This window comes from Flavobacterium sp. AC267 (assembly GCF_979258715.1).
This window is the reverse complement of the sequence record NZ_OZ409875.1, coordinates 173,014-288,356: the sequence shown is the minus strand read 5'-3', so window position 1 is coordinate 288,356 and position 115,343 is coordinate 173,014. Positions and strand designations below refer to the sequence as shown.

90 protein-coding genes, 3 tRNA genes and 28 pseudogenes (2 of these 121 only partly in view) are annotated in these 115,343 nt (G+C 32.8%); 70 read left to right on the top strand and 51 right to left on the bottom strand.

The window, feature by feature from the left end:
- From ACZZ95_RS01530 to ACZZ95_RS01455, 16 genes and pseudogenes are all read left to right on the top strand, one after another.
- Positions 1 to 116: the end of a hypothetical protein gene (locus ACZZ95_RS01530; protein ID WP_463467758.1), read on the top strand. Its footprint begins 175 nt before the window's first position; only the last 116 of its 291 coding nucleotides appear in the window; its start codon lies beyond the left edge, outside the window; it ends in the stop codon at positions 114 to 116.
- A 35-nt stretch (positions 117 to 151) separates the two neighbouring features.
- The gene (locus tag ACZZ95_RS01525; RefSeq protein ID WP_463467757.1) at positions 152 to 754 is read left to right on the top strand and encodes an alpha-1,2-fucosyltransferase; all 603 of its coding nucleotides are present in this window, start codon (positions 152 to 154) and stop codon (positions 752 to 754) included.
- Entirely contained in the window at positions 717 to 1,445 is a 729-nt protein-coding gene (locus tag ACZZ95_RS01520) for an alpha-1,2-fucosyltransferase (protein ID WP_463467756.1), read from the top strand. The genes ACZZ95_RS01525 and ACZZ95_RS01520 overlap by 38 nt, the downstream gene beginning before the upstream one ends.
- Positions 1,446 to 1,471: 26 nt before the next feature.
- A complete protein-coding gene (locus ACZZ95_RS01515) occupies positions 1,472 to 2,647 on the top strand; it encodes a glycosyltransferase family 4 protein (protein WP_463467755.1) in 1,176 nt (391 codons plus the stop codon).
- 204 nt (positions 2,648 to 2,851) lie between these two features.
- Positions 2,852 to 4,183 carry a glycosyltransferase family 2 protein gene (locus ACZZ95_RS01510; RefSeq protein WP_463467754.1) on the top strand — a complete coding sequence of 444 codons (1,332 nt, stop codon included), beginning with the start codon at positions 2,852 to 2,854 and terminating at the stop codon, positions 4,181 to 4,183.
- A gap of 41 nt (positions 4,184 to 4,224) precedes the next feature.
- The gene (locus tag ACZZ95_RS01505) at positions 4,225 to 4,947 is read left to right on the top strand and encodes a glycosyltransferase family A protein (RefSeq protein ID WP_463467753.1); all 723 of its coding nucleotides are present in this window, start codon (positions 4,225 to 4,227) and stop codon (positions 4,945 to 4,947) included.
- 16 nt (positions 4,948 to 4,963) lie between these two features.
- Positions 4,964 to 5,173: a hypothetical protein gene (locus ACZZ95_RS01500; protein ID WP_463467752.1), complete on the top strand. Its 210-nt coding sequence runs from the start codon at positions 4,964 to 4,966 to the stop codon at positions 5,171 to 5,173.
- 1 nt (position 5,174) lies between these two features.
- Positions 5,175 to 5,381: a hypothetical protein gene (locus ACZZ95_RS01495; protein WP_463467751.1), complete on the top strand. Its 207-nt coding sequence runs from the start codon at positions 5,175 to 5,177 to the stop codon at positions 5,379 to 5,381.
- A complete protein-coding gene (locus ACZZ95_RS01490; protein WP_463467750.1) occupies positions 5,360 to 5,794 on the top strand; it encodes a class I SAM-dependent methyltransferase in 435 nt (144 codons plus the stop codon). Before ACZZ95_RS01495 ends, ACZZ95_RS01490 begins: the two co-directional genes overlap by 22 nt.
- Entirely contained in the window at positions 5,733 to 5,990 is a 258-nt protein-coding gene (locus ACZZ95_RS01485) for a hypothetical protein (RefSeq protein WP_463467749.1), read from the top strand. The genes ACZZ95_RS01490 and ACZZ95_RS01485 overlap by 62 nt, the downstream gene beginning before the upstream one ends.
- 5 nt (positions 5,991 to 5,995) lie before the next feature.
- Positions 5,996 to 7,114, top strand: a complete 1,119-nt coding sequence (locus tag ACZZ95_RS01480) for a glycosyltransferase (RefSeq protein WP_463467748.1) — start codon at positions 5,996 to 5,998, stop codon at positions 7,112 to 7,114.
- A 2-nt stretch (positions 7,115 to 7,116) separates the two neighbouring features.
- A complete protein-coding gene (locus ACZZ95_RS01475) occupies positions 7,117 to 7,305 on the top strand; it encodes a hypothetical protein (RefSeq protein ID WP_463471795.1) in 189 nt (62 codons plus the stop codon).
- The gene (locus ACZZ95_RS01470) at positions 7,214 to 8,131 is read left to right on the top strand and encodes a glucosamine inositolphosphorylceramide transferase family protein (RefSeq protein ID WP_463467747.1); all 918 of its coding nucleotides are present in this window, start codon (positions 7,214 to 7,216) and stop codon (positions 8,129 to 8,131) included. Before ACZZ95_RS01475 ends, ACZZ95_RS01470 begins: the two co-directional genes overlap by 92 nt.
- Positions 8,113 to 9,198, top strand: a complete 1,086-nt coding sequence (locus ACZZ95_RS01465; RefSeq protein WP_463467746.1) for a glycosyltransferase — start codon at positions 8,113 to 8,115, stop codon at positions 9,196 to 9,198. The genes ACZZ95_RS01470 and ACZZ95_RS01465 overlap by 19 nt, the downstream gene beginning before the upstream one ends.
- A gap of 1 nt (position 9,199) precedes the next feature.
- On the top strand, positions 9,200 to 10,585 hold the full coding sequence (locus ACZZ95_RS01460) for an O-antigen ligase family protein (RefSeq protein WP_463467745.1): 1,386 nt from the start codon (positions 9,200 to 9,202) through the stop codon (positions 10,583 to 10,585).
- Positions 10,586 to 10,605: 20 nt separating this feature from the next.
- A pseudogene (locus tag ACZZ95_RS01455) lies at positions 10,606 to 12,001 on the top strand (sugar transferase).
- Here ACZZ95_RS01455 and ACZZ95_RS01450 read toward each other — a convergent pair.
- From ACZZ95_RS01450 to ACZZ95_RS01440, 3 genes are read right to left on the bottom strand one after another with little or no spacing between them, the layout of a single operon-like run.
- A complete protein-coding gene (locus ACZZ95_RS01450) occupies positions 12,002 to 12,313 on the bottom strand; it encodes a hypothetical protein (protein ID WP_463467744.1) in 312 nt (103 codons plus the stop codon).
- Positions 12,314 to 12,335: 22 nt separating this feature from the next.
- Positions 12,336 to 13,139: a lipoprotein N-acyltransferase Lnb domain-containing protein gene (locus ACZZ95_RS01445; protein ID WP_463467743.1), complete on the bottom strand. Its 804-nt coding sequence runs from the start codon at positions 13,137 to 13,139 to the stop codon at positions 12,336 to 12,338.
- 35 nt (positions 13,140 to 13,174) lie between these two features.
- A complete protein-coding gene (locus tag ACZZ95_RS01440) occupies positions 13,175 to 14,245 on the bottom strand; it encodes a putative type IX sorting system protein PorV2 (protein WP_463467742.1) in 1,071 nt (356 codons plus the stop codon).
- A 190-nt stretch (positions 14,246 to 14,435) separates the two neighbouring features.
- On the opposite strand from ACZZ95_RS01440, the pseudogene ACZZ95_RS01435 reads away from it, so the two are divergent.
- A pseudogene (locus tag ACZZ95_RS01435) lies at positions 14,436 to 15,159 on the top strand (CDP-alcohol phosphatidyltransferase family protein).
- A gap of 10 nt (positions 15,160 to 15,169) precedes the next feature.
- The gene (locus ACZZ95_RS01430; RefSeq protein WP_463467741.1) at positions 15,170 to 16,024 is read left to right on the top strand and encodes a glycoside hydrolase family 25 protein; all 855 of its coding nucleotides are present in this window, start codon (positions 15,170 to 15,172) and stop codon (positions 16,022 to 16,024) included.
- 65 nt (positions 16,025 to 16,089) lie between these two features.
- On the opposite strand, the gene lptB is transcribed toward ACZZ95_RS01430, so the two are convergent.
- From lptB to ACZZ95_RS01410, 4 genes are all read right to left on the bottom strand, one after another.
- Positions 16,090 to 16,830: an LPS export ABC transporter ATP-binding protein gene (gene lptB, locus ACZZ95_RS01425; RefSeq protein ID WP_463467740.1), complete on the bottom strand. Its 741-nt coding sequence runs from the start codon at positions 16,828 to 16,830 to the stop codon at positions 16,090 to 16,092.
- Between the two features lie 86 nt (positions 16,831 to 16,916).
- Entirely contained in the window at positions 16,917 to 17,270 is a 354-nt protein-coding gene (locus ACZZ95_RS01420) for a carboxymuconolactone decarboxylase family protein (protein WP_095952285.1), read from the bottom strand.
- Positions 17,263 to 18,078: a twin-arginine translocase subunit TatC gene (tatC, locus tag ACZZ95_RS01415; RefSeq protein ID WP_463467739.1), complete on the bottom strand. Its 816-nt coding sequence runs from the start codon at positions 18,076 to 18,078 to the stop codon at positions 17,263 to 17,265. Before tatC ends, ACZZ95_RS01420 begins: the two co-directional genes overlap by 8 nt.
- Positions 18,078 to 19,043: a KpsF/GutQ family sugar-phosphate isomerase gene (locus ACZZ95_RS01410; protein WP_463467738.1), complete on the bottom strand. Its 966-nt coding sequence runs from the start codon at positions 19,041 to 19,043 to the stop codon at positions 18,078 to 18,080. The genes tatC and ACZZ95_RS01410 overlap by 1 nt, the downstream gene beginning before the upstream one ends.
- Before the next feature lie 86 nt (positions 19,044 to 19,129).
- Here ACZZ95_RS01410 and recQ point away from each other — a divergent pair, with 86 nt between their 5' ends.
- Positions 19,130 to 21,325 (top strand): DNA helicase RecQ, encoded by a 2,196-nt coding sequence (gene recQ, locus ACZZ95_RS01405; protein ID WP_463467737.1) that lies wholly within the window; start codon positions 19,130 to 19,132, stop codon positions 21,323 to 21,325.
- A gap of 114 nt (positions 21,326 to 21,439) precedes the next feature.
- Here recQ and ACZZ95_RS01400 read toward each other — a convergent pair.
- Positions 21,440 to 21,677 (bottom strand): annotated as a pseudogene (locus tag ACZZ95_RS01400) (hypothetical protein).
- A 299-nt stretch (positions 21,678 to 21,976) separates the two neighbouring features.
- Here ACZZ95_RS01400 and ACZZ95_RS01395 point away from each other — a divergent pair.
- From ACZZ95_RS01395 to ACZZ95_RS01375, 5 genes and pseudogenes are all read left to right on the top strand, one after another.
- Positions 21,977 to 23,537: pseudogene (locus tag ACZZ95_RS01395) on the top strand (NAD(P)/FAD-dependent oxidoreductase).
- A gap of 72 nt (positions 23,538 to 23,609) precedes the next feature.
- Entirely contained in the window at positions 23,610 to 24,350 is a 741-nt protein-coding gene (locus ACZZ95_RS01390) for an SMI1/KNR4 family protein (RefSeq protein ID WP_463467736.1), read from the top strand.
- Between the two features lie 63 nt (positions 24,351 to 24,413).
- Positions 24,414 to 24,701 carry a hypothetical protein gene (locus ACZZ95_RS01385; RefSeq protein ID WP_463467735.1) on the top strand — a complete coding sequence of 96 codons (288 nt, stop codon included), beginning with the start codon at positions 24,414 to 24,416 and terminating at the stop codon, positions 24,699 to 24,701.
- On the top strand, positions 24,682 to 25,113 hold the full coding sequence (locus tag ACZZ95_RS01380) for a hypothetical protein (RefSeq protein ID WP_463467734.1): 432 nt from the start codon (positions 24,682 to 24,684) through the stop codon (positions 25,111 to 25,113). Before ACZZ95_RS01385 ends, ACZZ95_RS01380 begins: the two co-directional genes overlap by 20 nt.
- Positions 25,114 to 25,141: 28 nt before the next feature.
- Positions 25,142 to 26,230, top strand: coding sequence for a DUF6630 family protein (locus ACZZ95_RS01375; RefSeq protein ID WP_463467733.1), 1,089 nt, complete (start codon positions 25,142 to 25,144; stop codon positions 26,228 to 26,230).
- Between the two features lie 168 nt (positions 26,231 to 26,398).
- Here ACZZ95_RS01375 and ACZZ95_RS01370 read toward each other — a convergent pair whose 3' ends face one another.
- Together ACZZ95_RS01370 and ACZZ95_RS01365 are read right to left on the bottom strand one after the other, a co-directional pair.
- Complete coding sequence (locus ACZZ95_RS01370) at positions 26,399 to 27,358, bottom strand: quinone oxidoreductase family protein (RefSeq protein WP_463467732.1); 960 nt, start codon at positions 27,356 to 27,358, stop codon at positions 26,399 to 26,401.
- Positions 27,359 to 27,576: 218 nt separating this feature from the next.
- The gene (locus tag ACZZ95_RS01365; RefSeq protein WP_463467731.1) at positions 27,577 to 28,977 is read right to left on the bottom strand and encodes an aminopeptidase P N-terminal domain-containing protein; all 1,401 of its coding nucleotides are present in this window, start codon (positions 28,975 to 28,977) and stop codon (positions 27,577 to 27,579) included.
- A 262-nt stretch (positions 28,978 to 29,239) separates the two neighbouring features.
- On the opposite strand from ACZZ95_RS01365, the gene ACZZ95_RS01360 reads away from it, so the two are divergent.
- On the top strand, positions 29,240 to 29,677 hold the full coding sequence (locus ACZZ95_RS01360; protein WP_463467730.1) for an META domain-containing protein: 438 nt from the start codon (positions 29,240 to 29,242) through the stop codon (positions 29,675 to 29,677).
- 54 nt (positions 29,678 to 29,731) lie between these two features.
- Here ACZZ95_RS01360 and msrA read toward each other — a convergent pair whose 3' ends face one another.
- Both msrA and msrB read right to left on the bottom strand, forming a co-directional pair.
- Positions 29,732 to 30,340, bottom strand: coding sequence for a peptide-methionine (S)-S-oxide reductase MsrA (msrA, locus tag ACZZ95_RS01355; protein ID WP_463467729.1), 609 nt, complete (start codon positions 30,338 to 30,340; stop codon positions 29,732 to 29,734).
- A 7-nt stretch (positions 30,341 to 30,347) separates the two neighbouring features.
- A pseudogene (gene msrB / locus ACZZ95_RS01350) lies at positions 30,348 to 30,902 on the bottom strand (peptide-methionine (R)-S-oxide reductase MsrB).
- 331 nt (positions 30,903 to 31,233) lie between these two features.
- Between msrB and ACZZ95_RS01345 the strand changes: the two are divergent.
- The 8 genes from ACZZ95_RS01345 to ACZZ95_RS01310 all read left to right on the top strand — a co-directional run bounded on the left by ACZZ95_RS01345 (position 31,234) and on the right by ACZZ95_RS01310 (position 35,179).
- Positions 31,234 to 31,764: an isopentenyl-diphosphate Delta-isomerase gene (locus ACZZ95_RS01345; RefSeq protein WP_463467728.1), complete on the top strand. Its 531-nt coding sequence runs from the start codon at positions 31,234 to 31,236 to the stop codon at positions 31,762 to 31,764.
- Between the two features lie 21 nt (positions 31,765 to 31,785).
- Positions 31,786 to 32,196, top strand: a complete 411-nt coding sequence (locus ACZZ95_RS01340) for a 6-carboxytetrahydropterin synthase (RefSeq protein ID WP_095952273.1) — start codon at positions 31,786 to 31,788, stop codon at positions 32,194 to 32,196.
- Between the two features lie 3 nt (positions 32,197 to 32,199).
- Positions 32,200 to 32,658, top strand: a complete 459-nt coding sequence (locus tag ACZZ95_RS01335; RefSeq protein WP_463467727.1) for a peroxiredoxin — start codon at positions 32,200 to 32,202, stop codon at positions 32,656 to 32,658.
- A 57-nt stretch (positions 32,659 to 32,715) separates the two neighbouring features.
- Positions 32,716 to 33,684, top strand: coding sequence for a type I phosphomannose isomerase catalytic subunit (locus ACZZ95_RS01330; RefSeq protein ID WP_463467726.1), 969 nt, complete (start codon positions 32,716 to 32,718; stop codon positions 33,682 to 33,684).
- A gap of 57 nt (positions 33,685 to 33,741) precedes the next feature.
- Positions 33,742 to 34,008, top strand: coding sequence for a hypothetical protein (locus ACZZ95_RS01325; protein WP_463467725.1), 267 nt, complete (start codon positions 33,742 to 33,744; stop codon positions 34,006 to 34,008).
- Between the two features lie 76 nt (positions 34,009 to 34,084).
- Positions 34,085 to 34,158 (top strand) — tRNA-Thr (locus ACZZ95_RS01320).
- 108 nt (positions 34,159 to 34,266) lie between these two features.
- Positions 34,267 to 34,340, top strand: a tRNA-Thr gene (locus tag ACZZ95_RS01315).
- A gap of 380 nt (positions 34,341 to 34,720) precedes the next feature.
- On the top strand, positions 34,721 to 35,179 hold the full coding sequence (locus tag ACZZ95_RS01310) for a hypothetical protein (RefSeq protein ID WP_463467724.1): 459 nt from the start codon (positions 34,721 to 34,723) through the stop codon (positions 35,177 to 35,179).
- A 79-nt stretch (positions 35,180 to 35,258) separates the two neighbouring features.
- On the opposite strand, the gene ACZZ95_RS01305 is transcribed toward ACZZ95_RS01310, so the two are convergent.
- The 5 genes and pseudogenes from ACZZ95_RS01305 to htpG form a co-directional block, all read right to left on the bottom strand.
- Positions 35,259 to 35,987 (bottom strand): DUF4369 domain-containing protein, encoded by a 729-nt coding sequence (locus ACZZ95_RS01305; RefSeq protein WP_463467723.1) that lies wholly within the window; start codon positions 35,985 to 35,987, stop codon positions 35,259 to 35,261.
- 135 nt (positions 35,988 to 36,122) lie between these two features.
- Positions 36,123 to 36,947 carry a hypothetical protein gene (locus ACZZ95_RS01300; protein ID WP_463467722.1) on the bottom strand — a complete coding sequence of 275 codons (825 nt, stop codon included), beginning with the start codon at positions 36,945 to 36,947 and terminating at the stop codon, positions 36,123 to 36,125.
- A gap of 323 nt (positions 36,948 to 37,270) precedes the next feature.
- Positions 37,271 to 38,002, bottom strand: coding sequence for a patatin-like phospholipase family protein (locus tag ACZZ95_RS01295; protein ID WP_463467721.1), 732 nt, complete (start codon positions 38,000 to 38,002; stop codon positions 37,271 to 37,273).
- Positions 38,003 to 38,087: 85 nt separating this feature from the next.
- On the bottom strand, positions 38,088 to 38,375 hold the full coding sequence (locus tag ACZZ95_RS01290) for a patatin-like phospholipase family protein (RefSeq protein WP_463467720.1): 288 nt from the start codon (positions 38,373 to 38,375) through the stop codon (positions 38,088 to 38,090).
- Between the two features lie 170 nt (positions 38,376 to 38,545).
- Positions 38,546 to 40,428, bottom strand: a pseudogene (gene htpG, locus ACZZ95_RS01285) (molecular chaperone HtpG).
- A gap of 201 nt (positions 40,429 to 40,629) precedes the next feature.
- Here htpG and ACZZ95_RS01280 point away from each other — a divergent pair.
- The 3 genes and pseudogenes from ACZZ95_RS01280 to ACZZ95_RS01270 all read left to right on the top strand — a co-directional run bounded on the left by ACZZ95_RS01280 (position 40,630) and on the right by ACZZ95_RS01270 (position 42,898).
- Complete coding sequence (locus tag ACZZ95_RS01280; RefSeq protein ID WP_095952440.1) at positions 40,630 to 41,127, top strand: lipocalin family protein; 498 nt, start codon at positions 40,630 to 40,632, stop codon at positions 41,125 to 41,127.
- An 18-nt stretch (positions 41,128 to 41,145) separates the two neighbouring features.
- A pseudogene (locus tag ACZZ95_RS01275) lies at positions 41,146 to 41,843 on the top strand (OmpA family protein).
- A gap of 105 nt (positions 41,844 to 41,948) precedes the next feature.
- Positions 41,949 to 42,898: pseudogene (locus tag ACZZ95_RS01270) on the top strand (ABC transporter ATP-binding protein).
- Between the two features lie 108 nt (positions 42,899 to 43,006).
- Here the strand turns inward: ACZZ95_RS01270 and ACZZ95_RS01265 are convergent.
- A pseudogene (locus ACZZ95_RS01265) lies at positions 43,007 to 45,419 on the bottom strand (alpha/beta hydrolase family protein).
- A 263-nt stretch (positions 45,420 to 45,682) separates the two neighbouring features.
- Between ACZZ95_RS01265 and ACZZ95_RS01260 the strand changes: the two are divergent.
- Positions 45,683 to 46,691, top strand: a pseudogene (locus tag ACZZ95_RS01260) (3-oxoacyl-ACP synthase III family protein).
- 187 nt (positions 46,692 to 46,878) lie between these two features.
- Positions 46,879 to 47,550 (top strand): copper homeostasis protein CutC, encoded by a 672-nt coding sequence (locus tag ACZZ95_RS01255; protein ID WP_095952439.1) that lies wholly within the window; start codon positions 46,879 to 46,881, stop codon positions 47,548 to 47,550.
- A gap of 91 nt (positions 47,551 to 47,641) precedes the next feature.
- On the opposite strand, the gene ACZZ95_RS01250 is transcribed toward ACZZ95_RS01255, so the two are convergent.
- Positions 47,642 to 50,056, bottom strand: coding sequence for a TonB-dependent receptor (locus ACZZ95_RS01250; protein ID WP_463467719.1), 2,415 nt, complete (start codon positions 50,054 to 50,056; stop codon positions 47,642 to 47,644).
- A gap of 338 nt (positions 50,057 to 50,394) precedes the next feature.
- Between ACZZ95_RS01250 and argS the strand changes: the two genes are divergently transcribed.
- From argS to ACZZ95_RS01225, 5 genes are all read left to right on the top strand, one after another.
- Positions 50,395 to 52,173 carry an arginine--tRNA ligase gene (gene argS, locus ACZZ95_RS01245; protein ID WP_463467718.1) on the top strand — a complete coding sequence of 593 codons (1,779 nt, stop codon included), beginning with the start codon at positions 50,395 to 50,397 and terminating at the stop codon, positions 52,171 to 52,173.
- Between the two features lie 343 nt (positions 52,174 to 52,516).
- Positions 52,517 to 53,224: a hypothetical protein gene (locus ACZZ95_RS01240; RefSeq protein ID WP_463467717.1), complete on the top strand. Its 708-nt coding sequence runs from the start codon at positions 52,517 to 52,519 to the stop codon at positions 53,222 to 53,224.
- A 446-nt stretch (positions 53,225 to 53,670) separates the two neighbouring features.
- Entirely contained in the window at positions 53,671 to 54,447 is a 777-nt protein-coding gene (locus tag ACZZ95_RS01235; protein ID WP_463467716.1) for a TonB-dependent receptor plug domain-containing protein, read from the top strand.
- 155 nt (positions 54,448 to 54,602) lie between these two features.
- Entirely contained in the window at positions 54,603 to 56,735 is a 2,133-nt protein-coding gene (locus ACZZ95_RS01230; protein WP_463467715.1) for a TonB-dependent receptor domain-containing protein, read from the top strand.
- Between the two features lie 18 nt (positions 56,736 to 56,753).
- The gene (locus tag ACZZ95_RS01225) at positions 56,754 to 58,130 is read left to right on the top strand and encodes a SusD/RagB family nutrient-binding outer membrane lipoprotein (RefSeq protein WP_463467714.1); all 1,377 of its coding nucleotides are present in this window, start codon (positions 56,754 to 56,756) and stop codon (positions 58,128 to 58,130) included.
- Between the two features lie 86 nt (positions 58,131 to 58,216).
- On the opposite strand, the pseudogene ACZZ95_RS01220 reads toward ACZZ95_RS01225, so the two are convergent.
- Positions 58,217 to 59,087 (bottom strand): annotated as a pseudogene (locus ACZZ95_RS01220) (DUF6607 family protein).
- A 136-nt stretch (positions 59,088 to 59,223) separates the two neighbouring features.
- Between ACZZ95_RS01220 and ACZZ95_RS01215 the strand changes: the two are divergent.
- The 13 genes and pseudogenes from ACZZ95_RS01215 (at position 59,224) to ACZZ95_RS01155 (ending at position 74,442) form a co-directional block, all read left to right on the top strand.
- A complete protein-coding gene (locus ACZZ95_RS01215; RefSeq protein ID WP_463467713.1) occupies positions 59,224 to 60,993 on the top strand; it encodes a TonB-dependent receptor plug domain-containing protein in 1,770 nt (589 codons plus the stop codon).
- Complete coding sequence (locus ACZZ95_RS01210; RefSeq protein WP_463467712.1) at positions 60,977 to 61,384, top strand: hypothetical protein; 408 nt, start codon at positions 60,977 to 60,979, stop codon at positions 61,382 to 61,384. The genes ACZZ95_RS01215 and ACZZ95_RS01210 overlap by 17 nt, the downstream gene beginning before the upstream one ends.
- 13 nt (positions 61,385 to 61,397) lie before the next feature.
- A complete protein-coding gene (locus ACZZ95_RS01205) occupies positions 61,398 to 62,828 on the top strand; it encodes an HmuY family protein (RefSeq protein WP_463467711.1) in 1,431 nt (476 codons plus the stop codon).
- A 458-nt stretch (positions 62,829 to 63,286) separates the two neighbouring features.
- Entirely contained in the window at positions 63,287 to 64,585 is a 1,299-nt protein-coding gene (locus ACZZ95_RS01200; RefSeq protein WP_463467710.1) for an SGNH/GDSL hydrolase family protein, read from the top strand.
- Positions 64,582 to 64,944 (top strand): hypothetical protein, encoded by a 363-nt coding sequence (locus ACZZ95_RS01195; protein WP_463467709.1) that lies wholly within the window; start codon positions 64,582 to 64,584, stop codon positions 64,942 to 64,944. Before ACZZ95_RS01200 ends, ACZZ95_RS01195 begins: the two co-directional genes overlap by 4 nt.
- On the top strand, positions 64,868 to 66,004 hold the full coding sequence (locus ACZZ95_RS01190) for a GDSL-type esterase/lipase family protein (RefSeq protein ID WP_463467708.1): 1,137 nt from the start codon (positions 64,868 to 64,870) through the stop codon (positions 66,002 to 66,004). The genes ACZZ95_RS01195 and ACZZ95_RS01190 overlap by 77 nt, the downstream gene beginning before the upstream one ends.
- Before the next feature lies 1 nt (position 66,005).
- Positions 66,006 to 67,688, top strand: a complete 1,683-nt coding sequence (locus ACZZ95_RS01185) for an MBOAT family O-acyltransferase (protein ID WP_463467707.1) — start codon at positions 66,006 to 66,008, stop codon at positions 67,686 to 67,688.
- A gap of 372 nt (positions 67,689 to 68,060) precedes the next feature.
- A complete protein-coding gene (gene ffh / locus ACZZ95_RS01180; protein ID WP_463467706.1) occupies positions 68,061 to 69,413 on the top strand; it encodes a signal recognition particle protein in 1,353 nt (450 codons plus the stop codon).
- Positions 69,414 to 69,553: 140 nt separating this feature from the next.
- Positions 69,554 to 70,442, top strand: a pseudogene (locus ACZZ95_RS01175) (bifunctional 5,10-methylenetetrahydrofolate dehydrogenase/5,10-methenyltetrahydrofolate cyclohydrolase).
- 349 nt (positions 70,443 to 70,791) lie between these two features.
- Entirely contained in the window at positions 70,792 to 71,760 is a 969-nt protein-coding gene (locus ACZZ95_RS01170; RefSeq protein WP_463467705.1) for a magnesium transporter CorA family protein, read from the top strand.
- 293 nt (positions 71,761 to 72,053) lie between these two features.
- Positions 72,054 to 72,668 carry a hypothetical protein gene (locus ACZZ95_RS01165; RefSeq protein WP_463467704.1) on the top strand — a complete coding sequence of 205 codons (615 nt, stop codon included), beginning with the start codon at positions 72,054 to 72,056 and terminating at the stop codon, positions 72,666 to 72,668.
- 9 nt (positions 72,669 to 72,677) lie between these two features.
- Positions 72,678 to 72,969 (top strand): annotated as a pseudogene (locus ACZZ95_RS01160) (winged helix-turn-helix domain-containing protein).
- An 81-nt stretch (positions 72,970 to 73,050) separates the two neighbouring features.
- Entirely contained in the window at positions 73,051 to 74,442 is a 1,392-nt protein-coding gene (locus ACZZ95_RS01155; RefSeq protein ID WP_463467703.1) for a DUF4153 domain-containing protein, read from the top strand.
- 37 nt (positions 74,443 to 74,479) lie between these two features.
- Here ACZZ95_RS01155 and rluF read toward each other — a convergent pair.
- The 5 genes and pseudogenes from rluF to ACZZ95_RS01130 all read right to left on the bottom strand — a co-directional run bounded on the left by rluF (position 74,480) and on the right by ACZZ95_RS01130 (position 78,898).
- Positions 74,480 to 75,365, bottom strand: a pseudogene (gene rluF, locus ACZZ95_RS01150) (23S rRNA pseudouridine(2604) synthase RluF).
- Positions 75,366 to 75,559: 194 nt separating this feature from the next.
- On the bottom strand, positions 75,560 to 75,904 hold the full coding sequence (locus ACZZ95_RS01145) for an antibiotic biosynthesis monooxygenase family protein (protein WP_463467702.1): 345 nt from the start codon (positions 75,902 to 75,904) through the stop codon (positions 75,560 to 75,562).
- A 66-nt stretch (positions 75,905 to 75,970) separates the two neighbouring features.
- A pseudogene (locus ACZZ95_RS01140) lies at positions 75,971 to 76,833 on the bottom strand (alpha/beta fold hydrolase).
- A gap of 187 nt (positions 76,834 to 77,020) precedes the next feature.
- A complete protein-coding gene (locus ACZZ95_RS01135) occupies positions 77,021 to 77,800 on the bottom strand; it encodes a zinc ribbon domain-containing protein (protein WP_463467701.1) in 780 nt (259 codons plus the stop codon).
- 3 nt (positions 77,801 to 77,803) lie between these two features.
- Positions 77,804 to 78,898: a Nif3-like dinuclear metal center hexameric protein gene (locus ACZZ95_RS01130; RefSeq protein WP_463467700.1), complete on the bottom strand. Its 1,095-nt coding sequence runs from the start codon at positions 78,896 to 78,898 to the stop codon at positions 77,804 to 77,806.
- A 198-nt stretch (positions 78,899 to 79,096) separates the two neighbouring features.
- On the opposite strand from ACZZ95_RS01130, the gene ACZZ95_RS01125 reads away from it, so the two are divergent.
- Together ACZZ95_RS01125 and lpxK are read left to right on the top strand one after the other, a co-directional pair.
- Positions 79,097 to 79,921, top strand: a complete 825-nt coding sequence (locus tag ACZZ95_RS01125; RefSeq protein WP_463467699.1) for a KilA-N domain-containing protein — start codon at positions 79,097 to 79,099, stop codon at positions 79,919 to 79,921.
- Positions 79,921 to 80,945: pseudogene (gene lpxK / locus ACZZ95_RS01120) on the top strand (tetraacyldisaccharide 4'-kinase). Before ACZZ95_RS01125 ends, lpxK begins: the two are co-directional and overlap by 1 nt.
- Here lpxK and ACZZ95_RS01115 read toward each other — a convergent pair.
- From ACZZ95_RS01115 to lipA, 4 genes and pseudogenes are all read right to left on the bottom strand, one after another.
- Positions 80,946 to 82,427, bottom strand: a complete 1,482-nt coding sequence (locus tag ACZZ95_RS01115; protein ID WP_463467698.1) for an ATP-binding protein — start codon at positions 82,425 to 82,427, stop codon at positions 80,946 to 80,948.
- 140 nt (positions 82,428 to 82,567) lie between these two features.
- Positions 82,568 to 83,116, bottom strand: coding sequence for a hypothetical protein (locus ACZZ95_RS01110; protein ID WP_463467697.1), 549 nt, complete (start codon positions 83,114 to 83,116; stop codon positions 82,568 to 82,570).
- Between the two features lie 26 nt (positions 83,117 to 83,142).
- Positions 83,143 to 84,142: pseudogene (gene gap, locus ACZZ95_RS01105) on the bottom strand (type I glyceraldehyde-3-phosphate dehydrogenase).
- 111 nt (positions 84,143 to 84,253) lie between these two features.
- Positions 84,254 to 85,120, bottom strand: a complete 867-nt coding sequence (gene lipA, locus ACZZ95_RS01100) for a lipoyl synthase (protein WP_463467696.1) — start codon at positions 85,118 to 85,120, stop codon at positions 84,254 to 84,256.
- A gap of 209 nt (positions 85,121 to 85,329) precedes the next feature.
- Here lipA and ACZZ95_RS01095 point away from each other — a divergent pair.
- Positions 85,330 to 86,206, top strand: a pseudogene (locus tag ACZZ95_RS01095) (M48 family metalloprotease).
- Between the two features lie 194 nt (positions 86,207 to 86,400).
- Positions 86,401 to 87,272: pseudogene (locus tag ACZZ95_RS01090) on the top strand (M48 family metalloprotease).
- 55 nt (positions 87,273 to 87,327) lie between these two features.
- Here the strand turns inward: ACZZ95_RS01090 and ACZZ95_RS01085 are convergent.
- From ACZZ95_RS01085 to recF, 10 genes and pseudogenes are all read right to left on the bottom strand, one after another.
- A complete protein-coding gene (locus tag ACZZ95_RS01085) occupies positions 87,328 to 87,708 on the bottom strand; it encodes a PH domain-containing protein (protein ID WP_463467695.1) in 381 nt (126 codons plus the stop codon).
- 121 nt (positions 87,709 to 87,829) lie between these two features.
- The gene (locus tag ACZZ95_RS01080) at positions 87,830 to 88,666 is read right to left on the bottom strand and encodes an energy transducer TonB (protein WP_463467694.1); all 837 of its coding nucleotides are present in this window, start codon (positions 88,664 to 88,666) and stop codon (positions 87,830 to 87,832) included.
- Positions 88,667 to 88,819: 153 nt separating this feature from the next.
- Positions 88,820 to 89,371 carry an RNA polymerase sigma factor gene (locus ACZZ95_RS01075; RefSeq protein WP_463467693.1) on the bottom strand — a complete coding sequence of 184 codons (552 nt, stop codon included), beginning with the start codon at positions 89,369 to 89,371 and terminating at the stop codon, positions 88,820 to 88,822.
- Positions 89,362 to 90,468, bottom strand: a pseudogene (locus tag ACZZ95_RS01070) (glycosyltransferase). Before ACZZ95_RS01070 ends, ACZZ95_RS01075 begins: the two are co-directional and overlap by 10 nt.
- An 83-nt stretch (positions 90,469 to 90,551) precedes the next feature.
- Entirely contained in the window at positions 90,552 to 91,166 is a 615-nt protein-coding gene (locus tag ACZZ95_RS01065; protein WP_463467692.1) for an FMN-binding negative transcriptional regulator, read from the bottom strand.
- 9 nt (positions 91,167 to 91,175) lie between these two features.
- Positions 91,176 to 91,634, bottom strand: a complete 459-nt coding sequence (locus ACZZ95_RS01060; RefSeq protein WP_463467691.1) for a GNAT family N-acetyltransferase — start codon at positions 91,632 to 91,634, stop codon at positions 91,176 to 91,178.
- Between the two features lie 84 nt (positions 91,635 to 91,718).
- Positions 91,719 to 92,732 (bottom strand): UDP-N-acetylmuramate dehydrogenase, encoded by a 1,014-nt coding sequence (murB, locus tag ACZZ95_RS01055; protein ID WP_463467690.1) that lies wholly within the window; start codon positions 92,730 to 92,732, stop codon positions 91,719 to 91,721.
- Positions 92,733 to 92,866: 134 nt separating this feature from the next.
- Positions 92,867 to 93,907 carry a glycosyltransferase gene (locus ACZZ95_RS01050; RefSeq protein WP_463467689.1) on the bottom strand — a complete coding sequence of 347 codons (1,041 nt, stop codon included), beginning with the start codon at positions 93,905 to 93,907 and terminating at the stop codon, positions 92,867 to 92,869.
- Positions 93,908 to 94,080: 173 nt separating this feature from the next.
- A complete protein-coding gene (locus tag ACZZ95_RS01045; RefSeq protein ID WP_463467688.1) occupies positions 94,081 to 94,755 on the bottom strand; it encodes a DUF2461 domain-containing protein in 675 nt (224 codons plus the stop codon).
- 158 nt (positions 94,756 to 94,913) lie between these two features.
- A pseudogene (recF, locus tag ACZZ95_RS01040) lies at positions 94,914 to 95,995 on the bottom strand (DNA replication/repair protein RecF).
- Between the two features lie 374 nt (positions 95,996 to 96,369).
- Here recF and ACZZ95_RS01035 point away from each other — a divergent pair.
- From ACZZ95_RS01035 to ACZZ95_RS01010, 6 genes and pseudogenes are all read left to right on the top strand, one after another.
- A complete protein-coding gene (locus ACZZ95_RS01035; protein ID WP_463467687.1) occupies positions 96,370 to 97,149 on the top strand; it encodes a tetratricopeptide repeat protein in 780 nt (259 codons plus the stop codon).
- 94 nt (positions 97,150 to 97,243) lie between these two features.
- Positions 97,244 to 97,817: pseudogene (ribH, locus tag ACZZ95_RS01030) on the top strand (6,7-dimethyl-8-ribityllumazine synthase).
- Between the two features lie 165 nt (positions 97,818 to 97,982).
- Positions 97,983 to 99,914, top strand: a pseudogene (gene mutL / locus ACZZ95_RS01025) (DNA mismatch repair endonuclease MutL).
- Entirely contained in the window at positions 99,911 to 100,660 is a 750-nt protein-coding gene (locus tag ACZZ95_RS01020; RefSeq protein ID WP_463467686.1) for a rhomboid family intramembrane serine protease, read from the top strand. The pseudogene mutL and the gene ACZZ95_RS01020 overlap by 4 nt, the downstream one beginning before the upstream one ends.
- Positions 100,661 to 100,703: 43 nt before the next feature.
- Positions 100,704 to 101,569 (top strand): annotated as a pseudogene (locus ACZZ95_RS01015) (rhomboid family intramembrane serine protease).
- Between the two features lie 15 nt (positions 101,570 to 101,584).
- Complete coding sequence (locus tag ACZZ95_RS01010) at positions 101,585 to 102,631, top strand: endonuclease/exonuclease/phosphatase family protein (RefSeq protein WP_463467685.1); 1,047 nt, start codon at positions 101,585 to 101,587, stop codon at positions 102,629 to 102,631.
- An 85-nt stretch (positions 102,632 to 102,716) separates the two neighbouring features.
- Here ACZZ95_RS01010 and ACZZ95_RS01005 read toward each other — a convergent pair whose 3' ends face one another.
- From ACZZ95_RS01005 to ACZZ95_RS00975, 7 genes and pseudogenes are all read right to left on the bottom strand, one after another.
- The gene (locus ACZZ95_RS01005) at positions 102,717 to 103,337 is read right to left on the bottom strand and encodes a WbqC family protein (protein WP_463467684.1); all 621 of its coding nucleotides are present in this window, start codon (positions 103,335 to 103,337) and stop codon (positions 102,717 to 102,719) included.
- 155 nt (positions 103,338 to 103,492) lie between these two features.
- A pseudogene (gene lepB, locus ACZZ95_RS01000) lies at positions 103,493 to 105,047 on the bottom strand (signal peptidase I).
- 64 nt (positions 105,048 to 105,111) lie between these two features.
- Positions 105,112 to 105,842, bottom strand: a pseudogene (gene dapB / locus ACZZ95_RS00995) (4-hydroxy-tetrahydrodipicolinate reductase).
- Between the two features lie 41 nt (positions 105,843 to 105,883).
- Positions 105,884 to 106,445 (bottom strand): annotated as a pseudogene (locus tag ACZZ95_RS00990) (DUF5683 domain-containing protein).
- Positions 106,445 to 107,347 carry a ParB/RepB/Spo0J family partition protein gene (locus ACZZ95_RS00985; protein ID WP_095952216.1) on the bottom strand — a complete coding sequence of 301 codons (903 nt, stop codon included), beginning with the start codon at positions 107,345 to 107,347 and terminating at the stop codon, positions 106,445 to 106,447. The pseudogene ACZZ95_RS00990 and the gene ACZZ95_RS00985 overlap by 1 nt, the downstream one beginning before the upstream one ends.
- Before the next feature lie 9 nt (positions 107,348 to 107,356).
- A pseudogene (locus tag ACZZ95_RS00980) lies at positions 107,357 to 108,120 on the bottom strand (ParA family protein).
- 276 nt (positions 108,121 to 108,396) lie between these two features.
- On the bottom strand, positions 108,397 to 108,804 hold the full coding sequence (locus tag ACZZ95_RS00975) for a septal ring lytic transglycosylase RlpA family protein (protein WP_463467683.1): 408 nt from the start codon (positions 108,802 to 108,804) through the stop codon (positions 108,397 to 108,399).
- 77 nt (positions 108,805 to 108,881) lie between these two features.
- Here ACZZ95_RS00975 and ACZZ95_RS00970 point away from each other — a divergent pair, with 77 nt between their 5' ends.
- Genes ACZZ95_RS00970 through ACZZ95_RS00960 form a run of 3 tightly spaced genes read left to right on the top strand, consistent with a single transcriptional unit; the run spans position 108,882 to position 111,178 of the window.
- Positions 108,882 to 109,040: a hypothetical protein gene (locus ACZZ95_RS00970; protein WP_463467682.1), complete on the top strand. Its 159-nt coding sequence runs from the start codon at positions 108,882 to 108,884 to the stop codon at positions 109,038 to 109,040.
- Complete coding sequence (locus ACZZ95_RS00965; RefSeq protein ID WP_463467681.1) at positions 109,033 to 110,856, top strand: hypothetical protein; 1,824 nt, start codon at positions 109,033 to 109,035, stop codon at positions 110,854 to 110,856. Before ACZZ95_RS00970 ends, ACZZ95_RS00965 begins: the two co-directional genes overlap by 8 nt.
- Complete coding sequence (locus tag ACZZ95_RS00960) at positions 110,843 to 111,178, top strand: hypothetical protein (protein WP_463467680.1); 336 nt, start codon at positions 110,843 to 110,845, stop codon at positions 111,176 to 111,178. The genes ACZZ95_RS00965 and ACZZ95_RS00960 overlap by 14 nt, the downstream gene beginning before the upstream one ends.
- Positions 111,179 to 111,526: 348 nt before the next feature.
- Here the strand turns inward: ACZZ95_RS00960 and ACZZ95_RS00955 are convergent.
- Positions 111,527 to 111,601: transfer RNA gene (locus ACZZ95_RS00955), tRNA-Pro, on the bottom strand.
- Positions 111,602 to 111,778: 177 nt separating this feature from the next.
- On the opposite strand from ACZZ95_RS00955, the gene trxB reads away from it, so the two are divergent.
- Positions 111,779 to 112,726, top strand: coding sequence for a thioredoxin-disulfide reductase (trxB, locus tag ACZZ95_RS00950; protein ID WP_463467679.1), 948 nt, complete (start codon positions 111,779 to 111,781; stop codon positions 112,724 to 112,726).
- Positions 112,727 to 112,936: 210 nt separating this feature from the next.
- Here the strand turns inward: trxB and ACZZ95_RS00945 are convergent, their stop codons facing one another.
- From ACZZ95_RS00945 to ACZZ95_RS00930, 4 genes are all read right to left on the bottom strand, one after another.
- The gene (locus ACZZ95_RS00945) at positions 112,937 to 113,770 is read right to left on the bottom strand and encodes a GIN domain-containing protein (protein ID WP_463467678.1); all 834 of its coding nucleotides are present in this window, start codon (positions 113,768 to 113,770) and stop codon (positions 112,937 to 112,939) included.
- Between the two features lie 85 nt (positions 113,771 to 113,855).
- Positions 113,856 to 113,966 (bottom strand): hypothetical protein, encoded by a 111-nt coding sequence (locus tag ACZZ95_RS00940; protein WP_463471604.1) that lies wholly within the window; start codon positions 113,964 to 113,966, stop codon positions 113,856 to 113,858.
- A 46-nt stretch (positions 113,967 to 114,012) separates the two neighbouring features.
- The gene (locus tag ACZZ95_RS00935) at positions 114,013 to 114,591 is read right to left on the bottom strand and encodes a GIN domain-containing protein (protein ID WP_463467677.1); all 579 of its coding nucleotides are present in this window, start codon (positions 114,589 to 114,591) and stop codon (positions 114,013 to 114,015) included.
- A gap of 3 nt (positions 114,592 to 114,594) precedes the next feature.
- Positions 114,595 to 115,343: the end of a PspC domain-containing protein gene (locus tag ACZZ95_RS00930; protein WP_463467676.1), read on the bottom strand. The gene runs 994 nt beyond the window's last position; only the last 749 of its 1,743 coding nucleotides appear in the window; the start codon falls outside the window, past its right edge; it ends in the stop codon at positions 114,595 to 114,597.

The window sequence follows — 115,343 nt, the reverse complement described above, 5'->3', positions numbered from 1 at the left end:
ACGATTATGAAAATGTAGTGGTTGATAATAAATATTTTTCTTCATGTGGGCATATGAATGTTACAGGTGCAGAAATGTTTACAGCCAGAATTTTAAAAGATTTTTTTAATAAATAGAAACTTCTTTTTAAAATATTTTTCCCCAAAAAAAAATGATAACATACAGCAAAATAGGAAAGAAAGGAAATTTGGGAAATCAGCTTTTTCAAATTGCATCTACTATTGGTTTGGCTGTTAAAAATGAACAGGATTTTGCTTTTTTAAATTGGAAATATCAAGGATATTTTAAAAATGAATTACCACTTTTAGAACAAGATTTTTCAAGTTTTATTAATATTGAAGAGAAAGAGTATCATTATCACGAATTGGATCTGAAGAATGAAAATTATGATCTTTCAGGCTGGCTTCAAACTGAAAAGTATTTTGATCAAGATTTGACGAGACATTATTTTCAATTTTCTGATTTCTTAATTGAGCGTATTAAAAATTTATACAATGATGTTTTTAGCAAGCGCACAATTTTACTTTCAATCAGAAGAGGCGATTTTGTAAACCATCCGGATTATTTTCAATTACCAATAAATTATTACTTAAATAGTTTAGCCCACTTTTTTCCAGATTGGGAATCTTGCAATTTGGTAATTTTAAGCGACGATATAAAGTATTGTAAATTTCATTTTTCATTTTTAGAAAATGCTTTTTTTGGATCTGGATTAAATGAGATCGAGCAGACTTTGCCTAGGGTCAATGTGTGATGATTTTATAATTAGCAATTCTACTTTTTCATGGTGGACTGCGTGGCTGGGGGAAAAAAGTAATTCACAAATAATAAGACCTTTAAAAAACTTTGACGGATTAAAAAGCCAGCGACTTGATGATAAAGATTATTATCCAGAAACATGGCAGAAATACAATCATCTAGATAATAAAATCAAGCTTCAGGATCTTGTTTTTGATATTAAAACAAACAAATATAATAAAGAAATCGAAGCATACATTTTAAGTTATTTTGACACAAAATTCATTCAGAAAAATGATGAAGTTGATTCGCGTAATAATGTTTATGTTTTAGGTAAAGATTATTTTTTGTCGCCATTACTTATCTATTCTTCTTACTTAAAATTTGGGAAAACCAATGATGTAGTAGTCAATCAATTCGTTCAATTATTTAAAGTTTCCAAAAAATTAAATTATAAAGAATTTATTGTACAAAATGACTTTGGAATCTTTTCGTCTATCTTTTTATTTCCAAAAAACAAACAAATAAAAGTTAAAGAGAAACAAACTATTTATTTGAAAAAAAATGGAGTTTCAGTTTCAAATACCGAAAAAAATGATGTTTCAATATTGTATTTTTCTGCTGGAAAGTTTTGTGATTTTGGAGGTTATGGTTTTAGTTTTAAAAGATTTCTAAAAAGAAAAAAAAGAAACCTTAAAAGAATATAAAACAAATACTTTTGCGGAAATAAAATATGACAACTAACCTACATATCGCATATATAGTTTCTCATTACCCTCATAAAGCTTTTGGACATGATGGTGGATTAGGCACGAGCGTCTATAATTTAGTTGAAAAACTTAGAAAAGTTGATGTTAGGGTTTCGGTCTTTGTTTATGGACAAAAAGAGGAATTTGTTCTGGAAGAAGAAAATGTTACGATCTACAGCATAACGAATAGTAATGCAGTTTTTTTAAGATTTTATTTCAACAGAAAAAAAATAGAAGCATTTGTCAATAAGGTTATAAAGGAAAAGAATATAAACCTTATTGAAGCACCAGATTGGACAGGAATTACAGCTTTCATGAAATTTAAAATTCCGCTGGTAATCCGTTTTCACGGAAGTGACGCTTACTTTTGCCATCTAGAAAAAAGAAAACAAAAAGCGAAGAATTTCTGGTTTGAAAAATTGGCTATAAATGGAGCACAAGCATTTATTGCACCCACAAGTTTTGCCGGAGAAGTTTCCAAAGAAATTTTTAAGATAAAAAATAAAGAAATAAAAACAATTCATTATGGTTTAGAATTGAAAAATTTCACAAATAATTCGCCACTTGTATTCGAAAAAGGTTTGATTTTATACGTTGGAACCTTAATCAGAAAAAAAGGTGTTTTAGAGCTTCCGGAAATTTTTAATAAAGTACGAAAAGATTTCCCAGAAGCAAAGTTAGCCTTAATTGGCGGCGATTCTTTTGATATTAAAACAGGTTCCACATCTACTTGGCAATTGTTGCAAAGCCAGTTTAGCAATGATGATTTGAAAAATGTAGACTATTTAGGCAAGATACCTTATGATGAGGTTCAGAACTATATTAGAAAGGCAAATATTTGTATTTTTCCAACTTTTGCAGAAACCTTAGGAATGGTTACTATTGAAGCAATGGCAATGCAAAAAGCGGTTATTAACAGTAATATTGGATGGGCGCAAGAACTTATTATCGATCAGGAAAGTGGTTTTTTAGTTCATCCTGAAAATCATGAAGCCTATGCTGAGAAAATACTTCAGTTGCTTAATGACGAACCATTTTGTTTGCAAATAGGTAAAAATGCCAGAAAAAGAGTCGAAGATAAATTTGATATAGATAAGATTGTTCTTGAAAATATTGTCTTTTATAAAAGTATAATCAATAGGAATGTTCTAGTAAAATGACAATAATTTATCATAAATATAATAAAATAGTTGAGGTTGAGCGAAAAGGAAAAATTATAAGCTCTTCATCCAATAATATAGCAAAAACACTATTTAAAACTGCTTGCTGAGTTTCCAAACGATTTAATAATTTGGTGTAATGCTGATTTAAAATCAAATCTTAATGTTTCTGCATTAGAAAGTATTTTTCATCATCATAAAATAATGGCTTCTTACAGTTTGAGTGATACTTCGTTTATTGTCGCGGGCATTGGCTATGTTGAAGCATCTCCATTTATAAAAATTGATAAAAAAGGGTGTTATCCAGCTTGGCAAATGAGCAGTGATGTTGGTGGTATTCATTCATCAGTGTTGCTGAAATTCAAAAATAAAATTAAAGAGTCTGATTCTTTTGATTACTTTTTGAATTCGTTAGCAAAATTAGGAATGCCTAGTGGTCTTTTATGTTATTCGGATCCAGCACTATTAAATAATATTTCAATTAAAATTGAAAAGGATAAACAGAATCTATTTGTTTTATTTCAATTTGTAAAACAACATTATAAAACAAGGTGGATTTTTTTATTGCTTCTAAATTTATTTTTATACGAGAATAAAATAGCTTTTTTACCCTTTATTTCAAGTTTGTTTTATAGCAAAAGATTGATAAGTAATGATATACTAGATTCTATTGAAGTTCGATCAACCAAAAAAATACTCGAAACGGGAACTTTAGATGTCATTATTCCAACCATTGGAAGGAAAAAATATTTATATCATGTATTAAAGGATTTGTCTGCTCAAACTCATTTGCCAAAAAATGTTATTATTGTTGAACAAAATCCAAACCCGCAAAGCACATCCGAACTTGATTATATTTCCAATCAAAATTGGCCATTTACAATAAAACATATTTTTACACATCAGGCCGGGGCTTGTAATGCCAGAAATCTAGCTTTGGCAGAAGTGGTTAGTGAATGGGTTTTTTTGAATGATGATGACAATAGATTTGGAATAGATTTAATAGAAGAAACTCTTAGTAATTGTGTGAAATATGGTTCTTATGTTTCAAGTAATTTTTATCCAAAGATTAATGAAAAAATAAAAAATAAAAATGTTCATCAAGCGCCATTTTTTGGATCAGGAAATACCTTTATAAATAGTAATTTGCTTGAAAAAGCTTCTTTTAGAATGGGATTTGAGTTTGGATACGGAGAAGATAGCGATTTTGGAATGCAGTTAAGAAATTCAGGTGTTGATGTTCTATTTTTTCCGAGTCCTGTAATTACGCATTTAAGCGCGCCAATGGGAGGTTTTAGAACAAAATATATTCAAGCTTGGCATAATGATGTCATTCAGCCAAAACCATCGCCAACAGTTATGTTGTTCAATATATTGCATAAAACTCCCGAACAAATTAAAGGATATAAAACAACACTTTTTTTTAAATTTTATAAAGTTCAAGCAATTAAAAATCCAATTAAATACTGGAGAAATTTTGAAAAGCAATGGAAACAGAGTTTATTCTGGGCTAATGAATTAAAAGAAAAGAAATGAAGTTTTCCTTAATAGTTTGCACATACTTAAGATCAGATTCTTTGATTGCATTGTTGCAATCTGTACAAAATCAAAATCTTTATCCGGACGAAATTTTGATCATTGATGGTTCTACAAATGATGACACAAAAAATGCTTTAGAGCAATTTCATTTTAAAAATGTAAACTATTTTTTGGTGTCGGAGGAAAATAGGGGATTGACAAAACAAAGAAATTTCGGAATCTCTAAGATTGCTGACGATTCAGAAATTGTTTGTTTTGTAGACGATGATACAGTTTTAGAAAATGATTACTTTTTAGAAGTAGTAAAAACATTCCAGACAAATTTGGATGTAATTGGTGTTGGCGGCGTAGCAATCAATGAATACCGATGGGAACGTCAAATCGAGAGTGTTTTTTACAATCCAAAAAAGTACTATCTGTTTGAAGGATACTTTTACAAGGAAGGCACCCGCAATGTAGTTAGAAATTATCTCGGTCTTGCTTCTAATTTAGGACCTGGAAAAATGCCAAATTATTCGCATGGGAGAACCTGTGGATTTCCATTGACGGGAAAAACATATGAAGTAGATTTGTTAATTGGAATGTCAATGTCTTTTAGGAAAAGCCTTTTTGATCAAATACAATTTTCAAAATATTTTGAAGGTTACGGTTTATATGAAGATGCTGATTTTAGTTTAAGAGCTGTCGCAGTTTGGCAAAAATGTTATCAATACAAAAGTACAATTGTCACATTTTCATGCAGAATCCGGAAGGCCAAGTAAATATAAATATGGTAAAATGGTTGTACGAAATGGCTGGTACGTTTGGCGTATTAAAAACCCAACTCCAAATTTTAAAGACCGTTTCAAATGGAATGCCATCACAGTTTTATTGACTTTGATTAGATTTAATAATACATTTACTTCTGCTAATAAAAAAGAAGCCCTTACAGAAGCATTAGGAAGATCATCAAGTTGGTTGAGCTTGCTATTTAAATTTAAAAGATAAAATGAAATCTACACAGACTATTTTAGAAACCAATATAAAACAGAAAGAATTTTATAATACCAAAAAGAAAAATTGGGCTACTACTGTATGGTCAAAATTTAGAAACGGAATTTTAAATAAAATTAAAAAAAATGTTGGAGTTCAGGATCAAGCTTATTTTGTCGCGATAAGGAATGGTTTGGAGATTTGTCCAATAAAAAAGTATTAGACTTAGGTTGTTTCTCCGGGAATTACTGGTCAATGTACTTGGCAGAAAACGCAAAGGAATATTTAGGGATTGATTTAAGCGATATTGCGATAGCAAGATTGAACGAAAGAATTCAATATTTACCTAACGCAAGAGCAGAAGCAGTTGATTTTTTATCAGACGAATTTTCGGCGACTAGTTATGATTTAATCTATGCTTATGGTGTTTTGCATCATTTTGAAAATACAACAATTTTAATCGATAGATTAAATGAAAAACTAGCTGATAACGGGCAAATTATAAGCTATGATCCTCTGGAAACAAGTGTGCCTGTTAAAATTTTAAGAACATTATACAGACCTTTTCAATCTGATGCTCGCGTGGGAATGGCCTTTTACAAAAAAGACATTTTATCAGTTTCAAAATTCTTTTGACATTATAGAAAGAAGAGGCGTTTTAGGAAAATCAAAATGGGTTGCTTTACTTAATCTAGCTCCAATTTCTTCATTGAAAAAGAAAGTAATCGGTCAAAGATGGCATAAAGAAGATTGGGAAAAATCAAAAGTATCAGATTCGGATTTATTTAGCTGTATGCATGTTACAATGTTAATGCAGAAAAAAGCCAATTAAAATTCATGAAATTCACGATAATAACTCATGTTAATCATATTCAAGATGGCGATGATTATTTTGGTTATGGGCCGTATGTTCGTGAGATGAACATTTGGCTGAAATATGTTGATGAAGTAATTATTGTCGGTCCTCTGTCGACAGGAAGTTCAACGGCGATTGATTTAGCATACCAACATCATAAAATAAATTTTAGGCCAGTTTCAGATTTTAGTTTTACTAATTTGAAAAGTAATTTGATTTCGCTATATAAATTGCCTAATATTTCTTGGAAGATTTTCTTGGCCATGAAAAAAGCAGATCATATTCATCTTCGTCGCCCAGGGAATATGGGATTGGTTGGATGCTTTATTCAGATTTTATTTCCAAAAAAAATAAAGACAGCAAAATACGCAGGTAATTGGGATCCAAAAAGTAAACAGCCTTGGACATACAAATTACAGAAATACATTTTAGGCAATACTTTTTTGACTCGAAACATGCAGGTTTTAGTATATGGAGATTGGAAAAAGGAATCAAAAAATATAAAATCTTTTTTTACGGCTACTTATTCTGAAAATGAAAAGTCGCCCATGAAAAAAATGGATTTAAAAGAAAAAATTAATTTCATTTTTGTTGGTACATTAACCTCTGGCAAAAATCCTTTATATGGTATACAATTGGTTGAAGCACTTCTTAAAATTGGTTATAATGTGAATTTGCAATTGTATGGCGAAGGTTTCGAAAGAAAGGCATTAGAAAATTATATTGCTCTCAACAATTTATCGAATTTTATACAATTAAAAGGAAATCAAAATCAAAAAATTATTACAGAAGCATATCAAAATAATCATTTTGTGATTTTACCTTCTAAAAGTGAAGGTTGGCCAAAAGTTATTGCCGAAGGAATGTTTTGGGGTTGCGTACCAATTGCAACTTCGGTTTCCTGTGTACCTTTTATGCTTGATTATGGAGAAAGAGGCGTTTTGTTGGAAATGATTTTAGAAAAAGATATTCAACAATTAGAAACCCTTTTGAATAGCGAAAATGTTTTTGATAATAAAAGAAAAAAAGCACTGAATTGGTCACAAAAATATACCACAGATGTTTTTGAAAAAGAAATTAAAATAGTATTAGACAAATAATTATGGATAAAAGGATTAAGAGATTTTTTATTGTACTTCTTTTCTTTGGAATTTTAATATTAGTAATAATAAATTATAGAACTCCATTTTTTCAGCAGGATGGATCTGGCGGCTGGTCGGTTGGTTATGGAGAATCTAAAGAATATCCGAAAAAATATAAACGTAAAGAACAACGCAATTTACAGTATTGAAAAATTAAAAACTCAAAATGACTCCACTACTTTTTTAGCTGATCCTTTTTTTATAAAAGAGAAAGATACTTTTTATTTGTTTTTTGAACATAAAAAAAATAATAAAACAAATGCAGATGTTGGTTTGTTAACCTCTGTTGATGGGAAAAATTATCATTATAAAGGAACTGTACTAGCTCAAAAATTTCATTTGTCTTACCCGCAAGTGTTTAAATATAAGAATGATTTTTACATGATTCCAGAGTCCAAACAAGCAAATGCTGTATTGCTTTATAAGGCTTATCATTTTCCTTATGATTGGAGGATTTATGATACGTTAATAAAAAATGTTAGGTTGAAAGATCCGTCGATATATTTATCAGATTCTTTAAATGTTATGGTGGCATCAGATGATAATTTGAAAATGTATGTGTATCAGGCAGATTCTCTTTTAGGTAAATGGAAATTGAATAAGAAAAAACCAATTGCCTTGATGGGAACCGAAGCAAGAGCTGGCGTACGCTTTTTTGCTGATATAAAGGGATTAGTCTTGCCAGTACAAAATTGCACAGATGGCTATGGTTTTGGATTGTCATTGTATCGTTTTTCTTTTAAAGATGGCTCGTATACGGTAAAAAGAGAATCTCCGTTTTTCTTAAAGGGCCATAAAGAAATTAAAGAGTTTAGTGCAGGAATGCATCAATTAGACATTCAAAAAATAGATGAAAAGAATTACTACTATGTCTATGATGGTAATAGATTAAATAGTGACACTAAAAAACTTAATATTTGGGGACCTCTTAAATGGGCCTATATTGATATTCAAAATTGGATTTTAAATCAATGAGAATAATTCAAATAATAGATTCACTTGATGCAGGGGGAGCAGAGCGTATGGCGGTAAATTATGCAAATGCTCTGGCTGATGAAATTGAATTTTCTGGATTGGTTAGCACTAGGAAAGAGGGTTCGTTATTACATCAAATTGATTCAAATGTTTCTTATTTGTTTTTGAATAGAAAAAAGCAACTTGATTTTGGAGCACTTTTTAGATTAAGATCGTTTGTTGTAAAAAATGAAGTGACCCATATACATGCACATAGTACTTCTTTTTTTATAGCTTTTTTAATAAAATTAATTTATCCTTCTGTTAAATTGATTTGGCATTATCATTATGGTAATAATGAAATTCTATCAAAAAGAAGAGTACTGTTGTTTAGATTTGTAATACCTTTCTTTATTGGTGTTATTGCGGTTAATCAAAAACTTAAATTTTGGATTTTAAATAATTTAAAATCTAAAAACGTTATTTATTTGCCTAATTTCCCCTGTGAATCTCGAAATTTTATTCCTGATACTATTTTAAAAGGTAATGGAAAACGAATAATATCTTTAGCCAATCTTAGAGAAGATAAAAATCATTTTTTATTACTAGAGGTAGCTAAAAAACTAAAAGAATCTCATCCGGATTGGACCTTTCATTTGGTCGGGAAAGATTTTAAAGATGATTACTCGAGTCAGCTAAAGAAACTAATAATTGAGTATAATTTAGAAAACAATGTATTTCTTTATGGTTCAAAACAAGATATAGCAAACATTCTTAATCAGGCATCTATTGCTGTCTTGACTTCACAATCTGAGGGATTGCCTGTTGCACTTTTAGAATATGGACTATATAAAAAAGCAGTTGTCGTTACTCGAGTGGGTGAAATACCAATGATCGTACAACATGGGAAAAATGGTTTTGTGGTAGATTCTAATGATAAAGATTTGTTCACCCATTATTTAGTGAAATTAATTACAGATGAAAAGCCGCATATTGCGTTTGGAGATGCACTTTTTCATACTGTTCAAAGTGATTATCAAGAAAAAAGCGTACTTAATAAATATTTAAATTGGTTGCAAAAAAGCTGAAATGAAAAAAGAAGAACTATCCTATATTTATTTAATACTATTTCATGTTTTTTTGGGAGCATTGATATTTGCTTTGCCTGTTTTTTCAAAAATATACACTTTAGCTTTGTTCAGTTTCTGGTTTTATTATATTGTAAAAACTAAGAATAGAAACAATGAAGTTCTTATTGCATCAGCATATGTTATAGGCGTTGAGGTGCTTTTGCGAATGACGGGAGGTATGATCCTAAATGAGTTCGGTAAGTATACGGTATTGACTTATATGTTTCTTGGGATTATTTATTCTGGATTTTCAAAAAATGGTTTAATATATGCGCTCTTTTTAATGTTGCTAGTTCCCGGGATTGTTTTAGGTACAGAAGTATTAAATTTTGATACTGATATCCGAAAAGCAATCGCGTTTAATATTTCTGGACCAGTTTGCTTGGGGATTTCTTCTATTTATTGTTATAAACGAAGAATAAGTTTTGAGCGATTAATAGATTTAATAACTGCTTTCTGCATGCCTCTGGTTGTTACTGTAATCTATCTTTATTTTTACACTCCAAATGTAAAGGATGTAATTACTGGAACACAATCCAATTTTGAAACATCAGGTGGATTTGGTCCCAATCAAGTTGCAACTTTACTAGGTTTAGGGGTTTTTGTATTTTTTGTCCAATTGTTACTCAATTCAAAAAGTCGATTAGTGCAGATAATAAATGCAGTATTTGTCTTGACTTTTGCTTTTAGAGGAATTGTGACTTTTTCAAGAGGTGGAGTAATAACGGGTGTTGTAATGGTTTTTTTACTTTTAATAGTATTGTATTTTAAATCTAACAGTAGAACAAAACCTAGAATTGGTATCATTATAATACTTTCTTTTTTCACTGGATTGGGAGTTTGGGGTTACAGTTCTCTTGAAACAAAAGGTCTTATCAATAAACGTTATGCCAATGAAGATGCTTTAGGAAGAAAGAAAAAAAGCCAGTTAAGTGGTAGAGAAGTTTTAATAGAATCAGAATGGCAAATGTTTTTAGATAACCCAATTCTTGGAGTTGGAGTTGGTAAAAATAAAGAATTAAGAAAAGAACAAACTGGTATCGATTTGGCTACACATAATGAAATTACCAGAATGCTTGCAGAACATGGTTTTTTTGGTATAATTGGCTTACTAATTTTATTTTTTACTCCTTTATTATTGTTTGCAAATGACCGTCAAAATATTTTGGCTCTTTCTTTTTTAGCATTTTGGCTGTTAACAATAAATCATGCTGCCATGAGACTTGCGAGCTCCCGCATTTGTCTACGCTTTAAGTTTGCTTTCAGTGCACATAAAGTTTCCCGAAAAAGTACAGAGTTTAGAGGGTTAAAATCTTTTTTTATAATACATTTGCCTCAAGTTTAAGCCCCTAACAAACTTTAAAAATGTTCTCAAAAAGAAAAATGCATTTCGAAATTTCAGAAAGAAAAGTTCTGCTTTGTCTTTTTGACGTCGCATTTATATTCACAGCCTTGTTTTTGCTGAGCTTGTTTTTCGATTATCAGTATTATGTTTTAAATGAATATAGATTTTTAAAAACTTTTCTGCTGATAGGTTATGTATATATTTTTGGAGCTATTTTCGAAATGTACAATCTACAAACAGCAAGTAATCAATTTCAAATTCTTCGAAGTGTAATTCTAACTTCAATTACTGCTGTTACAGTATATTTATTTACACCGATATTAACGCCGGAACTTCCTAAACAGCGATTGGTAATTATACTATTTTATTTTGCTGTTTTAAGTTCATTGCTCTTATGGCGTTTCTTTTATGTTTACTTTTTAGCCTCATATCGTTTCTCGCAGAATGTAGTCTTGATTTGTGATCAAAATGAAGTTGAAGAACTGGTTTTAGGACTCGAAAATGTTGATCCACACTATAAAATTATTGGATTTGTTAATTCTGATGTCACTGCAAATGATAAATCTGATTTTCATTATGTAAAAGAAATAAAGAAGGAAGATTTAGAATTATTTGTTACTAAAAATAACGTTTCAGAGATTATAATCGCATCGCAGAAAACAGATGGTATTACCGCCGATTTATATCAGCGACTTCTTCATCTATTAGAAAGCGGCAATGTGATTCGAGAATATACTCAGGTTTACGAAAGTAAAACACAGCGAATCCCAGTACATTATATTGGCAGGGATTTCTATCGCTTTTTCCCTTTTAGCCGAAGCAATAATAATAGATTATATCTGCTCTCGATACGTATGATGGAATTTTTCTTTTCTTTCATCGGACTCTTATTCTGCGTAATTTTTATTCCTATAATTTCACTGTGTAATTTCTTTGCCAATAAAGGAAGTCTTTTTTATACACAAGAAAGAGTTGGTAAAAATGGAGTTGTTTTTAAAATTTACAAGTTTAGAACAATGACTGAGGACTCTGAAACTGATGGAGCTGTCTTTGCTCGCTTATAATGATAAGAGAGTTACTCCTTTTGGGAAATTTATGCGAAAATCAAGAATTGATGAACTGCCTCAGTTTATTAATGTTTTAAAAGGCGATATGGCCGTAATTGGCCCAAGACCAGAGCGACCTTTTTTTGTTGAAGAAATTGCCAGCGTTATGCCTTTCTATGAAACACGTCATGTTATTAAGCCGGGACTAACAGGCTGGGCTCAGGTAAATTATTCTTACGGAGAATCAATCGATGAAAGTTTAATTAAACTGCAGTACGATTTATATTATATCAAACACAGAAGTGTTTTTCTAGATTTGAGCATTACATTTAAAACGATTACAACAGTTTTATTCTATAGAGGCCAATAATTAAATTATGATTGGAATTGGTTTTTTATTACGAATTCCAGTTCTAACTAAAACGACACCACTTGTAATAATTAGTGGTAAAGTAATAAAGAAATGTGCTTTATTAATTAAGAATAAAAAGTAAACTACTAAAAGCACAAAATTTATAAGTGCAAATCGATACGTCCATTTTTTGTTTTTGAAAATAGAAAACAGAACTAGCACTAATAAAAGCGGACTAAATAGTAAAACATTATAATTCATCGCCAGTTCTTGGTGAAAAGAATAAAATCCCATTATTACAAAAAAGATTCCTATTAGAGATAAAATCAAAAAATAGATTTTGTCAACTGTTTTATCTCTTGTCTGCAATAACAAAAATCAAGATAAAAAGATAAGTGTAAATATTATTCCACCATGATTTTGGAGTCTCCTTTGTAAATTCTAATAAAGTTTTGCTTTTGCCCGCCAAAGGCTGATTTTGAAAAGTCGTTTTTTCTAAACTGTTTTTTAACTCGAATGGAAGAAAGATTCTAGTTCCCATTTGGTCAACTTTTGTTCCGAAAATAATGCTTGTCCCCAGTTGATCATAAAAATGCCCGTCAAAATAAGGGAAAAGTATTGAGCGATACGTTTTGTCAGTATCTTCTTTTTTAATGATTACATTTTGTTTTAATGATTTATTGATTACATCAACAACCATCGAAGTACAGTTTTTATCAATAAATTTATAAGTATAAAAACGTTCATCAGAAGCTAAAACAGCATTTAATCTATCAAAAAGCTGTTGTTTTTGATCTGGAGAGATTAATAATTCTTGTTCAAAAATACTTCTTTTCTCATAAGTATATTCACTAAAAAAATCAGCAAAAGAATGTACAGTAGCAAAATATTGCAAATCTCCTTTTGCAAATTTCATTACAAAATTGGGTGTTCTAAAATCAAAAGTTCCATAATTATAAACAACATCAAAATTGTTTCCAGGATCTGAAACTCGAATTCCTGTATGTCCAAATAAAGAATAACTTTCATTTCCAAGTCCGCAGGTTAGAACACTTATTTTAGCATCTTTTGATAAGGGTAAACTTTGGCTGAAACCAATAAAACTTGATAAGAAGAATAAAATAAAAAGTGCTTTTTTGAAAATGACAGTTTTCATGATTTAATTTTTTAAAAGATTTTTTGGTTTTATAATTACCTAAAGATGCCTAAATCGACTTTCAACGAAAAAATATTAGAATATAAAGCAGTACTTTGATTCCCTAAGTCCGTTAAAGCATAATCTATTTGAATGCCTTTATATCTAAAACCCAATCCGATATTGGGCTGAAAGTTTACTTTCTCAGTATTATCCAACTGCATTACATTTTGGAAATTTCCTGCACCAGCTCTTACAAAGACCAAATCGGTATAACCAAATTCAAACCCGATTGCAGGATCAATACTTACTGCTTTTGATGAAATAATATCATTAGTCTGCTCAAACCTCATATTTAAGTTAGCAGAAGTGACCAAGTCGCATTCGTTATGAAAATCAAATCTTTTTGAAACTCCTAATTGTGCTTTTGGAAGCGTAATTTCGGTGCTTTCTGGCAATGTGTTGTTTTCTCCCGGAATGGCATTGGCGATTTTTTCATATTCTTCCTCGTCAATATTCCAAACATTATAAGTTGTTGTAATGTCGCGAAGCATTAAGCCAAATTTCCAGTCATTTCTCTCAAACTGAAGTCCGACGTCAAATCCAAATCCCCACGAATTGGCAAATTTTCCAATTACTCTTCGAATTACTTTGGCATTTACACCATATTGAAATCCGTCAACAGGTAGCTTTCTGGCATAAGAAAAGGTAAAGCCGTAATCTGCAGTAGAAAATAAGCTGATTCTATTGTAGTCGATATTTCCTTGATTGTCGATTAATTGTGTAGTGTCCATAATGTCATCTACACCAAAACGAATCATCGAAATTCCCCAAGCACTTCTATCATCAATTGGACTTGCGTAGCCTATGTAATCATATTGGGCAATATTAGCAAAGTAGCTGGCATGCATCAACGCAATCTGATGATCTTCAAGATGGGTTAAACCCGCTGGATTCCAATAAACTGAATTAACATCATTTGTAGAAGCAGTTACAGTACTAGACATTCCCAATGCTCTGCAAAGATCCACTCCAATATTCATAAACTCATTCGAATATTTTCGAACAGTTTGAGCATATTGCGAAGTAAAACTCCAAAATAATATAAATGCAAAAAGTTTTTTCAAAAGTTCTTTTTTTACAGACTTACCTCTGTTTTAATTTTTATCAAAAATATAATATTTTACTCAGCTATTAAGTTCGTTTCTTTAAATATTCTGAAAGTCGAACTTAGAAATAAAAAACTCTTGAAAAAACTCGTTTTGCATCCAGTTATTATGCTAAATTTGTTCTCTGCCGTAATCAAAATTTCAAACTATGAATATCAAAAAGTACATTCCAAATCTAATTACATTAATCAATCTTTTCTGTGGTCGCGTTGCCATAATTTTTTTAAGCAAAAATAATTTTGAAATGGCATTCATTTTTGTATGTCTTGGAATATTTTTTGATTTTTTTGATGGTTTTTTTGCTCGTTTATTCAAAGTGTCTGGCCCATTGGGAGTGCAATTGGATTCTTTGGCAGATATGGTAACATGTGGTTTGGTTCCTGGATTTGTTATGTATAGAATGATGCAGGAAAGCTCTGTTTTTATGTATGAAGGGCATATGCAGACTTTTTCCTTATCTGGGTTTTATAATTACTTTAGGTTCATGTTATAGATTGGCAAAATTCAACATCGACACCCGTCAAACCGATTCGTTTATTGGTTTGCCTACACCTGCCAATGCTCTATTCATATTGAGCCTCCCTTTGGTTTTGCAAAATTACTCTCAGGAATCTTTGATAATACTTGAAATTTTAACCAATAAATGGATTTTGTTATTTATAACGTTATGCAGTGCTTATATATTAAATGCTGAAATTCCGTTATTTTCTTTAAAAATTAAAAAATTCAGCTTTAAAGAGAATGCACTTCAAATTGTATTTTTGGTAATCTCCGTATTAATGGTTGTTTTGCTTCAGTACATTGCAATTCCGTTAATTATTATTTTTTACGTTTTATTGTCAATTATCAATAACTTGTTTTTGAAAAAGTAGTTTTATTTTAATGGCAAGGAAAACGACTTATCGTAAAACATATTCAAGGAAACCTGCTGGAAGATCTTTTCTCAGCAAGCTTTTTCGAGCACTTTTATTAATCTTTTTTTCGCTGTTGTTCATTGGAGTAATTTACCATTATCGCAAGGGACTGGCATATTATTTAGGATTTAAATCGGAAAAAGTCTTAGACGAAGATGCCGTTGATAAACACCTTTCTGATGTGCGAAATATTCGAGTTCTTGAAAATCATAAAGGAAAAGTAATTGGAATCGATGTTTCTGAGTTTCAAGGAAAAGTGGATTGGGAAGAAGTTGAAATTCTGGACGAAAAATATCCAGTTCAATTTGTTTTTATTCGCGCAACCGCAGGAAATAACCGTGTAGATCGTCAGTTTAAAAAAAATTGGGAAGGTGCAAAAGAGAATAAAATTATGCGCGGTGCCTATCATTATTACCGCCCAAACGAAAACTCAATCGAGCAAGCTGATCTTTTTATCAAAACCGTAAAATTGCAAAAAGGAGATTTGCCTCCAGTTTTAGATATAGAAAGATTACCCAAAAATCAGTCTTTAGACAGTTTAAAGAAAGGATTAAAGCGTTGGCTGACTAAAGTGGAAAAACATTATCAAGTTCGTCCGATAATTTATTCTGGGGAGCGTTATTATTCTGATTTTCTAAAAGAAGAGTTTAGCGAATATCTTTTTTGGATAGCCAATTATAATTTCTACAGAGAAAAAATCGAAGACGACTGGCTTTTCTGGCAGTTTACAGAAAAAGCTTCTCTGCCGGGAATTAAACATCGAGTGGATGTTAATATTTATAATGGAGATATCGAACAGCCGCAGTTTATTACAGTTGAATAGTTTTTTAGTCGCAGTCTCAGTTTTCAGTGCTTACTGAGACTGAAAACTGAGACTGTATACTTTTTTTAGAATTCAAGTTTCTTTTTACGCGACTCGAAGTTTTGTCCTAGATAAACACGGCGAACCATTTCATCTTCAACCAATTCTTCTGGAACTCCGGCTTTTAGAATTCCTCCTTCAAACATCAAGTAGGTTTTGTCGGTAATTGCTAAAGTTTCCTGAACGTTGTGATCGGTAATTAGAATTCCGATGTTTTTATTTTTTAGCTGGGCTACAATTCTCTGAATATCTTCTACTGCAACCGGGTCAACTCCGGCAAAAGGCTCGTCCAATAAAATAAATTTTGGATCAGTTGCTAAGGCACGCGCGATTTCAGTACGACGACGCTCACCTCCAGAAAGTAAATCTCCACGGTTGGTACGAATGTGTTCTAAACTGAATTCTTCAATCAAACTTTCCATTTTAGCAACTTGCTCTTCTTTAGAAAGTTTTGTCAATTGTAAAACGCTTAGAATATTATCTTCAATACTTAATTTTCTAAAAACAGAAGCTTCTTGTGCCAGATAACCAATTCCTTGTTGTGCACGTTTGTACATTGGATAATCGGTAATATTCAAATCGTCAAGGTAAATATTTCCCTGATTTGGTTTTACCAATCCAACAATCATGTAAAAAGACGTTGTTTTTCCCGCACCATTTGGACCCAAAAGCCCCACAATTTCTCCTTGATTTACTTCAACAGAAATTCCTTTTACAACACTTCGCCCTTTATAGGTTTTGATTAAATTATCGGCTCTTAATTTCATTTTTCAAGTTTAATCGTTTAAACGTTCAAATCGTTTATTCGGCACAAATTAACGAATAAACGATTCAACAAATAAACCTTTAACAATTATTTAGTTTCAGCTTCTTCTAAAGCTTCCCAAAATTCGTAAGCTCTTCTTAAGTGCGGAATAACAATTGTTCCTCCAACAAGAGTTGCAATTCCCATTGCTTCCATCATTTCTTCTTTAGAAACACCTTCTTTATAACTTGTTTCTAAATGGTATTTTACACAGTCGTCACATCTTAAAACAGTCGACGCAACCAAACCTAAAAGTTCTTTTGTTTTTACGTCAAGAGCTCCAGGCGCATAAGCGTTGGTGTCAAGATTAAAAATTCGCTTTACAATTTTGTTATTGTCGGCAAGCAGTTTTTCGTTCATTTTAGAACGATAGTCGTTAAATTCTTGAATGATATCAGACATTTTCTTTTAATTTATTTCTATAAACAACTTTCGAAATCAGGATACTAACTTCGTAAATAATTAACATCGGAATGGCTACAATGGTTTGACTTACCACATCTGGAGGTGTTACAATTGCAACAATAATTAAAATAAGTACTACAGCGTATTTCCAATACTTTCTTAAAAAAACAGGAGTTACTAATCCTAATTTGGTTAAGAAATAAATAGCAATTGGTAATTCAAAAAAGATGGCACTTCCAAGAATACTTGTTTTTACCATTCCCATATAAGATTCAAGCGTAAATTGATTCTTTACAACATCACTCACAGAGAAAGTTGCAACGAAATTTACCGACATCGGAATTACTACAAAATATCCAAATAGAACTCCTAAAAAGAAAAGTAAAGAAGAAACAAAAATAAATAATTTAGCATTTTTTCTTTCTTTCTCATAAAGAGCAGGGCTGATAAATTTCCAAATTTCCCATAAAATATAAGGGAAACTTAAGATGAAACCTGCTAAAAGGCACATCCATACGAAAATATTAACCTGACCTTCCATTTCGGTATTCTGAATAATAAAATTCAGCTCCGTAATACAAATGCTTTCGGCAAAATTAAGTTGATGTGATAGGTCACAAAACCAAACATAAGTAAAGAATGTCGGCCTGATTGGTCCTAATATAATTTGATCAAATAAATAATCACTAACAAAATAAGTGACAAATGCCATAATACATATTGCAATTGTGCTTCTAACTAATAACCATCTAAGTTCTTCAAGATGATCTAAAAATGACATCTCGCCAAGATTTTTCTTTGCCATTATACGATTCCTTCTTTTAAAATGTCATGTAAATGTAAAACTCCTTTGTATTCTCCGTTATCGGCAACAATTAATTGCGTAATAGAGAAATCTTCTAATATATTTAATGCGTCAACTGCCATAGTCTCTGACGAAACTACTTTAGGATTCTTAGACATAATATCCCTTGCAGTTAAGTCCGCAATAGTATCTACGTCATTTAGCATTCGTCGGATGTCTCCATCTGTAATAATTCCGATAATTTTATTGTCTTCAATTACTGCTGTTACGCCTAATCTTTTTTCAGATATTTCGAAAATAGCTTTTTTTATCGAAGTTTCTGGTGTAACCGCTGGTTTTAACGAATGTTCTATCATGTCTTTCACACGAAGCAAAAGTTTTTTTCCTAAAGCACCGCCTGGGTGATAAATAGCAAAATCTTCTGGTTTAAAATCACGCATTTCCATTAAACAAACTGCAAGAGCATCGCCCATAACTAGTTGTGCTGTTGTGCTGTTTGTTGGCGCTAAGTTAATTGGGCAAGCTTCTACATTAACTGTAGTATTTAAAATATAATCGGATCCTTTTGCTAAAAACGAAGTTACATTTCCTGTAATAGCGATTAAAGTATTTCCGAATCTTTTTAATAAAGGAACCAAAACTTTAATTTCTGGGCTGTTGCCGCTTTTAGAAATGCAGATAATAACATCTTCATTTTGTATCATTCCTAAATCACCGTGAATTGCTTCAGCGACGTGTAAAAACATAGATGGAGTTCCTGTAGAGTTAAAAGTGGCAACCATTTTTTGAGCAATAATCGCGCTTTTTCCGATGCCTGTAACGATTAGACGACCTTTGGTTTCATAAATACGCTGGACCGCTTCGTAGAAATTTTCGTCCAGAAAATCAATTAATTTTGTAATTGCTTCACTTTCAGATAGTATTGTTTTTTTGGCAATTGCCAATATATTTTCTTTTGTGATCAAATCAGAATATTTAAAATTTGTATGTATAAAAGAAAGTTGTATCTTTATGTGTTGCAAATTTATACAAAATACAGTTAATATAGAGAATGAATTCAAACGAAATTGAAATACATAAAGAATTAAAGAAGTATTTCGGCTTTAGCCAATTTAAAGGCTTGCAGGAGCAAGTCATTACAAGTATTTTAGGTCAGACAAATACTTTTGTAATTATGCCTACGGGCGGTGGAAAGTCTCTTTGTTATCAATTACCCGCTTTAATTCAGGAAGGAACAGCAATCGTTGTTTCTCCCTTGATTGCTTTGATGAAAAATCAAGTCGATGCAATTCGAAGTCTTTCGTCAGAAAATGGAATAGCACATGTTTTAAATTCCTCTCTTACCAAAACAGAAATTGCTCAGGTTAAAAAAGACATCACCTCGGGATTAACCAAACTTTTGTACGTCGCCCCAGAATCTTTAACCAAAGAAGAATATGTCGCTTTTCTACAAAGCGTGCCAATTTCTTTTGTGGCTATTGATGAAGCGCATTGTATATCAGAATGGGGACATGACTTTAGACCTGAATATAGAAATCTGCAGCATATTATTAAGCAATTGGGTCAAGTGCCAATTATTGGACTTACCGCAACTGCAACTCCAAAAGTTCAGGAAGATATTCTGAAAAACCTTGATATGTCTGATGCAAATACTTTTAAAGCATCATTCAACAGACCGAACTTGTATTATGAAGTTCGAACCAAAACTAAAAATATTGAGTCGGATATCATTCGATTTATTAAACAACATAAAGGCAAATCTGGAATTATTTACTGCTTAAGCCGTAAAAAAGTAGAATCTATTGCCGAAGTTTTACAAGTGAACGGAATCAGCGCGGTTCCTTATCATGCTGGTTTAGATGCTAAAACCCGCGCCAAACATCAGGATATGTTCTTGATGGAAGATGTAGATGTCGTTGTGGCAACTATTGCTTTCGGAATGGGAATTGATAAACCAGACGTTCGATTTGTAATTCACCATGATATTCCAAAATCGTTAGAAAGTTATTATCAGGAAACGGGTCGTGCAGGACGTGATGGAGGAGAAGGACATTGTTTAGCGTATTACTCCTATAAAGATGTAGAAAAGCTGGAGAAATTTATGTCTGGAAAACCCGTTGCCGAACAGGAAATTGGTTTCGCACTTTTACAGGAAGTTGTGGCTTACGCCGAAACGTCAATGTCTCGTAGAAAATTCCTTCTTCATTATTTTGGCGAAGAGTTTGACAGCGAAACTGGTGAAGGTGCAGATATGGATGACAACGTTCGTAATCCTAAAAACAAAATCGAAGCCCAAGATCAAGTCGTTAAATTACTTGAAATTGTTCGCGATACGAAACATATTTATAAGTCAAAAGAAATTGTCTTTACTTTAATCGGACGTATTAATGCTGTTATTAAAGCTCATAAAACAGATGCGCGACCTTATTTTGGCTCTGGCTCAGACTACGACGAAAAATATTGGATGGCATTATTGAGACAAGTTCTGGTTTCTGGTTATTTGTCTAAAGACATTGAAACGTACGGTATTATTAAAATTACCCAAGCTGGTTTAGATTTTATTACAAAACCAGTTTCTTTTATGATGTCTGAAGATCACGAATATAGTGAAGCCGACGACGAAGCAATAGTAGCATCATCAAAATCAACTGGTACAGCCGATGAAGTTTTAATGGGAATGCTCCGTGAACTTCGTAAAAAAGTGGCTAAGAAATTAGGAGTTCCTCCATTCGTTGTTTTTCAGGATCCATCACTTGAAGATATGGCTTTGAAATATCCAATTTCATTAACCGAATTGTATAATATTCATGGAGTTGGAGAAGGAAAAGCAAAAAAATACGGAAGCGAATTTGTTGCCCTAATCAGCCGATATGTTGAAGATAACGATATTATTCGCCCAGATGACTTAGTTGTAAAATCTACAGGAGTAAATTCTGCCAACAAATTATATATCATTCAGAATATTGATAGAAAACTTTCATTAAACGATATTGCTTCTGCAAAAGGTTTAACAATGGATTCTTTGATTAAAGAAATGGAGCAGATTGTATATTCTGGAACCAAATTAAATATCAAATACTGGATTGACGATATGCTGGATGATGATCAGCAGGAAGAAATTCACGATTATTTCATGGAATCTGAATCAGACAAAATCGAAGACGCACTTAAAGAATTTGACGGCGATTATGATATTGACGAATTGCGTTTAATGCGTATTAAATTTATTAGTGAAGTAGCAAATTAAAAAAGTTTACAGTCTCAGTTTACAGTTTGCAGTTTTTTACTGAAACTGTAAACTGAGAATGGACTTAAATTTAGTCTCAGTACAAAACTGTAAACTGTGACTGTCAACTGAAAACTACTCGTAGAGTTCCCCACGATGCGGTTTCAAAGCATCTCTAACCTGAATCATATTTTCATCTGTAACCACCATAAAAGCGGTTGCATGCATATCATTTACAATAGAAAAACCTGTAATATTTAAAGGTAACTTCTCAATTGCGATATATTCTTTTAAATGAATTTCGTGGTGTTCGGCTGTTTTTGCGAGACAGAGGACCTCGAAAATCCCAAATTAATTTTATTTTTCTAGACATTTTTTTTTAAAGGTGCAAAGGTTGATAGTGACAAAGGTACAAAGGTTAGTTTGAAAAAAAGTTTCTGAGGTTTAGAGTTTTTTTCTGTAGAGACGCACTGCTGTGCGTGTAACGTATTTTTAGATAATCGTTGGGTAGACGCACTGCGGTGCATCTCTACTATATGCTTTGTGCTGAAAACCTCCCAAACTTCCAAAATCTGCGTGAAAAATTACAGTAAATATAAAATCTCATTTCAAAATAGTACTTTTGCATCTTCTTTTCATAGAAAGAAAAGCTAATAGAATAAAAAAGAAAAAATGCCTAAAGAACTTTTACTTCAAGTATCGCCAGAAATTGCCGCAAACGAATCATTGCTGAAAGACCATTTGTCTAAACAAATAAAAGTTTCTCCGCAGGAAATTCAACATGTTTCTGTTTTAAAACGATCTATTGATGCACGTCAAAAGGCAATTAAAATCAATTTAAAAGTTCTTATTTATTTAAAAAGTGAACCTTTTCAGGAAACTAAAGTCGAACTTCCAAAATATAAAGACGTTTCAAAAGCACAAGAAGTTATTGTAGTTGGTGCTGGACCGGCTGGACTTTTTGTCGCATTGCAACTAGTTGAATTAGGCTTAAAGCCGATTGTACTCGAACGCGGAAAAGACGTTCGCGGGCGCCGTCGTGATTTAAAAGCAATAAACCGTGAGCATATTGTTAACGAAGATTCGAATTATTGTTTTGGAGAAGGAGGAGCGGGAACATATTCTGATGGTAAATTATATACGAGATCTAAAAAACGTGGTGACGTAACCCGAATTTTAGAACTTTTAGTCGCTTTTGGAGCTTCCGAAGATATTTTGGTTGAAGCGCATCCGCATATTGGAACCAACAAACTGCCAAAAATTATTGAAGATATCCGTGATAAAATTATCGAGTTTGGAGGTCAGGTTTTGTTTGAAACCCGAGTAAGTGATATTTTGGTAAAAAATAACGAAGTTGAGGGAATTGTAACTCAAAATGGAGATAAAATTCATGCCAATAAATTGATCTTGGCAACAGGGCATTCGGCGCGCGATATTTTTGAATTATTAGACAAAAAGAAAATTTTTATAGAAGCAAAACCTTTTGCTTTAGGCGTTCGTGCGGAACATTCGCAAGAACTAATCGACAGTATTCAATACAGTTGTGATTATCGCGGAGAGCATTTGCCTCCAGCGCCATATTCTATTGTAAAACAAGTAAACGGTCGCGGAATGTACTCGTTCTGTATGTGTCCAGGTGGTGTAATTGCGCCTTGTGCAACAAGTCCGGGTGAAGTGGTTACAAATGGATGGTCACCGTCAAAACGGGATCAATCGACAGCAAATTCTGGAATTGTAGTGGAATTGAAATTAGAAGATTTTAAACCTTTTGCAAAATTTGGGGCGTTGGCCGGAATGGAATTTCAAAAAAGCATCGAACAAAAAGCATGGCATTTAGCGGGGCAGACTCAAAAAGTTCCAGCACAAAGAATGATTGATTTTACGCAAAGTAAAGTTTCATCAGATATTCCGAAAACATCATATGTTCCAGGAACGACTTCGGTAGAAATGGGACAGGTTTTTCCAGGATTTTTAACTCAGATTATGCGTCAGGGTTTTCAGGATTTTGGAAAATCAATGCGTGGTTATTTAACTAACGAAGCGATTCTGCACGCGCCAGAAAGCAGAACTTCATCACCAGTTAGAATTCCAAGAGATCCTATTACTTATGAGCATTTGCAAATAAAAGGATTGTATCCGTGTGGAGAAGGTGCTGGTTATGCCGGTGGAATTATCTCTGCAGACAATTGATGGAGAAAAATGTGCTTTGATGATTGCGGAAGCGTTGAAATAATTTACAATCATTTTATTTTGTAGTAAAAATATTATATTTGCGAAGTTTTTTAAACTTTTAAAGTTAATAATAATGACACCACAAGATCTTGAAAACATATATAATTTCGTATACCCTGAATTATACAAGCAACTATATTTAGATGGAATGTTAGATTGGGGAGAATTTAGTCCTAATTGGTATTATGAAATTTACCCAAAATTAAAAGAAAATCCGCCTTTGCTTTTACACACTTTCGATTTTGAATTACTGAGTATTAAAGGTGTTAGTGATGAAATAAAGCAACTTAGAGATCCTAAAGATTATCGTCAGATTAAAAAAGAGTTTAAATTTATTCCTTTTGCACAAAGTTATGGAGGGGATCATTATTGTTTCTTCTTAAATGAGGAAAAAAATGGTGAAATGCCAATTGTTTTTCTTTCGCATGATACATATGAAGCAGATTATTTAGCAAAAAATTTACAAGATTTTATTTTTAAAATGTTTTTAATAGATATGTCATATTTTGATAATGAGATTCTTAGTGATCAAGAACTCAAAAATAATCTTGAAAATATGTTTAAGACTCATAAAAAATACTTGACACATCAGCAAAAAGATATTTTGGAAGATCTATTCAGTCGCGAAATTATTAAGTATGAAATTGTTTTTGTCGCTAGTACAGAAGAAGCAAGAGGGTTATTAACTGAAGATGAAAAGAATAATTTGATAAATGAAGTCATTCCTTTCGATAAAATGGATACAAGTTTTGAATATTCTACCGAGCAAAAATGTTTAAATCATCGCGTAATCCCTGAAATAATTGGGCTTTAGATTTTTCATGTAGTAAAAAGATTGTTATCTTAGTGATTTGATTTTAATCGAATTTCCCCAAAGATGACAATACAAGAAATTGAAACAAAATACGGATTTGAATTTCCGCTTTTGTACAAACAGTTAGATACCGATGGAATGCTTAATATTGGAGAATATGGCCCAAATTGGTATTCTGAAGTTTATCCTACACTAAAAGATAATCCGCCTTTGCTTTTGCATTCGTATGATTTTGAATCTCTTAATTTAAAATCTGTTGCCGAAGAAATCGAAGAACTCAGAGATCCTGAGGATTATCGAAATATAAATTCCGAATATAAATTCATTCCGTTTGCAAAAAGCGTGGCATGATCATTATTGTTTTTTTCTCAATGAAGAAAATAATGGAGATGTGCCAATCGTTTTTGTCTGGCATGATATGAACGAAGTCAATTATCTGGCAAAAAACCTGCAGGATTTTATCTTTAAGGTTTTACTGATAGATATGTCACAGCAGGATGTTTACAACGAACTCAGTGACGAAGAATTTAGAAGTGATCTCGAATCAGTTTTTAAATCACATAAAAAGTATTTGACAACTCATCAAATCGCTATTTTGGAGGATATCTTAAAACGTGAAATTATTGATTACGAAATAAATGTTTCTCCAAAAATAAAAGAATCTGCAAGAGGATTGTTGACAGATGTCGAATTGGAATCAATTGTCAATAAAGTGATTCCTTTTGATAAAATGAATAAAAGTTTCAAATATTCAAACGACTAAATTTTAGTATAACTTATAAGTGTCTTCCATGATAAATATTTTTTCCAATTTTTTTAATAGAAATAATGATCCTAAATCTATAATTTCTTATGACGTTATAGAACCAATTTACGGCTATTTATATCACGAATCAAATAGTATAGAGTTTAAGATGAAGGGAATTTACGATTCTGTTTTCGTAAACTTATATTCATTTCCGTATTCACTAGATCATGAAGATGGCAGGGAAGAAATTAAAAAAGCAGGTTTTAATAATGCTTATGAAGTTTTAAACGAACTTTATAAGAAGATTGATATCGGAGCGCTTTCAGAAGAAACAATCCAGCAAGGATTAGAATACGATTTTATTCATATTCAGTTTTATTCAGAGCCAAGTGCAGAGGTGAAAAAGTATTTGAAACGAGTTCTTAATAATTTTGTCATTTTCTTTTGCTGTACAAATAGTTTAGAAACTAACGATTTTAAAATTTTATATTCAAGCACGCACTTTTTAGATTATACAAAAGGATTATTAGATACAGAAAAGCTGGATATTAATAATCCTAAAAATGAAACTCAGGAGATAGGTATTAGAGATTTTAAAAAAGTACTGCAGGGAATCTGCCAGTATTTAAATCTAGAAATCCCACAAACCGTTGAGCTTCCATCATCTGAAAATTTATTGGCAGATGAAGCGGCGACAGAAACAGATTTTGAAGAGTTCATAAAATTGGTTTCAAGAGGGAATATTGAAGAAAAACAACTTAAAAAGCAAACCAAAAAGCTTTTTAAAAATTATAAAAAAGAGGCAAAAGAATATCATAGTATTGTAGAAGATCATTTTGCTTTTTTTGAAAGTATTGATGCATGGAACAGCGACTGGAAATTTGATCCAGAAGATGCAGAATATTTTATATCTAACTTAATTGGCGAAGATTTTACTTTCGCGTATCCTGAAGAAACGTATAGCCATGAGTTATTTCCATACATTCAATCGGAATTAGAAAAATCGAATTTGGAATTGTTGACGTATGAAACTTTTGGAGATAATTATTTGTTTTTTGTTGCCAATAAAGATGAGGTCGAAAGAATATTGGAATTGTCAGAATTGACGAAGATTGAAGTTAATCAGCTGTAAGTTAATCCCATTTTTTGTCATCCTGACGAAGGAAGGATCACACTAGTAATTCGCCAAAGTAAAGACGGAGTTTCGCGTGTGATCCTTCCTTCGTCAGGATGACAAGTTTGTGGTAAAAACTGAGACTGAACACTAAAAGCTGAACACTAAAAGCTGAACACTAAACATCTACGGAATTAAAATTATTTTACCCGTACTTTTTCTGCTTTCCAAAAAATCGTGTGCCATTTTACCCTCTGATAATTTAAAAGAAGTTGGTTCTGAAAGTTTGATTTTTCCATCGGTAATCCAGCTGAATAATTGATTGGCTCTTTTTATTCTTTCGTCTTTAGAAGTTAAATAACTCCATAAGTCGCCACCCGTAAGGGTTTTTGAAGTGTCCATTAACATTCTCGGATTTACAGGTTCGGGATCACCGCCGGCCATTCCGAAGAAAACGACTTGTCCGCATTCTTTGGTAACTTCGAAACTGTCTGTTAAGGTGCTTCCAATACTATCATAAACAACATCAACACCTTTTGGAATCACTTTAAAAATTTCCGATTTCCAATCTTCGTTATATAGAAAAACATGATCTGCACCTTGTTCTAATGCAATTTGAGCTTTTTCGGGAGATGAGGTTAAGCCAATAACAGTTGTACCCAAAAGTTTACTAATTTGAGTAAGAATCTGACCAACGCCACCGGCAACAGCATGAATTAAAACCGTTTCTCCTTTTGCAGTTTTGTGACTGTCGGCGACTAAATAATGTGCAGTTAAACCTTGTAAGAGAACACAAGCTCCAGTTTCAAAAGAAATGGCTTCAGGCAATGGCAAAACATGATTTACATTAACAGCAACCAATTCTGCATTTGCAAAAGGAACATCGGCGAAAGCCACACGATCACCAATTTTATATTCAGAATGATTATTGGTGTCGACAACAACACCTGCACCTTCGTAACCCGCAATAAAAGGCGGATTTCCTTTTAAATGATAATTTCCTTTTCGTCTGTAAACATCGGCAAAGTTTAATCCGATAGCTTTCATTTCGACTAAAATTTCGTCGTTTTTTAATTGCGGATTGGGAATTTCGATATATTCTAAAACATCTGAATTTCCAAAAGAGGAAAAGGTAAGTGCTTTCATTTTTTATTAATTTAAGAATACAAATTACGGTAAAATTCAGGTTAAGTTTTAAAAGCTTGCCTTAAAAGTATACAAAAAAACCTCGTTCCAGATGAAATGAGGTTTTCAGTTTTTTATAGCCGCAGACTAAAAAATGGAAATAATTTTTTCGCCACGAATTTCCCGAATGTACACTAATTAATTCGTGCTAATTTGTGAAATTCGCGGGAAAAAAAGAATTATATCTTAGGGAATTTCATTTCATTAAAAGTACTTTTTTGTTTGGCTAAAGCTTCAACATCCTGCCATTTTCTTGGAGACTCAGCAGAAAGGTTTTCGTATGAATCTTTAGTAATTAAAATGTCATCTTCGATACGCACACCAATATTCCACCATTTTTTATCACATTTACTGTTTGCCGGAATATAAATTCCTGGTTCAACCGTAAAGATCATATTTTCTTTTAAAGCACTCATGTAATTGCCTTTATCATGTACATCTAAGCCAAGAAAGTGCGAACATCCGTGCGGATAATACATTCTAACATCTTTTGGATCCGTAATAATTCCTAATTTAATTAATCCGGCGACGATAACTTCTCTTGATTTTTTGTTTAAATCCTGAAACGGAGTTCCTGGCTTACAGAGTTTAAAAACTTCTTCCTGAGATTCGTAAACTAATTGATAGATTGCTTTTTGTTCTTCCGTAAATTTTCCGTTTGCAGGAACTGTTCTCGTAACGTCTGCAGAATAACCGTGATATTCAGAACCAACATCCATTAATAATAATTGGTTGTCGATTTTTGTTGCATTGTTTTCTCCATAGTGTAAAATACATCCGTTAGCGCCGGCACCAATAATTGGGGGATACCCTTCGCCTTCTGCACCATAATGTCTGTGAATGTAAGCATGAATTCCGTCTGCTTCATTTTCGCTCATATCAGGGCCAACGGCTTTCATAACTTCGTTGTGTGCAATGCATGAAAGTTTTACCGATTTTCTCATCAAAGCTATTTCTTCAGCAGTTTTAATTTCTCTTAAAGAATTAGTGATAGTATTAAAAAGATCAGAAGTGTCTTTTTCAGCTGTAAGCGCCGCTTTAGATTTGAAACTTTCAATTAAACCAAAAAGATCAAAACCTGTTTTATTACCTTTTAGATCTGTTGGAATTTTATCGTATATAATTTTGTCAAATTTCTTAAAGTCTATTCCAAAATCTTTGAAATCTTTTCCGTTATAAACCGTTGTAAAACCCAATTTAGATTTTGCGCCTTCAACGCCAAAACGTCTTCCTGTCCAAGTTTCCTGCGATGCATTTCTTTCGCGTACAAAAAGAACTTCATTATATTTTTCGGTTCCTTGTGCTTCTTTAAAAAGAATTAAAACAGCGTCTGGTTCTTTATATCCTGTTAAATAGTACATATCAGGATTTTGATGATAATTGTAATTGATATCTTTAGAAAACACTCTTTCTGGATACGAAAAAACAACTGCAACAGAATTGGCAGGCATTAAATTTCTAAATGCTTCGCGACGTTCCTTGTGAAATTCTTTTGAAAGATAATCTGTTGGAAGGTTTTCCTGAGATTGAACTTTAGTTAAACTAAATAATAGAGCAAACAATAAGAAAAATTGTTTCATTTTTTGTGGTTTTTGATTGATGTTTTTGGTTTTTATGATCGATGCAAATTACAAAAAAAATGCAATCGCGAATCGGATTTTAAAGATTTGATTAATAGAGTTTTGAATAAAATGATGTAACTTAGAGTTAGAAATTACAGTTGAAACGGAATTTAAACCCTCATAAATCTTGTAAATAGGCACGGATATTGAGAAAGTATTTTTTAGAGAATAACTTTAATCTTCAAAAAACAAATTACATTAATTTTTAAAAAACACATTTATGAAAAAATACACACTCGCAGTTCTTTCAGTTTTAACCTTATTACTTACTTCGTGTATGGCATCTAAAGACACTAAAAATGCAGGGAACTTATATAATACAACTTGGGAATTAGAATATATTTCTGGACCAAGAATTGCTTTCGAAGGTTTATATCCAAATAAAAAACCGCAAATTACTTTTGACGAAAAACAAAAAAATGTTTACGGTAATAATGGATGTAATGGTTACAGTGCTCCATATACGTTAAGTGGGAAATCTTTAACTTTTGGAGAGCCAGGGCCAGCAACAATGATGTTTTGTGAAGGAGGAGGAGAACAGCAGTTTCTAAAGCAAATTAAACTGACTACCAGTTATGCTATTAATAAAGATGGAAAGCTGAATTTGATTCAAGGCGATGTGCCAATGATGCGATTTAAAAAAGTTGCGAAACAATAGTTTTGAAAATCTATAAAAAAGGGAAATGAATTAGTTCATTTCCCTTTTTTGTTTTTATTTCTTTTTGAGTTTGTCTTTAAAAACTTTTTCAAACTTTTCCAATTTCGGCTGAATCACCATTTTGCAATACGGCTGATTCTTATTATTTGCATAATAATTCTGATGATAATCTTCGGCTTTATAGAAAACTTTAAAAGGTTCAACTTTAGTCACAATCGGGCTTTTATACACTTTTGCTTTATTTAATTCCTCAATAATGCTTTCAGCGGCTTTTTTCTGTTCGGCATTTTTATAAAAAATTACAGAACGATATTGCGTTCCCACATCAGCGCCCTGACGATTTAATGTTGTCGGATCGTGAACAGTAAAAAACACTTTAAAGATTTCATTAATATCAGTCACATTTTTATCATACGTAATCTGAACCACTTCGGCGTGACCTGTTTCTCCAGTGCAGACTTCCTCATAAGTAGGATTCGCGACTTTTCCGCCAGAAAATCCAGAAACAACAGATTTCACTCCATTTAAATCTTCATAAACAGCTTCAACGCACCAATAACAGCCGCCTCCCAAAGTAATGGTTTCTAGATTTGAAGCTTTTTTATTTTGTGAAAACCCATTCAAGGAAAGGGCAAAAAAGCATATTAAAAGTATATTTTTCATAAATAAATTATTTAGAATCAGGAACAAAGTCTAGAGCAATGGAGTTCATGCAGTAGCGTTTTCCGGTAGGCGCGGGACCGTCATCAAATAAATGACCTAAATGGCCGCCGCAACGACCGCAGAGTGCTTCAATTCTTTCCATTCCGATAGAATTATCTTCTTTAAAAATTACACTTTTTTTGTCCTCTTGTTCAAAGAAACTCGGCCATCCGCTAGCTGCTCGAGAATTTTGCTGTAGATCTAAAAAGTTTGTTGCCGCACGAAGCACAGTAATATGTTCCTTTTTCGTCCGTATTCCAATATTTTCCTGTAAAAGGTCTTTCAGTGTCCGCTTCACACATCACTGCATAAACATCTGCAGGCGCACTTTTTTCCATTCTGCATTACTCACATTCAATTTTGTAGTATCAGTATTAGAGTAATAAGGATTCCCCGATTTAGTAATGATATTATTTTCCATAGAAGTCGATTTTGTCTGCTTTTTAGTGTTTTGTCCGCAAGCCTGTAAAATAAAAAGCGGTAATAAAAAGCAAAGGCTGATAAATTGAGTTTTTGATTTCATAAACAAATAGTAAAAGTTTAATGGATTAAAATCAGGTATTTTTTGAGGCTTTAAATTTAGTCTATCAAAGATACGATGAGAATTGGCTCAAAATGCTGACTTTAAAATAATTCAGATTTTTTTAAGTGTGTTTTAACTTTTTATTAGTTACGTAAAATAATACAATGTAGTTTTTATGTCTTAATTTTAACAGCTTTTAATTTCTAGATCGAATTTATAATATTGTAAATCAGAAAAATAGAAATTAGGAAAGGGTTTAGATTTTTCACAATTGTAATCAAGATTTTTAAGCCATATCTTTTTTTGTATTTTTGTTTGATTAAGAAGTACTATGACAGAAGAAAACGTAATATTAGTCAATCAAAATGATGAGCAGATTGGTTTAATGCCAAAATTAGAAGCACACGAAAAAGCGCTTTTGCATCGTGCATTTTCAGTTTTCGTTTTAAATGAAAATAATGAAATTATGCTCTGCAGCAGCGAGCGAATCAAAAATACCATTCTCCTTTGCTTTGGACAAATACATGTCGCAGCCCATCAGCGTGAAGGCGAAACCAATATTGAAGCTGGAAGCAGAAGATTGTTTGAAGAAATGGGGTTTAAAACAGATTTAAAAGAGCTGTTTCATTTTATTTATAAAGCGCCTTTTGATAACGGATTAACCGAGCATGAATTGGATCATGTAATGATTGGATATTACAATGAGAATCCGAATATTAATACAGAAGAAGTAGAAGACTGGAAATGGATGAAAATCGAAGATGTAAAATCTGACATTCAGAAACAGCCCGAAATATATACCGTTTGGTTTAAAATAATTTTTGATGAATTTTATCATTATTTAGAAGATCATACACTTTAACCAGACTAACCAAAAACCTAGATGAGAGTAACCATATCAAGAAAAGCACATTTTAATGCCGCACATCGACTACATCGAAAAGATTGGTCATTAGAAAAAAACACCGCTGTTTTTGGAAAATGCAACAATCCTAATTTTCATGGTCACAATTATGGTTTAACAGTAAGTGTTACAGGAAAGATTGACCCGGAAACTGGTTTTGTTTTAGATGTGAAAGTATTAGCGGATATTATACGAGAAGAAGTAGAAATTCCGTTTGATCACAAAAATCTAAATCTGGACGTTCCAGAATTTTTAGATTTGAATCCAACCGCAGAAAATATTGCTGTTGTGATATGGAATAAAATTAGAACAAGAATTCAGCCCGAGTTTGATTTGGAAATCGTGCTGAATGAAACCGAACGCAATTTTGTAACTTATAAAGGAGAATAAAAAATGTCATTAAAAATAGGAGATATAGTTCCGAATTTTACTGCGAAAAACAATCATGGAGAAATTTTTGAAAGCCAAAGTGTTTTAGGAAGAAAACCTTTGGTGATTTATTTTTATCCAAAAGATAACACACCTGGCTGTACAACAGAAGCCTGCAGTTTTCGGGACCAATATGAAGATTTCAAAGATTTGGGAGCTGAGGTAATCGGGATTAGCAGTGATAGTGTGAAGTCGCATCATAAATTTGTCGCTAAATACCAATTGCCTTTTATTCTGCTTTCAGATCAGGATAAAAGATTAAGAAAGCTCTTTGGTGTCCGTAACAATTTATTCGGACTCCTTCCGGGGCGCGTTACCTATATTATAGATAAAAACGGTTTGGTGATTTCGATATTTGACAGCGTCAATGCGACCAAACATATACCAAAAGCTTTAGAAACCGTTAAAGAGTTAGTATTATAAATTAATAAATAGCGAGCAGAATAGAATTTAATAACCAAATAATCAGCCTAAAAAAACATGAGCCAAAATTTATACCCGTTACAATTTGAACCGATTTTGAAAGAAAGAATCTGGGGAGGAGAAAAACTAAAAACAATCCTGAATAAACCAATCGTTTCTAAAATTACTGGTGAGAGCTGGGAATTATCTACTGTGGAAGGAGATGTAAGTATGATTGCAAATGGAGATCTAAAAGGAAAATCTTTAATGGATCTTATTAATGATACGCCAGATGCACTTTTAGGAACTAAAGTTTACGAGCGTTTTGGAAAACAATTTCCGCCGCTTTTTAAATATCTTGATGCAAGAGAAGATCTTTCGATTCAAGTTCATCCAAATGATAAATTGGCCAAAGAACGTCACAACTCATTTGGAAAAACAGAAATGTGGTATGTAATGCAGGCAGATGCAGATGCTAGAATTATTGTTGGTTTTAAAGAAGATTCTAGTAAAGAAGAATATTTAAAACATTTACAAGACAATACTTTGGTTTCGATCTTAGACGATGTAAAAGCAAAATCTGGAGATGTTTTCTTTTTAGAAACAGGCACAGTCCATGCAATTGGTGCAGGTTTGGTTGTTGCAGAAATTCAGCAGACATCGGATATTACATATCGTTTGTACGATTTTGATCGTATAGATGCAAACGGAAATAAAAGAGAACTTCACGTAGATTTAGCACTTGACGCGATCAACTATAATAAAGTAGATACGCAGAAAAAATACAAGTCTACAGCAAATACGTCAAACACAGTTGTTGACTGTCTGTATTTTACAACCAATTTTATTCCGTTAGAAGATAAAGTTGAAGTTTCTAAAACTGGCGAAACTTTTACGGTTTATATGTGTATCGAAGGTGATTTTGAAATACAATACGATGGTTTTAAACAAGCCTATAAAAAAGGAGATACAGTTTTGGTTCCAGTCGCGATTAATGCATTTAATTTAAGCGGAAAAGCTTCTATTTTAGAAATTTACATTTCATAGCATTAAATTTGAGGATTATGTGTACTTTTGCAAACGCAAATTAAAATTATAATAAAAATGGCAAACGTTAAAAATTTAAAGAAAGACATCAACTTCGTATTAGGAGATATTATTGAGGCAGTTTACTTGTTTGAGATGTCAACAACAGGAAATCCAACTCCAGAAACGAATGCTTTGATCGATGAAGCTATTGTCGCATTCGATACTTTGATCACAAAAGTTAACGCAAAGAACGTTGAAAATAAAAAAGCACACTTCAAACAAATCAATGTTGAATTAGAACAAACTGCTAATCAATTGATTGAAAAAATCAACGCATTGTAAGCAAAAAAAAGTGTAAAAAAGTGCAAATTTATTTTGGGAAAACGAAAAACCGCTTTATATTTGCACCCGTAATGAGGCCGATGTAGCTCAGCTGGCTAGAGCAACTGATTTGTAATCAGCAGGTCGTGGGTTCGAGTCCCTCTATCGGCTCAACGGAAACCATCACAGAAATGTGGTGGTTTTTTTAATTATAGAGAGAGGTGTGAATTTTTTTTTGGAATATTAAAAAACAATTTTATCTTTGCACCCGAAATAAACGCCGATGTAGCTCAGCTGGCTAGAGCGACTGATTTGTAATCAGCAGGTCGTGGGTTCGAGTCCCTCTATCGGCTCAAAAAACCATCACAGAAATGTGGTGGTTTTTTTTTGCTCAATTTTGAAGATTTAAATTTGAAGTTTCAAGTTTCAAGTTTCAGATTTCAGGTTTCAGGTTTGTCGCGGAATGTAAAATTGGCATAGCTCCTTCAATCTTTAGATTCTTTTTAATTTGGAATTTGAATTGAAAATATAGCCCGCGGTTTCAACCGCGGGTAACGTATTGTAATTGTATCGCCTTCTAATTGTTAAAAACCATTGGGAATATTCTTTTATCTTATTATGTTTTGAAGTGTATTGGAATTTGGAATTTATTTTTTTTGGAATTTTAATTCTCCATATTAACTTTAAGAATATTTTTCCTATGTTTGTTAGATAACCTAAAACATTAAAACTAATGGAAGAAATTTCAGCATTTGAAAAATTTGAATTGCAGTTAGACTCTGCGGCAAAAGACTTTTTAAAAGAAACAGCTAAATGGGCTTATTTCTTATCTATTATCGGTTTTATCGGAATCGGATTTTTACTTTTAATCGCTGTTTTTGCAGGAACAATCTTTTCGGCTATGGGAAGTACAATGCAAGGAATGGGAGGCATGGGAGCATCTTTTGGAGCGACGATGGGAGCGACGTATTTTTTAATGGCGACCCTTTATTTTTTTCCAGTTTACTATTTGTTTAAATTTAGTTCGAATGCAAAAAAGGCATTCAAGGATAATGATTCAACGGCTTTGACAGATTCATTGGGCTATTTGAAATCGCATTACAAATTTTTCGGTATTTTAATGGTTATCCTTTTAGGGATCTACGCATTGATATTTGTATTTGCAATTCTTGGAGGTTTGATGGGAAGATAATTCAAAATCAATATTTAGAGATATAAACAAAAAATGCCCTGATAATTCAGGGCATTTTTTATATAAATAACATTAGGAATTATTCTGGTGTTTGTGCTGGTTGCTGTTTTTTTAAGTCGCCAACATATTTTGTTAGTTTCTTTCCGTAAAAAGATTTAGCTACTTCTGGAGTCATAGATTTTTGAATAGTATCTAAAAATCTCAAATTGATGTCGTAGATCTCTGCTAAAGCAATATAAGGTGCTACTTCATGATCTTTATTGTTTAAGGCAAAATTTGTTGCGTACAAGTATTTTCTTTTGATATTGTTTTCTTGTAGTTTAGTAATACTGTCTACCGCTTTTTGATCTTGTCTTTTTATTGCTCTAAAACGAGGTTCAACCAATGAAAGATTCTCGTCGATGAAACGACCGTTTATTTTTGCATACTGCTCGTATAACTCTTGATTTTTTGATCCTGTAATTTTAGCACCAGAAATGTAATTATCTAAGTTCGTTTCAATAGTAATATTTCCTGGTTCAGCAAAGAATAAAATATTATTGTCTAATGAATTGGTTACACCGCGATCTAAGAATAAATACAGCATTTCTGGAGAATCTAATGTGATATTACTTTCAAAAGCAGAACTGCCATCTATTTTAATACTGTCAATTGCGACAAGTGATGTATCAACAATTCTTTGGATGTATAAAGTTCCTTTTTTTAGACCTTTTATATTTCCAGTAATATGTACGTTACCAGTAGTTTCTTTTTTGCCGCATGATGCAAGTAAGACAAGAGTAACAAAAGCAATTAATGTTTTTTTCATTGGTGGGTTATTAGATTTTGGGTGCAAAATAAAGAAAATAGTTTAAATGTTTAGAGGTCCCAGTTTTATTTTTATAAAAAAAATAAATCCCAATCTTTTTATAAATTGGGATTTAAAGTATAGTAAGAAAAGGTTTTAGAAGGAAAGATTAAATGAGGTGCCGTTTTCGTGTGTGTAAATATAAAAAGAATCACAGGTGTCATTTCCATAATCAACAACGCCGTTCAAAATACCTCCTTTAATTTGTAATTGTCCTTTCGAAATAAAAAGACAGGAATATCTCTTAATTAAAGTTTCTTTTACTGTCAAAGTCAAAGTCGTTCCATCGGCGACGGTTACGGTATGTGTTCCCTCTGGAATCTCATAAACATTGTCTGTTAGAACAAAAGGAGTTTCAACACCAGCAGTTTGTTTCGTAGTGTAAATTCCAGAATTATTATATACTTTTCCTTGGTTATCTGTAAGTTTACCATTTGTTACTTTTCTAGTCCATTGCGGTATTGTCGCCGCAGTTGTAATATTGGTATATTCTATCGTTCCTTCTAGTTTTATACCGCTCATAGAATAATCTATTCTTTCAATAGTCATTTTGTTGCCTGTATTAATTATTGGTCCAGAAAGGGTAATTTTTAGTTTTCCCTTTCTAATTATATTATTATCCGTGCATCCAGTTCCGAAATCTACTAGAAATACTTTAGGGTATTGTGTTCCGTTTGGTGTTGTAACTGTGATAGTGGCACATAAGCCAACAGGAGTTTCGGCAGTTTTTGCTGCGGCAGGAGTTGAGGTTACAAACAGACCCGTATTAACATCCATTTCATTAGCGGCGTCAACAGCAAGTGAAGCGCCAACTGTAGTTATGTCTGTTGAGGTAGTGTTTTCGTTATTGTCGCTTGAACATGAAACGGCAATAAGTGTTGCGACACAAATAGTTGTGACTAAAATAGCGGTTTTTTTCATAGTGGTATTTGTTTTTAGGTTAGATAAAAAAGGCATTCAAATGTAATAAAAAAATGAATCGCAATAAAAAATCCTGCAATGGTTTAACTGCAGGATATTATAACGATTTTACGAAAGAAAAATTATAGATAATAATTTGATTATGAATTGTATGTAAATATTAGACTGATTTGTAATAATCACTTTTTGCCTTTCTGATTTTTTTATATTCTTCCCAATTAAAACGATTTAAAAAGTCGGCAACATTTTGTGCACCGCGAATAAAAAGATCAATTTTGGCATCGTCGGTCAGATTAAAATTTAACCAATTATGACTTCCAGTGTCAATGTACCCAATTAAGTTTTTGAAATCTGGGTTTTTTTCTTAAAAACTCAGCATCATAACCATATCTCGCTGTGTCGAACATTGAACTTATTAAATTGGGAAATTTTTCATTTTTGTTGATCTCATTTTTATCGTAGCCGAGTTTAATTCCAAAAGTTGGTGAAGCAGGAACATTAAGATTTTCGTGGAAAATATCAATTGGAAAATTTGAAATAATTCCTCCGTCCATAAACATAACTTCAGATGGGACAGAAGTGCGCAAACAGGTTGCCTCGTTCCATTTATTCCAAGCATCAACTCCGGTTGGAATATTTTTAATTTTAAAAGGAGTAAAAAACAACGGAATCGACATTGATGCGCGGACAAAATCGGCTGGATTTTGGACTTCTGGATTGGAGTAAAACAAATCCATCATTTTGGGAAAAACAATTTTACTTTCGGTAGTAATATCGGCGGCGATTATGGCCATTTCGCTCCAGTGATCTACACGTTTGTACTCTTCTTTGTCGCCGGAATTGACTTTATTTATTCGATATAATTTATTTTTGTCCGAAACTCCTTTCTCTCTTAATGCTTTTAGATCAGCATAATTTTTTATTCCTTTTTGAGAAAGTAAATTGGTCATCCATTGATGAAAATTATTTCCTGGATTTAAACCCAGATCATCTTTAAAATTATCGACAACCTGATAGCCTTTTATTATTAATTTTAGGTTTCCGGCATCACTCAATAATGCATCGATAAACTCCCGGGCATCGCGGTCTCCATCTACAAAATCATATAAATTTTTGTTGCATAGACAATCTAAAATCCATTCAGATTTTTCTACATCGCAAGTTCCTGCGGTACGCCATCAGCATTGTATTGATGCTTCCAGCCGAAGTTCCCGCTAAACTTAGAAATCGGATTCCCATTTTTTCCAAAACATAAACATATCCAATTAAGGCAATTCCGAGCACGCCATCGCCTTCCTGTACAAGATCTACGTATTGGTAGTTGTTGTTGTCTGTAATGTCTGAGAATTTTTTGTTTTTGATTTGATCTTTTAAATCTTTGATAATTGCTAGAATTGCCCCATTCTCTGTAAATTTTCTTTTATCCATGATTTCTAGAATTTGTATTTTTTTTTTTTAATTCATTGATTTTCAAAAATATACAAATAATTTTATTAAGAATAGGGGATAATCGCCCTTTTTTTGAAGGGGTTTTTTACAGCAAAAAAAATCCCACAAAAGTTAATTTGCAGGATTTTTAAAATATTATTTTCAGATGCTTATTTAATCATCTCAAAACTTCTTTTTACGAAAGCTGTAAGTGCTTCACCTTTTAGTAAGTTTTGCGATAATTTAGCCAAATCTAAAGCTTGTTTTACCAAATGCTCTTGATGTGTTTTATCTTCTGTATTTAAAATGCTTGACGCTAAGTCAGAATTAGTATTTACCACCAAATTATACATTTCTGGCATATTACCCATTCCAAACATTCCGCCTCCGCCTGACTGGCTCATTTCTTTCATTCTACGCATAAATTCTGGTCGCGTAATGATGAATGGAGTCGCTTGGCTGTCCATTGCTTCTAGTTGTACGCTGTAAGCTTTAGGGATATAAGCTTCTAATGACGTTTTTAAAGTTTCTTTTTCTTCGTCAGATAACTTAGAAATTTTGTTTTCGTCTTTCTTGATTAAATTATCAATATGATCAGAATCCACACGAACAAAAGTTAAGTCGCTGTTATCACCTTCAATTTTTTGAATCAAATGCGAAATAATTGGAGAATCTAAAAGCAATACTTCGTAACCTTTATCTTTTGCTGACTCAATGTAAGAGTGCTGTGCGTCTTTGTTTCCAGCATAAAGAACTACAAGTTTACCATCTTTATCCGTTTGGTTTTCTTTTAGTTTTTCTTTTAATTCTTCTAAAGTGAAATATTTATCGTCTACAGTTGGATACAAAACAAATGCTCCTGCTTTTTCATAGAATTTATCTTCAGAAAGCATTCCGTATTCTAAAACGATTTTAATATCGTTCCATTTTGCTTCAAAGTCAGCACGGTTTTCGTTAAATAACGCTTTCAATTTATCAGCTACTTTACGAGTGATATAGTTTGAAATTTTCTTAACAGCACCATCAGCCTGTAAACCAGAACGAGAAACGTTTAATGGAATATCTGGAGAATCAATTACACCTTTTAACATTGTCAAGAATTCAGGTACAATTCCTTCTACGTTATCCGTAACGTAAACTTGGTTTTGGTACAACTGAATTTTGTCTTTTGGATTTGCATATCCGAACCTAATTTCGGGAAATACAAAATACCAGTTAAGTTAAACGGATAATCTACATTTAAATGAATGTTGAACAACGGATCTTCAAACTGCATTGGGTACAATTCTCTGTAGAAGTTCTTGTAATCTTCATCAGATAATTCAGAAGGCTGTTTTGTCCAAGCTGGGTTTGGGTTATTGATAATGTTGTCAACTTCAAAAGTTTCATTAACGTAATCTTCTGGAGCATCATCTGGTTTAGGAAGTGTTTCTGTTCTAGTTCCAAATTTAATTGGAATAGGCATAAACTTGTTATACTTATTCAATAAACCGCTGATTTTTGAATCATCTAAAAACTCCAAAGAATCTTCTGCAATGTGAAGAATAATTTCAGTTCCGCGTGAAGTTTTGTCAGCAGGTTCTAAAGTAAATTCTGGACTTCCGTCACATGTCCAATGTGCGACTGGTTCGTCTTTGTATGATTTTGTAATGATTTCAACTTTTTCGGCCACCATAAATGCAGAGTAAAAGCCAAGACCAAAGTGTCCGATAATTCCAGAATCTTTAGCAGAATCTTTGTATTTATCTAAGAATTCTTCAGCGCCAGAGAAAGCTACTTGATTGATGTATTTTTCTACTTCATCAGCTGTCATACCAAGACCTTGATCGATAATGTGGATTTTTTTACCTTCTTTGTCCACTTTTACCTCGATGATCGGGTTTCCGTATTCAACCTTAGCTTCGCCAATGCTGATAAGATGTTTTAATTTTAAAGTAGCATCAGTACCATTAGAAACAAGCTCGCGTAAGAAAATTTCATGGTCGCTGTATAAGAACTTTTTAATTAAGGGAAAAATGTTTTCTACTGAAACATTAATTTTACCTGTTGCCATATTTTTTAATTTTTATTTAATGTGATGATTTTCACTTGTTCAAATAGAATACCAATTGTATTGTGAGTGACAAAATGTCGGAATGTTAATTTTGAAAGAAAATAAATAGATTGTAAAAGATATTTTAGTCTAATGAATCGTATATTTGTGGTACAATAATTGTTAAAAAGACAAGTATTAATCTATAAAAAATTGTACAAAATGAAGAAAGGTATCCTAATATGCATGATTGCCGCTATGTTTTTTGCGTGTAAATCTGCTTCGTCGACAGCTTCAACAGACACAGCGCTTTCAACTAAACTTGACAAGAAAACCCAAGTCGCTTTAAAAGGAAATTGGGTTCTTACTAATGTATCATATCCAGGTTCGGATTATATCAAAGTAAACTCATTTGATCTTGCAGATTCAAAATGTTTTATTGGAAGTACTTGGAGTTTTATTTCCAATAATAATAAAGGAACAATGGCTTTAACTTCGCCAAGCTGTACAGCATTTTCTTCTCCAATTGTATGGAGTATCAACAATCAAGGTTTGCTAGTTCTTAAAATTCTTGATGCGGGCGAAAAAGCTAAAAAAGTAAGAGATGGTTATTTACTTAAAGTTGGAGGTGTAACTGAAACTTCATTTCAGTTAATCGATAACATTAACGTTGGTGGTCAGGTTAAAGACGTGGTTTACCAATTTCAAAGAGCTAATTAATATTTAAAGATATAAAAGATGAGAAAGATAACTGTTTTAGGTTTAAGTAGTTTATTGGTTTTAACTAGTTTTTTTACTAGTTGTGATTCAGTAAAAAATGCAAATAATACACAAAAAGGAGCTGGAATTGGTGTTGTTGCCGGTGGTGTAATTGGTGCCGTTTTAGGTAATAATTTAGGAAAGGGTGGAAACAGTCGCTTTAGGTGCTCGCAATTGGTGCTGCCGTTGGTGGTGGAACTGGTGCACTTATTGGTAACAAAATGGACAAGCAAGCTCGTGAAATCGATCAAGCTCTTCCAGGTGCTTCTGTAGAAAGAGTTGGTGAAGGAATTCACTTAACTTTGAATGAAAATTCAGTTCGTTTTGATACTAATAAATCAACACTTACAACTCAAGCAAAAGCTAATTTAGATAAATTGGTTCCTGTGTTTAATGATTACGGAGATACAGATATTCAAATTTTTGGATATACTGACAGTACTGGAAAACCAGAATATAATTTAACTCTTTCAGGACAAAGAGCGACTTCTGTTCAAGCTTATTTAGTTTCTAAAGGATTAAAATCTAGCCGTTTCAAAACTTCAGGTTTAGGAATTGCAGATCCTATTGCAACAAATGATACTCCAGATGGAAGAGCTCAAAACCGTCGTGTTGAATTTTCAATTACAGCAAACGACAAAATGGTAAATGACGCAAAAGCGGAAGCTGGAAAATAATTTCTCCATAAAATAAAATATAAAAAAAGCTGTTTCTTAATTGAAGCGACTTTTTTTGACTTTAGAAATTAAACATTGTAAATTTGACCTCTCATATTACAACTCATGCTTGACATTCAAAATATATCTTTTTCGTATACAGATAAACCCGTTATAAAAGACATCTCATTTACTATTGAGAAAGGGCAGAATATTTCTATTATCGGCGAAAGTACTGCGGGAAAAGTACGCTCCTTAAACTGATTTATGGTTTGTATAATTTAGACGAAGGAAAGATTTTTTACGGAGATAAACCAATCTTGGGACCAAAGTTTAATTTGATTCCGGGAATGCCGTATATGAAATATCTGGCGCAGGATTTTGACTTGTCTCCTTATGAAACTGTGGCAGAAAATGTTGGAAAATTCCTTTCTAATGGTTTTGCCAACATGAAAAAACTACGTGTTCAGGAATTACTGGAAATGGTAGAAATGGAACAGTTTTCTAACGTAAAAACTAAATTTTTAAGTGGAGGACAACAACAGCGAGTGGCTTTGGTTAGGGTTTTGGCTTTGGAACCTGAAGTGATTTTGTTAGATGAGCCATTCAGTCAGATTGATGCCTTTAGAAAAAATGCCCTTCGTCGTAATTTATTTCGTTATTTAAAACAAAAAGAAATTACCTGTATCATTGCAACGCACGATAGTACAGATGCTTTGTCTTTTGCAGATCAGGCAATTGTAATGCGAAATGGAGAACTAATCGTAAAAGATGATCCTGCAAAAATTTATGAAGATCCGCAGATAAAATATGTAGCTTCTTTATTTGGAGAAGTAAATGAAATTCCGACTCATTTATTATTATCATACGAAGACGAAACACATAAAACGCTTGTATATCCGCATCAATTTAAAATGGTTTCAGAATCTAAACTAATGGTAAAAATTAGAAGAACTTATTTTAGAGGAAGTCATTATTTAATTGAAACTGTATACAAAAGGCAGTTAATTTTCTTTGAAAGTGAGATCGATTTACCGCTTGAGCAGGAAGTATTTTTGGCTTTAAATTATTTGTAATTAGGGAATGTGTTAATTAGAAAATTAGATAATTTCTAATTGTTAAAATAATAAACCCGACAGGCTTCAAAAACCTGTCGGGTTTACTTTTAGAATCAAATTATGAATTTAGTTTTTTAGATATTTTTCTAAAAACTGATCTTGTTCCCAAAGCAGGTGTAAAATATTTTCTTTGGCCGCATAACCGTGAGATTCTTTTGGTAAAATAACCATTCTTGCTGGCGCACCTAAACCTTTTAAAGCTTGAAAATAACGTTCTGTCTGCAAAGTAAAAGTTCCCGGATTATTATCGGCTTCACCGTGAACTAGTAATAATGGAGTTTTCATTTTGTCTGCATTCATAAAAGGAGACATGGTATTGTAAACTTCTGGAACTTCCCAGTAATTACGTTGTTCTGTTTGAAAACCAAACGGAGTAAGAGTTCTGTTGTAAGCACCGCTTCTCGCAATTCCGCAGGCAAATAAATTCGAATGTGTCAATAAATTGGCTGTCATAAATGCGCCATATGAATGCCCTCCAACAGCCACTTTTTTACGATTAATATATCCTAATGCATCAACGGCATCAATTGCGCTGTATGCATTATCTACCAATTGTGAAATAAAATTGTCATTTGGTTCTGTCGTTCCTTCTCCAATAATTGGAAAAGCGACATCATCTAAAACAACATATCCTTTGGTTACCCAATAAACAAAAGATCCATAATATGGAAACGTAAATTCATTTGAGTTTTGAGTTGTCTGCGAAGCACTATTTCGGTCTTTGTATTCAGCTGGATAAGCCCAGATTAATAAAGGAAGTTTCTCTTTTTTTGCTTTATCATAACCCGCAGGAAGATATAAAGTACCCGAAAGTTCCAATCCGTCTTTACGTTTGTATTTGATTACTTCTTTGCTCACATCTTTAATACTTTCAAACGGATTCTTAAAAGTAGTAATTGGAGTTAAGCTGTTTTGCTTTTTAATATTTCTAAAATAATAATTCGGATATTCTGTTTTTGACTGAATCTGAACAAGAACTTTCCCCGATTTAAAATCCTCAATTTCTAAAATTTCTTCTTTTTTGTCTTTGTATGATGAAGTATAAATGCGCTTTGTTTTCAAAGTTTTAAAATCAAATTCATCAATAAAAGGAAATTGGCCTTCTTTAGTGTAGCCATCACCAATTCTGTAAAGATTATCTTTTTCTATCGCTAAAACATATTTGTTGTATTCATTTTTTCTAGTTTCAAAAGTACCGGGATCAGAATAGGCATCCTGAGAATTTCTATCTGTAATTACTTTTGGAAGCTGACTTGGGTTTGAAGGATCTATTAAATACGTTTTAGTATTTCTAGTATCATACCATTCGTCTTTAAGAACAGCAAGATTTTCATTTCCCCAAGTAATTCCATCGAAACGCTGTGGTGTTTTTACCAATGAAGAAGGGTCTTTGTCAAAAGGAGCATCCCAAAGAAAAACCTCGTCTCTAAAATCAACTTTATTCGCAGGATTTCCTTCGTCTAAAGCAGTTACAAAGCATAAAGTTGCCGGTTTGTCGTTTCTCCAGCTCATTTCGCGTTTTCCTTTTTGAACCGCCATGAAACCTTTCGGCATAATTTCGTTCAATGGAACTTCGTTTACAACTTTAATTTCTTTTCCTTTCACATCATAAACAGTGGTTTTAAGCGGAAATCTATTTAAAGGAACAACATACGAAAATGGTTTGTGAATCGTAGTCAGCATAATATAATTACCGTCTGGAGAGATTCTTTCTCCAGCATACATAGCGACTTCTTTAAATAAAATAGCATCTCCATTTAATTTTACTTTGTATAATTCAGATGTGATACTGCTTTCAAAATTGGCTTCATCATTTTTGTTTTTCAACATATCAGGATAAGTTCTGTTTTGAGACTTTTCTCCAGAAGTATTTGAAACAATTGGTCCTGTTGGTAAATCTTTTTTAGAATCTAAAAGAGGCTGTTTGTTTTTTGGAAGTATTTTCACCAAAATCGTTTCACTGTCTGAGAACCAGTTAAAAGGATTTCCTAAATTAGCATTTACTGTCGCTGTGGTAAGTTTCGTGGCTTTAGCAGCGAGCAATATCTATAACCCAAAGTTCAACACCAGAATTTGCAGTGTGAGAAAATAAAATTTTCTTGTCGTTTGGAGACCAAAGGATATTTGTAATTTTTGGATTTTCTGGCAGACCTGCAACCTGAATTTCTTCTTTACCGCTTATTTTTCTCAGTTTAAGATTGTTGATATAAGTTACCGTACTGGAGATATTAGTAACAGGATTAATTCTTAAACCAGCTAATCGAACTTCATCCTGATTTAAATCATCAAGAGTTTTATAAGTGTTTCGATACATTAAAAGCATATTTTCCTTTTTTGTATCCATAGATACTGTTGGCGCTCTTTGATAATCTGCTAGATCTAAAATAGATTTGGATGGTTTTTGGTAAGTTAGATTCTCTTGGGCAAAAGAATAAAAACCACAACTAAAAAGTAAGAACAGTGTAACCTTTAATTTCATAATTTAAGTTTTATCGGGTTTAAAATGGTATTTAAAATGTTTGTCTTTGATATTTACGGCTTGTTACAATTTAAATCGTATTTTTCATTTTTAGCAATAAATATATCTAAAAGTTTTTAATTTGAGAACTAATTGATTTCAAGCAGTCTTATAATTAAATTATATTAAATTGCCAATAACGAAAAAAAGAGTAATTTGTACTCTTATATTTTAAAGTATACGTAAATTTGCAGTCTAAATTTTCAAACAAATAACAATACAATATGTATCATTCAAAAATAACAGGCTTAGGATACTATGTTCCTTCAAATGTTGTGACAAACGATGATTTGTCTAAAATCATGGATACCAATGATGAATGGATTCAGGAAAGAACAGGAATTCAAGAAAGAAGACATATAATTCGTGGAGAAGATACTACAACCTCAATGGGAGTAAAAGCGGCCAAGATTGCAATTGAGCGTTCTGGCGTTGCTAAAGAAGATATTGATTTTGTGGTTTTTGCTACCTTAAGTCCAGATTATTATTTTCCAGGACCAGGAGTTTTGGTACAACGAGATTTAGGTTTACGAACTGTTGGGGCTTTAGATGTTAGAAACCAATGTTCTGGATTTGTTTATGCTATTTCTGTTGCAGATCAATATATTAAAACGGGAATGTATAAAAACATTTTAGTAATTGGTTCTGAGGTTCACTCTACAGGCTTAGACATGACGACCCGCGGACGTGGTGTTTCGGTAATTTTTGGAGATGGAGCAGGAGCGACTGTTTTAAGCCGTGAAGAAGATTTGACAAAAGGAATTCTTTCCACACATTTACATTCTGAAGGACAACATGCTGAAGAATTAGTGCCGCAGGCACCAGGAATGGGAGCACGATGGGTAACTGATATTTTGGCTGATAATGATCCAAATGACGAAAGTTATTACCCGTATATGAACGGACAGTTTGTATTTAAAAATGCTGTAGTTCGTTTTGCAGAAGTAATCAATGAAGGATTGGAAGCAAACGGTTTGCAGGTTTCAGATATCGATATGTTGATTCCGCATCAGGCCAATTTGAGAATTTCGCAGTTCATTCAAAATAAATTTAAATTGACAGACGATCAAGTTCACAATAATATTCAGAAATACGGAAATACAACAGCAGCTGTCGATTCCGATTGCTTTAACTGAAGCTTGGGAAGAAGGAAAAATCAAATCTGGAGATACTGTAGTTTTAGCGACTTTCGGAAGTGGTTTTACTTGGGCAAGTGCTATTATTAAATGGTAAAATAAATCATCATACATTATATTTTAAGGCCTGCTTCATTTTTGAAGCAGGTTTTTTTTATAATTTTGTTTGGAGTCATTGCGAGGAACGAAGCAACCGCATTTAGTTTTTTGCGCCAGCAACTGTGCCTATTACCTCACGGTTGCTTCGTTCCTCTAACGACAAACTATAATAAATGTAATATTTAATGAAAAAAAATCAACTCGAAATAGCTTGTTTTAATTACGAATCGGCACTTATTGCTCAGGAAAATGGTGCGGACAGAATCGAACTTTGCGAAAACATGAAACTTGGCGGTACAACACCAAATTCAATATTGGTAGTAAAAGTACGGGAGAGTTTAAATATCAAAATGCATGTAATTATTAGGCCTCGAGGCGGTGATTTTGTTTATTCAGATGAAGAACTTACAGAAATGAAACAAGATATTAAACAATTTAAAAAATTGGGAGTTGACGGTTTTGTTTTCGGAATTTTAAAAGAAAATGGAAAAGTCAATAAAAAACAGAATAAGGAATTAGTGCATCTGGCACATCCGCTTTCTTGTACTTTTCACCGAGCTTTTGACGTTGTAAAAGATGTTGAAGATTCACTTGAAGATGTTATTGAATGTGGTTTCAAAACAATTTTAACTTCGGGTCAGGGAATCAATGTTACTGAAGGAATCTGGACTTTAGAAAAACTTCAAAAACTAGCCGGAGATAGAATCGAGATTATGCCTGGCGGCGGTTTGAGATCTTCAAACATAAAATTATTACAAGAAAAATTGGATCTGACTTTTTATCATTCATCAGCAATCACGAACGATTCTGAAACTGCAAATCCTGAAGAAATAAAAGAGCTTCGAAACTTTTTATAAATTCATAAAATAAAAAAAAAGTCTGGAGTGGCATCTCCAGACTTTTCTACAAATTATTCAAAAATTATAAAAAAATATTTAAGAAAGGCAATTAGAACATACCGCCCCCGTCTTTATTAGTATTATCTTCTCTTTGTTTACGTTGTAAATTTTTGATTTTTGCTCCTCCAAAATTATACGTTAAACCTAGATAAACAGTTTGGCTTTCCCAACCAAATTGACCTGTTTGAGGATAAGGATACATGGTATCAAAAGCATATTTCATAGTATTGAAAACGTCGTTGAAACGTACACTAATGTTCATTTTGTTGTCTAACAAAGTATAACGTGAACCAATATCCATTTTATACATTTCGTGGCTGTTGTTTTGAAGCCCGTCTACAGCGCCTCTATAGAATCCAAATGCTAAGAAACTTAAACGTTTGTTTACTTTAAAGTTTGAATTCATACGTCCGTTGAAAGCTGCAACAGTAATTTTTCTTTCTAAAGGATTACTCATTTTTGTTGCCGGATCATATAAAAATACAACACCTTGCTGGTTGATGCTTGAGAAATCTATAGAAGGCTGGATATCCCACCACTTTGTGATTTTATAATTAAAAGAAACTTCAAATCCGTATGCTGTATTATGATCGTAGTTTGTAAATGTCATAATTTGTTTGTTTCCATCTGGATCTGTATCGTCTGGATATAAAATTCTGCTGATTTGATCATTTATACTTCTCACAAAAACACCAGCTGTAAAGCTTCCTTTTTCAAGTGTTTTAGTGTAATTAACTTCAACAGAATTGGTAAACTGAGGTCTTAATTCAGGATTTCCTAATGATGTTACTAATGGAGTAGAAAATTCACGAATAGGTTTTGTCTGCTCTAAACTTGGGCGGTCAACACGACGGCTGTAGCTTAATTGCAATACGTTTTTCTCATTTAAGTTATAAGTTAAATATGCAGAAGGATATAAGGTAATGTAGTCATCATTAAATTTTTGGAAACCAGAATTTAAATTCGCAACAACTTTGTAACTCTCAAAACGAGCACCTAACTGATAGCTGAATTTTTTGAATTTTTGACCAAATGTTACATAAGCCGAATATATATCTGTATCGTAGGTGTAATTAGAAGTTGGCAATTCTGCAAGAGTGTTTCCAGTAATGTAAATATTATCCGTTCTTGTAATTCTGGCTTCGGCACCTGCTTCTAATGTTGTTTTTTCATTCAACGGATTTACGTAATCTACGTTTACAGTGCTTAATTTTCTTGTACCGTTAATATAATCATCATAAATAGAATTGTTAGATGTATTGTCGATATTTATAACCTGTGTATCAAAAGAAGCGTTTTGAATTTCTTTAGTATCACTATAATTTCCTTCAATATCTAAAGTGTGCCCTTCTTTTTTAAAGATATGTTTGTAAGCCAAATTATAAGTTCCGGTTGTTTCTGGACCCCAATATCTTGATTTTTGAAAAATGTTGGCAATATCAGAATCCAGTACATTATTGTAATAAATATCTGTATTTACATATCCTTTTCCGTTAGATTTGTTTTGGTTTGTATAAATAGACAAAGTGTTATGATCATCAATTAAATAATCCATTCCAATTTTATATAAGTAAGAATCATTATCGTTTATTACAGCAATGTTTTGAACAATATCTTGGTCTAATCTTTTGATGAATCCATCATTATAATACGTTCCGAAATTTTGTCCCACATTTCCAAAGAAATTTACTTTTCCAGTTTTGTAGTTCAAATCTAAAGACTGATTGTATTTTGTCGTTTGTCCAAAAGTAATTCCGCCGCTGTAAGTTCCGTTAAAACCTGTATTAGCATTTTTGTGCAAAATAATATTGATTATTCCAGACATTCCTTCTGGATTGTATTTTGCACTTGGATTCGTAATCAACTCAATTTTTTTGATAGAAGTTGAAGGAATTTGTTTCAATAACTGCGCTGGATCAATATTAGATGGACGTCCGTCAATTAGTACACGAACATTATCATTTCCGCGAAGCGAAAGTTTTCCGTCCTGATCTACATTCACAGAAGGAATATTGTTCATAATGTCTGATGCCGAAGCTCCAGCTGTTGTTAAATCTTTACCAACGTTAACCACTTTTCTGTCGATTTTTTGTTCGATTGTAGAACGTTCGGCAACAATGTTTACGCCTTTAAGTTGCGTTGCTTCTTCTTCAAGAGAAACATTTACAGTAGCAGATTTTTTGTTTTCACTTAAAAGAATAGAACCAATAAATTTTCTAAAACCGATATATTGAATTTCGATTGTATAGTTTTTTAAAGCGATGTTTTTAAATGAAAAATCTCCATTGTCATCTGTGTTAACTCCAGAAACTACTTTTCCATTTTCTTTAAGAGAAACTGATGCATAAGAAATAGGTGCATTGTTTGACTTTTCTGTAATTTTTCCAGAAACGGTTCCCGTATTCTGAGCTTGTGCTGTTGCGATTACCCCCAATAACGCGAACAGAAAGAATTTTAATTTCATGATTTCCTTGTTGATTATTTTGATTGTATTGATTGTTTTGATTTGATTGATGATTGATTTTGTTCGTTTTTCTTTTTTTTGGTGCTTCAAAATGAATTTGAAGTCTCTATTAAGACTCCTTTGCGTTTGATATGTTACAAGAAATTGTGAAAAAAAACACAAAAAAAATGTCACGCCTTGTTTTGTAAGAGATTAAGCTTTTGATTTTTTGATAATTTTGACAATTGAAAATCATGCATTTTTATCAAATTCAAATTCTTTTCTTGAATTTTATATGTTTTTGATTTTCTCTAATTGATGAATAAGCAGTATCTTTGCTCACTTTAAAATAAGTTTACATGTCATTACCACAAATTCTTACACCCTCTATACAAAAAGCAATACAAGCATTATTTGATGTTACTGTTGATAAAATCGAGTTTCAAACTACCAGAAAAGAGTTTGAAGGTGATATTACAATGGTTATTTTTCCACTGCTGAAAGTGATTAAAAGCAATCCGGCTGAATTGGGAAATCAAATTGGAAATTATTTAGTTGAAAATGTTTCTGAAGTAGCGCGCTTTAATGTAGTTTCAGGTTTCTTGAATATCGTAATTTCAGATAGTTATTATTTAAATTTCTTTAATGGAATAAAAGATAATAAGCAGTTTGGATATGTAACTCCAGATCCTGCAGAAAAAGCAGTGATGGTAGAATATTCTTCGCCAAATACCAACAAACCTTTACACTTAGGACATGTTCGTAATAACTTGTTAGGATATTCTGTTGCAGAAATTCTAAAAGCTTCTGGTAAAAAAGTATACAAAACACAAATTATCAACGATAGAGGAATTCACATCTGTAAATCGATGCTGGCTTGGGAAAAATTCGGAAACGGAGAAACTCCTCAAACTTCTGGTTTAAAAGGAGATAAATTGGTTGGTAAGTATTATGTTGAGTTTGACAAAGCGTATAAAACGGAAATCAATGGCTTAATTGAAACTGGCAAAACAGAAGAAGAAGCCAAAAAACAAGCGCCTATTATTATTGAAGCACAAGATATGCTTAAGAAATGGGAAGCAGGAGATGAAAAAGTAATTTCGCTTTGGAAGAGAATGAACCAATGGGTTTATGATGGTTTTGCAACAACTTATACCAATCTTGGCGTTAATTTTGATAAATATTACTACGAAAGCAATACCTATTTATTAGGAAAAGATGTAGTTCAGGTTGGTTTAGATAAAGGCGTTTTTGAAAAAGATCCAGACGGTTCGGTTTGGATTGACTTGACAGATGAAGGTCTTGACCGTAAAATTGTATTACGTTCTGACGGAACTGCAGTGTACATGACGCAGGATATTGGAACAGCAATTCAACGTGTAAAAGATATGCCAGATGTTGGAGGTATGGTTTACACGGTTGGGAATGAGCAAGATTATCACTTTAAAGTGTTGTTTTTAATCTTAAAAAAGTTAGGTTTTGACTGGGCTTCAAGCCTGTATCATTTATCATACGGAATGGTTGATTTACCTTCTGGAAAAATGAAAAGCCGTGAAGGAACTGTTGTAGATGCAGATGATTTGATGCAGGATATGACAGATACAGCAAAACAAATTTCAGAAGATTTAGGAAAACTTGATTACTATTCTGATGAAGAAAAAGCGAAATTATACAAAACAATCGGTCTTGGAGCTTTGAAATATTATATTTTAAAAGTAGATCCTAAAAAACGTATTTTGTTTAATCCAGCAGAATCTGTAGATTTTGCAGGAAATACAGGGCCGTTTATTCAATATACTTACGCAAGAATTCAATCGATAATCCGTAAAGCTGATTTTGATTTTTCTTCGAAAATTGAAATCGAAGAACTTCACGAAAAAGAAAAAGAATTGGTAAAACAAATCGAACTTTTTCCAGAAGTAATTCAAAACGCGACGCAGAATCACAGCCCTGCTTTGGTTGCAAACTATACTTACGATTTAGTAAAAGAATATAATTCATTTTATCAATCCGTTCATATTTTAGGAGAAGTAGATTTGACTAAAAAAATATTCAGAGTACAGCTTTCTCAAAAAGTAGCCGAAGTAATAAAAGTCGCATTTGAGTTATTAGGAATTGAAGTTCCTGAGAGAATGTAATTAGAAAGATAACATATTTAGAGAGCCGGTAATTATTTTAATTACCGGCTCTTTTTTTGATTTTAATTTTAAAATCAGATCTTATTTTTGGGCAGAAGTTTAGGAAAGATAAATTTATTATCAGTAAAATGTTAAGAATTTTGGTGAATGAATTTTCGTGTAAAAAAGAATTGATATTAGTTGTAGATGTCATTTTTATATTTATGTTTACAGTAAGAAATTTATGGATAATAATAGCTTGAAAAAGCCTATTAACACTAGCGTTTCCAGTTTTTTTTCTGATTTAAAAATAATCGAGGAAGCCGAAAATCGTAAGAGTAAGCAAAATTTTAAACCCAAAAACATGATTAAAAAAACTTTACTATTAATGATGCTGTTTTTTGCATTTACTGCAATGAATGCACAAGATTTAATTTCTCCATCTTATGGATTTTCTCACAACAAAACAGCTTACATCACTTTAACTGATGGAACTGAACTTAGCGGAACTATTAGAGATATTGACAGAGAAAAAGGATTGATTGAATACATTAAATTGCAAGATGCGACTGGAAAAAAACACAAATTGAAACCAGAAGATATTAAGTACATGTATTTGCCACCAAGCGGACTAGATAACTTAGGTAAAAAATTAGATTTTATTTCAGATTATCAAAAATGGAGTGATGATAAATTGAACCAAGAATACATCAAGGAAGGTTATGCATATTTCGAAACTGCTGATGTGAAAATTAAAAAGAAAACTTCAAAATTACTAATGCGACTTTTAAACCCTGGATTTAGTAAAGAATTTAAAGTATACTGTGACCCATATGCAAAAGAAACTACTTCTTTAGGAGTTGGCGGAGTTAAATTTATTGGTGGAGATGCCAAATCTTACTATGTCGCTAAAAAGAATGATCCAGCTTTCTTATTAAAGAAAAAAGATTATAAAAAAGAATTCGTTCCGTTATGGCAAAGTTGTGAAAAATTAATTACAGCGTCTTCAGCAGATCCAAAATGGACTGACTTGACAAAACATATCATTACTTACTCTGAATGTGCTCAATAAGCATAAAAAGATCGGAATAAAAAAGCCGGAAGTTTTTAACTTCCGGCTTTTTGCTTTTATGCAAATAGCCCCTAAAAAAACGGAAAGTATCAGAATAGGACATATTTTATGCTAAATATTGTTAATGTTTTTAAATAAGAGATTTTTCATGTTAATTTTGCAACTTGAAAAGAATTGCAACTTAGTTTAATTACATCTTTTGAAAGGAAATCTATTAAACACTTAAGATACTTTCCTTATATTCATTTTTAACTATTTTGAATTAGTAACCCTTTTAGTAAGAAATTATAAGGATCAAAACCGCCTAAATTGATTAGGCGGTTTTTTATTTTTAAATTTTAATTTTGTAAGATTAAACATTAATTATTTATTGTTAAAAAGAAATAAATTCTTGTTAAAATTAATTTAATTTTATAAGTTGCGCCCCTAAATTCAAACAAACTATAATGAAAAGAAAAATTAAAGGAATACTTATTCTAGTTTTTATTCTTACAACGCAATTATTTTTTGCACAGGAAAGAACAATCTCAGGGATAGTGTCGGATGCATCTGGACCAGTGCCAGGAGTGAATGTCTTGGTGAAAGGCACTAGTAATGGTGTACAGTCAGATTTTGATGGAAAGTATAAGATAAAAGCAAAAACAGGTGATGTTTTGGTTTTTTCTTACATGGGAATGAAAGACCAAATGGTTACTGTAGGTAATTCGTCTGCTGTAAATGTGAAAATGCAGGATAATAGTGAAGAACTAAAGGAGGTTGTGGTGACTGCATTTGGAGTTAAAAAAGAAGAAAAGAAAATTGGATATGCAGTTTCAAAAATTACCTCTGATGAAATAAACAGGTCTGGAGAACAAAATGTGATGCAGGCGTTGGCAGGAAAAGCCGCAGGTGTTCAGGTTATTGGTTCTGGAGGAACTCCTGGAGCTTCTAGTAAAATAATTATTAGGGGAGTAAACACAATTAAAGGAAATTCAGACCCTCTTATCGTTGTTGATGGTATTCCTATTGATAATGCTACAAGTCAAACTAGTGCTGGAGATAATCCATTTAATGCAAACTTATCAGGTATTAATAATTCTAATCGTGCTTTAGATATTAATCCGGATGACATAGAAAGTGTATCGGTATTAAAAGGCCCGGTCAGCTCGCTTTATACGGTGAAAGAGCAGGTAACGGAGTTATCATTTACACTACAAAGAAAGGTAAAAATGGAAAAAGTTTAGGAATTGATTATTCAACTTCATTAGCTATTGATCAAGTAAGTCAATTACCTGCGAGACAAAATAAGTATGCTCAGGGAACAAGTGCATCTGCTGTTTCGGTAAGTTCAAATACGCCTCAAAGCTGGGGGCCTTCAGCGGCATCATTAAATATACCTATGTATAATAATGTTAAAAACTTTTTTCAGGAGGGTTTAACTTTTACAAATAATATATCTTTTTATGGAGGGAATGAAAAAGCCACTTATAGAGCATCCTACGGTAATGTTACCCAAACGGGAATGATTCCTGAAACTGGTTTGAAAAGAAATACCTTAAGAATTGTTGGTGATTTAAAGCTAAATGATAAATGGAAAACAGGAGGTAGTCTGCAATATACTCATACAACAAATACTTTGGCACAAAACGGAAGTAACTCTTCTGGTGTAATGTTAAGTTTACTGCGTTCTCCGGGCAATTATGATTTGAGAAATTACAAAGATGAAGTAGGTAATAATATGAACTATTTCTCTTCTTACGATAATCCATATTTTACAGTTAATGAAAATGCTTCAACTAGTGATGTAAATCGTGTTTTTGGAAATATGTATTTGACATATACACCGTCTGTTTGGTTATCTTTTACTGCAAAGGGAGGGATTGATGCTTACTCTGATTATCGAAGACAAGTTTATGCTATTTCATCTAATGGAGATAATCTTGCAGGAATGGGAGAAGTTGCTTTTAATAATATTAACAATAAGCAATTTTATGGTGATTTTATAGCAACTGGTTTATTTCCTTTAAAATCAGAATGGTTAAAATTAAATTATACAGCAGGACTTAATTTACGTTCTTCACAAAACACAGATGTATTTTCTAGAGGAAAAGAACTTGCAGTAAGAGGTGTTTATAATTTATCAAACGCAACACAATTATATGCATCAAACGCTGAATCTAATATTATGTCTAGAGCATTGTTTGGACAATTAGAATTTGATATAAAAAACCAGCTTTTTATTACAGGATCTCTCAGAAAAGAGTGGTCTTCTACATATGGTTCAGAGGCAAATAGTGCATTATTCCCTGTCGCTTCTGCTTCATGGGTTGTTTCTAGTTCATTTGATTTACCAGAGTGGACAAATTTCATGAAACTAACATATGGTTATGGAGAAGTAGGTATTGCTCCGCGACCGTATTACACAGTTAGTACCTATTCACAGCCATTTATGACTGATGGTTTTACTGATGGATTGAGTTTTCCATACAATGGTGTGAACGGAATGGGAGTTTCAGGCGTTTTAGGAAACCAGCAATTGAAACCGGAGAGAGTATTAGGGCATGAACTTGGTTTCAGTTCTAAATTTTTAGATAGCCGTCTTTCGTTAGATGTAAATTTATATTATAAAACCTCTAAAGATTTATTAATAGAATTACCGTTGCCACAATCGAGCGGATTTGCTGTTGTGTATCAAAATGCGGCAGAACTAGTAAATAAAGGTATTGAAGTTGAACTAGGTTATGATGTTTTCAAAAAAGATAAACCGTTTCAATGGAATGTTAATTTAAACTGGTCTAAAAACGAAAATAAAGTCACTGATATTTCTGGAAACTTAGATGAAATTTCTATTGAAACAGCTTTTGGATCTATTGGATACTACGCTGTTAAAGGTCAGCCTTTAGGTAGTTTTTATGGTACAAAATGGAAGCGTGATGAAAATGGACAAAAAATAATAGGAACTAATGGTTTGCCAATTATGGCAGATGAAACTGGAAACCTAGGTAATTCTGCTCCAAAATGGACTGGAGGAATTAGAAATACATTTACATACAAAAGAGTTACTTTATCCGGATTGCTAGATTTTAGACATGGAGGAGTTGTTTACAACGGGACATTGGCAAGATTACATAATTTTGGTGTTTCAGCGACTTCTGAAGATAGAGAACATAATTATATAATTGAAGGTGTTAAAGAAGATGGAACTGTAAACAATATTGAAATTTCAGCTAAAAATTATTACCAAAAATATTTAGGTGATGGCGGAGGGGTCGCAGAAGAAGCGGTGACAGATGTTAATTGGGTAAGATTACGCGATGTTACAGTAAGTTACGATTTTAATGTGAAAAAAATTAACGGTATAAGTTCTGCACAATTGTCATTTACAGGTAGAAATTTATGGTTAGATACTAATTATAAAGGGGTTGATCCTGAGACAAGTTTAACAGGAGCAGGTTCAAGAATTAATGGATTAGACTATTTTAATAATCCAGGAAGTAAATCATTTATAATGACTCTTAAAGTAGGGTTCTAAATTCTTAATTTTAAAAAAATGAAAAAATATATAAAAAGTATAATTCTGACTTCTGTAAGTGTACTAATGCTTAACAGCTGTCAATCTGAATTAGATCACTTTAATGAAAATCCAAACTCACCAACTTCAACAACACCATCCTTATTGTTGTCAGCAATGGAAGTTTCGACTTTTTCAACACATACAACGGGACTTATTAGAACGTCAAATATTTTTGATCAACATCTAGCCGGAACAAGTATTGGCCAATTAGGAGATATTCAGCGTTATTTTGTAAGTGAACAAGATGTAAATAATGAATGGAATACATTATATAGTACTACTTTAATGAATGGCTATATCCTAAACCGTGATTTTGTCGCTCATTATCCGTACTATAATGGTATTGGTCAGATTTTAACAGCTATCAATTTAGCTTATGCGACTGATCTTTGGGGTGATGTTCCTTACGATGAGGCTTTTAGGGCAGATCAGGGGAATAGAACACCCAAATACAATACGCAGGAAGAAATTTATGAAAGAATGCAGAGCATTCTGGATAATGCTATTGTAAACTTGCAAAAGACAGAATCAAGTAATTTTGCTCTTCCCGCAACAGATGATTACATTTTTAATGGGAATACAAAAAATTGGATTCAGATTGCTTACGTGTTAAAAGCAAGATACGCATTGAGATTAACGCAAGTTGATAGCCAAGCGACACAAAAAGCATTGAGTTATATTACCGCTTCTGGAATAAGTTCTAATAATGATGATGCCAATACTTTTTTTCCTGGTACATCAAATGGTCTAAATCAATGGTACGCTTTTAATAACAGTCGTGTAAATTACTTAAAAACAGGAGCCTATTTCGTTAACTCTCTAAAAGATGCTAACGATCCTAGATTGTCGTTTACTATTGCTAAAGATAAAAATGGTAATTATACAGGAAATGAAGCAAATGATTTAGATACTACTTCATCATCTTATATTGGTTCTGCTTTTGCTAGTGCTACTTCTTCAATTGGGCTGGTAACATATGCTGAGGCAAAATTCATAGAAGCTGAAGCGAAATTTAGATTAGGACAAGATGCAAAATCATCATTGCAAGATGCCGTTTCAGCTTCTGTACTAAAAGTTACAGGTAGTACTCCAACAGAAGATTTCTTATCTTCAATTACTTCAACAGTTAATTTAGAAACAATTATTAACCAAAAATATATTGCTCTTTTCTTAACTATGGAGCCTTATAATGATTACAGAAGAACAGGTTTTCCAGCTTTGGTGCCAAATCAATCATCAAATACAAAGACAATTCCTGTAAGACTTCCAACTCCATCTGATGAAAGACAATACAATCCGAATGCAACAGTAGTGAGTAACGTGACAACTAATGTTTGGTGGGATAAGAATTAAAAGAAAATACTAAGCAGTTGATGTACTGAACAAAAAAAGCCGGAAGTTTATGAAACTTCCGGCTTTTTTATAACAACTAATTCTAATTATTTAACAAATTTGTCAATGATTTTATCTGTTTCTGCTTTAGCAGTATCTGGTTTTAAATCGAACAATAGAGAGTAAAGTGCTTTTCTGTCAACTTTAGCTTCTAAGTTTAAATCTTTGTGTCTGTCGAAAAGAGTCTGCCATTTGTCACGAACATTTTTCCAGATAACATTATTTGTCGCCCACCATTTTTGACCAGCTATACATTTAATATCTGGAACTTTAGTGTAAACATCAAATCCTTTTTCTTGTGCTAACAATATATCTTTTCCCGCATCGTCACGAACCAATTTGTCGTTATCTTGCTCATGATTCCATCCTGTAGCAGTGATTTCGTGAATGTTTCTTCTTTTTAAAACATTATAATCGTTACGTTTTGTCTGCTCTCTTCTTGGAAGCGGTGCATCAGCAACGTTTTCCCAATAATCTTTTCCATCAACATGTACCCAAGTCGAAGATCCTTCATATCTCGGACTATCATCTACCTGATATACTTTTTGAGTCCATTGCCCTTTAACAGCTTTTTTGTCTAATTTTTTGTATTTCCAAGAAGTTCCTTTGTCGAAAGAATATAAGTCTGTGTTTTCATATAACCAATCTTGTCTCCAGTGTTTAATGATCATATCATCACTTACAATAAGTAAATGTCTGCATTACGATTTTGTTAGGAGTATCTTCTAATAATTCTACCCATTCTAAAGCAGATTCATGTTTCGTCTCAGATGGCTTATAAGTAAGTGTGTCTTTTGGGTAGGAGAATGTCTCTGTGAAGTTAAACTTCACTTCATAACAACCACACATAGATTTAATTGATTTTATGTCTTGTTGTTTTTTGTCCTGACTAAAACCAAGACCACATGTTAAAGCCATAGCGGCTGACAAAAAAAGGCTTTTGAAATCATAACTTATTGTTTTGTTTTTTAATTTTTGCAAATATATAAATTTAATTTAGAACAATTAAAAATAGTTATATATTTGCATCTATTATTAAGACTGAATAAAAATAATGAAAATAAAATTTACCCGTTTTGCTGGACTTCTTTTTTGTGTATGTGCTTTTGGGCGACAAAAAGATACTATTAATTCGCAGGAAAAATTATCGGAGGTTGTTGTTACGGGGCAACTAGAACCGCAATCTATTAAGAAATCGGTTTTTAATGTTCGTGTTATTTCAAAAGAAGATATTAAGCAGTTGGCAGCAAATAATTTGTCAGATGTTTTAAACCAATATTTAAATATTAGTGTTCGAACAAGCGGAAGCGACGGTAGATCAACAGTTTCAATGTTTGGATTAGACGCTCAATACTTTAAGATTTTAATCGATAATATTCCATTAGTAAGTGATACGGGAATGGGAACAAATGTAGATTTAACGCAGGTAAACCTTGACGATGTTGAACGTATCGAGATAATCGAAGGTTCAATGGGAGTAACTCATGGAGCAAATGCGGTAAGTGGTATTTTGAATATTATTACAAAAAAAGGCGGAGGCTACAGATGGCAGATTAGTGCAACGGTTCAGGAAGAAACTGTTGGTAATGAGTTTGCTTTCTTTGATAAAGGCAGGCATATTCAATCGGCTAAAATAGCGCATAATTTTAATGAAAATTGGTTTGTAAATATTGGTGGAAATAGAAATGATTTTGCTGGATTTTATGATGCTAAAAAAGGAAAAGATTACGGTTTAAATGACGGGCTTCGTGGATACGAATGGCTTCCTAAAGATCAATTGGTTGGAAATGCTATGATAGGATACCAAAAAGATAATTTCAGGATTTTTTATAAGTTCGATTACTACGGAGAAGATGTGCATTTTTATAGTTCAACTCTAATTCCGCAGGATAATTACCCTTTTCCAGAGACATATTTTGCGAATGATAAACGTTATTTAACTAACCGTTTTTATCATCATTTAAATTCTAACGGAAAACTTTTTTCAAAGTTGAACTATAATGTTTCATTATCACACCAAAAACAAGAGCGTGATGTCGAAAAGTTCAATTATCAAATTGAAACAAAAGATGAGTTTGCTAATGACAGACAAACCTATCAATCGAAAGAAGTTTTTTATTCTACTGGAACATTAAGTAACTTTTTTAATAATCCAAAAGTTGATTTTCAGTTAGGTTATGAAATTACAAATGAGAACGGATTTTATGATGCAACGGCAGGTACTTTTAAAGATGATCAGCGGCAATTGACAGATATACGAAAGAGACTAGAAAACTATGATATTTTTTCAGTTGCTGAAATTAGTTTAAGTGATAAATTTTCTATTCGTCCTGGTCTTCGCTATTCAATTCAGTCAAATTTTGATAATCAATATGCAAGTTCGTTAGGATTAAGATACCTTTTTCAAAGAGGATTAGAAGCAAGAGCTTCCTTAGGGAAATCATATCGTACTCCTAATTTTGACGAACTCTATACTTATTTTGTAGATTCTAATCATAATCTTCAAGGTAATCCTGATTTGGTTCCAGAAAATAGTACCTCATATGAGGTCAGTTTCAAAAGATCCTGTGCATTAGGTTCAGGAGCACAGATTGCGAATAACCTAGCAATAACTTATATGGATGTCGATGATAGAATTGATATGGTCTTAACTCAGGTTACTCCAACTCAAAATTATAGATATGTAAATATCAATAAATATAAAATGTGGAATATCTCCACCTCAGAACAATATACTTATAAAAATTTAACTGCAAAAATTGGTGTCGCGGTTGTCGGAATTTCTAGAAAATTAGATTTAGCAGACATTGAATTTGACATCTGACGATAAATTTTTGTACTCGCTTCAATTGAATTCTAGTATTTCTTATAACGTACCAAAGTGGAATACCTTGTTTGCTGTTTATTATAAATATAATGGTGAACAACAACGATTTGTTGCAGGAAGTGATACAGATGGAAGTGCTAAATTCTTTTTGGAAGAAATAAAACCATATAGCTGGATGGATGCTTCGATTAGAAAGACTTTCTTTAAAAACCAATTTGAAGTTACGGTTGGCACCAGGAACTTATTTGATATTACAAATGTTCAGTCTGTTCGAAATGCAGGAGGCGACTCAACAGGAGGAGCACATGCAGCGGGAAGTACAGATCTTTTACTAGGTTACGGTCGTTCCTATTTTCTTAAGCTTACATATAATCTAAATTTTAATTAATAAATAAATCCAAATGAAAAAAAACTTTATTTTAATTTTGTCCTTTGTTTTACTTGCATTTACAGCTTGTAACAATGATGATAGTGATAATAGCGGTGCGTCAATTTCTGTTGCATTTGCTGAGACTTCACAGCACGTAACTAGTGCAGAAACTACCGTTCAGGTAAAATTCTCTGCTCCTGTACCTTCAGCGGGTTCCCTGAACATTACATATACAACGACAGTCGCAACTTATACAACAGATTTTACTACTGTGCCAGCATCTAATACAGAAAAGACAATTGTTGTACCATTTGAACAAAATGCAACTTCTGTAACTTTTACTTTTAACAAAGTAAAAAATGCAACGGCTGATGAAGTGAAAAACGTAATATTTACTATTGCTAGTGCTTCTAACGGTGCAAATATTGCCGGAAACAAAACAACTCAATTAAACTTTAATGAGACCGCATCTTTAGGGACAGCTTTGGCTCCTGAAGTTGGTGGTTCATTACAGCAAAATCAAGTTTATGTTGATTTAAGTACTGGAAAAATGACAACAGTTTTAAGAACTTCTTGGGACTTAGGATTTTACTCTGGAGCAAGTTTTAAAATTGTTTTAAACAGCTCTTTAAAAATGTCTGCAAAACAACTTACAAGTACTAATATTGATGAAGTTCAAGTAGCAGATGAGACAATGATAATTAATCAAGGTCAAGGAAACTCGACTCAAATTGACGATCCAACAGGAGCATTTAGTGGGCGTGATGCTTTTAAAACAGCTATTGCAGAAGTTTCTGCAACTGATTCTGAAAATAAAGTATACTTAATTAATATGGGTAGTAACCCAGCTACTGTAAAACCTGTTGCAGGATCTGAAGGGTCTGCTGGAGGAACTTCTAGAGGATGGAAAAAAATCAGAATTTTAAAAAGTGGTACAGACTACAAAATTCAATACGCTGATATTGCTTCAACAACTCACGAGGAAGTTATTGTATCTAAAAATAGTGCTTATAACTTCACTTTTTTTAGTTTATTAGATAAAAAACAAGTTAGTGTAGAACCTCAAAAAAATCAATGGGATCTTAATTTTACCACTTTTACAAATATTATTCCAGGTGGAACAACTCCATACTTTTATCCAGATTTTGTTTTGAATAATATAAAAGGAGGTGCGCAAACCTACCAAGTACTTAATAGCGCATTTACATATGATGCCTTTACATTAGCAAATGTTGATAGTACTAAATTTACTGAAGATCAAAGAAATATTGGTTCAAACTGGAGAGGTACAAGCGCAGTTGGTCCTGATGGAAATCCAGTTTCTCAATTTGTATTAAGAACAGATCGTTTCTTTGTAGTAAAAGATCCAGCTGGAAATATTTATAAATTGAAATTTACTGGTGGCGCAAGCGAAACAGGAGAAAGAGGATTCCCTAAATTCCAATACACATTATTGAAATAATTTTAAAATGAAAATCTAAAAATTATAAAGATTATTTCATTCTGAAATTATAATGCAACGCATTAAAATTTAGTTAATCATTAGCTTTGTTTTTTTTATTTTTTTGATTTAGAGGTTAGATTTATCTAACCTCTTTTTTTTGTTCTACTTTCTTGTTAAAATGAATTAGAAACAAAATGTTATTCTATCTTTGCACAAATTTTTCGTGCAATAAATTAACGATAACTTAATTGGTTTAATTTTTGTACTGCAGTTCTTCATATTTTATAATTATTAAGTGAATACAAAATCTTATTTTTTTCAGTCTTTTGCAATCGTAGCGTTAGCGCTGGTTGCCTTTATTGGATTCAAGCAAATCCTTCCAGACAAAATATTTTCGGAGAGTAAATTAGATTCTAAAAACATATTAATAGATAGTCTGCTTTTAGAGTCTGTGGCTAAAGATTCGCTTTCTTTAGATGACGATAGTATTGCCTGCAAGCGAAAGAAAATTAAACAATCAGAAAATTGTTTTTGATGAAACGGAAGGAATCGAATTTCCTGCAGAAACGTTTGAGAATTATAAAGGATATCAATACCTGATTTCTTTTTATGAAAAATTATATCAATTAGAAAAAAATCCACAGAATAAAGTTAGAATCGCTTATTACGGAGATTCTATGACCGATGGGGATTTAATCGTTCAGGACGTTCGTAACAATTACCAAGAACGTTTTGGAGGAAATGGCGTTGGCTTTGTTCCAATTACTTCAGAATCTGTCGCTTCGAGAGGTTCTGTAAAATCTACTTATTCTAAAAACTGGAAAACACAATCGTATTTGAATGTAAAAAAACCAACAAGTCCATTTGGCGTTAACGGACATGTGTTTTTTGCAAATGATCATTCAAATTCAACTTGGGTTCAGTATGAAGCAGGTTTGAGCAAATATTCTACTTCTTTAGATAATGCCACTTTATTTTATGGACGTTCATCTAAAACTGGGAAAGTTAATTTTATTGTTGGAAAAGATACCATTAAGAAAAGCCTTTCTCCGAATAATTTAGTGAATACTTTAAAGGTTTCATCTGGAAGTTTAAAAGCATTTAAGGCAAATTTCGTCCATGCAGATTCAATTCCGATTTACGGATTTAATTTCGATAATGGAAGTGGGGTTCACGTTGATAATTTCTCTCAGAGAGGAAATTCAGGACTTCCAATTTCAATGTTTAATGCCGACGTAATGCAGGCTTTTAATAACAATCTGAAATACGACTTGATCATTCTGCACTACGGAACAAACGTTTTGAATTACGGAACCAAAAATTATTCTTGGTACGAAAAAGGAATGACCAAAACCGTAAATAAAATCAAAGAATCATTTCCAGGAGTTTCGATCCTGATTGTTTCTACGGCTGATAAATCGACTAAATATGAATTGGAAATGAAAACCGATTCTGCAGTAGTGCCGTTAATGAAAGCGCAAAAACATTATGCACTGGAAACCGAGTCTGGATTTGTGAATTTATACACCTTAATGGGAGGCGACGGTTCTATGATAAAATGGGTTGATGAAACGCCGGCAAAAGCCAATAAAGATTACACGCACTTTAATCAGCGTGGTGCAAAAGCCATAGGTAATTTATTGTATGGACAATTAAATAAAGGATACGAGGAATATAAAGTGCTTAGAGAAAAAAGAGATGCTGGCGACGCTAAACCAAAACCAGTAAGAAGAGCCAGACCAGATTCCGTTTCCGTAACAAAAGACAGCGTATGATGAATAAACTTATTGTTTTCTTTTGTTGTCTTTTTATCTCAACAAATGAGAAGACTTCAAAAACAGATGTACATCCAATACCCAAAAGTATGATTCAGAAAGTGGATACCGCGACAACTGATGCGCCTTTAGAAGGTCAATTTTATAATGCGAAAGTATTAAAAAGTTTTTTTCAGAAATTGGAAGAAAATGAAGATCAGAAAAAGCAAAAAATCAATATTGTACATATTGGAGATTCGCACATTCAAGGTGACTTGATGACGAATGAAATTAGAAAAAAATTTGCGACAAAAATTTGGAAATGCTGGGCGAGGTCTTGTGTTTCCATATCAATTGGCAAAAACAAACGGATCTTATAACGAACGTTTCAAATCGAATCGTGGTTGGGAAAGTTATAGAAATATTTATCCTTTTAAAAATAATCCAGTTGGTTTAAGCGGTATTGGACTTTGGAGAGATTCTGGCGGATTTGTAATGGAAATGGACATTAAAGATCCCGCATATAAATTTAATACCATAAAAATTATAACGCCTCAGAATCAAGATATGTTTGATTTGGCTATTTCTTCTAAGGTTAATTCCATTCAAACAACAGAGCGAAAAGTTATAACCCATAAAATTAAAAAAGGCGAAGTACTTGGGAGCATAGCAGACAAATACAATGTTTCGGTTGCAGAAATTAAAAGAGACAATCGTTTAAAATCAAATAATATTCGGGCTGGGAGAACTTTAAAAATCGCAACAAACGAAACTAGGGCAAAAACAATTTCCATGTCTGAGTTTGTGCCTTTAGCAATAGAATCAGATTCTTATTCGCACTATTACAATTCGGATAATGCTTTAAGCCGCATTTTCCTGATTCCGAATAAAGAAGCTTCCAATTATGAGTTAAATGGACTGGTTTTAGAAAAAGATGCTCCTGGAGTTATTTACAGCGGTATTGGCGTAAATGGAGCCAAGTTTTCAGATTATAATAAATATCCATTATTTTTTGAACAGTTAAAAGCATTGCATCCCGATTTACTTGTTTTTTCACTCGGAACAAATGAAAGTTACGATCATCTGGACTCCTCAAATTTTATCAAAGAATTGCGAGAGTTTATAAGTAATATTAAAGCCCAGAACATTGATGCGCCGATAATAATCATGACACCGCCGCCATCTTTGCTCAGAAGAAAACCAAATACTTATATTGATGATTACACCAAACAAATTATTGATATAGCCCAAAAAGATGGTTTTGCAGTTTGGGATTTGTACGATGAATTTGGAGGAATGAGCGGTATCAAACAATTGAAAGCACAAGGACTAATTGGTCCAGATTGGGTTCATTACTCTAAAAAAGGGTACGAAAAACAAGGAAACTTGTTTACAGAGGCGTTTTTAAAAACATACGATAATTATAAATTAAAGAAGTAAATTGACAACAATAGAGAGCATTAATAATTGGTTCGTCCAAAATTTTGGTGTAATTACAATAGAACAAGTTGAAAGTTGGTTTGTATACAATCCAGACGAAAAACTTTTATTTAATACCGGCTTATTTTTAGGCCTATTTTTGGTTTTCTATTTTGTGTATGGTTTTCTACGCAAAACATTTTATTTGAGATTAACTTATGTTATTCTCTTTTCGTTATTCTTTTACTATAAATCAAGCGGAATTTATTTCCTGCTGTTATTGCTTTCTTCAGTTGTAGATTATGGTTTGAGCCAGATTATTTATAAAGAAAGCAGAGACGGTGTAAAGAAATTATATCTGGTTATAAGTGTAATTTTAAATTTAGCCCTTTTGGGTTATTTCAAATACATGAACTTTTTAATTGTGACATATAATGATATGTTTCATGGTAATTTTGCACTTCATAATGTTTTTCTTCCTGTTGGAATTTCGTTTTATACATTCCAATCGATGAGTTATATTATCGAAATTTACAGAGAAGAAATCAAGCCGACAAAAAATTACATCGAATATTTATTCTTCGTATCCTTTTTCCCGCAGTTAGTTGCTGGGCCAATTGTTCGTGCAAAAGATTTTTTACCTCAGATTTATCAAAAATTAAATTTAAGCAAGCAAGACGTAAACAATGCTTTGTTTTTAATTATTGGAGGTTTAATTAAAAAAACAGTAATCTCAAATTACATTTCGGTAAATTTTGTCGATCGTGTTTTCGATACACCGTTGAGTTATACATCGTTTGAAAATTTAATGGCTTCTTACGGATATGCCATTCAAATTTATTGTGATTTCTCTGGATATTCAGATATGGCAATTGGTATTGCATTATTACTTGGATTTAAATTGCCTGAGAACTTTAGAACTCCGTATAAATCAACTTCGATTACAGATTTCTGGAGAAGATGGCACATTTCACTTTCCACTTGGTTAAAAGACTTTTTGTACATTTCTATTGGAGGAAACAGAGAAGGTTCTTTCGCTGGATATTTATTTCCAAGTTTATTCTTCTTTGGATTATTACTTTGGGGAATGGCAAATTATACAACGAGTATAATTCCATTGATTGTTGCATTTGGAAGTATTTTACTTTTCTGTTTATCATTTTTACTGTCAAGCAAAAGAAAACAAACCTTGGTAACCAATTTTAATTTGTTTACCACAATGCTTTTGGGCGGTTTATGGCACGGAGCAGGGGCACAGTTTATCGTTTGGGGAGCACTTCACGGATTAGCATTAGCGGTTCATAAAATATTCATGGAATTTTTTCCATCTAAAAAAGAAAGCAGACCGAATTTCTTATGGAGATTTTTCTCTATTCTAATCACCTTCCATTTTGTAGTTTTCTGCTGGATCTTTTTCAGAGCAAGAGATTTCGAAACAGCTTTACAGGTAATTAATACTATTGGACAATTAACATTTGAACCAGAACTTTGGAAAACAATTGTTTTAGGTTACAAAAATGTATTCGGATTAATGTTGTTTGGTTACGTTTGGCATTTCTTACCAGAAGTCATTACAGACAAAATGAAATGGACATTCGACAGAACACCATTATTAATAAAAGCAATAATTTTAGGTTTCGTTTACTGGATAGTTTACGCAACAGCAGTTGCCGGATCACAGCCGTTTATTTACTTTCAGTTTTAATTTTTAAGGTTCAAAGGTTCATAGCCACAAAGGCACAAAGGCGCAAAGGTTTATTCTTTTTGCGCTTTTTTTTTGCTTTTGCCACAAAGACGCTAAGACGCTAAGACGCTAAGTTTTTTTCTCTCGCAGATCTCGCAGATTTAGGAGATTTTTTATTCTCAATCAAAAAATAATCTGCAGAATCTGCAGAATCTGCAGAATCTGCGAGATCTGCGAGAGAAAACTATTCGTTTCAGTAATTCGAGGAATTAGTGTAATTGGCAACCAAAAATCTTTGTGCCTTAGCGTCTTTGTGGCAAAAAAAGGGCTTAAATAAAAATTGCCTGAAATATCTAATTAGATTATCTTTGCACTTCAAATAAAGAAAATAATATGTTTGATAATTTAAGTGATAAGTTAGATAAAGCGTTCCATATATTAAAAGGACACGGTAAAATTACAGAAGTAAACGTTGCCGATACCTTAAAAGAAGTTCGTCGTGCCTTACTTGATGCCGACGTTAACTTTAAAATTGCTAAAGATTTTACAGCAAAAGTAAAAGAAAAAGCAATTGGTCAGGACGTTTTAACCACGCTTCAGCCAGGACAATTGTTGGTAAAGCTGGTAAAAGATGAGTTGACAGAATTAATGGGTGGAGATGTTGCTGGTATTAACTTGTCAGGAAATCCAACTGTTATTTTAATGTCGGGACTTCAAGGTTCTGGTAAAACTACTTTCTCTGGAAAATTAGCTAATTTTTTAAAGACTAAGAAAAACAAAAAACCACTTCTTGTAGCGTGTGATATCTACCGTCCGGCGATGATCAACCAGCTACATATTGTAGGAGATCAAATAGGTGTTGAGGTTTACTCAGAGCCAGAAAATAAAAATCCTGTTGAAATTGCTCAAAACGCAATCAAACATGCAAAAGCAAACGGTTTTAATGTTGTAATCGTCGATACAGCGGGTCGTTTGGCAGTCGATCAGGAAATGATGGACGAAATTGCGCGTGTACACAAAGCAATTGAGCCGCAAGAAACATTGTTCGTTGTAGACTCTATGACAGGACAAGACGCTGTAAACACAGCAAAAGCATTCAACGATATCCTGAATTTTGATGGAGTTATTTTAACAAAATTAGATGGAGATACTCGTGGTGGAGTCGCACTTTCGATCAAATCGATTGTAAATAAGCCAATCAAATTTGTTGGTACTGGAGAAAAAATGGAAGCAATTGATGTTTTCTATCCAGAACGTATGGCAGAGCGTATCTTAGGAATGGGAGACGTTGTGTCACTTGTAGAAAGAGCGCAAGAACAATTTGACGAAGAAGAAGCTAGAAAACTTCAAAAGAAAATCGCTAAAAACGAATTTGGTTTTGATGACTTCTTAACGCAGATTCAGCAAGTGAAAAAAATGGGTAATATGAAAGACTTGGTAGGAATGATACCAGGAGCTTCAAAAGCCATGAAAGATGTAGAAATAGAAGATGATGCTTTTAAACATATTGAAGCAATCATTCACTCGATGACACCAATCGAAAGAAGCAAACCGGCCATCATCGACGTAAAAAGAAAAGCCAGAATCGCTAAAGGTTCCGGAACGAAAGTCGAGCAGGTAAATCAGTTAATGAAGCAGTTTGACCAAATGAGCAAGATGATGAAAATGATGCAGGGGCCAGGCGGAAAAAACCTGATGAAAATGATGGGAGGCATGAAAGGAATGCCAGGAGGAATGCCGAAGTAATAAAATTAAAAGTTTCAAGTTTCAGGTCTCAAATTAAGAGTCTGAAATTTGAAACTTTTTTCGATAAAATAAATATGAATTTCGTTTCAACGTGAAACCTGAAACCTGAAACAAAACAACTTTAAACTGAAACAAAAACAATGCGACTACTAGACGGTAAAAAAACATCTAACGACATTAAAAATGAAATTGCGACCGAAGTTCAATCTATAAAAGCAGACTGGAGGAAAAGTGCCTCATTTAGCGACCGTTTTAGTAGGTAGCAATGGTGCGAGTTTAACTTACGTAGGAAGCAAAGTAAAATCATGTCAGGAAATCGGATTTGATTCAACTTTAGTAAGTCTGCCGGAAACCATTACCGAAGAAGAACTGCTTGCTAAAATTAAAGAGCTAAACGAAGATGATAATCTAGACGGATACATCGTTCAATTGCCTTTGCCAAAACACATCGATGAGCAAAAAATCTTATTAGCAATTGATCCTGATAAAGACGTAGACGGATTCCATCCAACAAACTTTGGAAGAATGGCGCTTGAAATGGAAAGTTTTATTCCAGCAACACCATTCGGAATTATGGAATTATTGGAGCGCTACAAAGTAGAAACTGCTGGAAAACACACCGTAGTAATTGGAAGAAGCCATATCGTAGGACGCCCAATGAGTATCTTAATGAGCCGTAAAGGAAATCCTGGGGACTCAACAGTTACCCTAACACACAGCCGTACTAAAAACTTAGAAGAATATACTAAAAATGCAGATATTATTATCACAGCTTTAGGAGTTCCTGAGTTTTTAAAAGCAGATATGGTAAAAGAAGGAGTAACAATTATAGACGTTGGAATTACTCGCGTAGAAGATGCATCAAACCCAAAAGGATATGTTATAAAAGGAGACGTTGATTTTGACGGAGTGAGCAAAAAAGCATCATTTATTACACCAGTTCCTGGTGGAGTAGGACCAATGACAATTGCAATGTCGCTTAAAAATACACTTTTAGCACGTAAAATGAGAAGCGCAAAAAATCAATAATTTCGTTTCAAAATAGAATACAAAGCCTGTTCAATTGAACAGGCTTTCTTGTATTATGCGACTAAAAGTTTTCTTTCAAATAATAGTTGACTCCGACTATGATTAATTTGAATTTTTAAAAGATTCAAAAGATTTAAAAACAAGGCCTTGCATTATTTTCTGTTAAAATGGAATTTGGAATTTAAGAAAATTCTATGTGTTTAAAAAATAGTCCAAAAAAACCATTTTAATATATAATTAATAGTTTAAACTTTTGGTTCTAAAAAATAAAGGATACTTTTGCACCACTTAAAAACACTTCTCCAAATGGACGATTATTATTATTCGTTAGTATTAAATTAAGCGACTTTTGAAATTTCAAAATGCTCGCGATAAAATCCTGTATTTTGAAATGAAAGCCTTTTACACAAACAACAACGGATTGATCGAAATCCAAAAATGGACTTCTAATTGCTGGATTCACATCGAATCACCAACAGAAACAGACAAAGATTATTTATTAAACGAGCTTCAAATTCCCGAAGCATTTTACAACGACATTGAAGATATCGACGAAAGACCGCGTATCGAGATCGAAGACGGATGGACGTTGATAATTATGCGAATTCCCATAAAAAGCGGCGATATCAAAATTCCTTTTCATACCGTTCCGCTGGGCGTAATTTTCAAAGAAGATATCTGTGTTACAATTAGTTTTTATAAAACAGAAATAATAAAAGATTTCGTTGCCTATTCACAGCGCAAAAACATCGAAATCGAAGATAATTTCAATTTGGTTTTAAGATTGCTCTTATCATCAAGCGTTTGGTATTTAAAATATCTGAAACAAATCAATCAAAAAATAAAGCTGGCAGAAGATAATTTAGAGAAATCTATAAAAAATGAAGAACTGCAAGCGCCGCTTCAAATCGAAAAATGTTTTGTATTCTTCATAACCTCATTAAAAGCAAATGACGTTTTGTTTCAAAGAATCAAAAATCTAAAAGCCCACAAAGCCAATTACGATCCAGAATTACTTGAAGATGTCGAAATCGAATTAAATCAGGCGCAGGATACCGCGAATATTTACAACAACATCTTGACCGGAATGATGGATGCGTATGCATCTGTGATTTCAAACAACATGAATAACATCATGAAACAGATGACTTCAATTTCGATTATCCTGATGATTCCAACCCTGATCGCCAGTTTATACGGAATGAACGTCCCAAACGGATTAGAAGAAAGTAAATACGGAATCTGGATTCTGCTTTTAGTTTCCATTATCCTGTCAACTTTTGGAGTCTTTTTATTCAAAAGAAGAAGATGGTTTTAATTAAAACTTCACAATAGTAAAAGCCTGTTCATTAAGAATAGGCTTTTTCGTTTTATAGTTTGGGCGTGACCTTTTTTGCGAAAAGGCGCACCAATCTTTGTGCGTATGTGCGCCTTTTCGCAAAAAAGGTCGGGCTATCCGCGCTACTTCGTTAGCCAGCTTCTATCCCTCACGCGGTCGTACGAAGAGACCTAACAGGTTTTAAAAACCTGTTAGGTCTTTATAAAAAAATAACCTTTTTTATTTGCCAATTCAAAAATAATAATAACTTTGCACTGCAAAGTACTTTAATTATGAATCAACAGCACCAAGAAGATTTAGCACATATTCGTTCCATGATGGAGCGTTCTTCCAGATTTATATCTTTAAGCGGACTATCAGGCGTTTTTGCAGGCTTATCTGCGTTGATTGGTGGTATGTACGTTTATCAGTTATTTAAAGCAAACGGACTAGATTATTTTACGGACGAGCACAGAATGTATTCAGCCAATTTAGTTTCAGAATTATTTTGGATCGGAGTTCTAATTTTAGCTTGTGCATTTGTTTTTGGAATCTTTTTCACCATCAGAAAAAGCCGAAAGTACAATTTACCAATATGGACTTCGGCAACAAAAAAAATGTTATTCAATTTAGCAGTTCCTCTTTTTGTTGGAGGCATATTTTGTTTAGCATTAATATACCACGGATACTTTGGTTTAGTTGCACCGTCTACTTTACTATTTTACGGTTTGGCGCTTATTAATGCAGAAAAATATACTTTTTCAGACGTGAAATATTTAGGTTTCTGCGAACTTTGTTTAGGCTTAATTTCTTTGTTTTTTATTGGATATGGATTATTGTTTTGGATTTTAGGTTTTGGAATTTTACATATTTTGTACGGATTAATCATGTTCAAAAAATACAAATAAACCAGCCAGATGGGAATCATTGATAAACTAAATAAAGATTTTGAAAGTCGTGTCAGATTAGGTATTATGTCTATTCTGCTGGTCAATGATTGGGTAGATTTTACCGAAATGAAAACTCTTTTAAATATCACCGATGGTAATTTAGCAAGTCACTCGTCTGCACTTGAAAAAGCGGGTTATATCGAAGTAAAGAAAGAATTTGTGGGCAAAAAACCTAGAACATCGTATCAGGTTACCGATTTAGGGCGTCGTCGCCTTTAAAGAACACTTATCCTGTCTGGAAAAATTAATGAAATCCTAACTAACTCTATTTTTTTATCTAAAAACTTTGAATTGCAAAGTACTTTTAAAAATAAATTAACTAAAATTAAAATCTATTAAAATGAAAAAACATCAAATTATCGTAGCCTGTACAGCGGTTTTTATACTGCTTTTCTACAACGAATCTGTTGGTATTAATCTTTCTATTTTTGGAGTAGTACTCACACTATTAATTAGTTACTTCTTTCAGGAGAAGCTTGTAGACAGATCCCATTTGGTTTTAGTAATGACTTCTATTCTGTCTTGTTTTGCATTTGCTTGGTACGGAGATGCGGCATCATTTTTTGCTTTAGCGCTTTCAATTTTGTTTTTACAATTTAAAACCCAAGACGAAGAACTCAAGACAATACAGGTTTTTCCACTGATATTCTTAAACGGAATCACCTCTTTAGGACGTATATTTATTTTTCATCAATGGCTTCCAGAACGAAAAATTCATAATAATTTTGCAAAGAAACTTGTTGCTTTTGTCATCATACCATTTATTTTTCTAGGATTGTTCTTTATCGTTTATTCTTTCGGGAGCGATCACTTTTCTTCATTGTTTACAGATTATACTTTAGATCTTAATCTGCCTCAATTAATATTGGTTTGTGTTTTAGGATTTTATATTTCGTTTAGTTTCTGGAATTATTGGGTTCCAGACGTTTGTTACCAATACAATTCAAAACTTAATAATGATTTTGTGAATGTTTCTGAAGTAAAAAACCAAAATACATTTTCATTTTTAGATCTTGATTTCGAAAGAAAAAGTGGCGAAATCACATTGGTTTTATTAAATATTATGCTTTTGGTTTTTATAGGAACTTATAATTACGAGCAGTTTTTTGAAGTAGTAGAGAAAACAAATTTAAGCGCAGATACACACGAACGAGTAAACTCTGTAATTTTTTCGATCCTGATGGCAGTAGGATTAATCATGTTCTATTTTAAAGGCGGATTTAATTTTGATGAAAAAGCGACCTCCCTAAAAAAACTTGCTAAAATTTGGATTGTTTTAAATGGCTTTTTGATCTTAAGTGCTATAATTAAAAACTCAGAATATATTTCGGTTTTTGGTTTAACGTATAAAAGATTGGGTGTTTATGCCTTTTTGATTTTGTCTATTATAGGTTTAGTTTATGTTTTTCTAAAAATTAAAAAGCAAAAAACAAATGCTTACTTGGTAAACAATATGATTTGGTATTTTTATGGAACATTATTATTATGCAGTTTTGTAAACTGGGGAAATCTGATTACAAACTACAATATTGCTGTAAATAAATGTACGGAACCAAAATTTTTAAGCGGACTGAACTTTAATGATGATGCCCGACGCGAATACTTTTTAAAAAATAATTTAAATGGAGGCCATGATGAAAGCAGTAGAGAAGAAATGATTTTGAATTATCAGAACGAAGGATTTTTATCGAAAGCTTTGTATTATGAATTTTTGAATGAAAAGAATAAATAATAAAAAACCATCAGTGAGAGCTGATGGTTTTTGCTATTTAATTATCTCCTCTTTTTTTAAATCGGGGATCGTGTTTAGAAATAAATGTTGTTCTTCTATTTGAACTTTGGCCGGAGCTTTGATTCGAGCTTCGATTAGAACTTTGGCTCGAGCTTTGGTTTGAACTTTGATTACGATTTTCAACTTTAGGAAAACTTGCTTCTTCCGTTTTACTCGAAGGCTCAATTAACAGATTTAATTCTGTAATTTCCTCATCAGTCAAATCGCGAAAACGTCCGACAGGAACATCGAGCGAAATATTGATAATTCGGATACGTTTAAGCGCCGTAACTTCATAACCTAAATATTCGGTCATTCTTCTAATTTGGCGGTTTAATCCCTGCGTTAAAATGATTTTAAAAGTATACTTGCTAATTTGTTCTACTTTGCATTTTTTGGTAACAGTATCCAAAATTGGAACCCCATTTCCCATACGCTCAATAAAACGATCTGTAATTGGTCTGTCAACTGTAACGGTATATTCTTTTTTCGTGATTGTTTCTGGCGCGAAGAATCTTGTTTACAATATCGCCGTCATTAGTCATGAAAATTAATCCTTCACTGGCTTTGTCCAATCTCCCAATTGGGAAAATACGTTTCGGATAATTAATATAGTCTACAATATTGTTTTTAACGTCAAGATTGGTTGTACATTCAATTCCGACAGGTTTGTTAAACGCCAAGTAAACCAACTTTTCATGTTTTTCAACAATTAGTTTTCCGTCAATTCGTACTTCGTCATTTGGAGAAACTTTCGTTCCCATTTCTGGCACAGCACCATTTATTGTTACGCGTCCTTCTTCGATCAATTTATCGGCTTCACGACGAGAACAGTAACCTGTTTCACCAATAAATTTATTCAGACGTTTTAAATTCTCTTCCATACTGCAAAAGTAGGCAAAAGTTTAGACTTCTTAGAATTTTAGATTTTAGACTTCTTGGAATCTTTAGATTTTAGATTTTAAATTAGATTTTAGATTTTTCTGCAATCTTGTCATTCCTCGGAATTGACAAAAAAATGTAAAATAACCTCAAAATAAAACCTTTGTCACTTTGATCCTCTGCACCTTTGAACCTTTCAAGAATGAAAACTAGAGCTGTCAGAAGGAGTTTCTTTTCTTTCAAACATTCCGTAATCACGAACTACTGTTGCAATTCTCAAATGATAATCTTTAAAAATTCCGTTTCTTCCTTTTGCTTGCGCATGACGATGCATTTCAAGATTTCTCCATTGTTGAATGCTTTCTTCATCTTTCCAAAATGATAAAGACAAAACTTTTTCAGGATCATTCAGACTTTGAAAACGTTCTATAGAAATAAATCCTTCAATATGATCTAATTCAGGACGAAGACTAGCGGCAATATCCAGATATTCTTCTTTTTTTCCTTCGTTTGGAATAACTTCAAAAATTACAGCAACCATTTTAATTTTAGATTTTAGAATTCAGATTTTAGATTTATGGAAAACCTTTGTTCTTTTGAGTCTTTGTTATTTTGTATCTCCGGAAAAAAGAAACTCAATCACTTTTTGATACAATTCATCATCATGCATTCCGTGGCCTAAACCGCTGGTTTCAATAAATTGGCTGTTTTTCCAACCGCTTGCAATTTTTTTTCCTTCTTCAAAAGCAACAATTTTATCCGTAGTATCATGTGCAATAAAACCTGGAATATTGAATTGAGATGCAAATTTTTGTCCCGAAAAATCTTCCAGCTTAAAGTTGAAACGATTTATGAATTTGCTTTCTAAAAGGCTTAACATTTTAGTATTCAAACTCAGCATCGAAATGTAATTGTCAATTAAAGTTTTTAAATCAGACGGCGCACCAAGAATTACCATTTTTTTGATACTCGTATTGGGGAATAAATACTGATGATAAACACAGGCAAGCACCTCCAATAGAATGTCCGATAATAATAGTAGGCTGATATTTTTCTACAGCTTTATTAATGAATTCGGCATAAAGCGGTACATTAAATTCTTTACCGCCGCTTTGGCCGTGAGCGGGCGCATCAATAGCAATAATTGTACTTCCTGACTTTTGCAGATGAGGTAACGTTTTTTTCCAGCGCGAAGCATTACTTTCCCAGCCGTGAACTAATAAAATTTTAGTTTCGTTTCCTTTCCATATATAAGTTTGAAAATGATGTTCGTTGTGATGAAAAATCTCTGTTTCTGTATTTTGGAGTACTTTTGGAAGGGTTTCTTTTTTTGAACCTGCCAATTCGCGACTGGCTAAAAAGCGCATAAGAAAGTTCAGTAGCTCTTTGCGGACGAACATAACTCAAAAAGTTAATATAAGATCCAACCGATTTTAACGTAATAAAACGAATTCCTCTTTTAATTTTCAAAACTTAAATTTTATTTTATTGGTAAAAGAATATTCGCGAGGTGCTCTAAAAAGTTTTGCCACGAATTACACAAATTTACCACGAATTTTTATTCCATTTAGAAACAAATTAAAAATTAGTGAGAATTTGTGTAATTCGCGACAAAATAATGACAAAAAAAAGTCCCGATTAAATCGGGACCGTTTATTTAGAATTTTGAGAACAATTGTTCCATTTTTTCTTTTTCTTCTTCAGCTAAAGCGCTGTCAACTAAAATTCTTCCAGAGTGCTCATCTGTGATGATTTTCTTTCTTGAAGCAATTTCTACCTGAGTTTGTGGTGGAATTGTAAAGAAAGATCCAGCAGAAGCTCCTCTTTCGATAGAAACTACAGCCAAACCATTACGAACACTGCTTCTGATTCTATTGTAAGCGACTAATAATCTGTCTTCGATTTGTCCAGAAAACTCAGCAGATTTCTCAGTCAAGAAAATTTCTTCTTTCTGAGTTTCGGCCATAATTGCATCCAATTCAGATTTTTTATGCTTTAAGTGAGAACTTTTAGCATCAAGTTTTTCTTTTAAATTAGAAATAACTTCTTTTTTGTGCTCAATAGAAGCTTTCATTTCTTTAATTTGCTTTTCAGCCAATTGAATTTCTAATTCTTGAAATTCAACCTCTTTTGTCAAAGAATTAAATTCTCTGTTATTACGTACAGATTCCTGTTGTTTTGTGTATTTTTTGATAACCTCTTTATGCTCATCAATAGCGTTTTTCTTCGCTTTGATTTGCTCCTCAATCACTTCAAGTTCACTTTTCAGTTTCTCTGAACGAGTGCTCAAACCTGCAACTTCATCTTCTAAATCTTCAACTTCTAAAGGAAGTTCACCTCTAACGTTTCTGATTTCGTCAATTCTAGAGTCAATAAGCTGTAAATCATATATTGCTCTTAACTTGTCCTCAACACTTAATTCTTTCGTATTCGTCATATTCTATAAGTACTTAACTGGATTTGTATTTTCTTCCGATAAAATGATCGCAAAATTAAGAATTTTTTTTCGAAGATAATCAACAATATAGTTTTTTGTATAGCGTTCGCTCTCAAAATGACCAATATCGGCCAAAAGTAACTTGTTTTCAGCCTCATAAAACTGATGATACTTCAAATCTGCGGTCAAAAAAGCATCGGCTCCAGCCTGAATTGCATTTTTTATTGCAAAACTTCCAGAACCTCCAAGTACTGCAATTTTTTTAATTTTCTTTCCTAAAAATGCAGAATGACGAATTCCGTCGGCAATCATTTTTTCTTTAACTAAATGAAGAAAACTCTTTTCATCCATTTCGGTTTCAAATTCACCAATCATTCCCAGACCAATATTTTGATGAGAATTTTGCAGATCATAAATTTCATAAGCCACTTCTTCGTAAATATGATTGGCAAAAAGCGCTTTTAAAATTCGTGATTGGAGATGTTTTTCAAAAACGACTTCAATTTTAATTTCTTCTCCAGTATGCAGTTTTCCTTTTTCGCCAATTACAGGATTGCTGTCTTGATTTCCTTCGAAAGTAAAAAAGCCCTGTGAATTAAAACTGCAGTTGTCATAATTGCCAATTTTGCCCGCACCGGCTTCAAATAAAGCGTTCCGAACTTTATCTGCATTATCTGGAACGGTATAAGTAATTAATTTTTTTATGAAATTATTTTTAGGAATTAATATTTTAGTATTCGTTAATCCTATTGCATCGCAGAAAATTTTATTTACACCTTGAGAATGATTATCAAGCGCGGTATGAACGGCATAAATGGCAATATCATTTTTTATTGCTTTTAGAATGGCGCGCTCAACATAATTTTTACCAGTAATTTTTTTAATTCCAGAAAATAAGATCGGGTGAAAACAAACTACCAGATTACAATTTTTGGTAATAGCTTCTTCAATAACATTTTCTAGAGCATCATGACAGACTAAAACCCCGGTGCAGTCAGTTTCAGAATCTCCGACTAAAAGTCCAACATTGTCAAAATCTTCTGCATAGGCAAGAGGCGACATTTCTTCTAGAACTTTAAGTATGTTTGATATTTTCATTTGTGTTTAAGTTTCAGGTTTCAAGTTTCAGGTTGTTGAACTTGAAACTTTAGACAAATTAACAAAAAATATTATACTTTCGTAAAATGAACTTACTTTGAAAAATACTTTTTCCTTTCACTATTTTATTTAGAGCTACTGTTTATTTTTGTGTTTTTTCTTACGTGTATTAAAAAGAGATTAGTTTAAATTAATAAAATGGCGAAAAATAGAAGAATAAATGTTCAAGGAATAGATATAGTTGTATTTGAAGACGATAAAGATGATTTTATGTCTCTAACGGATATCGCCAGACATCGCGATAGCGAACGTAGTGATTATATATTGCAAAACTGGATGAGGAATCGCAGTACAATTGAATTTATTGGATTGTGGGAAAAATTTAATAACCCAGATTTTAATTCCATCGAATTCGATGGAATTAAAAGTATGGCAGGTTCTAATAGTTTTTCATTAACGCCTAAAAGATGGATTGAAACAACAAATGCAATAGGAATAACTTCGAAAACTGGAAGATATGGCGGTACATTTGCACATAAAGACATTGCTTTTGAATTTGCCACTTGGTTAAGTGCAGAGTTTAAATTTTATCTTATAAAGGAATTTCAGCGCTTAAAAGAAGAGGAAAGCAAAACAAAAAAGTTAGAATGGAACTTGCAGAGGACCATTTCAAAAATTAATTATACTATACATACAGATGCAATTAAGGAAAAACTAATTCCATTAATGATAAATATAAAACAGAAGAATTTTATTTATGCTGACGAAGCAGATTTGTTGAATGTTGCTTTATTTGGTAAAACTGCCAAGGAATGGCGTGATGAAAATCCAGATGACAAAGGTAATATTAGAGATTCGGCATCGATTGAACAATTAGTAGTATTGTCAAATCTTGAAAGTATAAATGCAATGTTAATACAACAAGGAATTATACAAGCTGAAAGGGTATTAAAATTAAACGAAATTGCTATTAGCCAAATGAAATCGCTAATTAATTCTAATGTTTTGAATAAATTGAAATAATGAACATACTTAGAAAAATACTTTTCCCATTCGCCATTTTATATGGACTCATTACAAGCATTCGTAATTTTCTTTTTGATAAAGGAATCCTTAAATCAACTTCTTTTAATCTTCCTGTTATTGCTGTTGGAAATTTAAGCGTTGGCGGAACTGGGAAGACACCTCAAATAGAGTATTTGATACGATTGTTATCAGATAAATATAAAACAGCGACATTAAGCCGTGGTTATAAAAGAAAATCGGAAGGTTTTGTTTTGGCAGATGAAAATTCGAATGCAGAAATTCTTGGCGATGAACCTTTTCAGTTTTATCAAAAATTTCCAAATGTACAGGTTGCGGTTGATGCAAATCGTACAAATGGAATTCAGCAATTACTTTCCCAGCCTAGTAAACCAGAAATTATTTTGCTTGATGATGCTTTTCAGCACCGAAAAGTAAAAGCAGGTTTTTATATTCTGCTGACTTCCTACGATGATTTGTATGCAGATGATTTTATGCTCGCCAACAGGAAATTTAAGAGAAAGCAGGAGCGGAGCCAAAAGAGCTAATGTTGTTGTGGTTACAAAATGCCCTAAAGTTTTGTCTGATGAAAAACAGGCTGAGATTAGATTAAAATTAAAACTAACATGTTCGCGAGCAGGTGTTTTTTACTTTTATAGATTATGATTCAGTAATTTATGGGAAAGAAGAAAATATTGATGTCGCTGAAATCAGATCTGAACCTAAGTTACTTTTGGCTGGAATTGCAAAACCAAAACCATTTTTTGACTATTTGAAAAATGAAAATGATGAATGCCTTACTTTTCCAGACCATCATCATTTTTCTGATGCCGATTTAGATTCTATTAAAACTAAAGCTAAAGGAAGAAAAATCATTACAACGGAAAAAGATTATGTGCGTTTAAAAGATTCAAAATTAGTTTCTCAATTGTATTATCTGCCAATAAAAAGCTCTTTTTTGAACCATCAGCAAAATTTTAATGCGACAATTTTGGAGTATGTCAAATTAAACTTAGAATCTTAATTAATCAAAAAACTTGGCAATAGTAGTGTAAAATTCATCTGGAACAAAAGGTTTAGTAATAACATCATCCATTCCGAAAGAAAGAAGCATGTCACGGTTTTCGTCAAGCGAAATAGCCGTTAATGCAATAATCGGAGTTGTTTTATCAAATTCTCGAATCAATTTGGTAGCCGTTGTGCCGTTAATTCCAGGAAGATGGACATCCATTAAAACCATATCAAAACGTTTAATCTTTAAAAGCTCTACAGCATCTTCTCCATTATCTATGATTTCACAAGTAATGTGTTTGTTTTCAAGCATTTTTCGGGTAATCATTTGATTGATTTTGTTGTCCTCGATCAATAAAATAGATTTGTTTTTCAATTGTTTGTCGTTATAAGGTTTTACTTCTTCAATTACTTCCAATGTTTCGTTATTAATTTTGAAATTTAATTTGAAGGTAAAAGTAGATCCTTTACCAACTTCACTTTTTAATTTTATTTCGCCTCCTAGAAGTTCTATTAGTTTTTTTACAATTGTAAGTCCAAGACCAGTTCCGCCGTATTTTCTGTTTACCTCGATAGATCCTTGCGAGAAACTTTCGAAAACACTTTGAAGTTTATCTTCAGGAATTCCAATTCCTGTGTCAACAATTTCGAAATAAACTATAGCATTTTCATCTTCTTGCGAATACAATTTTGCAATAACATTTACATGTCCGTTTTGAGTAAACTTTAAAGCATTATTGATTAAGTTAAGTATGATTTGGGATAATTTGGTCGGATCTCCAATTAGATTATCTGGAATAGATTGATCTATTTCTAAATTAAAATAATTTTTATTGGCTGTAGCTAACTCTTTTAAGGAGCTTTGAATGTTAAAAAGAAGTTCTTTCAGGTTGAAGCTGATATTTTCTACATCAACTTTAGTGGATTCAATTTTATTGATTTCTAAAATTTCATTAATAAAAGTGGTCAAATAATTACCAGAAAATTTTAAAGATTCTAAATATTTTAACTGCCTTTTTTTGGGGTTATCTTCAAGTAAGATATGCGTAATTCCGTTAATTGCATTCAGGGGTGTCCGCAGTTCGTGACTCACAGTTGATAAAAATTCAGATCTTGCTTTGGATGCTTTTTCTGCTTTATTTTTAGCTAAAATTAGTTCTTTGTTTTTTTCGCGAAGCAGTAAATTATTCTGATTTCTAATGATATTATTTTTGTACAAAGCGAGACTCAAAAGAGATAAAATCGAAATCAATGCAATTGCTAAAATGCTGACGAGCTTAGAATATCGATAGGTTTTGAGCTGAATTTTTTCTTCGCTTTCTCTTTTTATGGTATTATTTAAAGATTGATTTTTTTTGAATTTTTCAAATTCATTTAAATCAACTTTGGCATTTTTCAATTTCAGCAGATAATTTTCCAGCTGATAATGTTCGTTTAAATACGAATAGGCCAAGTCATAATTTTTATTCTGCTTGTAATATTGGCTTATTGCCAAAACAATTTTAGATTTTTTTTGAAAATCATTGATTTTATCATTGTACTCTATTGCTTTGTCGAAATAGATTATGGCCGAATCATTTCTTCTAAGCAGTGTTTCAATTAAACCAAGCTGGTAGTAGGAATCAACTTTAGTTTTTATAATAGAAGAATTATCGGGATGTTTGGTGATTTTTCTAAAAGTTTTGCGACTAAAACTAAATCATTATTTGTTTTCAGCGCTAACGCTTTTTGATATTCTAAAGCTTCACTGTGGTCTGCAATATTAAGCTGTTTTAGTAAATCATTTGCTTTCGCATAATAAATAGCTGCAGTTTTATAATCGCCTCTTGCAGTATTCGTTACTCCAATGTAGTGCAATGCCAGAACTTTGATACAGCTTGGTTTAATTGTATCGTATAAAGAAACTGTTTTGTGGAAGTTTTTTAAAGCGACGTCAAATTTTCCCTGATTGTAATAGATTTTTCCAAGCTTTAAAGTCTGATTGGCAAGGTTTTCTGTTTTTCCGTGTACTTCGCAAAAATTGATAGATTTTTGGGTGTAAAGAACTGCCTGATTAAACTTTTTATTGTTAAGATTGTTGTTAGCCAGTTTGTTATAATAGGTAACGCTATCTGTATTCTTTTTGGTTTGAGAATACAAAAACGTGGTAAGAAAACAAACAACAATAAAAAGACAGTATTTCATGTATGGCAATGCTTTTACAATGAACCTTATTTTTTACTTATTCTTAAAATTAAATCTATTAATCTTGATGAATAGCCAATCTCGTTATCATACCAGCCTACTACTTTTACCATTTTATCGATAACTGAAGTTAACTGTGCATCAAACAAACAAGAATGTGTATTGCCAATTACATCGACCGAGACAATAGGATCTTCGGTGTAATCTAATATTCCTTTTAAATTTGTTTTTGAGGCTTCTTTAAATGCTTTATTTATTTCTTCAATGGTTACGGCGCGTTTTACATTGAAGGTTATGTCTGTTAATGAACCATCGGGAACTGGAACTCGAATGCCGCATCCTCCCATTTTATTGTGCAATTTAGGAAAAATTTTTGTTAATGCCTTAGTCGCGCCAGTAGTTGTTGGAACAATTGACTGGGTGGCACCTCTTGCACGGCGTAAATCCTTATGGGGCTGGTCATGAAGACTTTGATCTGTTGTGTAAGAATGTATAGTGGTAATATAAGCTTGTTCAATACCGCACAATTCTTCAATGATTTTAATCATTGGCGCAAGCATTGTTTGTGGTACAGCTTGCATTTGAAACTATATTTTCAGTACCATCAAGAATACTTTCATTTACACCAAGAACTACTGTTTTTATAGTATCAACTTCAGAAGGAGCAGAAAGAATTACTTTTTTTGCACCAGCTTCTAAGTGCGCATTTAGTTCTTCATGCGTTTTATATTTACCAGTCGATTCGATAACAATGTCAATCGAATGCGATTTCCAGTCTATATTTGAGATTTTTTTTTCGTGAAAAAAGAAAAAATGCCTGCCCTCTACAATAATGCTGTTTTCGTCGTGGCTTACTGCAAAAGGTAAAACACCATGAATACTGTCATATTTAATTAAATGTGACATGGTTTTGTTGTCTGCGATGTCATTTATAGCAACGACTTCGATTTCAGGATGATTTAAAAGGAGACGAAATAAATTTCTGCCGATTCTCCCAAATCCATTAATGGCAATTCTTGTTTTCAATTATTTGGTTTATTCGTTTAATTAGGTTAATCGTTTAATCGTTGAAATCGTTTAATTGCTTAAACGGTTAAACGTACCTGCGATTAACCAATTAAAACGATTAAACTTTTTTTATAAAATATGTTTTTGTGCTTTATAAGAAGAACGAACAAGAGGTCCGCTTTCTACATGTCGGAAACCTAAATCAAGACCGAATTTTTCATATTTCGCAAATTGTTCAGGAGTTATAAATTCTTTTACAGGAAGATGTTTTTTACTTGGTTGTAAATATTGTCCAATCGTTACCACATCAACATTTGCATTTCGTAAGTCAGTCATTGTTTGAAAAACTTCTTCTTCAGTTTCACCAAGACCCAGCATAATTCCAGATTTAGTTCTGTTAATGCCTTTTTCTTTTAAATAACGAAGCACCTCTAAACTTCTGTCATACTTAGCCTGGATACGAACTTCACGCGTCAAACGTCTCACAGTTTCCATGTTGTGAGATACCACTTCTGGATTTGCTTCAACAATACGATCTATATTTCTTTCAATTCCTTGAAAATCCGGAATTAAAGTTTCAAGCGTGGTGTTAGGGTTCATTCTGCGAATTGCTCTAACAGTTTCCATCCAAATAATAGAACCTCCGTCTTTTAAATCATCTCTATCAACACTTGTAATTACCGCGTGTTTGATGTTCATGATTTTTATAGAGCGGGCTACTTTTTCAGGTTCGTCCCAATCTACCGTTTCAGGTCTTCCGGTTTTTACGCCGCAAAAGCCGCAAGAACGAGTACAGACATTTCCTAAAATCATAAAAGTTGCTGTTCCTTCGCCCCAGCATTCTCCCATATTAGGGCGACTTCCTGAAGTACAAATGGTATTTAAACTATATTTATCAACTAAACCTCTAAGTTCAGTATATTTTTGTCCAATTGGTAATTTTACTTTCAACCACTTAGGTTTTGTGGCAGGTATATTTGCAGAGACTGTTTCCATATATCAATATTCAAAGTGCAAAGATACGGAATGTAGTTTATTTGGAGATGCTAATTTGCTTTTCGTTTACTTTTCATCTCTGCTCCAGTTTTTATTCTGATTTTTTAAATTTTAAATCCCGTCTTAATCTGTTACAAATTTGGCTTTTTGAGAACATCAAAAATTCGTGCAATACTAATTTTGCTGTTAATTTAAAAGTTTGAAAAAATATGAAAAAGAGATTTATAGTATTAGGAATTTTATTTGCAGTTTTTGGTTTTAATAAGATGAATGCACAAGATGATTCTCAAAAAAAGGAATTGTCGCTTTTAGATAAAACGATGCTCGGATTTACATTTAGTGATGCCGATGCAGTAGCTATGGCTCAAAAAGGAATTGCAGAACTCGATTCAAATAATCCGATTGCAGAAGCTACAGATGGTTATGCTATTCGATTAAATCGTTTATTTGGAAAACATGCCTCCAGTGAAGGAGTTACTTTGAATTATAAGGTTTACTTGGTAAAAGATATAAATGCTTTTGCTTGTGCAGATGGAAGTGTTCGCGTATTTGCAGGTTTAATGAATATTATGGATGATAATGAATTATTGGCTATTATTGGTCATGAAATTGGTCACGTAGTAAATCATGATAGTAAAAATGAAGTTAAAGCATTTTATAGAAAAGAAGCTTTAGTCCATGCAAGCATCATCACAGTCAGATATTGTTGCGACTCTCTCAAAATCGGATTACGGAAAATTAGGAAGCGCAATGATTGATAGCGGGCATAGTAGAAAACAAGAATCTAAAGCAGATTCTTTTGCTTACGATTTTATGAAAAAAAATGGTTATGATGTCAATGCTGTAGAGTCATCATTTAGAATTTTGCAAAAAGTAAGTGAAGGAGCAGATTCCTCTTTTATTACAAGAATGAAGAGTTCTCATCCTGATGCAGGTAAGAGAGCTGATGAAGCTAAAAAAAGAGCTGTAAAAGATGGTCTGTATAAAGATTATGTACAGCAGAAGATTGTAAATACTGCGCCTGTAAAAGCAACAACTACAACTACCAAAACAGCAACTAAGAAGACAACAACAAAAAAGAAATAATATTTCATAAAAGTAAAAAAGGGTAAATTCTCCAGAATTTGCCCTTTTTTTGTATTGGTGTATGAATAATGCCTCATGTTTTACATTATAATTCGCTTAGAATTTTTATCTTTATTTGTCTAAAAAACAAGTTCTGTGTAAAATGGAATAACAATTGTTATTTACATTTGTTGTTAAATTGTAATTATAAAAACATGAAAAAGAAATTTATAATAGTAGGGTTATTATTTACTGCATTCAGTTTAACTAAAATGAATGCACAGATTAATTTTGGAGATAAAGCTATAGGAGCAGTTCAAAAAGGAGTTACAGGTTTTACTTTTAGTAACGCAGATGCTTGCTAAATTATCGAAAGAAGCGGTTGATAAATTGGATTCTGAACATGAAATTGCTGGACCTGCAGATGGTTACGCTTTACGATTGAATAGAGTTTTTGGAAAACACGTATCTGGAGAAGGATTTACTTTAAATTATAAAGTTTATAAATTAAAAGAAGTAAATGCTTTTGCTACAGCCGACGGAAGCGTTCGTGTGTATTCTGGGCTAATGGATATTATGGATGATAATGAGTTAATTGCAGTAATTGGCCATGAAATTGGTCACGTTGCAAACAATGATTCAAGAGATGCGATTAGAGCGACTTATCAAAAAGAAGCATTAATGGATGGTGTTTCTTCGCAATCAGCTACAGTTGCTACAGTTACAGACAGTCAGCTTGGTAAAATCGGAAGCGCTATTGTTGATAGTAAATTCAGCCGTAAACAAGAAGCAGAGGCAGATTTGTTTGCCTACAATTTCATGAAGAAAAATGGTTACAATGTAAATGCTGAAGAATCTGCGTTTAGAATTTTGGCAAAAATGAGTGAAGGATCTCAGGCTTCTTTTATCGACCAGATGATGAGTTCGCATCCAGACTCGCAGAAAAGAGCAGAAGATGCTAAAAAAAGAGCAGAGAAAGATGGCTTGTACAAACCGTATGTGCAAGCAAAAGATTGTAAATACTGTTCCAGTCGCGACTACTAAAAAAGCGACAATAACGAAGAAGACTACAACAAAAAAGAAATAATATTTGTTTCTATAAATAAAACCCGGCAAATTTTGAGTTTGCCGGGTTTGTTTTTTTATCCTAATACGTGAAAAGCAAGGATTTTTTGCACTTCATAAACATTCACCGATTTATTAAATTGTTTTACGATACTTGGATTTAATTCGCTGGAAACCCAAATTTTCAATTCCGCATCCAGATCAAAAGTTCCGGCGGTTTCAACGCTAAAACGTGTAACGCTTTTGTAAGCAATTGATTTGTATTCTGTTTTACTTCCGGTAATTCCTTGCACGTCAACTAATATTAATCTTTTGTTGGTGAAGATAAAAGTATCTCGAATAAGTTTAAAACCCATTTCGATTTCTTCATTTGTAGTTAAAAGCTGTCCGTATTTTTTAATTAAATCTTCTTGGCTTACAGCACCTGCATTGCCCATAAGAGCTGAAAATATTCCCATTTTTTTATTTTTTATTTAGTTAGATGAATTGACTTTACATGTAGTAAAAGTAATTGATTTTGCTAATTCGAAAAATAAAACCCAATAAAAAAGCAGAACCTAAGTTCTGCTTTTTTATTTATTATTCTACATCCGTCTTAATCGTAATTGGAAGGTTGTACATAGTTCGTACCGCCTTTCCATCTAGAATTCCCGGATTCCATTTTGTTTTTAAAGATTTTAAAACTCTAACAGCTTCTTTCCCCATTCCGTAGCCAGGATCATTTTTTACCATAATATCAGTAAGTGATCCGTCTTTTTCAACTACAAAAGAAACATAAACTCTTAATGTTTTTTCCATTTCCAATTCTGGTCTGCGGAAATTGTTTCCTACATACTTGTAGAATTGGTTAATTCCCCCTGGAAATTCAGGTTGTTTATCCAGAATTGCAGATGAAACAGGATCATTAGTAGTTGGAGCTGCCGAAGCAACATCACCATTTCCTCCGCCTCCTGTTGTTGGCATTGTGTTAGCCGAAGTTCCTGTTCCGTTAAGATTTTCTATAACTGGAGCATTGTCTTTATTAGGGGCAATTTCCGTTACAGCTTCTTCAGTTTTTGCTACTACAGGATTAATCAACTGCGTTGCGTCTGTTGTACTCGCCGCGGTTTGCTCTACTACAGGTTTAGTAGGTAGTACAGGTGGCGGCGGTGCAACAGTAGGGTCGATATTTACCACAACTAAAGGATCCTCGTAAAGAGGAGTTGTTTCAGTTGAGGGATCGCTCACTTGTGGCTTAAATTTGCTAATAAGTACAGAAGCACTTCCTAAAGCCGTTAATAACAGTAAACCCATAAATAGAGCTGTAACAGAATTTTTAGAATTCTCTTGGCGTAATTGATACGCACCGTACTCTTTGTTTTTGTTTTCGAAAACAAGGTCAATCCACTTGTTTTCATAAATACTTAATTTAGACATAATTTTTGGGTTTTAAGGTTAAGTAACTTTAAATCATACGCATAAAAAGGTTTAGGGTTGGAGCTAACAACGCAATAGTTGTAGTGTGGTAATACTTGTTTTTTAAGAATAAAAATACGAATAGTATATTATTATTTGATTAAAGATAATAAATTATCTATTACGTTCGATAATTTCTGCCAATAATTTTTTTGCTCGCAGAAGTTTAACTTTTACACTGCTCAGAGGTTCATCTATCTTAATCGCAATTTCCTGATAAGACATTTCTTGAAAATAACGAAGCTGAATTACTTCTTGGTAGTGAGGTTTGAGTTCTTTGATGCACAAAAGCAAACGGGAAAGATTCTGTTCTTTAATTAAGGCATCTTCTGCAGATGGAGTTGGGTCGGCTATATTGTAGGCCTGCTGGTCTTCGTTATCTGTGATTTCTATAAAAAGATTGGTTTTCTTTTTTCGTAATAAATCAATATAAACATTTTTTGCAATAGCAATCAGCCAGGTGTTGAATTGAAATTCAGGATTGTAAGATCCTATTTTATCAAAAGCTTTAGAAAAAGTTTCAATGGTAATGTCTTCTGCGGTGGTTTCATTTTCGGTGCGTTTGAGCATAAAGGCATACACCTCATTCCAATAATGATCTAATAAAAAAGTAAAGGCGATCTGATCGCCTTTTTTTGCTTTTTCTATTTTAGAATTTATTTCCAATATACCGGTTTTGAAAAGATATTAGTTATAAAGATATTAATTTGCGTTAATATAAGCGCTATCTCAACCACCGGAAACCAAATTTTAAGGTCGTTTTCTTTTAGTTTTCCCGCTGAACATCCAACTACTGTCCAAACAACGGTGTAACGTGTGGCTAAAATTGCTAGTACGGCAATCCATTGAAATTGAAAAGCCAGCAGAATTATAACTAATAAAAAGAAGAATAATTGTGAGATAAAGAATAATCCCAATTGCATCTTGTCAAAAAACTTATAATGTTCTGCAGTAGAGATATGTCTTCTTTTTTTGGGTAAACCATTCTTTATACGTTCTTTTTGGTTTTGAATAGGTGAAACTTTCCGGGGTATAGGAAATAGTAGTGTTTTCTTTATTTGCCGCTTGATTAATAAACAAATCGTCATCGCCGGAACGAACCTGGATATGATCGATAAAGCCATTTACATTAAAAAACTCTTCTTTTTTATAGGCTAAATTTCTTCCGACACCCATGTAAGGAAGTCCCAATTTTGCCCATGAAAAATATTGAATTGCAGTTAAAACAGTTTCAAAGCGAATAATCTTATTTAAAAACGAATTTTCTACTTTTTCATAACCTCCGTAACCTAAGACAATTGTTTTGTTCATAGTAAACTTCGAAGTCATGGCAGTAATCCAATCTTTAGAAGTTGGGTAACAGTCTGCATCTGTAAACAATAAATAATCTTTTTTGGCGACTTTAATTCCGAGTGTCAGTGCGTATTTTTTATTTCCCCAAAAAGCCTCGTTATTTTCAACTTTTACCAAACGAATATTAGGGAATTCTTTTTCAAATTCTTCAAATACTTCCAGAGTTTCATCGCTTGATGCGTCGTCAATTAAGACAATTTCAAAATCGGGATAATCCTGCTGTGCCAAAATCGGAATGTATTTTTTCACATTCTCTTCTTCATTTTTAGCGCAGACAACTACAGAAACAGGAAGTTTTTTTGCGTAATTTCTTGAGGCTTACCAAAAGCAAATTTTCCAAAAATTCCTAAATAATAGAAAAGTTGAATAAAAACAATAGCAATAAAAAAGTAAAATAAAGTTATAAGCATATAGTTTTAATGTCTGTTAATATCTGAAATTTGCGAGAACAAATGTAGTTATGAATTAGTAATTTTCAATGATTAAAGCCAATTTACTTTCGGCATTTCGACATTTCTTTTGCAACGGCAATAGACTGAGGGTTTTCAGTTTTCTCTAATTCATGAATAATATTGCTGTAATTATGGTCGTCGCGGTTTTGCGAAAGTTTTTTTGTTGCCTGAATTTCTTCAATTTCTATTTCAAAACCAAAAATCCCTCGTGCTTCACGCATTGTTTTTTCAGATAAATCTTCAACTCTAACAGGGTTTTGAGAATTAGCTTCGTATTTATCTACTAACTTTTTTAACTGTTCTACAGAAGTTTCATAATCTACAATTTTGATCCTTCCGTAAACATGCACAGCTATGTAATTCCATGTAGGTACATTTTCGTGATCGTACCAAGAAGAGGAAATGTAACTATGCGGACCAGTAAAAACGGCTAAAACCTGATCGTTTTCTCTGAAACCTTCTGCCTGCTGATTTAGTTTGGAAATATGGCCCTGAAGTATCTCTCTTCCGTCAGCATTTATTTCAAGCTCAATCGGAATATGCGTGGCGCATAATTTTCCATTAGTTTGATTAATAAGAATTCCAAAGCTATTTTCTCTTAAAAAAGTTCTGATTTCTTCAGGATTTTCATTTTTGTATAAATCTGGTGTATACATTTTATGAGTCTATTTTAAAGATTTTCCAAGACAAATTGCTTCTGGACGATCTATATATTTTCCGTAATTTGGAATTACATTGTATCCTTGTTTTTGATAAAATTGAATAGCAGTGTCATTTTTCAGCCTCGTTTCTAAAACTAAATCTCTGTATCCAATTTCTTTTGCTTTATTTTCTAAAAAAGCTAAAATCGTCTGCCCAATTTTCTTTCCAGGATATTTTGAATACATTCTTTTTACTTCGCCAAGGTTTGCATCAATTGGTCTGATTGCCCCGCGACCAACAATTTCATGCTCAATCTCTGCGGTCACAAATAAAAATTTCGAATTGTTGTATTCCCAATCTGTAAAAGAATTTTTTCCATCACTTCCAAAACGAAGATAAAGATTTGCTGATAATTCGTCGACGATTGCCAGAACTTTTTCATCGTTTGGATTGGCGATTTTTATGGAAATATTGTGTGTCATTATTTTTTTTAAAATGATTTCCTGTTGTCGCATCGAGAGTTGACTTCGACTACGCTCAGTCTGACAAAGGATAAATTTTGTGTTTTAAATCACATTCACTTCCGCTTCAATATGAATACCGAATTTTTCAAAAACTGTTTTTTGAACTTCTTTAGAAACAGCTAAAATTTCTTGACCCGTTGCATTGCCATAATTTACCAGTACTAAAGCTTGGTTTTTATGAACTCCGGCATCACCAAAACGTTTTCCTTTAAAACCTGCCTGTTCAATAAGCCATCCTGCAGGAACTTTTACTTCGGTTGGAGAAACTTCGTAAAATTTCATTTCTGGGAATTTCTGATGGATTTTTTCGAAATCAGATTTTAATAAAATGGGATTTTTAAAGAAACTACCGCTGTTTCCTAATTCTTTCGGATCTGGTAATTTACTTTGTCTAATGGCAATTACAGCGTTGCTGACATCTTTTAATGTCGGTTCTGAAATATTGTTTTTCGCTAATTCAGCCAAAATATCCCCGTAAGAAGTATTGATTTTATGATTGCGTTTGGTTAATTTAAAAACAACCGAAGTAATAATAAATTGATCTTTTACTTCATGTTTGAAAATACTTTCGCGGTAACCAAAATTACATTCGGTATTTATGAACGTTTTCATTTCCTGAGTCGCAATATTCATCGCATCGCACGAAACAAAAGTATCTTTAATTTCGGTTCCGTAAGCGCCAATATTCTGAACTGGAGTTGTGCCGACATTCCCCGGAATTAAGGACATGTTTTCTAAACCTCCAAAATTGTTGTCAATTGTATAAAGAACGAAATCATGCCAAGTTTCTCCAGCCTGACTTTCGACCCACACAAAATCGTCATCTTCTTTAATTATCTTTTTGCCTTTTAAGTCGATATGAATAACAAGAGCTTCAATATCTTTAGTCAAAAGCATATTGCTTCCTCCGCCTAAAATAAACTTTTTCTGGTTTTTGTTTTCTTCTAAAATTGTTTTCAATTCTTCAACAGAATGAACAGCTACAAATTGTTTGGCTTTGGCTTCAATACCAAAAGTATTGTAGTTTTTTAAAGAAAAATTGGATTGGATTTCCATAAATAAAAGGCTTTTTAATATAGTTCAAAAGTATGAATTATAATTTTTGTTTTTACCGCAAAGGCACAAAGTTTGCGCAAAGTTCGCAAAGCTTAGCGTTCATAGCGTAAACCTTTTGCGAGCTTTGCGGTTCATTATTTTGAAAACAACTCATGATATTTCTCTGCAATAACCTTCATATTAATGTCATAACTAGCATTTTCTTCCACAAATTTTCTATTTCGAATAATTGCATGATTTCTCGATTCAGAATTCTCAAAACACCAAATTAATTCTTCAGCAAGAATTTCGATATTATCAACTTCAATTAATTGTCCGTTTTCGCGATGTGTAATCCAGCTTTGATTTCCGGGAATATTAGAAACTACAGGATAACAATTGCAAGCCATTGCTTCAAACAAAGAAGCCGAAACTCCTTCTGTAATTGGCATGCTGATGTAAATATTTGATTGTTGTAATAGTTTCGGAAGATCGGTATTCGGAATTCTTCCTGTAAAAATAACTTTGCTTTCGATTTGTAAATCTTTGGCTAAATCTTTTAAAAACTGCAATCGGGTTCCGTCTCCAACAATCGTTAAGGTAAAATCAATTCCTTTTTGATGTAAAATTCCAAACGCTTTTAAAATAGAATCGTGTCGGTATTCAGGTTGAAGCGAACGTGTTACAATTGCTTCAATTTTATTTGAATTATTTATCGAAGGAGAAAAGAGCAATAAATCAATTCCTTTTGGGAGAACCAAAACTTTGTTCATATCAACGCCAATTTCTTTCATCGAAATTGTCATTACAGGTCCCCATGCGTGAATTAAATGTGCTTTTTTGAAAGCGTATTTCTGAATGAATTTTTTAAAAGGATATAGAATAGAGTCTTCTGGCCATAAATCTGTTCGGCCTTGCTGTGCGATTGCAATGGTTTTTGAAGCAGATATTGCGGCAAGAAAACCATAACTTGTAGTTCTTTCAGCAATAACCATATCTGGCTTTTCTTTTTTAATGATTTTTCGAATAGCAATAGGAGCGAAGAAATATTCTAAAATACGTTTAAATCTTTGATTGTTTGCCGTTTGAAGTTCCCAAGTGATAATTTCAAAATCGCCAAATTCTTTCAAGCCTTTCATCCAAGTGATAGCATCGGCGCGGTAAGATTCTCCAAGAAAAAGTATTTTTCTTTTCATTCGGTTATTGTTTTTGTCACAGATTAAAAAGATTAAAAAGATTCGTTTTAATGTTACTTCGTCCCTTCGCTATCGCTCGGGTCGTGGCGAAAAAAAATCACCTATCTCTTTAATCTGTGGCAAATAAAATGAATTCGTGTCAATTTGTGAAATTCGTGGCAATTTTATCTTTTTTATTCTTCAGTTTCTAAAGCGCGATTAATAAAATCATTCAAAGGTTTTAAAGCAATCAGTTTTTGGCTCATTTTAGAAACAAAATCTTTTTTGGTTACTTCAGAAATATCATATACTTGAGTCGCGGTATAACTTTTCAATTTTAAGAATTCAATTGCAGGATGGTCTTTTTCATAACCGCGAGGCATACTTTTAAGCGAATTGTTTTCGTTTATATCTAAATTTCCAAATTCTTTCTTAAAATCTTTGTTGTTTAAAATTTCTTCCAAATCATCATGGAAAAATGCAATTTCTTTACGAACTTTTTTCAAATCCTCAGATTCAGGAGAATAAAATCCGCCGGCAATAAAACTTGCACCTTTTTCGATATGCACATAATATCCTGCACGATTTGCGCCTTTTGCTCCAGTTGACATCCAAACGCCTAAATGAGCTTTGTAAGGAGATTTATCTTTAGAAAAACGAATATCACGGTTGATTCTAAAAGTACAGTTTTTAATTTCCAATAATTCTAAAGCAGGATCAAGCGGTTTCATCACATCCAAAAAATCACTCACCAATTGATGATAATCTTTTTTAAAGACTTCGTATCTCTTTTTGTTTTCCTGAAACCATTCGCGATTGTTGTTTTTCTTTAAATCGTCTAAAAATTGCAATGATTCTTTCGTTAGCATATATCTATGTTTTTGATTGAAGCTGTTTTTATGTTTGCCGCTAATTACACGAATTTACACTAATTTTTTAATTGCTTATCGTCCAATTTTGCCAAAGTTTTGAACTTTGTAAAAGTTTTTAATTAGTGAAAATTCGTGAAAATTTTGGCAAAAAAACTTTATAAATTAAATATTTTATAACTCTGATGTGTCGATTTTACAATCGCTTCTGTTCGTTCCGGGTGCGTGTCAGAAATAAAAAGCTGACCAAACGTTTCGCTGTTTACCATTTCTACAATTTTGGCTACGCGGGTTTCGTCCAGTTTATCAAAAATATCATCAAAAAGTAAAATAGGTTTGACGCCAGCTCTGTTTTTTCAAAAACTCAAATTGAGCTAATTTTAAAGCAATCAAAAAAGATTTCTGCTGTCCCTGCGATCCGAATTTTTTTATTGGATGCGAATCAATTTCAAAAGACAAATCATCTTTATGAATTCCGACGGTAGTATAATGAAGCACGCGGTCTTTATTTATACTTTCCTGCAAAAGCGCCAATAAATCTTTTTGGTACAAATGACTTTCGTAAACCAATTGTACGCTTTCTTCAGATCCTGTTATCGCTTGATGGTGTGTATTAAATATAGGTATAAATTGTTCTAAGAAATCTTTTCTCTTTTCAAAAATCGATTTTCCATATTCATTCAATTGTTCATTATATATAGACAAAGTGTCGTTGTCAAAAGTATGATTAAGGGCAAAATACTTCAAAAGTGCATTTCGCTGTACAATTACTTTTTGATATTGAATAAGCTGATGAAGATAAGTAGAATCTAACTGCGAAATAACGCTGTCCATAAATTTACGGCGCGTTTCGCTTCCTTCAATAATTAAATCTCGGTCGGCTGGCGAAATAATTACCAGCGGAACAAATCCAATGTGATCTGAAAATTTATCGTAAGCTTTTCCGTTTCGTTTTAAAACTTTCTTCTGTCCCTTTTTTTAAACTGCAGACAATTTGTTCTGTACGATCGTTTTTCTCCAGTTCGGCATCAATCACAAAAAACTCTTCGCCATGCTTGATATTTTGAACCGCCAGCGGATTAAAATAACTTTTTCCGTAGGCTAAATGATAAATAGCGTCAAGCACATTGGTTTTTCCAATGCCGTTTTTACCCACGAAACAGTTGATCTTGATATCGAAATCAAAACTGGCTTCGGAAAAGTTTTTATAATTGAATAATGAAATTTTGTTTAAATGCATTTTTTTAGAAGACCTTATAAAAGATAAAGTTTAAAATTTTGTGTCAATTCTTTGTTTTTTTCTTCTGCTACAGATTAAAATGATTAAAAGGATTTGTTATTTAGAACTTTAAAACCTGTGTTAATCTGCGAAAACATTGGCTAAAACAATATTTTTAGCTTTTAAAAAGTCGTTTTGAATTTGAGAGTGCAAATTATCGAAAATTATTGATATAATTGGCTTGGGAGCGGTTTGAAACCGATTTATTTTACCGCTTCCGCGAAAGGGCAGACTGAATAACAAAAATATTTTTTTTAAAATAGTGATAAAATTGAAATTTTTTACGTCGGTTTCAATAAAAATTTTATTTTTGCCGTTCACTAAATAATTTTTAAATGGCAACTTACAATAAAAGAGGATATAAGACACCAAAAGAGAAGGAAGTTAAAGAAGTTAATGAAGAAGCACAGGTAGTTATTGACGAAAAAGACAGCACTACAGCTGGTGTTTTCTCAAAATTAGATGAGACAGCTTCAAAAACTGAGGATTGGGTGGCTAAAAATCAAAAAATCATTATTGGATTAGTTGCAGGGATTGCAGTTGCTACAATTGGATATTTGGCTTACCAAAAATTCGTTGCAACTCCAAAACAAGAAGAAGCGACTAGTGAAATGTTTGTTGCGCGACAAAATTTTGAAAAAGCTGTAAACGGTGTTTCTAGCGATTCATTATACAAATTATCATTAAACGGTTCAGAAGGTAAATTCGGATTTATTAAAATCGCTGACGAATATTCTGGAACAGATGCAGGTAATTTAGCTAATTATTACGCTGGTATCGCTTATTTAAATACTGGTAAATTTGATGAGGCAATTAAATATTTAGGTGATTTTAAATCTGAAGATGTAATTTTAACTGCTTTGGCTAAAGGTGCAACAGGTGATGCTTATTCTCAAAAAAATCAGCAAAAAGAAGCTCTTGATTTTTATGTAAAAGCGGCTGAGTCTAACAAAAATGACTTTACTACACCTCGTTTCTTATTAAAAGCTGGAAAAACTGCTTTGGCTTTAGGTCAAAAGGAAGATGCCTTGAAATATTTTAATGATATTAAAGATAATTACGACAGTACTCCAGAAGCAACATCTGTTGATGCGTTGATTGGATTAGCACAATAAAAATTTTAGACTTTAGATTTAAGATTGTAGATTTGTATTTAAGAATCTATCCCGAGGCTTCGGGACGAAAATCAAAAAAACTAAAATATTACAGATGGCTACTGAAAATAAAAATCTATCAGAATACGATAAAAACACAATCCCAAATGCGAAAGACTTTCGATTTGGGATTGTTGTTTCTGAATGGAATGATACCATAACAGAAGGACTTTATACTGGTGCTTATGAAGCTTTAATCGATTGCGATGTTCCTGCACAGCAAATTATCCGCTGGAATGTTCCGGGGAGTTTTGAATTGATTTATGGAGCAAAAAAGATGCTTCAAACACAAAATGTTGATGCTGTTATCGTAATTGGATGCGTAATTCAAGGGCAAACAAAACATTTTGATTTTGTTTGTGAAGGCGTTACACAAGGAATTAAAGATTTAAATGTTCAAACTGATATTCCGGTTATTTTCTGTGTTTTAACAGACAATAATATGCGGCAGTCTATTGACAGGAGCGGTGGAGTTCATGGAAATAAAGGAACTGAAGCCGCAATTGCGAGCAATTAAAATGGCTTATATTCGTCAGCAGGCTTCTATAGCGCACGCATATAGTCAGCCCTTATTGGCTTCTGGAGCGATTCAAATTGAAGATTCGCCAAGAAAAATAGAAAACGAATAAAACACATTAGTTTTAAAAAATAGAAAACCTATACTGTGTAATAACGGTATAGGTTTTTTTGTTTATTTTATGACAGTTCTTGTTCTGAAAGCCAATCAAAATTCACTAAATTTGTACTTCTTGGTTTATAAAAACTATTCTAAACTTTAAAACTATTTTTGCTTAATGTCGAGTATTATCCAATTGCTTCCTGATCACGTTGCTAACCAAATTGCTTGCTGGAGAAGTGGTCCAAAGACCCGCTTCAGTTGTAAAAGAATTGTTAGAAAATGCTGTTGATGCAAAAGCAACTGACATTAAATTGATAATAAAAGATGCTGGCAAATCTTTAGTGCAGGTTATTGATAATGGAGTAGGAATGACTGTTACAGATGCACGTTTGTGTTTTGCACGTCATGCAACTTCAAAGATCCGTCAGGCAGAAGATTTGTTTGCTCTTGGTACAAAAGGTTTTCGCGACGAGGCTTTGGCTTCTATTGTTGCGATTGCACACATGGAAATGAAAACCAAACAAGATCAGGACGAACTTGGGACACACATTGTAATTGAAGGAAGTAAATTTGTTTCGCAAGAAGTGGCGGTTTTACCAAAAGGAACTTCGTTTGCTGTTAAAAACTTGTTTTTTAATATTCCGGCTCGTCGTAATTTCTTAAAATCAGATACCGTTGAATTTCGCCATGTTATGGATGAGTTTCAGCGTGTGGCTTTGGCGCATCCAAATATTCATTTTAGTTTTTACCATAACGGAAGTGAAATGTACAATCTTCCTGCCGCAGGATACCGCCAGAGAATTGTGGGTATAATGTCTGGTAAAACCAATGAAAAATTGGTTCCTGTAAATGAAGATACCGAAATTATAAATGTTCAAGGTTTTGTATGCAAGCCTGAATTTGCTAAGAAAAATAGGGGAGAGCAGTTCTTTTTTGTAAACGATCGTTTCATAAAAAGCGGTTATCTGCATCATGCAGTAATGTCTGCTTACGACGGATTATTGAAAGATGGTTCGCGACCAAGTTATTTCTTATATCTGCAAGTGTCGCCAAATACAATTGATATCAATATACATCCAACTAAAACTGAAATTAAGTTTGATGACGAACAAGCATTATATGCTATTTTAAGAGCATCCATCAAACATAGTCTGGGGCAGTTTAACGTAGCGCCGGTTTTAGATTTTGATAGAGATGCCAATTTAGATACGCCTTATCATTATAAAGATATGGAGGCAGAAACGCCTACAATTCAAGTAGACGGGACTTTTAATCCGTTTACAGATGATAAAACCAATCAGCATTATAGTAAAGCGAGTTCAGGATCTAGTTATAGTTCAGGCGTATCATCATCGTCTGGATCTTCATATTCGAGTCCGTCCTATTCGGGTTATTCCAAAGAGTAGAACCAACTGCAAGCTGGGAAAGTCTTTATGTTGGTTTAGATACAGAAAATCCTGAAAGTATAGAAAGTTCACCTTTTACATTTGAAAATGAAGAAGTAACTTCTTCTTTGTTTAATGATGATGAGGTAGAACAGGCAACTCATAAAACCTATCAAATTCATAAGAAATATATTGTTTCGCCAATCAAATCAGGAATGGTTATTGTTGATCAGCAAAGGGCTCATCAACGTATTTTGTACGAACAATTTTTGTTGAATATGACAGTAAATCAAGCGTCAAGCCAGCAATTGCTTTTTCCGTTAGATTTATTTTATTCGGCATCAGAAATGGAATTAATTGAAGAATTAAAACCTTCACTAGAAACCACCGGATTTGTTTTCGATCAAGCGAAGTCAGATCATATTGTGATTTCTGGAATTCCAGTAAATATTACCGAAAGCGAAGTTTCTCTAGTAATCGAGCAGTTATTGAGCGATTTACAAGACGGAATTCCAGCAAATAGTTACAGTCAAAATGATACTATTGCTAAATCAATGGCAAAAAGTTTAGCGGTTAAAACGGGATCTTATTTAACCGAAAAAGAACAAGATAATCTGGTAAACGGTTTGTTTGCTTGTAAAGATCCGAATATTTCACCTTTTCAAAAACCAACTTTCATCACCATGCGTGTTGAAGATATAGATAAAAAGTTTGCATTATGATGAATATGACACCAGTAGTTAAACAACTGCTAATTATTAATATTATATTTTTTATTGGATCTCAATTAGTGCCGGTTTCTTATGAATATTTGGCTATGTTTTTTCCAGAAAACCCAAATTTTAGAGCTTGGCGACCAATCACGCATATGTTTATGCATGGCGGTATTATGCATATAGCGTTTAATATGTTTGCATTGGTTTCCTTCGGATCTGCTTTGGAGCATTTTTGGGGAGGAAAAAAATTCATCTTCTTTTATATTTCTTGTGGTTTAGGATCAGCTTTACTTCATACCCTTGTGAATTACTATTTTTTTCAGGACACAATGAGTACTTTGACCGCAAATGGTTTCGACAAAACCCAGATTTTACAGATTTTAGGTGAAGGAAAAATCGATACTAGATGGCAGAGTTTGGTAAGTGTTGCCCAATTTCAAGGATTTACTAGTGCTTACATTGGTACAGTCGTTGGTGCATCTGGCGCAATTTATGGATTATTGACCGCTTTCGCATTTATGTTTCCAAATGCAGAGTTGGCTTTATTATTTATTCCCGTTCCAATCAAAGCGAAATATTTTGTTCCAGGACTTTTGTTAATCGACTTGTTTTTAGGAGTTAAAGGAACTTCGTTGTTTGGCGGAGGTGGTACTGGTATAGCACATTTTGCTCACGTTGGCGGTGCAATTACGGGTTTTTTAATGATGTGGTACTGGAAAAAAAATCAGTTTAATAACAATCGTTGGAATTAATTTTTAACTTTAAGTTTAAATTCTAAAACCAAAAGAAGTTTCTATGAATATTCTAGACGATTTAAAATTACAATATAGATTGGGAGGTATTGCCATGCGGGTTATTTATTGGAATATCGCATGTTTTATTCTTTCTTTGATTTTTTTCTATCAGTATTCAATCGGTCAATTTGATTTTCCAAGCTGGATTGCATTGTCTTCAGATCCTCAGGTTTTCATGTTTAAACCTTGGACTTTCTTAACCTATGCTTTTTTTCACGACGGATTTTTGCATTTGTTATTTAATATGATGGTTTTGAATTTTGCCAGTACATTATTCTTAACTTATTTTACTCAAAAACAATATTTAGGATTATATATTTTAAGTGCTCTTTTTGCTGGAGTTGCTTTTGCGCTAAGTTTTTATTTGTCTAACATCAGCGGTTCTATTGTTGGAGCTTCTGCTTGCAATAATGGCTATTTTAGTAGCGGCAACAACGTATTCTCCATTAATGAATGTTCGTTTGTTTTTATTCGGAAATGTCAAACTTTGGCATATTACTGCTGTAATTTTAATTTTGGATTTAATGCAGTTTCGTTTAGGAAATATGGGTGGCCATATTTCGCATCTTGCTGGTGCTTTCTTCGGATTTGCTTATATTAAGTTATTACAAAACGGTACCGATTTAAGTATCATTGTTTCTAAAACATTAGACTTCTTTGTCAATCTCTTTAGAAAATCTCCTTCGACCCCATTTACAAAAGTTCATAAAAATTACCAAAAACCTACACAGAAACCTACATCAAGAATTGTTACTAAAGACAAAACGCAAGCAACAGATTGATGAGATCTTAGACAAAATCAGCCAGTCTGGATATGATTGTCTGACAAAAGAAGAAAAAGAGTTTTTATTTAAAGCTGGAAAATAACTTGTAGGAGAAAATATGAAAAACCTTTCTTGGTTTAATAAAATAATGTTCTTTCTGAATATAGTGCTTACTGTGCTCACATTTAGCGTTTATATTCTGCCTTTTTTAGCACCTAAGAGCTTTCCGCTTTTATCGGTGCTTACGTTGTTTATGCCGGCCTTTTTTGTGGCAAACGGACTCTTTTTTGTCTATTGGGCAATTCAGTTTAAAAAGCGCCTTATTTTGTCTGGTTTGGTATTGCTGACAGGAATTACATTTATTAGTAAGTTCTATAAGTTTTCTGCGAAAGAATATATTCAGGACGAAAAAGATTTTTCTGTAATGAGTTATAATGTTCGTCTTTTTAATGTTTTTAAATGGCTGGACCGTGATGATATTCCCGATAACATTAAATCTTTTATAGACGAAAAAGATCCTGATATTTTATGTATTCAAGAATATTCAAATTCGGCGCACCTGGATTTAAAAGTGTATCCGCACCGTTATATTTTTATTGATGGAAAAAAGATAAAAACAGGCCAGGCGATTTTTTCTAAATTTCCCATAATAAACGAGGGTAAAATTATTTTTCCAAAATCGGATAATAATGTAGTATATGCAGATATAAAACGCGGCAAAGATGTTATTCGTGTTTATAATATGCACTTACAATCTATTAAAATATCTCCAGATGTAAGTGAGATTTCTGATGATATTGATAATGTAAATCAGAAGAAATCACAGCGTATTTATGCCAGAATCAGCAAAGGATTTACACAGCGACAAGAGCAGGCAGAAATTTTTAAGGAAAATATCAAGCAGTGCAAAACTCCATTTATTATCTGCGACGATATGAATAATAGTCCTTTCTCTTATGTATATAGAAGTATAAAAGGAAAGCAAAAAGATGCCTTTGAGGAAGCTGGTGAAGGTTTTGGAGCAACTTATAAATTTCGTTATTATCCTGCTAGAATTGACTACATTTTTACAGATAGTAAAATGAAAGTTAAGCAATTTGAAAGCTTTTCAGATTTCGAAAATTCAGATCATTATCCTATTATGACGAGACTTTCAATGGAATAAAGGAGATGAAATTTCAATTTTTAAAATTCCAAATTCCAAATTTGAAATTGCAAAATTTGAATTTCAAAAATGAAAGCTGATTTTTCTATTTTAAATCTAATTTTTGGGTTTTCAAATAATCCATTGCAAATTTTCCTTCATTAAAAAGTAAATCCAAAACACTTAAATTATTGATGAAGCCATGTTTGTCATCAAAAACCTGTGTGTATTTTTCGAAAGTATTAGTATCTTTTTTTCCGTTTGCTAGATATCTAAAATCAGTAAAATCTGGAGTTTCGGGGAAGTATTCTGTAGTTTTTCCAAATTCAAATTTTATTCTCAGACATTTTGTTACGATGTCTAAAACTTCAAAATTCAAATCCATTAAAAAAGTTTGCTTTTTCTCGAATATAGGAGCAATTTCATCTTCAAAGAACTCAAAGAAAGGAGAACTTCTATAAGCGGCTTCAAGCGATTTAAAATGCTGTTTCTGCCAATCAAACTCGTTTTCAATTAAAACGTCTCTTGTTTTTTGATGCGCTTCTTTTGAATGTTTAACGGGAATATTTAATAATTGAATTCCATTCGGACTATAGATGTAAGTTCTATTTCTATTCGTCTGTTTCTGAAAATTATCTTCCATTTCAAATACAATTTTATCAGATTGCGCGATTACTGCAAAATGACTTATAGAAGGAAAATAAGTTGGAAGTATTAAGGAGTTCATTGTGATTTTAGTTTAATCGGTAAATCGTTTAATCGTACTTTTTGAAAACGATTAAACGATTGAATGTTTTTATTTGTCTAAATGTTTCAGGTTTCAAGTTTCAGGTTTTTTACGAACTTGAAACTTGAAACCTGAAACAAAAATAACTTTTTTAATTATGCTTTATTCTCTCTTCTTTTTCTCCATACAAAATCTCCAACGAAATATAATGCAAGGACGATTAAGAAATATTTAAAGTAAGATTGTGGCTGGCCTTCACCGTCAACTGTGGTGAAAACTCTATTCCAGCGAATTTTATTGATGCCTTTTCCGTTAGTGTCCCAGCTCATCCAAATGAATACTGGTTTTCCAACGATATGATTTTCTGGAACGTAACCCCAATAACGGCTGTCTTCAGAGTTATGACGGTTGTCTCCCATCATCCAGTAGTAATTTTGTTTGAAGGTGTAAGTAGTGGTTGGTTTTCCATTTATTAAAAATTTAGAACCTTGTAACTCTAATGTATTTCCTTCGTAATTTGTAATGATTTCTTTATAAAATGGAAGTGATTCATTGTTCAATGCAACTGTTTTTCCAGCTTCAGGAATATAGATTGGGCCCATATTATCCTGGCTCCATTTATTAATATGCGGGAAAATTCTATTGTCATTAGATCTGTCAATTTTTCGTATTACAGCAGTAACACCCGGAGTGTTTTTGAATCTTTCAGCTCCAGCTTCTGTTAATGAACCTAAATAAAGAGTATCTCTTTTCTCAGTTGTAAAACCTGCAGGATCTGTGATGTCTAATTCTTTAAAAAGACTTTCGAAATCAATAGGTGTTTTTCCGTCTAAAGCTACAGAATAAGAATATTGTGGTCTAGCTCTTTCTGGTAAAACTAATTTTTTGCCGTTAATAAAAACAAAACCATCTTTGATTGATAAACTGTCTCCAGGAATACCAACACATCTTTTTACGTAATTTGATTTTTTATCAATTGGTTTAATAACGCCTGGTCTTCCTTTTGGCTCAAAGAAATAACGAACGGTATCAACAGGCCAGTTAAAGACGACAATGTCAGATCGTTTTATTTTTTGAATCGCTGGAAGTCTAAAATAAGGTAATTGCGACCAGCTTAAGTAAGATTTACTTTTGGTTAACGGAATAGAATCGTGAACCATTGGTAATGCTACCGTAGTCATTGGTACTCTTGGTCCATAATTTATTTTGCTCACAAATAAAAAATCTCCAATTAATAAAGATTTCTCTAAAGATGATGTCGGAATTGTGTAAGGCTGTACAACGTAAGTATGTACTAAAGTCGCTACTATAATAGCAAATAACAAAGAGCTTACTGTGTCTGCTGTTTTGTTTTCTGGGGTTAAACTTCTGTCTTTACGGTATTCTAATTTCTGAGTATAGTTTACGTAATAGATGTAAAAGCCTAATGTGAAAAGCCCAAGAAAAGTGTCTAAAGTAGATCTTTTATTAAAAGTTCTTAAAGTTTCTACCCATACAACTGGAAACATGATCAAGTTGATAATTGGAATAAAAAGTAAAAAAGTCCACCAAGTCGGGCGTCCGATCATTTTCATTAAAACGATAGAATTGTATACCGGAATTGTTGCTTCCCAGCTTTTTCTTCCTCGTCGCCTGATACAATTTCCAAGTACCAAGAAAATGGATTATTTGAACAGCTAAGAAAAATACGAACCAAGAGTAAAGTGTCATAATATTGTATTTTAAGTTTCAAATTCAGGATTGAATCTAATTAATTCAAAACCTTGTTCGATTTTTATTGTAAGTTTAGTACATCTTTCATAGTGAAAATCCCCTGCTTGCCTGCAAGCCATTCTGCTTGCAATAACAGCGCCCAATGCGAAGCCTTCGCGATTGTGAGCCGTATGTTTTATTTCAATGCTGTCAATTGCTGAATCGTAATTTACAGTATGAGTTCCTGGAACTTCTCCAATTCGTTTTGCTTCAATGTGAATTTGCTTCGTCAGTTCGCCAGTGCTCGGGTCATTATCGTTAGCTTCGTCTAAAGTCCAGCCAGAGTAATTGCTGTTTTTTATAACGCCCTCTGCTAATGAAATTGCAGTACCGCTTGGAGCATCAAGTTTATGGATATGGTGAATTTCTTCCATCGAAACTTTATAAGAATCAAATTGATTCATGATTTTTGCTAAATATTCATTTAATCCGAAGAAAATATTTACGCCTAAACTAAAGTTTGAGCTGGAAATAAACCCAGTTTTTTTCTCGTTGCAAAGAGCAATCATTTCGTCATAATGTTCTAGCCATCCTGTTGTGCCGGAAACTACTGGAACATTCGCATTAAAAGATGCTGAAATATTACTCACTGCTCGCTGCTGGAACACTGAAATCAATGGCAACATCAGCTGTTGAAAGTCCGTCATAACTGCTGAATTCGTCTTTCTTTAAAACTATTTCATGACCTCTTTCTAAAGCAATTCTTTCGATTACTTTACCCATTTTTCCGTATCCTAAAAGCGCAATTTTCATTATGATTGTTTTTTATTAATTTTTAAATAGAGATTAATCTATTAAAATTTGTAATTAAAGGTTAGTCCAACGTTTGGTCTAAATGTTACATCGTTGGGATAAATTTCAGGACGCATTGATAGTCTTTCGTTTACGTTAAACTGAATCAAAGCGGCTGTCGACATTGGCATCGATTATGTTTAGAACATAAAAACCTACAACAAACAAAGCAGATAAGTCTCTGTTTCGTTGGTAGAATTTTTGACCGGCAACAAGTCGGCTGTCGTCTAGAAATTGGTAGTCATCATCGTTATAACCTTCTAGCCTTCGCTTGTAGGCATCACGATAATTGTGGTATTTTTTATTATTATCAATATAGAAATACAAACTTGTTCCGATTGCTCCGTAAACCAAAGGAATTTTCCAGTATTTTTTATTGTATGCTTGACCTAAACCAGGTAGAATTGCAGAGTAAAAAGTCGCTTTTGCTGGTGTTAACGGATCTATCTCTTGTAATGCAGTGGTGTCTTTTACGACCAAAACCGTGTCTTTTTTTACCTGGGCAAAAAGAGAAACGGTTCCTGTTAGAAAGAACAATAGACCGATGGGGACAATTTTATTCACTATCCGTTTATTAATTTTATAATTCTGTTAAAGTCGGCTTCAGAATTAAAAGGAATTGTGATTTTTCCTTTTCCGTTGCCAGCGACTTTTACATCAACTTTCGCACCAAAATAATCGTTGAAAGTGTTTTTTTGTGTTTCTCTAATGGTAAATGCAGAGTCAGCTTTTGGTTTTCCTTCTGCTTTTGGCTGATTACCTTCGTGATAATTTTTTACTAGAGCTTCTGTTTCACGAACCGATAGATTTTGACTTACAATCTTTTGGTAAATATCAGTTTGAACATCTAAATCTTCGATATTGATAATTGCTCTACCGTGTCCCATGCTGATAAAACCGTCACGAATACCAGTTTGGATAATCGGGTCTAATTTTAAAAGACGTAAATAGTTAGCAATTGTAGAACGTTTTTTTCCAACTCTTTCACTCATTTGTTCCTGAGTTAATTGAATTTCGTCAATTAAACGCTGGTATGATAATGCAATCTCAATTGGATCTAAGTCATGGCGTTGAATATTTTCAACCAAAGCCATAACCAAAGATTCGTTGTCGTTTGCAATACGGATGTATGCAGGTACATGTGTTAATCCTATTAAAGTAGAGGCACGAAGACGACGCTCTCCTGAGATTAACTGGTATTTATTGAAATCTAATTTACGAACAGTAATAGGTTGAATTACACCAAGTTCTTTGATAGAAGTGGCTAATTCGCGTAAAGATTCTTCATTAAAATTACTTCTTGGCTGAAACGGATTTATTTCGATAGCACTTATTTCAAGCTCTATAATATTTCCAACAACTTTGTCAGCATTTTTGTCTTCTACTGATGTAATGTCGTTTTCCGGATCTTTTAATAATGCTGATAATCCTCTTCCTAAGGCTTGTTTTTTAATTGCTTTTGTCATAAAAACTATTTACTGTTTTTTCTTTATAATTTCTTGAGCAAGGTTAATATAATTAACCGCACCTTTGCTAGTTGCATCATAATTAATAATGCTTTCGCCAAAACTTGGAGCCTCGCTTAATTTTACATTTCGCTGAATCACTGTATCAAAAACCATATCGTTAAAGTGTTTTTGAACCTCTTCTACAACTTGATTAGATAAACGTAATCTTGAATCGTACATTGTCAATAATAAACCTTCAATGTCAAGATCAGGGTTATGTATTTTTTGAATACTTTTAATAGTGTTCAATAATTTTCCTAATCCTTCAAGAGCAAAATACTCACATTGAATAGGAATAACTACAGAGTCTGCGGCTGTTAAAGCATTCAAAGTTAGTAAACCTAAAGAAGGTGCACAGTCGATAATGATATAATCATATTCGTCTTTCACACTTTCTAATGCTTTTTTAAGCATGTATTCACGGTTTTCTTTGTCAACCAATTCAATTTCGATAGCAACAAGGTCAATGTGAGCAGGAATCACATCTACGTTTGGAGCTGTACATTTTAAAACGGCTTCTTTTGGTGTAATACTGTGTTCAAGGATTTGATACGTTCCAGCTTCAACTGTTTCTACGTCAATTCCAAGACCAGATGTAGCATTGGCTTGAGGATCAGCATCGATCAATAATACTTTTTTTCTAAAACACCTAATGAAGCGGCAAGATTTACTGATGTAGTAGTCTTTCCAACGCCTCCTTTTTGATTAGCAATAGCAATGATTTTGCCCATTTATTTTCTGAATTTTGAACCGTAAAAATACAATTATTTATGGTTTTTGAAAATCTATTTTGTTAACATTTATGAAAGTTTGTTTAACCGTGGTTTGATGGGTGTTAACAGAAATTAATTTTAGTTTTCAAAAGAGTTATTAATGGTGTTTTTTATTTATTTAATTCGCTTTTTTAGGATTAAAGCTTTGAAACGATTTTAATTTTAAACAAAACCTTTATATTTCAATTTTATAGTTTTTACCGATTTTGCTTTTAGATGTAGTTTTGAAATAGGTTAGTTTTTTAGAATTTCGATTGTAACATAAACTAAACCGCTCTTTATATTGGAAGCAATATCCATAAAAGCTCTTTTACTAAGGTCAATTTCTCTTCCTTTAACAAAAGGTCCTCTGTCGGTAATTTCAACTACAACACTTTTTTTATTTATTTCGTTTGTGATTTTTAGTTTTGTGCCGAAACGGAATGTTTTATGTGCGGCGGTCAGATCATTATTATTGAATTTTTTGCCACTCGCTGTTTTTCTTCCATTAAATTTATCATGATAATAAGAAGCGTGTGCGTTTTTCTTGTATAGCACACTTTCTGTGCTTGATGCACACGAATCAATAGGGGTGATGTTTTTCTTTTGTGCGGCTGTTGCGATAGAAAAAACCAAGGCAGTAAATAGTATAATCTCTTTCATGTTATTTATTTTCTTTTTCCATTGCGGGCAAAAAAAAGCTATTAAAGAAAAACAGACATGTTCAAGAAGGTTTATTTATGTCAGAAAAAGACAAATTTTTAGATTTTGTAGTGTTTTTGATGAGAAAATTGAGAATTGGAATGAGGATGAAGCTTAAAGATTATTGCTATTTTGGGCTTTCTAAAATTATTACTATTACGATCTATCAAACCACAAATGAACATTCTTATGATTAAAAAAGTTATCTCATTATTTGCATCTTTTCTTTGTATTTTAATTCTATCCAGTTTTGTTTCTCCTAATCAAAAAGGACAGCGCAAAATTGTTTATAACAAAAAGAAACATACGATGACTTTGTCATGGTCGGCTTTCGGTTCTTCGGGAAATTATATCGTTACAAGAGGAGGAAGTCGTTTGGCATCGGACTTTGTAAATGTGGGTTCAACTTCTAAATTGATATTTACAGATAATAAGCCAAATAAAGATAAATACGAAAACTATTACAAAGTTACTCGTGATTCTATAACAGTCATAATTTCATTAGAAAACCAAATGTTTGGCGATAATATGTATTTCTATGACAGAAAATATGAAAAAGCTGAAACAGCAAGAAACGAAATTAATTCGCAGTTTCCTGCTATCGGTCTAGGTGGAGAAAATGGTGAATGGACAACAAAACGTCAGGCATATTATTTTAAAGCAAATATTGATGGTCAGACTTATGATTCTGGCGGATCTGGTTCTGCATCATCGGCAGAAGCTAATGCAATAGAGTTAGGTTTCTATTCTCATATTGGAGGTTTAGGCAAAGTACCATCAGATGTTAAGCTGGGATCTATATTTACGAGGCCTCATCTTTCTGGAGGAGCAAATGCTACCTGTACATTTTGGCGTTCTGTAGAAAATGCGACTGTAATGCGAGATTTTGCGTGGACAGTTTCTCAATCAACAAGTGCGCGAAGAATGCTGATTGAAAGTACTTCGAAATATATTTCAGATGTTGGAAATACTAACTTTTGGGGCAGTGGTGGTTTTATTGCAGATACACATTACACATCGTCCAGACCAAATTGGGGCGGACAGCGACAATGGTATACTAGAAACGCTGTTTTTCCTTCTGGTTCGGGAGCTATGGGTGGTTCATACAATATGGTTTGGCAAGGCTGTATCAATCCGCCAAAAGAAGATGATTCGAATTCTCCAATTCTTACTACGCCTATTATTAGAGAAAAGCCTTTTCTTTTTATAGATAACGATGGCGAATACAAAGTGTTTGTTCCAGCATGGCAAAAGGATAGAGTGGGGATTTCTTGGTCGTCAACAGATATGGGTAAGGGTAAAAGTCAAGATTTGGTTACTAGCTGGTATGTTGCCAAAGAAGGTGATACTGATATGGAAATCAATAAGGCATTAAAAGAAGGTAAAAATATTTTTTTTACGCCAGGACATTATTCTTTGAATGCCCCGATTCACGTGAATAGGAAAGACGCCATACTTCTGGGTGCAGGAATAGCTTCGGTGACGTTAGAACCTACGGAGAAAAATATTTGGGGTTGTATTTATGCAGATGACAAGGACGGAATTATCATTTCAGGACTTCTGATGGATTCATTTAATAGTACAACTTATCAAGTTCGTATTGGGGATGAAGGAGCTAATGCAGACCATTCTGCGAATCCTATATTACTCTCAGATATTACTTGTAGAGTAGGCGGGGTTCAGTCAAAAAATATTCAGATACATGCTTCAATGCAAATTAATAGTAATAATGTAGTGGGCGATCATTTCTGGTTATGGCGTGCAGATCATGGTTCACAGAAAGGCGGCGATGTTCGATGGATAAGAGACAGATGTAAAAACGGACTTATAGTAACTGGAGATGATGTTACACTTTATGCTTTATTTACCGAACATTACCAAGAATATGAAGTGTTATGGCTGGGAGAACGCGGCAGAACTTATTTTTTTCAAAATGAGCCTCCATACGATGCGCCAAACCAAGCAAGCTGGAGCAGTCAAGGAGGCAGAATTGATGGTTTTGCAAGCATTTAAAGTAGCAAACACTGTAAAAGAACACCGTACTATTGGAATGGGGTCTTATGCAGTTTTTACAGGAACTGATGGAAATGTGAACAAGAAAAATGGTTTTGAAATACCTAATAGTCCAAATGTAAAATTGGAGAAAATGTGCACCACTCGTTTTGCAGGACTAGGAAATATTCGAAATGTTATTAATAATACAGGTGGAAGCACAGCAACTGGTGCAAAACGTGTGGCATTATATAATAATGGAGAAGGTACACAGCCTTACGATGAGAAATTTAATTTGCCTCATCGTGAATCGTATCCTGCTTACATTCGGATGGAAAAATAAATGAGGTATAGATTTTTTTTAATATTAATAAGCATAGCCCACGGTTTCAACCGTGGGAGACGAAATGTGATTTTATATAATGCATTCCCGTGGTTGAAACCACGGGCTATGTTTTGAAATGTAATAAATTTTGAAATTCTGGAATATTGATATTACAATTTTGGTATTCAGTTTATTGCAAAAAAAAAAGTCTTTCCAAGTAAATGAAAAGACTTTTTAGTCGGGATGGCAGTCCCGAAAGCTTTCGGGAGAACCTGCGGTCTTCCCAATTACAATCGGGATGTGATAGCCGTTCAGCTGAGTTTATTGCAAAAAAAAAGTCTTTTCAAGTAAATGAAAAGACTTTTGTCGGGGTGGCAGGATTCGAACCTGCGGCCTCCTGCTCCCAAAGCAGGCGCGATAACCGGGCTACGCTACACCCCGATTGATGTATTGTGATACTGCCCGAAAGCGGATGCAAAGATATAAATTAATTTTGTTTACAAAAGGAAAAAATGAAAATAAATAAAACTTATTTTGACATAGTTATTTAGGATTTATTTTAGCTCTAATTTTTTATAATAAAGTTTACATTTGCAACTGAAAAAAACTATAGATACTATGTCAAATACAATTGAAAAAATTAAATGCCTAATTATAGGTTCTGGTCCTGCAGGCTATACTGCGGCAATTTATGCGACCAGAGCAAATATGAATCCAGTATTATACCAAGGAATGCGACCTGGTGGTCAATTGACTACAACTAATGAGGTTGAAAATTTTCCAGGGTATGTTGATGGAGTTACAGGACCAGAAATGATGGTTCAGTTACAGGAACAAGCAAAACGTTTTGGTGCTGATATTCGTGATGGCTGGGCAACAAAAGTTGATTTTTCTGGCGATATTCATAAAGTTTGGATTAACGATTCAATCGAATTACACTGTGAAACTGTAATTATTTCGACAGGTGCTTCGGCTAAATATTTAGGATTACCTTCAGAACAACACTATTTAAATATGGGTGGCGGTGTTTCTGCTTGTGCTGTTTGTGATGGTTTCTTCTACAGAAATCAAGATGTTGTAATTGTTGGAGCAGGTGACTCAGCTTGTGAAGAAGCACATTATTTATCTAAACTTTGTAAAAAAGTAACGATGTTAGTAAGAAGCGAGAAATTCAGAGCTTCTAAAATTATGGAAGAACGCGTTCGTAAAACTGAAAATATCGAGATTTTAATGAATCATGATACTGTTGAAGTTTTAGGAGATAACAATGTGGTGCATGCTATTAAAGCATTAAACAAAACTACTGGTGAAGTTATCGAAATTCCTGCAACAGGTTTCTTTGTAGCAATTGGACACAAACCAAATACAGATATTTTTGCAGATTATATTACACTTGACGAAACAGGATATATCGTAAATACTCCAGGAACATCTAAAACAAATGTTGATGGTGTTTTCGTTGCAGGTGATCTTGCAGATCACGTATACCGTCAGGCAATTACTGCTGCAGGTACAGGATGTATGGTCGCATTGGATGCTGAGAGATATTTGGCGTCTAAAGAGTAATTTTTTTAGTCACAGTACTCAGTCACAGTACTCAGTCACAGTATTTAGTCACAGTATTCAGTCGCAGTACTCAGTCACAGTTTGCAGTCTCAGGAATAGACTTATAATTAAATTAAAAAAGTCCCAATCAATTAAGATTGGGACTTTTCATTTATATGCTTGTCAGATTTTAATAACTGAAAACTGTCACTGAGACTGAAAACTTGAATCTTATTTAGTCTTCTTAAACAACTTTGCTTCATCAGAAAAGCGTGTTAATGTTATAGCTGGACTTCCTAAAAGCGAAATTTCTGCTTTGTCTCCGATCGCTAAGGAAAGTGTAGTATCAGCAAAAATAGTTCCTACGGCGTAATTCTCAGCAGTAACATTAGCATCTTTCAAGGTAAATTTTGCTCCTGTAAAAACAGAATTATTATCTAATCTGATGGTTGCTTTTTCGGCAATTCCTTCAATTGCGGCATTTGCTTTTTGGTACAAGTCACATTTAAATTTAATCGCAGAAACCAATGTTTTTACAGAAGCATTTTTACTCAATTGTAAAGTTCCATCTTCTGCTTTTAAATTCAATTCTGTTTTCGATTTATCATCAGCAATTAAAGTGAATTTTTTGGCATTAACATTTAAAAACAACTTAGAATAGTCAACACAATTCATCGTAAGATCATCTAATTGAAGTTCTTGAATCGCATAAACCACAGCTTCATTTTTAGTAATAACTTTATTTAATGATTTTGTGTAAGTAACTCGAACAGATAACTTTTTAAAAATAGTCGATTCTTTGTTGGTATACAATCGCAGTGTTTTTTCTCTTAAATCCATCCCAATGATATCGTGCAGATTATCATCGGCTTCAATTTTAATTTCGTTTTTCTCTCCTTGGTCCAAATAAACTTCCAGATTATCATCGACTTCAATGGCGTCAAAACTACCAACTTCTTTTATCGAAGTCGTTACAACTTTAGAACCTTTAACTTTTTCTCTCTTTTGAGCGAACGTTAATGTTGTAACTAATAATAATAGGAGCGACGCTGTACTTTTTTTCATTAATTCTAGATTTGATTTTGACAAATATAAAAAAATCATCCACTTATGATGAATGATTTCTTTTATATTTAACAGTTAATCTGTTTTAGCTTTTGCTGATGTTTCCTCCGGAGCTTGCTTCTTTTTCGATTGTTTTTGGAGAACCAGTATAATTTATATTTCCTCCGCTTGAAGCTTTTGCTTTTAAGGCTACGATTGGACGAACATTAATTGTTCCTCCGCTTGACGCTTGTGCTTCGACATCATTTCTTCGCTAATTTATCTGCTTCAATACTTCCTCCGCTTGAAGCTGAAGTGCTTAGGCTTAAAGCTTTACCTTCAAGAGTAACAGAACTGCCGCTTCCAGAATCTACAGAGATCTTATCAGATTCAATATTAACCTGCATCGATGCGACGCTAGAAGTTTCTAAAGTAATATTTTCTCCTTCGATAACATTTTTGCTTTGAACAGATGAAGCACTAGAAGCTTCAATTTTATCAATTACCGGCATTTTTACTGTTACTTTCTTCATCGTAATGTTGCGAAAAGAACTGAATTTACAGCTGATCACCAATGTTCCGTTTTCAACTTTCGTTACAATTTCTTTTTGCAGATTATCATCGGCTTCAACAGTAATTTCTGTAGCATCAGATTGTTCGATTACTAAGTCAATAGCACTGCTTACTGAGACGTTTTTAAAATCTCCTTGAACCGTTCTTTTTTCTGTTGTAACATTGCCGCTTCCTTCAATTGAATTCATGTTTAAATTACAAGAAGCAAATAATAATGCGGTTACAGTGGCAATTACAAATTTCGTAATATGAATGATTATTTTTATCATGGCTTAGTTTATTTTGATTATAACTCCGTTTTTGTCAGTGGTTAGCTTTCCTTTTGTTTTTTTTCCGTTTATAACTTCTTTTCCGTTAATTTTAACCGAAACTTCATTTATAGTATCATTGTCTACTGAATCATTCTCATAATTATTTTCGTAATCATTATCATTATCATTGTCGTTGTTTTCTTCTACAGGACAGTTTAGACATCTTACTTTAGAACCTTCAACTTTATAATTATAATCTCCGTCATAGTTTAAGTTAAAGAAATCATCATCAGAATTATAGTAATCTCTTACTGAAGAATCTGGTTTAATTAATTGTCCTTCTGGTACGTATAAATAAATATCAACTTCTTGTCCTCTAAATTTGTTTTTAACATCTGTCAGAAAATAGTTATCCAAAATTAAATGATTTCCGCTAATTTGAAACTTATAATTAATTTTTTCTGCTCTTTTTTTAGCATTTGTAAAAGAATTACCTCTTGCCGTTTTTTCTACCTGAATAAATGGAGCGACTTCATCGGTGCGTAAGATGTGTAAACGAACGTCGTTTGAATAAATCAATTCGTTGTTTGCAGAATCCTGTACAAATTCGAAATCTCTGTAGTGATTCAGACTTTTTGCATAATAGTCACTGTATTTGAACTTGATAAATAATGTATCAGCTGGTTTGATTCCGAAAGCTTTTTTCTCTATGACTTTATTGTCGTACGAAATTTCAGTTGCCTGCTTGATTCCGATACTGGTAAGAATTG

Bases quoted from the DNA above. Each gene is read 5' to 3' on its own strand.
- ACZZ95_RS01005 (WP_463467684.1), bottom strand. From the start codon at position 103,337: ATGAACTCCTTAATACTTCCAACTTATTTTCCTTCTATAAGTCATTTT.
- ACZZ95_RS01130 (WP_463467700.1), bottom strand. From the start codon at position 78,898: ATGAAAATATCAAACATACTTAAAGTTCTAGAAGAAATGTCGCCTCTT.
- ACZZ95_RS01340 (WP_095952273.1), top strand. From the start codon at position 31,786: ATGAGAGTAACCATATCAAGAAAAGCACATTTTAATGCCGCACATCGA.
- ACZZ95_RS01390 (WP_463467736.1), top strand. From the start codon at position 23,610: ATGACACCACAAGATCTTGAAAACATATATAATTTCGTATACCCTGAA.
- ffh (WP_463467706.1), top strand. From the start codon at position 68,061: ATGTTTGATAATTTAAGTGATAAGTTAGATAAAGCGTTCCATATATTA.
- ACZZ95_RS01200 (WP_463467710.1), top strand. From the start codon at position 63,287: ATGACGATAGTATTGCCTGCAAGCGAAAGAAAATTAAACAATCAGAAA.
- ACZZ95_RS01240 (WP_463467717.1), top strand. From the start codon at position 52,517: ATGATTAAAAAAACTTTACTATTAATGATGCTGTTTTTTGCATTTACT.
- ACZZ95_RS01325 (WP_463467725.1), top strand. From the start codon at position 33,742: ATGGCAAACGTTAAAAATTTAAAGAAAGACATCAACTTCGTATTAGGA.
- ACZZ95_RS01360 (WP_463467730.1), top strand. From the start codon at position 29,240: ATGAAAAAATACACACTCGCAGTTCTTTCAGTTTTAACCTTATTACTT.
- ACZZ95_RS01110 (WP_463467697.1), bottom strand. From the start codon at position 83,116: ATGAAATACTGTCTTTTTATTGTTGTTTGTTTTCTTACCACGTTTTTG.
- msrA (WP_463467729.1), bottom strand. From the start codon at position 30,340: ATGAAAAATATACTTTTAATATGCTTTTTTGCCCTTTCCTTGAATGGG.
- ACZZ95_RS01520 (WP_463467756.1), top strand. From the start codon at position 717: ATGAGATCGAGCAGACTTTGCCTAGGGTCAATGTGTGATGATTTTATA.
- ACZZ95_RS01310 (WP_463467724.1), top strand. From the start codon at position 34,721: ATGGAAGAAATTTCAGCATTTGAAAAATTTGAATTGCAGTTAGACTCT.
- ACZZ95_RS01495 (WP_463467751.1), top strand. From the start codon at position 5,175: ATGAAATCTACACAGACTATTTTAGAAACCAATATAAAACAGAAAGAA.
- ACZZ95_RS00965 (WP_463467681.1), top strand. From the start codon at position 109,033: ATGATTAAAAAAGTTATCTCATTATTTGCATCTTTTCTTTGTATTTTA.
- ACZZ95_RS01230 (WP_463467715.1), top strand. From the start codon at position 54,603: ATGTATAATAATGTTAAAAACTTTTTTCAGGAGGGTTTAACTTTTACA.
- ACZZ95_RS01035 (WP_463467687.1), top strand. From the start codon at position 96,370: ATGGCAACTTACAATAAAAGAGGATATAAGACACCAAAAGAGAAGGAA.
- ACZZ95_RS01135 (WP_463467701.1), bottom strand. From the start codon at position 77,800: ATGACGAATACGAAAGAATTAAGTGTTGAGGACAAGTTAAGAGCAATA.
- ACZZ95_RS01155 (WP_463467703.1), top strand. From the start codon at position 73,051: ATGAAAAAACATCAAATTATCGTAGCCTGTACAGCGGTTTTTATACTG.
- ACZZ95_RS00970 (WP_463467682.1), top strand. From the start codon at position 108,882: ATGTCAGAAAAAGACAAATTTTTAGATTTTGTAGTGTTTTTGATGAGA.
- ACZZ95_RS01330 (WP_463467726.1), top strand. From the start codon at position 32,716: ATGAGCCAAAATTTATACCCGTTACAATTTGAACCGATTTTGAAAGAA.
- ACZZ95_RS01215 (WP_463467713.1), top strand. From the start codon at position 59,224: ATGAAAATAAAATTTACCCGTTTTGCTGGACTTCTTTTTTGTGTATGT.
- ACZZ95_RS01430 (WP_463467741.1), top strand. From the start codon at position 15,170: ATGGCAAGGAAAACGACTTATCGTAAAACATATTCAAGGAAACCTGCT.
- ACZZ95_RS01060 (WP_463467691.1), bottom strand. From the start codon at position 91,634: ATGACACACAATATTTCCATAAAAATCGCCAATCCAAACGATGAAAAA.
- tatC (WP_463467739.1), bottom strand. From the start codon at position 18,078: ATGGCAAAGAAAAATCTTGGCGAGATGTCATTTTTAGATCATCTTGAA.
- ACZZ95_RS01255 (WP_095952439.1), top strand. From the start codon at position 46,879: ATGAAAAAAAATCAACTCGAAATAGCTTGTTTTAATTACGAATCGGCA.
- ACZZ95_RS01145 (WP_463467702.1), bottom strand. From the start codon at position 75,904: ATGGTTGCTGTAATTTTTGAAGTTATTCCAAACGAAGGAAAAAAAGAA.
- ACZZ95_RS01125 (WP_463467699.1), top strand. From the start codon at position 79,097: ATGGCGAAAAATAGAAGAATAAATGTTCAAGGAATAGATATAGTTGTA.
- ACZZ95_RS01475 (WP_463471795.1), top strand. From the start codon at position 7,117: ATGGATAAAAGGATTAAGAGATTTTTTATTGTACTTCTTTTCTTTGGA.
- ACZZ95_RS01045 (WP_463467688.1), bottom strand. From the start codon at position 94,755: ATGCTAACGAAAGAATCATTGCAATTTTTAGACGATTTAAAGAAAAAC.
- ACZZ95_RS01050 (WP_463467689.1), bottom strand. From the start codon at position 93,907: ATGAAAAGAAAAATACTTTTTCTTGGAGAATCTTACCGCGCCGATGCT.
- trxB (WP_463467679.1), top strand. From the start codon at position 111,779: ATGTCAAATACAATTGAAAAAATTAAATGCCTAATTATAGGTTCTGGT.
- ACZZ95_RS01470 (WP_463467747.1), top strand. From the start codon at position 7,214: ATGGATCTGGCGGCTGGTCGGTTGGTTATGGAGAATCTAAAGAATATC.
- ACZZ95_RS01300 (WP_463467722.1), bottom strand. From the start codon at position 36,947: ATGAAAAAAACCGCTATTTTAGTCACAACTATTTGTGTCGCAACACTT.
- ACZZ95_RS01290 (WP_463467720.1), bottom strand. From the start codon at position 38,375: ATGGATAAAAGAAAATTTACAGAGAATGGGGCAATTCTAGCAATTATC.
- ACZZ95_RS01345 (WP_463467728.1), top strand. From the start codon at position 31,234: ATGACAGAAGAAAACGTAATATTAGTCAATCAAAATGATGAGCAGATT.
- ACZZ95_RS00985 (WP_095952216.1), bottom strand. From the start codon at position 107,347: ATGACAAAAGCAATTAAAAAACAAGCCTTAGGAAGAGGATTATCAGCA.
- ACZZ95_RS01010 (WP_463467685.1), top strand. From the start codon at position 101,585: ATGAAAAACCTTTCTTGGTTTAATAAAATAATGTTCTTTCTGAATATA.
- argS (WP_463467718.1), top strand. From the start codon at position 50,395: ATGTCATTACCACAAATTCTTACACCCTCTATACAAAAAGCAATACAA.
- ACZZ95_RS00945 (WP_463467678.1), bottom strand. From the start codon at position 113,770: ATGAAAAAAAGTACAGCGTCGCTCCTATTATTATTAGTTACAACATTA.
- ACZZ95_RS01525 (WP_463467757.1), top strand. From the start codon at position 152: ATGATAACATACAGCAAAATAGGAAAGAAAGGAAATTTGGGAAATCAG.
- ACZZ95_RS01460 (WP_463467745.1), top strand. From the start codon at position 9,200: ATGAAAAAAGAAGAACTATCCTATATTTATTTAATACTATTTCATGTT.
- ACZZ95_RS01280 (WP_095952440.1), top strand. From the start codon at position 40,630: ATGAAGAAAGGTATCCTAATATGCATGATTGCCGCTATGTTTTTTGCG.
- ACZZ95_RS01385 (WP_463467735.1), top strand. From the start codon at position 24,414: ATGACAATACAAGAAATTGAAACAAAATACGGATTTGAATTTCCGCTT.
- ACZZ95_RS01420 (WP_095952285.1), bottom strand. From the start codon at position 17,270: ATGTCTGATATCATTCAAGAATTTAACGACTATCGTTCTAAAATGAAC.
- ACZZ95_RS01485 (WP_463467749.1), top strand. From the start codon at position 5,733: ATGCTCGCGTGGGAATGGCCTTTTACAAAAAAGACATTTTATCAGTTT.
- ACZZ95_RS01165 (WP_463467704.1), top strand. From the start codon at position 72,054: ATGAATCAACAGCACCAAGAAGATTTAGCACATATTCGTTCCATGATG.
- ACZZ95_RS01510 (WP_463467754.1), top strand. From the start codon at position 2,852: ATGGCTTCTTACAGTTTGAGTGATACTTCGTTTATTGTCGCGGGCATT.
- ACZZ95_RS01195 (WP_463467709.1), top strand. From the start codon at position 64,582: ATGATGAATAAACTTATTGTTTTCTTTTGTTGTCTTTTTATCTCAACA.
- ACZZ95_RS01370 (WP_463467732.1), bottom strand. From the start codon at position 27,358: ATGAAAGCACTTACCTTTTCCTCTTTTGGAAATTCAGATGTTTTAGAA.
- murB (WP_463467690.1), bottom strand. From the start codon at position 92,732: ATGGAAATCCAATCCAATTTTTCTTTAAAAAACTACAATACTTTTGGT.
- ACZZ95_RS01020 (WP_463467686.1), top strand. From the start codon at position 99,911: ATGATGAATATGACACCAGTAGTTAAACAACTGCTAATTATTAATATT.
- ACZZ95_RS01305 (WP_463467723.1), bottom strand. From the start codon at position 35,987: ATGAAAAAAACATTAATTGCTTTTGTTACTCTTGTCTTACTTGCATCA.
- ACZZ95_RS00935 (WP_463467677.1), bottom strand. From the start codon at position 114,591: ATGATAAAAATAATCATTCATATTACGAAATTTGTAATTGCCACTGTA.
- ACZZ95_RS01225 (WP_463467714.1), top strand. From the start codon at position 56,754: ATGAAAAAATATATAAAAAGTATAATTCTGACTTCTGTAAGTGTACTA.
- ACZZ95_RS01085 (WP_463467695.1), bottom strand. From the start codon at position 87,708: ATGGGAATATTTTCAGCTCTTATGGGCAATGCAGGTGCTGTAAGCCAA.
- ACZZ95_RS01515 (WP_463467755.1), top strand. From the start codon at position 1,472: ATGACAACTAACCTACATATCGCATATATAGTTTCTCATTACCCTCAT.
- ACZZ95_RS01365 (WP_463467731.1), bottom strand. From the start codon at position 28,977: ATGAAACAATTTTTCTTATTGTTTGCTCTATTATTTAGTTTAACTAAA.
- ACZZ95_RS01080 (WP_463467694.1), bottom strand. From the start codon at position 88,666: ATGTCTAAATTAAGTATTTATGAAAACAAGTGGATTGACCTTGTTTTC.
- ACZZ95_RS01500 (WP_463467752.1), top strand. From the start codon at position 4,964: ATGGTTGTACGAAATGGCTGGTACGTTTGGCGTATTAAAAACCCAACT.
- ACZZ95_RS01335 (WP_463467727.1), top strand. From the start codon at position 32,200: ATGTCATTAAAAATAGGAGATATAGTTCCGAATTTTACTGCGAAAAAC.
- ACZZ95_RS00975 (WP_463467683.1), bottom strand. From the start codon at position 108,804: ATGAAAGAGATTATACTATTTACTGCCTTGGTTTTTTCTATCGCAACA.
- ACZZ95_RS01205 (WP_463467711.1), top strand. From the start codon at position 61,398: ATGAAAAAAAACTTTATTTTAATTTTGTCCTTTGTTTTACTTGCATTT.
- ACZZ95_RS01250 (WP_463467719.1), bottom strand. From the start codon at position 50,056: ATGAAATTAAAATTCTTTCTGTTCGCGTTATTGGGGGTAATCGCAACA.
- ACZZ95_RS01375 (WP_463467733.1), top strand. From the start codon at position 25,142: ATGATAAATATTTTTTCCAATTTTTTTAATAGAAATAATGATCCTAAA.
- ACZZ95_RS01065 (WP_463467692.1), bottom strand. From the start codon at position 91,166: ATGTATACACCAGATTTATACAAAAATGAAAATCCTGAAGAAATCAGA.
- recQ (WP_463467737.1), top strand. From the start codon at position 19,130: ATGAATTCAAACGAAATTGAAATACATAAAGAATTAAAGAAGTATTTC.
- ACZZ95_RS01480 (WP_463467748.1), top strand. From the start codon at position 5,996: ATGAAATTCACGATAATAACTCATGTTAATCATATTCAAGATGGCGAT.
- ACZZ95_RS01445 (WP_463467743.1), bottom strand. From the start codon at position 13,139: ATGAAAACTGTCATTTTCAAAAAAGCACTTTTTATTTTATTCTTCTTA.
- lipA (WP_463467696.1), bottom strand. From the start codon at position 85,120: ATGGAAACAGTCTCTGCAAATATACCTGCCACAAAACCTAAGTGGTTG.
- ACZZ95_RS01235 (WP_463467716.1), top strand. From the start codon at position 53,671: ATGAAAAGAAAAATTAAAGGAATACTTATTCTAGTTTTTATTCTTACA.
- lptB (WP_463467740.1), bottom strand. From the start codon at position 16,830: ATGAAATTAAGAGCCGATAATTTAATCAAAACCTATAAAGGGCGAAGT.